Here is a 115,025-nt window from a genome sequence, read left to right on the forward strand (position 1 = left end):
CCCGGGCCGCAACATGATTTTGTCACAAAAGATTACCCGGCTTGTCACATATCCGTAACACTCTTCACCTAGATAAGGTCCATCAAGCACGTGGACATCTCATCCAACCTTTCGGAGGTTACTCATGAAATCACGTTTCAAAGCTCTTGTTGCTGCTCTCTGCCTTTTTGTCGCCCTGCCCGCCTGGGCCGGGTCCGTTCAGATCAAGGGTTCAACCACGGTTCTGCCCATTGCCCAAAAATGCGCCGAAGCGTTCATGAAGATCAATCCGGACATTGCCGTGTCCATTTCCGGGGGTGGTTCCGGCAACGGCATCAAGGCCCTTATCGACGGGACCACAGACATTGCCGATGCCTCCCGCTTCATCAAAAACAAGGAAGTCAAGCGGGCCGTGGAAAACGGTCGCTATCCCGTGCCCTTTGCCGTTGGTTACGACTGCATCGTTCCTGTTGTGCACCCTTCCAATCCCGTGACCAACCTGACCCTGGATCAGCTCAAATCCATCTACAAGGGGGACATCACCAACTGGAAGCAAGTAGGCGGTCCCGATCAGAATATCGTGGTCATCTCCCGCGACACATCTTCAGGCACCTATGAAGTCTGGGAGAAAAAGGTCATGAACAAGGAGCGGGTTTCCAAACGCGCCCAGCTTCAGGCCTCCAATGGAGCTGTGGCCCAGACTGTTGCCAAAAACAAACGGGCCATCGGGTATGTGGGTTTTGGCTACCTGAACAGCGAAATCAAGGGATTGACCGTCAATGGGATTCAGGGAACCCCCTCTTCCACCTTGAGCGGCACCTACCCCATCTCCCGCGCCCTGTTCATGTTCACCCAGGGATGGCCCAAGGGTGACACGGCCAAATTCATCAACTTTGTGCTCAATCCCAAAACCGGTCAGCCCCTGGTCAAATCCGCCGGTTTTGTCCCCCTGTACTAGATGTTGCAGCCATGAATGCCCGGGCGGGCCATGGAGCCTGCCCGGTCTTCACGTTTTTGTGCTGATGCCGCACCCAGGTTTTCCTGTTTCGGGATCAAGGTAAAGAGGTCAAACCGGCAGGTAGCACATGGCTGCCATGGCAATGGGCACTATCCGGCAGGCCACAGGGGAGTGTTCACCCCTTCTTCAGCCATCCAAAACGTATCGAGGTGTCATGCAAACACCCAGAACCTTTCGCGAGACGTGCATCAAAACGTTTTTTCTGTTTACCGCATGCATCTCCATCCTGGTCCTAACCCTGATCATGGTCTTCCTGGTCATGGAAGGGCTGCCCCTTTTCAAAACGGTCCCAATAACGGACTTCCTGTTGGGGAGCGACTGGTATCCCACTGCGGATCCGCCTGATTTCGGCATCCTGCCGCTCATTGTCGCCTCCCTGAGCGTGACCGTTGTGTCCTCACTCATGGCCATTCCCCTTGGCGTCATGACCGCCATCTATCTGGCGGAAATCTGCTCCAGGCGCATGCGCAACATCCTCAAGCCCATTGTGGAACTTCTGGCGGCGTTGCCGTCGGTGGTCATCGGTTTCTTCGGCATGGTCATTGTCGCGCCCTTTTTGCAAAACTACCTGGATCTGGACACGGGTCTGAACCTGTTCAACGCATCACTCATGCTCGCCTTCATGTCCATTCCGACCATCTGCACCGTGTCCGAGGATGCCATCTACTCGGTGCCCGGCGAACTCAAGGAGGCCTCCCTGGGACTGGGAGCCACCCATTGGCAGACCATAGCCAAGGTGATCCTGCCGGCCTCCCTTTCGGGCATCAGCACGGCCGTGATCCTGGGCATGTCCAGAGCCATCGGCGAAACCATGGTGGTGCTGATGGTTGCAGGAGGAGCAGCCCTTATCCCCGTCTCCATCTTTGATCCGGTCCGGCCCATGCCCGCGTCCATTGCCGCGGAAATGGCCGAAGCCCCGTTTCAAAGCGACCATTATTACGCCCTGTTTGCCACGGGCATGGTCTTGTTCCTGGTGACCCTGATCTTCAACATGATCGCCGAACACATTGCTCACAAACACAAGCAAACCGGTGCGGCAACCCTCTAAAAAGGTGTACAAGGCATCATGAAGTATTCCACCAAACGCAGGATAATGCAGTCGGGAGTCTTCTCCCTGCTCCGTCTTTCCGTGGGCATCAATGGACTGGCCCTGGCCATTATCGTCTATTTTCTGATCATCAACGGAGCCCAGGTCATCACCTGGGATTTTCTGACCCAAAAGCCCTTTGATTCCATGACCCAAGGCGGGATCATGCCCTGTATTGTGGGGACAATCATCCTCAGCTTCGGAGCCATGGCCATTGCCTTCCCCCTGGGGGTCTGCTCAGCCATTTATCTTCACGAATACGCCCGTCCCGGCAAACTGCTTCGGTTCATCCGCTTTGCCATCAACAATCTGGCTGGTGTTCCCTCGGTGATCTTCGGCCTGTTCGGTCTGGCCTTTTTTGTCACCTGGATGGGTCTTGGCGTGAGCATCCTTTCGGGGATTCTGACCCTTGGTTTCCTGGTTCTCCCGGTGATCATCGGCACGGCCGAAGAGGCCTTGCGCTCGGTACCCCAGACCTATCGGGAAGCCTCCCTGGGACTGGGAGCCACCAAATGGCAGACCATTGCCCAGGTGGTTCTGCCGGCCGCCCTTCCGGGAATGCTCACGGGTTCGATCCTGGGACTCAGCCGGGCTGCCGGGGAAACAGCCGCCATCATGTTCACGGCAGCTGTTTATTTTTCGCCCAAGATGCCCACATCCATCTTTCACGATGTCATGGCCCTGCCCTATCACATTTACGTCCTGGCCACGGCGGGCACGGCCATCGACAAGACCAGACCCCTGCAGTACGGTACATCTCTCGTGCTCATCCTGCTGGTCTTTGGCATGAACCTCGTGGCCATCTGGTACAGGGCGAACATGCAGAAAAAAGCCAGATAACCGCAATGCACCCTCAACCCAAATCATTTGTCATGCGCATACTCATCGTGGAAGACGAACCCGATATTTTGAACCTTTTGGCATTCAATCTGGAACACTCCGGATTTGAAACCATCAAGGCCGTGGACGGGTATGAGGCACTGGAAAAAATCCGCAGGGATATTCCGGACCTGATCCTTCTTGATCTGATGCTCCCCAAACTCAACGGCTTTGAGGTCTGCAAAAAAATCCGGGAAAGCCCCGGACTCAAGCACATCCCCATCATCATGCTCACGGCCAAGGGGGAAGAAAGTGATACCATCACCGGACTTGAACTGGGAGCCGATGATTACGTGACCAAACCCTTCAGCCCCAAGGAACTGGTTCTGCGCATCAAGGCCATCCTCAGACGGGTCAAGCCGGCCCAGAAGATGGTTTCCCAATGGAAGAACAAGGGGGTGTACATCAACTTCGAGACCTACGAGTTCAGGATACATGGCGAGAAACAGGAACTCACGGCCACGGAATTCAAACTGATCAAGGAACTCATCCTCAACCAGGGCCGACCGCTCACCAGGGAGTATCTCCTGTCCAAGGTATGGGGATATGAATTCGAGGGATATGCGCGCACTGTGGACACCCACATACGCCGGTTGCGCAAAAAAATGGGGCCGTGTGCTCCCCTTCTGGAAACGGTTCGCGGCATTGGCTATCGGATGCAATAGCAGCACACGCCATGGCCTTCTCATCCACCCATGACCCGGTCTGTCAGGTACCTTATATCATGCAAAATCTTTCCTTTCGCGCCAAAATGCTTCTCGCCTTTGTGGTCATCCTCATTTGTGCGCTCATCGTACCCTCCCTCATCTACCGGCACAAAATGGTTGCAACCATCAGAGATGATGCCCTGACCACAGCAAAGGCCCAATTGAACACGGTTGCCTGGCTTCTGGCATCACATGACAGACCCTATACGGAACACGCTCTGGACCAGCGACTTGCAACCCTTAAAAAACACCTCGGGGTACGCATCACCGTGGTGGATATCAATGGAAACGTCGTGGCTGATTCCGATGTACCCCTGGACCAGGTTCACCATCTGGACAATCACGCCTCACGCCCGGAAATCGCCCAGGCCCAGGTCCAACCCATGGGCGTGAGCGTCCGTTTCAGCGCCACCCAGGAACGTGACCTCATCTACATTGCCCGGCAACTCACCCTGCCGGGTATGGGCTCGGGCATGGTCCGCATTGCCCTGCCCTATTCCCATGTACAGGAAATTCTCGACCATATGACCAGGAGCTTTTGGGGCCTCCTGGCTCTGACCCTGGGCATCTTTGCGCTTTTGACAACCCTTCTTGCCAACCAGATGACCAGGTCCATCAACAACCTGGTCTCCATGGCCATTTCCATTGGTGAGGGGAAATACTCCAACCGGATCCGCATAGCCCCTGGCAAAGAGTTTGCCCCGCTCTTAAAGGCCATCAATCACATGGCCCAAAAAATCCAAACCAATATCGAAACCATTACCTCCCAGAAAATGGAACTGGAGGCCATCCTCAACGGCATGAAAGAAGGGGTTGTCGCCCTGGATAGTGCGGGCAACATACTGGAATGGAATCGGAGTATGGAGACCATCTTTCCCCATATCCTCGGGAAAAAAGGACATCGTCTTATTGAGGCCATCCGCATCCCGGAACTGGAAACCACCTGTCAATCCGTCCTGCACAACAAGGTTTCCTCACCTCAAACGGTTTCATTGCAACTGACAACCCATGACAACCGAAGTTACGATGTGAACATTGTTCCCACGGGCAAGGAGGAACCCAAGGTCATCGTGGTTTTTCATGACATCACCGAAATCAACCGCCTTGAAATGATACGCAAGGATTTCGTGGCCAATGTGTCCCATGAATTGCGCACTCCCCTGACCTCCATCAAGGGCTATACCGAAACCCTGATGGATCTCCAAAAGGACCAGGATGAAAACGCCACCCGATTTTTGCGCATCATCCTCAAACATACCGATGCCATGGCCGGAATTTTGAATGATCTTCTCAACCTGGCCCGGCTGGAAAGTTCTTCCGACGGAAATGAAATCTCGGTCCAACCGGTTCAGGTCAAACCGGCCATGGCCATGGCCCAGAAAAGCCTCGCCCATCTGGTGGAATCCAAGAAGATCCACATCAAGGAAGATCTTTCCCCTGGCGACTGCACGGTTCTGGTCAACCCGGCCCACCTGGAACAGGTGTTCAAGAATCTTCTGGAAAACGCGGTCAAATACGCTCCCGAGATGACGGGTTCCATTTGCATACGCATCAGGGATTGCGGGGATGAATGTCTCTTTGAAATAGAAGATAACGGACCGGGCATTCCCCTCAAGGAACAGGACCGGATCTTTGAACGATTTTACCGGGTGGAAAAAGACCGCAACAGCAAAATCGCCGGGACAGGACTGGGACTGGCCATCTGCAAACACATTGTCCAGCAACATGGCGGCAGGATCTGGGTCACCAGTCCGTTGGAAACATCATCCGGCTCCCGGTTCTCGTTCACTCTGAAAAAGGTCTGACGCCCTTGCGCTGCCACCCTGCAATCACCCGGAAAATGACAGTAACACGTCTTGAACCATCAGCAACAAGCCTGCACAACACGTCTTGCAGGCATACCCTTCAACCCCCAAGGTAAAGCAAGAGTATGCAACCCATTGTCAAATGTACGGCAAAACATGTGGATTTTTTTTACGGTGATTTTCACGCCCTCCACGCCATTGACCTGGACTTCCATCAAAACGAAGTCACTGCCCTCATAGGGCCTTCCGGATGTGGCAAAAGTACCTTTTTGCGATGCATCAACCGGATGAACGACCTCATTCCCGGAACACGGATTGAGGGTGAACTGACTCTTGATGGGGAGGACATTTATGCCCCGGGTCTTGACGTGGTCACCCTCAGACGCCGGGTGGGGATGGTTTTTCAAAAACCCAACCCTTTTCCCAAGACCATTTTCGAAAACGTTGCCTACGGGCTGCGGGTCAACGGCATCAAGGACAAGGAATGCATTGCCCAGCGTGTGGAAGAAAGCCTCAAGCTGGCCGCCCTGTTTGACGAGGTCAAGGATCGCATCCACCAAAGCGCCCTGGGCCTTTCCGGAGGGCAACAACAGCGTTTGTGCATTGCCCGGGCACTGGCCGTGGAGCCCGAGGTCCTGCTCATGGATGAACCGGCTTCAGCCCTGGACCCCATTGCCACTCAGAAAATCGAGGAACTCATCCACCAACTCAAACAGCGATTCACCATTATCATCGTCACCCACAACATGCAGCAGGCGGCCCGCGTTTCCGACAGGACCGCTTTTTTCTACATGGGAAAGCTCGTTGAGGTGAACAAGACAGGCAAGATCTTCACCAAGCCCGAAAAAAAGCAGACCGAGGAGTACATTACCGGACGGTTTGGCTGATGGACCTGCCCGGACACCCCAACGCCATCCTCCATGGCCCCCATCTGCCCTTTTCATCCCTTGCAAACAACGAGTACGCCATGACCGCCAAAACCCATTTGCATAAAGAACTGGAAGCCCTGAAAGTCAGACTCCTTGAAATGGTTGCCCTGACCGAAAGGGCTGTACACAACAGCATCCGCGCCTATGTGGATCGCAATCAGGACCTGGCCGAGGCCGTCATTGACCAGGATGCAGCCATCAACGCCCTGGACGTGGAGATCGACAAGACCTGCCTGGAACTTTTGGCCAGAGAATGCCCCGTTGCCCAGGACCTTCGTTTTTTACTCGGGTGTGTGCGCATCTCCATTGAAATAGAACGCATTGCCGACGAGGCCGTCAACATTGCCGAACACTCCCTGACCCTGAGCAACAGGCCCCCTCTGCCCTTTCAGGATGATATCACTTTCATGGCCCACAAAGTATCCAGAATGTTTGAGCTGGCGATTCGGTCCCTGACAGCCGAAGATCCCCAAGGCGCCCTTGAGGTCAGGAACACGGATGACGAAGTGGATGCCCTGCATCACACCACCATCAAGAAAATCATCAAGTTCATGGTCAGCGATACTCCAGCCATTGAACGGTCCGTGTACACCATCAATATTGTCAAACGGCTGGAGCGCATCGGCGATCTGGCAACCAATGTGGCCGAAAGTGTGGTGTTCATCTTCAAGGGCATCAACATCCGCCACCACACCCGGTTTGACGGATTCGACGAATACTCTGCCTGAAGGGCAATCCGCCCGACAGGAGGCAACGCCCCCGATTACACCATGCATCCGAAGTTGCCTGGAGGCATGTCTGTTCCCCTTTATTTGCCAAATGACCGGCCCATGGCTGGAAACGTCCGGTTTTTCCCGGCCAACCATTTGACATTGTCCCGTGAGCGTAGCAAAAAAGTCATTGCGTCACAGCGATGCACGATGATCCTTCCCCTTCACCCCATCCCCTGACTCGACGCACGTTTCCCCTCTTTTCTCAACCATTGTGCATGAAAACCGGGCTCTTTGGCCCATTATTATTTATTTGCAAGGATGTTTCCATGACAAGAAACAAGAAAATCGGCCGCAATGATCCCTGTCCCTGTGGAAGCGGCCTCAAATACAAGCAGTGCTGCATGAGAAAAAACACGGCTCCTGTTGAATCCCTGGCCGAACAATACCTGCGCAAACACAAAATACGGCTCAAATCCCCCAAGGATATCGCCGGAATCCGTGCCTGTGGGGAGCTGGTCATGGCCACCTTCGAAGAAGTCAAAAATATCCTGGTCCCGGGCACGACCACCAACGAGATCAACACGGTTGTTCACGAATTCACGGTCAAGCACGGAGGCATTCCGGCTCCCCTGAACTACAACGGCTTTCCCAAAAGCGTCTGCACCTCGGTCAATGATGTTGTTTGTCACGGGATTCCCAGTGATTACGCCCTCAAGGACGGGGACATTGTGGACGTGGACATCACCACCATTTTGAACGGCTACTATGCCGACTGCAATCAGACCTTCTGCATTGGCACCCCTTCTGACGAGGCCAGGCAACTGGTGGCCATTACCCGGGAATCCCTCAAACGCGGCAAGGCCATGGCCAAGCCCGGCAACCATATCGGCGATATCGGCTGGGCTATCCAGCATTATGCCGAATCCCAGGGTTGCTCGGTTGTCCGGGAACTCGTGGGTCACGGTGTGGGGTTGGCCTTTCACGAACCGCCCGAGGTCCCCCATTTCGGCAAGCGGGGCTATGGCGTCAAAATCGTTCCGGGCATGGTCTTTACCATTGAACCCATGATCAACCAGGGCGCCCGCCACGTACGCACCCTTGACGACCACTGGACAGTGGTTACTAAGGATGGTTCCCTTTCGGCCCAATTCGAGCAGACCTTTGTCATCACCGAAGACGGCTGCGAAAGCCTGACTCCCTTTGACCTGTAGGAACTCTTTCATGCGCCAGACCATACGGATCCTTTTTCTGGGGATACTCATCCTCCTTGTCTTTGCCCCCATGGCCCACGCCTGGGGCATTGGTGTACATATGGCCATTGGCAACCATATCCTCGACCATTTGGGTCTCATTGCTCCGGCCATTGCCGCTGTTCTGACCAAGCACCCCCGATCCTTTCTCTACGGCTGTCTGAGTGCGGACATCTTCATTGGCAAGGGGTGCCGGACAACCTCCACCCACAGCCACAACTGGTCGGTGGGGAATCGACTTTTGGACCTTGCCCCGTCCGATCAGCTCAAGGCCTATGCCTATGGTTATCTGAGCCATCTGGCAGCCGATACCGTGGCGCATAATTTTTATGTGCCCAACATGCTCGCCATGACCCCGGGCAGCGGCAAATGGAACCATGTGTACATCGAAATGCAGGCGGACATGCATGTGGCCTGGAATCCGACCGAGGCCCAGGAGCTTTTCAAAAGCAAACACCAGGGAGCGGACAAGACCCTTCTTGCGGCCACGGCCAAGAAACCTTTTCCCTTTTACCTCAAAAAACAGCTTTTCCGAGGAAGTGTTCTGGCTTCGGGGCAAAAATCCTGGAACGTTTCCCTGGGGTTGATGGGCCAGGTCATTCCCAGAGCCACGGACCCGGTGTATCTTGACCAGATGGTTGTGCTCAGCCGCAATGCGGTATGCGATTTCCTCTGTGACCCCGAAAATGCCGCTGTCCTCGACCTTGACCCCGTGGGGACCAGGAATCTGCGAAGCGCCCATGTGGGGCGCAAAAAACGCAACAAGACTTTAAGACAGGGAAAATCCCTGCCCGTGTTCCCCATTCCCCTCAAACTCAGGGATCTTGTTCCCGGCAGACTCAACCGCCCGACCTGGCTTTTGGCTGCCAACGACAGCTAACCTTTTTCCTGCCAACGCCTTGATGAAAAATCCCGTTCCCCGCACAGCCGCCATTCACGATCTTTCCGGATTCGGGCGGACGTCCCTTTCCGTGGTCATTCCCATTCTTTCATGCATGGGCGTACAGCCCTGCTCCCTTCCCACGGCCGTTCTCTCCACCCACACGGGCGGTTTCCATAACTACCGGTTCGTGGACCTCACCGACCAGATGCAGTCCATTATCGACCATTGGAAGGAGATCGGCATCCATTTCGACGCTGTGTACAGTGGTTTTCTGGGATCATCCAGACAGATCGATATTGTCCGGGAATTCATTGGGGACTTTTCCTGCAAGGATCAGCTCATCCTGATCGACCCGGTGCTCGGAGACAACGGCAAGCCCTATTCCACCATGGACGCGTCCATGATCGCCCAGATGCGCGAACTGGTGAAGCATGCCGACGTGATCACGCCCAATTTCACCGAGGCCTCCTTTCTGCTAGGGGAACCCTATGATCCGTCCATCAGCCTTGAGGAACTCAAGGTCTGGACCAAGCGGCTGGCCGACAAAGGCCCAGGCAAGGTCATCATTACCAGCGTGCCCGTTCCCCAGGGCAAACACGTTTCCTCGGTGCTGGCCTACAACGCACGGGAAGACCGCCTCTGGAAAGTCGATTGCAGCTACATTCCGGCCCATTATCCCGGCACAGGAGACATCTTTGCCAGCGTCATCGTGGGTTCCCTGCTTCAGGGTGACAGCCTGCCCATCGCGTTGGACAGGGCCGTCCAATTCGTTTCCCTGGCCATCCGATCCACCTTTGGCTACGATTTTCCGGCCCGTGAAGGCGTTCTTCTGGAACGGGTCCTCCCCAGTCTCAACGGCCCGGTCATGGCCTCAAGCTACCAGATCCTGGAATAATCCCCATGCCTCATCCCATCCTTGCCAAGCAGTGCTTCATCTTTGATCTGGACGGAACCGTGTATCTGGGGGACCAGCCCATTGCCGGCACGGTCAGGTTCATTCAGAACCATTGGAACTCCAAGGATTTCTTTTTTCTGACCAACAACACCTCCAAAAATCTGCATACCTACCTGGACAAGCTGCACGGTCTGGGCATCCCGGCGACCCTCAACCAGATACTTTCCCCCCTGATTCCCCTGGTGGATCATCTGCACGAACAGGCCATCACCCGGGTCTACCCCGTGGGCAATCAGGAATTCACAGCCTATCTTGCAGAACATCTGCCCGGATGCGTGTTCACGGATGATCCTGCACAATGCCAGGCCGTTCTTGTGGGCTACGATACAGAACTGACCTACGCCAAGCTGCGCACATCCTGCCTGCTTTTGCACAATCCGGACATCGCCTTTCTTGCCACGCACCCCGACAAGGTCTGCCCTTCTCCCCAGGGCCCCCTTCCGGACACGGGCAGCTTTCTTGCCCTGTACGAGGCGGCCACAAACAGGATACCCGAGATCATTTTTGGCAAGCCCAACACGGTTGTGCTGCACACCCTTCTCAAACGCTACGAACCCCACAACATGGTCATGATCGGGGATCGGCTGTACACGGACATGGTGCTGGCCCGCAACGCCGGACTGGACAGCATTCTGGTTTTAAGCGGCGAATCCTCGCAAAAGGATGTGGACTCCTGTTCGGACAATCCCACCTGGGTTCTGCCGGATCTGGGAGGCATCTGATACGCCCCTCTCGGCTGGTCTTTTTCACATCTGCAGGGCCGAGATTGTTTGCAGGGATGCGCTCACAACCTGCCAACATGAACTCCACAGGGTAAACCCATCAAGCCGATCCGGCCCTGTTTCCCCCGACCTGTCTGCAGATCCTGATGCCCCGGGTATCATCAATATCAGTGATATTGCGCCTTGATCTGCCATGCCATAAGACAAGGCCCTCGCGCGTTGAGGACGACCTCATCGCTCACCATGCGAACGGGGACGACCCCATCATCCTTCAAGGAGTAGCACCATGAATTGGACGATTCTCGTCCTTGCCGGCCTGTTTGAAACCGGCTGGGCCATCGGCCTGAAGTTCACCCATGGATTTACCAGATTGTGGCCGACCGTTTGGACCATCCTGGCAATGGTGGTCAGCCTCTGGCTGCTGGGCATTGCAGTCAAATCACTTCCCGTAGGCACGGCGTACACGGTCTGGGTGGGTGTGGGAGCCATCGGAACGGTCATTCTCGGCATCATGCTGTTCGGAGAACCCGCCAATATTGGTCGGCTGATCAGCATCGGGCTCATTGTGGCCGGTATCATCGGGCTCAAGGTCGCATCCTAAAAGGCCCTCTCTCGCCGTCATGAAAAAAGCCCTTGCCGTAAACGGCAAGGGCTTTTTTCATGGAAACATCTCGCAACACATCGAGGTTACCACACAACGCATGCGTCCCTCATGGGAACATCATCTCCCCACTTAATCGAAGCTGTTCCAGTGACCGCAGTTCTCGCAGGAAAAGGACGAGGGGACATAGTCACCGTCCACCTTGCTGACCTCCACCACATTGATATGCCCGCAGTTTTCGCAGGGGATCAGGGCAGTTGCATCTTCCGGGTTGTAATCAAACAGTTCTCCATCAATGGTGATGGATTCCGAAAATTTCTCCATGTCCATGGCTGCCTCCCTGGTTGAGATGGTATAAACGCTGGTTTGCGCGATATATGACCATATAACAAAACCCCCGATGTGGAAATCTCCAAATCGGGGGTTTAACAATCGGGGTTATGGGTGGGGATAGTGTTTGACCCAGCCCTGGGAGGCGAGGGCAAACAGGGCACGGCGCGCCGTGCCCCTACGGGTCAGAGGACAGAGAAAAGATGCCAGTCATTGGCGCGACGTGTTTTTTCTGTGCACTGCGCACTGCGTACTGCGCACTCTCTTCTATTTTTCCGGATCGACCAGCCCTTTGACGAACCAACGTTGCATGAACAGCACCACAAGCACCGGCGGAAGCATGACAATGAGGGAGCCGGCCATGGCCACATTCCAGAAAGGAAGGTCATCAGCCTGGGGAATGATGTTCTGCAACCCGATGACCGCGGTCATCATCTTGGGATTGGTGGTGATGAGAAGAGGCCAGAGGTACTGGTTCCAGCCGTAGACAAACTCGATGACCACCAGGGCCGCGATATTGGTTTTGGACAGGGGGAGAAGGATCTTGCGAAAAAAGGTCATGGCCGAGGCCCCGTCCATCTTGGCGGCTTCGCAGAGTTCCTCGGGAATGGTCAAAAAGAACTGCCTGAACAGAAAGGTACAGGTTGCCGAGGCCACCAGGGGCAAGATCAAACCGGGATAACTGTCCAGCAGACTCAATTCCAGCGTGACCGAAATGTCATGGGTGGCAAACCAGTCCATCAGCCAGCCCAGATGCAACAGGTCAACCAGGGACTGAATCGGTCCCAGCAGATTGGCCGCCATCTCGTAGGTCGGCAGGATGCGCACTTCCACCGGGAGCATCAGGGTACAGAAGACCGAAACAAAAGCGATCTTGCGCAACCGGTAATCGAAATACACAATGGAAAAGGCCCCGAACAGGGACACAATGATCTTGCCTATGGTAATGCCCGAAGCCATGATGAACGAATTGGTCAGCTGGGTCCCCAAATCTCCCTTGACCCAGGCGGCCTTCATGTTGACCAGGAACTGATCACCGGGAATAAGGGGCATGGGAACCCGGGAAACATCCTCGATGGGCAGGGTAGCGGCGATGAGCGCATAGATGATCGGAAATCCGACGATCAGAATGCCCAAAATGAGGAAGACGTAGGTCAACGTATCGAGAATGGGTGTCTTTTCTACCATGATCTATCCCGTATATTGAACTTTTTTCTCCACATATTTGAACTGGAGAATGGTGACGATGATGATAATACTCATGAGAATGACGGACTGGGCCGAGGACGAACCGAGATTGAGTCCGATGAACCCGTCCTGATAGACCTTGTACACCAGAATGTTCGTCGAACCGCCCGGACCGCCCTGGGTCATGGTATGGATGACCCCGAAGGTCTCGAAAAAGGAATAGATGATGTTCATGACCATCAGAAAAAAGAGGGTGGGCGAAAGAAGCGGCAGGGTGATATTCCAGAACCGTCTGAAAGGGCTGGCCCCGTCCATGGCAGCCGCCTCGATGAGGGAAGTGGGAATGGCCTGCATCCCGGCAATGAAAAACACGAAATTGTAGCTGATTTCCTTCCAGGCACTGGCCATGATGACCATGACCATGGCATCGGAACCATGCAATACCGGATTCCAATCCACACCAAAGGTCTTTTTGATGATCAAAGCGACCACCCCGTAAGACGGATGAAGCAAAAAAAGCCACAAGATACCGGAAATGGCCGGAGCCACAGCATAGGGCCAGATGAGCATGGTTCTGATGACGGCCTTAACCTTACATGCCCGGTTGGCCAGGGTGGCAATGAACAGCCCCAAAGAAATGGAGGTCACGGCCGTTGCCCCAGAAAAAACCCCCGTAATCCCGATGGACTTGAGATACAGGGGGTCGGTAAACAGATCGACAAAGTTGTCGAACCAGACAAAACTGGTGTGCAATCCAAAAGGATCGCTCAGGAGCATGGAGTTGATCAGCCCGTTCAAGGCCGGCCAGTAAAAAAAGGTCAACGTGACCAGAACCTGGGGCAGGATCAACAGATACGGGAGATACTTGTTGGAAAAGATGGATCGCTTGATCATGGCAAACCCGTCGTGAAAATACGAAAAAAAGACATACCGCCCCGTGATGGCCGGGGCGGTATGACGACTTATATGTTCCTCAACAAAAACGACTAATTGTAAATCTTTTCAAAGGCACGAAGTTCCTTGTTGCCCCTGGCCACAGCATCATCCAGTGCCTGCTGGGGGGTCTTAGTGTCGTTCCATACCTTTTCAAGTTCTTCATTGACGATGTTACGAATCTGAACGAAATAGCCCAGCCGCAGACCGCGAGAATTCTTGGTGGGAATGGCCCGGTTGAGCTGTTTGATGCCCACTTCCTGATAGGGCTGTTCCTTGTAGTAACCCTGCTTCTTGAGTTCGTCATAAGCGGTCAGGGTGATGGGAAAATACCCGGTCTGCTTATGCCAGAAAATCTGCTGTTCCGGCTGGGCCAAAAAGGCCAGGAAGGCGGCTACGCCTTTGTACTCTTCCTTGGAGTGACCGGCCAGTACCCAGTTGGAGGCACCGCCGATGATGGAATTCTGGGGCCTGGCCATCCAGGATTCCACAGGCAAGGGGGCAACGTCCCACTGGAAGTCCTTGACCGCCTTTTTCAGTTTGGCAATGCCGCTGATGGAATCAATGTATACGGCTGCATTCTGGGCGATGAATTCAGCCTTGGGTCCCTGATATTTCTGGCCGCCATACAAAAATCTTTTGTCCTTCATCCAGTCCTTGAGCTGGGCGATGTGGGCGACAACCTGGGGACTATTGAACTGCAGGACACAGTCCAGACCTTCATACCCATTGGCCCTGGAGGCAAAGGGCAGGTTATGGATGGCACAATAGTTTTCAATCTGGGTCCAGGACTGCCACGCCGCAACCAGACCGGCGGGAGCGATCTTCTTGTCGATCATGGTCTTCAGGATGGTGCCAAGCTCATCCCATGTCATGGGGTCGGATTTAGACGGCAGGGGAATGCCCGCCTTCTTGAACATGTCCGCATTGTAATACATGACTGGGGTGGAGGAGTTGAACGGCATGGACATCAGCTTGCCGTCCTTGTTCATATAATAGGATAACACGGCCTGAAGATAGTCATTCCAGTTGATATCGTACCCGGCATCACTCATGAGCTTGTACACCGGATAGATAGCTCCTGAAAGCATCATGGTCTGGGTACCCACTTCGAAACTCTGGAGAATGTGTGGCTGTTTGTGCGCACGAATGGCCGCAATGCCCGCGTTGAGAACCTCGTCATAGTTACCCTTGTTGGTACCAATGACAACGTACTTGTCCTGTGACTTGTTGAATTTGTCGATCAAGGCCTTGCAGACTTCTCCGCGAGCACTGCGCATGGCATGCCACCATTGGATCTCGATTTTTTTGGCCATGGCATTGCTTCCCACAAGGAGCATGAGACTGGTCAACAGGACCGCTACAATTCGTTTCCCGCGCATCGTTTCTACCTCCGTTTGTAAGGTATCGGATTGGTTGAACACAAATTTGCGTGAGACTATTGTGACACTCTTTTTTGGTCAAGATACTTTTTATATGGGAGGACATGTTAGCAAAAAATGATAACATACTGTTTTTTAAGTTTTTATTTAAAAAAATATCCATTCTTGTCGTTTTTGTGCCGTTGAACTATGAGTTTCACGTCACTTTTGTTCGACAAAACCTATCTTCACCTTCAATGTATTCCGCCTGCAGGAACACATTGATATCACAACATATCGAAATAAAGAGAAATTTATGCTGCGCAACGATTATCAGGTCGCCGTTATCGGCGGCGGCATCAACGGGACCGGGGTGGCCAGGGAAGCGGTCTCCCGGGGATACTCCACCCTGCTGGTGGAAAAAAAGGATTTCGGTCATGCCACTTCCGGACAAAGCTCCAAGCTGGTCCACGGTGGTATCCGCTACCTGGAAAATTGTGATTTCAAACTGGTCCGCGAGGCCCTCAAGGAACGCAGAGTCCTCCTGAATACCGCCCCTCATCTGGTTCATCCCCTGCGGTTCAACATTCCGGTGTACAAGGATGACAAGCGACCGGCCTGGATGGTCCAGACAGGATGCAAACTTTACGACCTGTTTGCAGGACGCAAAAATCTTGCTCCGTCAAGCCGGTTGTCCACCAGGGAAATGCAGGGGCTGTCCATGCTTCGCCAGGACAACCTCTCGGCAGTGCTCCAATACTCCGACGCCCAGACCGACGACTCCCGCCTTTGCCTGGCAACGGCCCTGACCGCCGAAATGTATGGGGCCGACGTGCACAACTACATGACGGCCCGTGACGTCAAGGCCATGGGAACCCATTACCAGTTGGACCTGCATGACGAACGTACAGGGCACGACCATGTGGTCAAATGCAAATATCTGGTCAATGCGGCCGGTCCCTGGGTTCCCGGTCTCGACCGGGAGCTTTCTCCCCAGGCCGGGCATCCCCATCTCAAATATGTGCGGGGCATCCATTTTGTAGTGCCGAAAATGTTCGACCACACCGGCTTTCTGGTCATGCCTGCGGATGGCCGCATCGTCTTTGTTCTTCCCTGGAAGGACAACTTCACCCTCATCGGAACCACGGAATCGGAATTCAAGGGCAACGAATTCGACGACATTCCGCCCAGTGATGAGGAGATCAGCTACCTGATCAATGTGACCAACCACTATTTTCCCTCAAGCAAGCTGACCCTTGATGATGTCCTGCACATCTATTCGGGAGTGCGCAGCCTGGTTTCCCATGGCGAATCCAACATGACCACCATGTCCCGGGAATACACCATTGTGGACGATCACCAGTCCGTTGGTTCCGGCTACCTGGGGGTATTCGGGGGCAAGCTGACCACCTACCGCTCCCTGGGAGAAAAGGTGGTCGACCGCATTGCCGGGGATCTGGTTCCGGCCGGCGCCCGCAATCACCACACCGACAGGGACCCCATCATGGGAGCCGGCACGGTTCCCGAAGGGCTGGCCCATATCTGGACCAGGCGGCTGCAGGATGCCCAGGTATCATCCACAGCCGTGGCAACATGGGAAAAACGGTACGGTACCCAATGGCTTGAGGTAGCCAGATACGTTCTCGCGGAAAAGGGATTCGAACAGGAGATCCTGCCCGGTCTGTGGCGTGGCGAACTCGCCTACATGAAGGAAGTGGAAAAGGCGGTTTCCCTGAACGATATCATCCTTCGCAGAACCAAACTCGTGTATACGGCCTCGCAGGCTGACAAGGATATCCTGCAGGGCGAGCTGGATAAATTATAGCTGACAAGCCGGCACACCCTTCCCGAACCTTCAGGGCCGTATGTTGTTGTGCTGCGCCTTTGATTGTTCGCGGACCATCAGTCTCGTGGAACCGGCAGGGAGAGAACAATGGCAGAAGTCGTCATTTCCGACGTGTACAAGATGTATGGCAAGGTGGAAGCGATTCATGGAATCAACCTTCACATCAAGGACAAGGAATTCATCGTTTTTGTCGGCCCTTCGGGATGCGGCAAGTCGACCACATTGCGCATGATCGCCGGATTGGAAACCATTTCCGCCGGAACCATGCGCATCGGAGACCGCATCATCAACGATCTGGCCCCCAAGGACCGCCGCGTGGCCATGGTCTTCCAGAATTATGCCCTGTATCCACACATGAACGTGTACGACAACATGTCCTTTGGCCTCAAACTCAAGAAGCATCCCAAAGAGGTCATTCAGAGCCGGGTCCAGGAAGCCGCAGAAATTCTCGGACTGACCAGCCTGCTCAACCGGAAACCCTATGAACTTTCCGGAGGACAGCGTCAGCGCGTGGCCATGGGCCGGGCCATTGTCCGCAAACCTTCCGTATTCCTGTTTGACGAACCGCTTTCCAACCTGGATGCCAAGCTCAGAACCCAGATGCGGGCAGAAATCAAAAGACTGCACCAAAAGGTCAAATCAACCATCGTCTATGTCACCCACGACCAGGTGGAGGCCATGACCCTGGCCGACAGGATCGTGGTCATGCGGGACGGGCACATCGAACAAGTGGGCACGCCCAAGGAACTCTTCCGCAAGCCGGTCAACACCTTTGTGGCCGGATTCATCGGCAATCCCCCCATGAATCTGGTCCCATGCACACTGGACAGCGACAGCGCTACCCTCACCTGTCGGGGCAAATTCTCCCTTCCCCTGCCACAGGCCCAGGCTGATGCATTGCGCGCCAACGGTCACGGGAACAAGGACGTCATCCTGGGCATCAGGCCGGAAAACCTGAGCGTGAACGACGGCAAGAATGATCCCGTACCCGACGACTGGAAAGTGGACGCATTGGTCGATTTTGTGGAACCCTTGGGCAGCGAGACCTACCTGCATGTCAAGATCCAGGATATCGCCTTTCAGGCCAGGACCAAGGGCACGACCACCATCACCGAGGGTGACAAGGTCCCCCTTATTTTCGACCTGAAATACATGCATCTGTTTGATGCCGCCTCCCAGCAATCCCTGCTGTAACCCCGCTGATCAACCGGACAGGGGCGGCTGATGCAGCCCCTGTCCGGACCCCACCAAGACCCATCCTTTTCCGATACGACGAACTCCAGACCTCTTTGCCCCCCTCTTTGCGATGCATCCAAGGCCCTTGCTGCTTGCATTATCCAGGCCAAAAGCGTTATCCTCTGCACCGGTCTATGAGCAGTGGAAAAACGAGTTTGAACGCAAACCTTCGGTTACCCGAGTTACCATATGATCATAAGCGCCGAGATGAAATTGCGGGCATCGCTCATGCGCAAGGAAAGCAGATGCAGCCATTACCGGCTGGATTATCCCCACATGGACACCACAAACTGGAATGTCTGGATCAATATCTACCAGGACAGTGACGGAAACATGTGTCTGGAAAAGCAACCCGTTGGTACCTGGCCGAGCTGATACCCGGACAGTGCGCTCCATGGAAGGCACTCCTTGCCCCGACAGGCAATGGGGCGCTGATCATGCCACCACCGGGACAAGCCCCAAGGAGATTGCATGCACATCAACATGCAGTCCACTTGGGGCTTCGTTTAATCACCTCTTTTCCCCGTCACCCCGGGACTGGACCTTTGGCCTTCCAGCCAGTACATTGCCGGGTCACACCCCAACCAATGGTCCGTAATCATGTCATCACAATATCCACACGCACCCACACGCAACGCTGCTGCCCGGGGCATCTTTTTTTCCGACCTGGACGGCACCCTGCTCCGTTCGGACAACACCCTGTCCGCCGCTGACAGGGCCGCGCTGGAAGGCCTTGCCTCCCGCAATATTGTACGGGTCATAGCCACCGGCAGGTCCCTTCGATCCTTCTGCGATGTCATTGAGCCCGATTTTCCCGCGGATTACGTCATCTTTTCCACGGGAGCCGGTGTCGCCCGCATGGCAGAATATGAAATCATCAAAAAAAGCGTGCTAAACCGCGAAGCAATCATGCGCACGGTCCGGATTCTCCGCCAGGCAGCCATTGATTTCATGCTGCACCGTCCCATCCCCGAAAACCATTTTTTCGCGTTTGAAACCAACAGCCCAACAAATCCCGACTTCTCAACCCGTGTCAATCTGCACAAGCAATGGGCCTGTCCCCTCAGGGACGTGGAGACATGGTCCGAGGCAACGCAATTCGTGGCCATTCTCCCCCCGTGGCGGGATGCATCCGTGATTGACGACGTCCGGGCCGAACTGACCGATTTGAGCGTCATCCGGGCAACTTCTCCCTTTGATCATCAGTCCACGTGGATGGAAATCTTTCCGGGTCAGGTCTCCAAGGGAAGCTCGGCCTCGTGGCTGGGAACTCGCCTTGGCCTGACACCGGACACGACCATGGCCATAGGCAACGACTATAATGACCTGGCCATTCTTGAACATGCCGCCCACAGCTATGTAGTGGCCAATGCCCCCGGGGAACTGACCCGCAGATTTGCCACGGTCGCCTCCAACAACGACAACGGGGTCGCCCAGGCCGTGGCAAGATGGCTGCGGGAGTGTTCCTTTGACATTGACGCAACCCCCTGATCCCCGTACCCGGAAGTGCAATTATCTCAACCGTTCACAGGATCATGTCATGCCCAAACCCGATACCAAGCCCCTGTTGCACCTTGTTGCGGCCTGCAGATATTCCTGGAAGGGACTGACTGCGGCCGTTCGTCACGAGCACGCCTTCAGGCAGGAACTGATCGTCGCCGTCATCGCCATCCCCCTGGGCATCTACCTGGGTGAAGGCATGATACAGAAAGTGCTGTTGGCCGGCTCCTGGCTCCTGGTCATGATCGTGGAACTGCTCAACTCCGCTCTCGAAGCAGTGGTCGATCTGGTCAGTCCGGGCCACAATCCCCTGGCCGGACGGGCCAAGGATCTTGGTTCGGCAGCGGTCCTGCTGACCATCGTTCTGGCCGGCCTTTCATGGGGCATGATCCTCACGGAACATATGGGTTAAACCTTGCGACCCCCTGCGCCAACACCCATGCATACCGAAAGTCAAAACACCTCCACCAAACTGCTCGCCTATCTGGGCTGTTACGTTTGTACCGATCTGGTCATCCGCAAGGATGCCGTTGCCCAATGGGGCCTTGTGCAATACGGCGTGTATGCACTTTCCATTGTCTGGGCCTTTTTCCTCTACCGCGAAATCATCGCCAGAATACAGGGCAGGACCTCCAACCAGGCCCGCAGATTTCCGGCCCTTGTTGTTTCGGTCCTGATCACGGCAACCATTTCCATATCCTATGGTTTTTTCCTGTACTTCAAGATATTGCCAAATATTTCCGCCTTTGGAATCCTTTTTTTCTCCCCCCGCGATTTCCTGGGCTCCATTGTGTCCAGAATCTCTCTGGCCAGTGCCCTCATGTTCCTTGTTTTTTGTCTTCTTTTTTACCGTTTTATCCGGTCAAGTGCCCAAAATTACCGCAGACAGCCAAGAAGCCGCTGGGAAAAGGGGCTGATCATCCTGCTTTTCCTGGCGTCCATTCCCCTTTTCCAAAGCCGGACAACGGTTTCCTCGGGGGCGCTGCTTCCTGAAATGAATGCCCTGTTCAACCTGGGCATCGCCACCTATGACCAGCTTTTTGATCAGGAACACTCGGGACGCGCCCTACCCCGGCCCAACCGGCCGCACCTGCCTGCTGTTGCCCGCAAGGCACCCTGCAACATTCTGCTCATTCTCAACGAATCCCTGAGGGCCGACCACATCCCGGCTTTGGGCGGGCCCAAAGGATTGACCCCCTTTCTGACAACCCTGCTCGCCAGGGAAGAGGGGGTCATCTTTCCACGATTCTACGCCGTGGCCACACGGACCATCATTGCCCTGCCGTCCTGGATGACCGGAACAAGTCCTGTTCAATCGGGCCAGGCCCTGGAAAAAGCGCCCATCTTTTCCAATTATGCCAAGCAACTGTCAGGGACAAAAACCTTTCTCATCGCCTCCCAGCCCTACGAGCCGGGGGATGTCTACCGCTTTGTCAACGACGGGTCCTGGGACATGATCGTGTGCGCGGAAAACAGCGGCCACCCGTTCCAGCCGGCGACCCAGTCCATCAGTGATCGCTTCCTTCCCGCCTATCTGGACCGGTTTCTCGAGAACATGCAGCCCGAGGAAACCTTTCTGGGCGTCATTCACACCTTTGGGACCCACCATCCCTATTATGCCGACACGAACAAGGCCTCCCTGCTGGCTCCGGTCCCCGTGCAAACGCGGTACAAGGAAGCCATCCGGGCCCTGGATGCCAATCTTGAACAAATCGTGACTGTTCTCCAAAAGCATGGTCGCTTTGACAACACCATCATCCTGTCCACTTCGGATCACGCCGAAGCCATGAACGAACACGGGTATTGGGGGCATTTGCGCACCTTCTACAACGAGGAAGCCCGGGTCCCTGGTTGGGTGCTCATTCCCAGGGCATTGCGCAGATCACCTGCCTTTGCCGAGATGCACAAGGGTCTGCTGGCCAACAGGAACCAATACCTTTCCAATATCGACATCATGCCCACAGTGCTGGATATTCTGGGACTTTCCCCTTCGCCCGAAGCCCCTCCCCTGCTGGGTGCGCCCCTGACCCGGCCCATACAGGGCCCGCGCATCATCCGCATGCAGAACTATCAGGACGTGGACAATGCCATGTTCCCGGGAACTGCCCTCTTGTATGGACACTACAAATACATTCTGCTTTTGGAAAACGGTCGCAAAAAACACCATCTCTATGACATGACGTCCGATCCGCACGAACAGCACAACCTCTGGCCCCAGGCCCCTGAATCCCTCAAAAAGGCCATTTTCTCGGAAATCGAAGCCTACCCAACGTCCAGGGAGGTTCTCACCTTTCAACCTCCCTCGCCCTGGGTTGATCTCGGCGATCGCCCCTGAGCGGTCTCATGCCCTGAGCCGCACCATACATTGACATCACCTGATGCCGCGCTTATTTTTGCGGCTTGTTGTGCCCCAAGTCACCCATGTTGCCCAATCACCCGACCTCATTGATCTCTCCAAGGAGCCCGCATGCCCTGCCGTACTATCACCTATACCGATGCCTCTTCCTGGCCGGCCATCAGCCAATGGCTGGAAGGACGCAAGGGACCCAAGCAGTCCGTGGAACAACCGGTTCTCGACATTCTCGAAGCCGTCAAAACCCGTGGCGATGAGGCCCTTGCCGAATACACGTCCCGATTCGACTGTCCCCGATTTTCACCAGACGCCATTGCCGTCACTGCCGAGGAAATGGCTGCCGGCTGCGCCCTGGTCCCCGAAAGGGACAAGACCATCATACAGGAAGCTGCCGACAATATCCGATCCTTTCATGAAAATCAGAAACAAAAATCATGGATGGTCACCCAGGAAAACGGCACCATCCTCGGCCAAATGGTCTCGGCCGTGGATCGTGCGGGCCTCTATGTTCCCGGTGGCAAGGGAGGGGAAACCCCACTCATATCCAGTCTGCTCATGAATGCCATTCCGGCCCAGGTGGCCGGAGTCAAGAATATCGTAATCGTTTCCCCGCCCCGCAAGGACGGCACCCTCAATCCGTCCATTCTGGCGGCTGCAAACATCCTGGGAATCGACCACATTTTCCGGGCCGGCAGCGCCTGGGCCATTGCGGCTCTGGCGTATGGCACCCAGACCATTCCCCGGGTGGACGTGATTGCCGGACCAGGCAACATTTTCGTGACCACGGCCAAACGGATTCTGGTTGGCGAAGTGGGCATCGACATGATCGCAGGACCAAGTGAAATCGCCATTTTGGCCGATACGTCCGCCCATCCGGAATGGCTGGCCGCTGATCTTCTTTCCCAGGCGGAACACGATCCCCTGGCCTCTTCCATTCTCATTTCTCCGGACAAGACCATCCTGGAAAAAACCAGGCAGGCCCTGGTCCGCCAGGTGGCCGAGCTGCCGCGTCATGACATTGCAGCGTCATGCCTGAAGGACTGGAGTGCCTGCATCCTGGTACCGGACATGGACACGGGACTGGAACTGGTCAACAAGATAGCTCCGGAACATTTTGAACTCTGTGTGGACGATCCCTGGTCCCTGCTTGGCAAGGTCAAAAACGCGGGAGCCGTGTTCATGGGCCATCACACGCCAGAACCGGTTGGCGATTATTTTGCCGGACCCAACCACGTTCTGCCTACGCTCTCCACGGCCCGATTCTCCTCGGCCCTTTCCGTGGACACCTTTTGCAAAAAAACAAGCATCATCGCGGCCAGCGACAGCTATATCCAAGAACACGGTGAAAAAATCGCCCGCCTTGCCCGCATGGAACAGCTCGAAGCCCATGCCCGCAGCATGGAGCGCAGGATGCGCCCTATGCGATAAGAAACGAAAACAGGAAACAGAAGACAGGAGGAGTCTTTTGCCAGCCTGGTGACCGGCCCATATCCCATTATTCTTTTTCCTGGTTCCTCTTTTTGAAACCGTAAACGTACAACCTCAAACATCTTCCTCTCCGAGGCCATTCATGCAAATCGTTACCCAGACAGATATCAAGGAATACCCCCTTGTCTCCCGCGGCAAGGTGCGCGACATCTATGCCATTGATGCATCCACCCTGCTCATCGTGACCACGGATCGCATGAGCGCCTTTGACGTGATCATGAACGAGCCCATTCCCTACAAGGGCGTTGTCCTCAATCAGATCACCATCTTCTGGATGGAAAAATTCAAGGACATCATTGCCAACCATCTTCTGGCAACGGACGTCAGGGACTTCCCCGCCGACCTGGCACCGTATGCCGACCAGCTCGAAGGTCGTTCCGTCCTGGTCAAGAAGGCCAAGCCCCTGCCCATCGAATGCATTGTCCGCGGCTACATCACCGGTTCCGGATGGAAGGACTACCAGCAATCCGGCAAGGTCTGCGGATACGAGCTCCCCGCCCATCTCATGGAATCCCAGCAACTTCCCAAGCCCCTGTTCACGCCATCCACCAAGGCCGAACTGGGAGAGCACGACCAGAACATCACTATGGACAAGGCCCGGGAACTGGCTGGCGAAGACCTGGTCAAAAAAGTGGAAAACGTTGTCCTGTCCATCTATGAACAGGCCTCGGCCTACGCCCGTGAAAGGGATATCATCATCGCGGATACCAAGTTCGAGTTCGGCCTGCAGGGCAAGGAACTCCTGCTCATCGACGAGGTGCTGACCCCGGACTCCTCCAGATTCTGGCCCGTCCAGGGATACGAACCAGGCAAGGGACAGCCGAGTTTTGACAAACAATTTCTGCGGGACTGGCTGGCAGGAACCGGCTGGGCCAAAACCCCGCCTCCCCCAACCCTGCCCAAGGAAGTCATTGCCAGGACCCAGGACAAATATTTCGAAGCCTTTCGGTTGCTGACCGGCCGCAAACTTGACCTGTAGAGCAGAGCGTGCTGAACTCTGATATCCACACGTTAGATGCAGATCCGAAAACCTGAAAATCCGGAGATGGCCAGACTGTCTCCGGATTTTCAGAGCACCATTTACTGAACAGTCACTCAACCTGCCATGCGCATTCACGAGGAACAACCCATGCTTTTACAAGGCAAAAAAGCCCTTATATTTGGAATCGCCAACGAGAGAAGCATCGCCTACGGCATAGCTTCCCAGATGAAACAGCAGGGAGCCAGGCTGGCCTTCAGCTATGCCGGCGAAGCCATTAAAAAACGCATTGATCCCATAGGTGAAGAACTTGGCGCCGACTTTCTGGTTCAATGCGATGTCACCAGCGATGAGGATGTGACCAGATGTGCAGATACCGTCCGTGACCACTGGGGCGATATTGACATCCTGGTCCACTCGGTGGCCTTTGCCAATCGGGACGATCTCAAGGGCAGATTCATTGACACCTCCAGGGACGGTTTTTTGTTGGCCCAGAATATCTCGGCCTATTCCCTGGTCAGCCTGTGCAAGGCCTTTGAACCCATGATGAACCAGGGCGGATCGGTCATGGCCATGACCTACTATGGATCGGAAAAGGTGATCACCAACTACAATGTCATGGGTGTTGCCAAGGCAACCCTTGAGGCATGCGTCCGCTATCTGGCCGCGGATCTCGGAGAAAAGGGTATCAGGATCAATGCCCTGAGTGCCGGACCCATCAAAACCCTGGCGTCCTCGGGCATCTCCGGGTTCAAGACCATTTTGCACACCATTGAGGAACGTGCTCCCCTGCACCGCAACGTCACCCAAAACGACGTGGGCAAGGCGGCCTTGTATCTGGCCTCGGATCTGTCCTCCGGGACAACAGGCGAAATCATTTATGTGGACTCCGGATACAACATCATGGGAATCTGACCCGACAAGCCATACCCGGATGGCGGCATGCGCAACGTGCCGGGCATGACGCCATCCGGGTAACGGACCTGAAAACGGAAGCATCAAAAAAAATCGCGATTCTTGCGATTTTTTTCTTGCCAAGGGAATCGGTTTTGGATAGTTCCTCATTTCCGTTGCGGAGAGGTGGCCGAGTCTGGCTGAAGGCGCACGCCTGGAAAGTGTGTGTACCCTAACCGGGTACCGGAGGTTCGAATCCTCTCCTCTCCGCCATTTTTTTCTTGATGTTCTCCTTCATTGAATCCCCAAGCACAGAGTGAAGTCGGGCGGCAGGGGTGCTGCCAACCCCGTCAGGCCCGAGAGGGAGCAGCGGTAACAGTTACTTCTGGGTGCCCGGCTTCTCTAACAGGGGCGTCTTTCGAGACGTCCCTGTTCGTGTATAGGGGAGAATTCGCCTTGACGTCTTCCGATTCCTCCTTATCTGATATTTTCGTTCGTCTCCTGCTTTCAATCCTGTTGGTTGCTTGCCGTGATCGTTCCGGCCCGGGCAGGGATCTGGGCCGTTACAACTGACAGCAACGTCTCACGCTTTGCACCAACGCGGTGGGCATTTCCTTGCTGCAACGCGCAGAAATGGTAACACTTCATAGCGCTTGCACATGCCTTGGGGACCTGCATTAGCCAACCTATCCTGCAACAAGGAGAGTCTTCATGCGTCTCAAGCATATCCTCATCCTGCTTCCGATCATGCTCGTTGTCCTCACCGTCATGGCCATGGTCCAAACGGCCGAAGCCAAACGGTTTGGAGGAGGCCGGTCCTTTGGAGGACGGTCGTCCTATTCCAAGAGCTATTCCCGACCCATGCCTTCCAAGAGTTTCGGACAACAGCAAAACACCCGGGCGGGCCGTGTCGGCCAGGCCCCCAACCGAAGTCGCTGGGGCGGCATGTTTGGCGGCCTTCTGGGCGGCATGCTCATGGGCGGTTTGCTGGGCTCTCTCTTTGGTGGCGGCCATTTCATGGGCCCCAATCTCCTTGACCTGCTTCTCATCGGAGGGGGTATCTTCCTTTTGATGCGCTTTCTGCGCAAACGGCGGGAGGCATCAGTGGGCGCCACCTCGTCCGGCGGTTCCCCCTATACCATGGACACCTCCTCCTATCATACCCGTGACGGTTCTGCCTCCGAAACTTCGGCATGGGACAATCTGCAGACAGGAGGGAGTACCCCATCCGGTACATCTTCTTCCTCGGTCGCCATTCCTCCCGATTTTGACCAGGAAGATTTCATGAAAGGAGCCAAAGCCGTGTATCAGCGCTTGCAGAACTCCTGGGACAAACGGGATCTTGATGACATCCGCACCTTCACCTCCCCGGAAGTATACCGGTTTATTGAAGAGCAGTACAAAAACGATCCCACGCCCAGTACCACGGAAATCCTGCTTCTCAACGGTGAGCTTCTCGAAGTGAAAACCATTGGCAATCAAACCGTGGCCACGGTTCATTTTGATGTGATCATGCGCGAAGATCCGTCCAGCCAGGCCACCGAACAGGTTCGCGAAATCTGGCATTTCAGCAAGTACGAAAACAAATCCGGTGACAACTGGGTCCTGGAAGGCATTCAGCAGCTTGAGAACTGATATGGCCGAGCTCACATGCATTTTCTGTGGCGGACCCGCCGAAATCCAGGGGACCTGAGCCCGGGGACGCGTCGTGTGCAGGTCCTGCCACATGGATGTTCCCATGGCCATGTATCGAGACGAAATCGAAGCCTACAAAGAAGCCATGTGCCAGGATGCGGCATCTTCAACGGATTCGAACCAGCCGTCACCCCCGGACAAGCCCCTTGATACGCCGGAAACAAATTGAAAGATAAAGGCCTGCAACAGCATACGCTGTTGCAGGCCTTTGTGTCTGGTATGACTTCTGCGCCTTGCCACGAAGAAGCAGAACCTCTCTCCCATCATGCGTTCTTGCAAAGGGGCTATCGCTCTTCCATCATGTTGGCCAAATCGCGAATCCTGCGAAGGGTTTGTCCCCGTTCCTGGGCCAACCGTTGCCATTTTTTCTTTTCCTTCTTGATAGCCTCCACGGTCTGCAGGAGATCCTGAATGGTATGGGCAGGATAACCGTATTTGGCATATTTGCCCTTGCGGAGCTCTTCATCATTGCGCTGCCGCAGGGCGCTCAACTGGCTGGCGTTCAGAATCATGAAAACAAACTACCTCGTGCAGATAAATGTCGACAGATCTAGAGGCTTCCACCTAGCAGAAAAAACAGCGATTGAAAAATACCGATTACAAACCCCAAAACAGCGCCCACCAGCTCGATAAACCGAAACTCCTTTTGCATGATGGAAACAAGAAGCAGTTCCAGCTGATCCATGGAAAAGCCTTCCACTTTCTCCCGAACCAGCCTGGCCACATCAAACCGGTCTTCCACTTCCTGAGCTCCTCTCTTGAGAAATTGAGGCACGATCTCATCCAATTGGCTGGCCAGCAGGCCGCGTATCTTTTCCATGGTTTCGTCGTTCAGGAACATGCCGACCATGGGATGGATGCCCACGAGTTTTTCCCGAACAAAGGTCTCCAGACCTTCCTGAATCATCTCCCTGAAAGTTGCGGCAAATTCCGGGGAGTCGATCACTGCGGCAACATCCTTTTCCGAGATAAGATTATCCTGAACCATCATGGCCAGATTGGCCGCCAGGGCCTTCTTGCGCTTGGGAAAAATGCCCTGAATGGTCAACGAAAAAATCTTGATGGGCTTTCGCGGGTGAAAGAGCATCTTCACGGCCAGATAATTGGTCAGCCAACCGATAAACGCACAAATGACAGGTGCGGCAACAAACATCATCCATTTCATGAAAAACCATCTCCTTATTTGAACCCAACTACACCGCTCGTCAGGGTTCCCATGATCCAGGGCGAACCTCTCCTGCCGAACGAGGATGATTTTTCTTGCCGATGCCACCGGCAAAGTCAAGACGATGGAACCCGGTGACCTGCAGTTTTCTTGACGGCCCCGGGGATTTGCAATACGCACACTTTTCTGTGCCGAGGGCGATCACCATCCATTGAGACAGCCACCTGCAACCAGGATGGTTCCTGACCCGACCCCCAGAATCACATCGATCACATTCCATTCAGGCCCTTGAACCGTGGCAGGACCACGTCAAGTGGCTCTTTTTCATTGTACCCAGTCATTACGGAGAACGAGCGTTGAGCAAGAACACCACCACTGCTCCCAACGAGAACCAGGTCCTTCGCCATCGCAAGGAAAAAGCCGCGTTCCTTGAGGAAGCCGGCGTACCACTGTATTCCAACACCTTCCGCAGAACCACCCACGTTTCCGACATCTTTGATCAGTATGGGGCCGTGGAGGACGAGGCAACCCTCGACAAGGCAGGAGAAGAGTTTGCTCTGGCCGGACGTATCGTCAGCCTGCGTTCCTTTGGCAAAATCACCTTTTTTCATCTCATGGACCGATCCGGTTCCATTCAGGTCTGCGCCCAGCGGGATGCTTTGGGAGTCAGTGAGTACAAAATTTTCAAGAAATTCGACATCGGCGACATTGTCGGCGTACGAGGCGGGATTTTTCGAACCAGGACGGGTGAGCTGACCGTCAAGGCCGTGTCCATTTGTCTGATCACCAAGTCCATGCGCCCTCTTCCGGAAAAATTCCACGGCCTCAAGGATGTGGAAACCAGATATCGGCAACGCTATGTGGACCTGATCGTCAATCCCAGGGCCAAGGATATTTTTCTGAAACGCACGGCCATTGTGCGCTCCTTGCGCAACTTTTTCGACGCCCGCGGCTTTCTGGAAGTGGAAACCCCCATGATGCAGGCCATTCCGGGCGGAGCAACGGCCCGCCCCTTTGAGACCTTTCACAACGCCCTGGACATGAAGCTGTACATGCGTATCGCTCCGGAGCTCTATCTGAAACGCCTTCTGGTCGGCGGATTCGAAAAGGTCTACGAAATCAACAGAAATTTCCGCAATGAGGGCATTGATACCCAGCATAACCCGGAATTCACTATGATCGAATTCTACTGGGCATATGCCGATTTCAATGATCTCATGGATCTGACCGAGGAACTCTTTTGCACCCTGGCCAAGGAAGTCACCGGTGATACCACCGTGGAGTACCAGGGAACACCCATTGAATTGGGCAAGCCATGGACCAGGATGACCTTTTACGATTCCCTGGAAAAAATCGGCGGACTTACTCCCCAGCAATACGGGGATTACGACACGGCCAAGGCCTTGGTCCAGAAACTGGGGGAGAATGCCCAGGTGGGGGAAAAGCTCGGCAAACTGCAGGCAAAGCTGTTTGATATCCTCGTGGAACCCAAGCTCATTCAGCCCCATTTCATCTACCATTATCCAACAGACATCTCGCCTTTGGCCAGACGCAACGAAAAGGATCCGTCCATTACCGACCGGTACGAGCTGTTCATCACAGGGCATGAAATGGCCAATGCCTTTTCCGAATTGAACAATCCCTTTGACCAGCGCGACCGTTTTGCCGAACAGGTCAAGGAAAAGGAAGCCGGAGATGACGAGGCCCATCGCATGGACGACGACTATGTCCGCGCCCTGGAATACGGCATGCCTTCGGCTGCCGGCCAGGGGATCGGCATTGATCGTCTGGTCATGCTCCTTACGGATTCCTCCTCCATCCGCGAAGTCATTCTCTTTCCCCTGCTGCGCCCCGAAGCCACCGGCAAGGACTAGGATCCGCCACATCGACCTGAAAAAGCGACCCGTCATGTTGTGTCGCCAAGGAAGATCACAGCCCATCACTCATGCGCCTTGAACTGTTCATAGCCCTACGCTACCTGATCGCCAAACGGCAGCAGGCCTTCATATCCGTCATTTCCCTCATTTCCATCCTGGGGGTGGGGCTCGGCGTGGCTGCCTTGATCATTGTCCTCGGGGTGATGACCGGTTTTAGCGAAAATCTGCGGGACAAGATCCTGGGAATAAACGCCCACGTCATTGTGGGAAGTCTGGAAAAAGGCTTTGCCCATTATGACCAGCTGGTGGCCAAGGCCCGCTCTGTTGACGGAGTCAGAAGCGCCACCCCCTTTATCTACAGCGAAGTCATTCTCAGTGCGCCTGGCGGCGCCAAAGGTGCCGTGCTCCGGGGGATTGACCCTCAATCGGCAGGTTCCGTCCTGAGCATTGGCAAGGATCTGCAAAAGGGAAGCATCCAGGCCCTGGGCAGGGACAAGGGATTTCCCGGAGTCATTGTGGGCAAGGAACTGGCCAAGGGGCTCGGCCTGACCATGGGCAGCCGGGTGAACATCATGTCACCGGCCGGCAAAAAAACAGCGGCAGGATTCAGCCCCAAGATCATGACCTTTGAGGTCTGCGGCATCTTTGCCACAGAGGTCTTTGAGTACGACTCGTCCCTTGCCTACGTATCCATCCCTGCGGCCCAGAAACTTCTGGGCATGAACGAAGATCTGGTCACCGGCATCGAGCTCAAAGTGTACGACGTATACGGGGTACAGAAGCTGAGCAAACAGGTCCTGGACGCTTTGGGTGGTTTTCCCCTGTACGTGCGCAACTGGATCGAGATGAACAAGAATCTCTTTTCCGCCCTGCAGCTTGAAAAGACAGCCATGGGCATCATCCTCATCATGATTGTCCTGGTGGGATCCTTCAGCATTGTAACCACTTTGATCATGATGGTCATGGAAAAGACCAGGGACATTGCCGTGCTCATGTCCCTGGGAGCAACCCGGAAAAACATCCGGAACATCTTCATTCTTCAGGGGACCATCATCGGATTCATCGGAACCGTTCTCGGATATGTCCTGGGGATCGGCATCAGTCTTCTTCTCAAGAAATACCAGTTCATCAAACTGCCTGCCGATGTCTATTATCTGGACCACATTCCCATCAGACTCGAATGGATGGACCTGACCCTCATCGGGGTAGCGGCCATGGCATTGTGCTTTTTGGCCACCATTTATCCGGCCCGTCAGGCCTCACGCATGGAACCTGCCGAGGCGTTGCGCTATGAGTGATTCCCTTTACCGCCTTACCTCCATTGGCAAGACCTATCAGGGACCAGCCGAAAAGCTGACTGTCCTCAAGGGCATTGATCTGACCATCCTCAAAGGGCAGTCTTTGGCCATCCTGGGGGCATCTGGCTCGGGAAAAAGCACCCTGCTGCACATTCTGGGCACACTGGATACGCCCACCAGCGGCGACATTTTTTTCCAGGGCCGCAACCTCAAGGACCTGGACGAACAACAACGGGCGCACACCAGAAATCGGGAAATAGGATTTGTTTTCCAGTTCCACCATCTCCTTCCGGAATTCAACACCCTGGAAAACGTGGCCATGCCGGGAATGGTTGCCGGCCAGTCCAAATCCCGAGCCATGGATGCGGCCCGCAACGCTCTGGACCTTGTGGGACTCGCGCACCGTCTTGATCACAAGGTGACCACCCTCTCTGGTGGCGAACGCCAACGCGCAAGCATTGCAAGGGCCCTGGTCATGAATCCGCAGGTCATCCTGGCCGACGAACCCACTGGCAATCTTGATGAAAAAACAGCAGAAACCGTTGAGCACCTGTTGCTTCAATTGAATCAAACCCTGCAAACCACCCTGGTCGTTGTGACGCACAATACCGGTCTTGCCCAGCATATGGACCGTCAACTGGTTTTACGTTCTGGAGAACTCTATGAACAATAGATGCCCATCCTTGAAGTTCTTGTACCTTGCAGGAGCCATACTGGTTCTGGGGATACTCGTGGTTCCGTCGGCCTTTGCCAAGAAAACCGTCAAACTGGCGATCCTTCCCTTTCAGATCAACGCCTCCCCGGAACTTGCCTATCTCAATGAAAGTCTTCCGGAAATGCTCAGTCAAAAACTCGAGGAACTGGAGATCCCCACGGTGAACCAGCAGGAGTTGGACCGGATCATTGAAGACCAGCAGGTTACCGAGCTGGATCTGCAAACCGCCAGAGACCTGGCCCTGCTCAGCAATGCCCAATACGCGGTCTACGGAAGTTTCAGCCAGATCGGCGAGAGCCTGAGTCTGGACGTTCGTCTGGTGGAGGCCTTTGGTCTCAAGGAAACCAAGGCCCTGTTCGTGGTCAAGGAGGGGCTGATCAATCTTTTGCCGGCCATTGACGAACTGGCGGAAAAGATCAGCCAGGAACTCTTGAGCCAGGAAAAGATCGCTGCCATCAAGGTTGAAGGCACCCAGATCCTGGAAAAGGATGTTGTTCTCATGCGGCTGCATATCCAGAAGGGAGACATCTACGATCCCAAGGAGATCAACCAGGAGGTCAAGCGCCTTTTCGAACTGGGCTATTTTGATGATGTCCGGGTCAAGACCGCAGATACCATGGACGGCAAGGAACTCACCTTTGAGGTCAAGGAAAAACCCCTCATCCAGGCCATCGGTGTTGTGGGAGCCAAGGAACTGGATGAAGACGACATCATCGAAGTCATGAGCAGCAAGACCGGTTCAGTCCTCAATCCCAAGGTCCTGGTGGAGGACATGGACAAGATCAGGGACCTCTACCGCAAAAAGGGATTTTACAACGCCAAGGTCAGCTACAAACTGGAATCTTCCGAACTCGGCCGCGCCCGGCTGAATATCACCATTGATGAAGGCAAGAAGCTGTATATTGAAAAAATCATCATCCAGGGGGCCAACCAGCTTGATCCCGACGATATTGAAGACGAACTGGCCCTTTCCACCCGAGGCATGTTCTCCTGGCTCACCGGATCCGGTGTTCTCAAGGAGGAACTCCTGGACCGGGATGCCGCAGCCATTGAGGCCTATTACGGCAACCGGGGATTCATGGACGCCAAGGTGGGTCAGCCCGAAGTGGAATACAAGGAAGACGGCATCTACATCACCTTCAAAATCAATGAAGGCAAGCGGTACAAGGTGGGCAAGGTGACCTTTTCCGGAGACCTCATTATTGACGAGGAAACCCTGTTCAAGGTCTGCCAGTTGGACGACCTGGTTGGCGAGGAAGACGGGTATTTCGACCGTTCCAAACTGCGGGCCGACATCCAGAACCTGGCAGATTTCTATACCAATTACGGGTATGCCTATGCCGAGGCCAACGCCGACCTGAAAAGAAACGAGGACAATCAGACCTTTGATGTCAATTACGTCATGACCAAGGGCAAAAAGGTCTACATCCGAAGGGTCAAGATCCAGGGCAATACCAAGACTCGTGACAATGTCATCCGCCGGGAAATGCGTCTGACCGATGGCAATTTGTTCAGCGGAGCCAAGCTGAACCGTTCCAATGTCCGCTTGACCAAGCTGGACTATTTCGAAACCGTGGCCATTGAAACCGTGCCCACCAAGGAACCCGACCAGATGGATCTGGTGGTCAAGGTCAAGGAGAAATCCACCGGCATGATCAGCGCCGGGGCAGGCTACTCCACCCTGGACAAGGTGTTTTTCACCGCGTCCATCCAGGAGCGCAACCTCTTTGGCAAAGGGTACAACACGTCCTTTTCCGGCAGCTTCGGAGCCACGACCACCCGATACGACCTCACCTTCTGGAATCCCCATTACAAGGACTCCAATCTCGGTCTGGGGGCCCAGGCCTACATCACCGACGTGGACTACGACGATTATTATGACAAGAAATCCATTGGCGGCAAGGTGATGTTCGGGTACCCTCTGGGGGAATACACCCGGTTGAGCTGGAACTACAAATTGGAACGGTATACCATTTCCGATCTGGACGAGGACGAATTCGATCATGATGAGATCGAAGAAGGAACCTTCTGGGCCAGTGCCGCCTACGTGGGCGTTACCCGGGATACCACCAACCGGCGCATCAACCCCACCCGGGGAACCAAGAACACCCTGTCTGTTGAGTATTCGGGCGGCCTTCTCCAGGGGGATGACGAATTCATCAAATATATTGCCGACAGCAGCTGGTATCATCCCCTGTTCTGGAGTACGGTATTCCACTGGCATGGCCAGGCCGGATACCTCATGGAAAACGGAGACGACGACATTCCCCTGTTCGAGCGGTTTTATCTTGGAGGAATCAACTCGGTACGCGGATACAAGGGAAGGGATATCTCGCCCCGCTATGACGATGGTAGCGACGACAAGAAAGGCGGGGTCAAGGAGTTCTTCACCAACTTCGAATACATCTTCCCCATCAACAAGGAAATCGGCATCCTGGGTCTGGTCTTTTTTGACGCCGGCAATGTCTGGGATGACGACGAGTCCGTTGACTTCGACCTGTACAAATCCGTTGGAGCCGGCATCCGCTGGTACTCGCCCCTGGGTCCGCTACGCCTGGAATACGGCTACGGGCTTGACGAAGACGATGACGTTTCCGGTGGTGGCCGAGTGGAATTTTCCGTGGGTCAGTTTTTCTAGCCGCCACGATCCATCAGAAGCACCCAACCATCAAACCATCATGTATCATGGACAACTAAAGGAGAACCCAATGCGTCAGACCATTATGCTCACCTGTATCATGCTGCTGTTTACGGCTTCGGCCTTTGCTGCCGGCCCCAAGATTGGTGTTGTCAACATGCAGAAACTCATTGCCACATCCGAACCCGGCCAGGCAGCCATGAAGACCCTTCAGGAAAAGTTCAAAGATGTGAAGGAGAAAATGGACAAACAGAAACAGGAAATCCAGAACATCCGGGAGGAACTTCAAAAACAGGAGTATGTCCTCAGCCAGGAGGCCAAGGAAGACAAGGAACTGGCCTACAAGCGCAAGGTTCGCGACTTCCAGGACCTCTATCGCAGCACCCAGCGCAAAATAAAGCTTGAAGAACAAAAACTGAGTGAACCGGTCATCAAACTCATTGTCCAGGTCATCACCAAATACGGCAAACAGCAGGGCTATACCACCATTACCGATGCCCAGGCCAGTGGATTGATCTATGCCGATGCCAAGGCCGATCTCACCGATGAGATCTTGGTCGAGGTCAACCGGGAATGGCGTGCCACCAACAAGGGCAAGGATGCAAAATAATGTTGCTGACGGACATTGCTCAACGCCTCGGGCTGACTCTTGTTGGCCAGGACCGGGAAATAACCGGGGTAAACACCCTTGCTGATGCCGGTCCCCAGGACGTCAGTTTCCTGGCCAACCCCAAATACGCCGACCAGGTAGCCACGACAAGGGCCGGGGCCATCATAACGGATGAAGTTCATGCCAAACTGGCCCCCTGTCCTGTTCTGGTAAGCGCGCAGCCCTACCTGGACTTTGCCAGACTGGTTCAGATCATGGCCAAACCCCTGGGTCGCTTTTCCGGCCAAAGCGACAAGGCTTTTATCCACCCCGGTGCAACCGTACATCCTTCTGTTGCCATCGCGCCCTTTGTGTATATCGGGGACGGTGCCCAGGTGGACGCAGGAACCCGGCTTTTCCCCCATGTCCATGTGGGCGAGGATTGCCGCATCGGCAAAAATTGCACCATTTATCCCCGGGTAACCCTCATGGACGGCACTCTGGTGGGAGACAAGGTCATCCTGCATGCCGGTGTGGTCCTTGGCAGTGACGGATTCGGCTTTGCCCAGGCAGCACAGGGACTGGAAAAGTTCCCCCAGATCGGCCGGGTTGTCATCGAGGATAATGTGGAAATCGGGGCCAACACGACCATCGATCGGGCCGCCCTGGGTGAAACCAGGATCGGCAGGGGAACAAAAATAGATAACCTTGTTCAGATCGGCCATAATGTTCAGGTGGGGGAAAATTCCATCATCGTGGCCCAGGTGGGTATTGCCGGTAGCGCCAACCTGGGAAAGAACGTGGTACTTGCCGGTCAGGTGGGAGTTGCCGGTCATCTGACCATTGGGGATGGCTGCCGGGTTGCTGCCAAGGGCGGCATCCACGCATCCGTGCCCCCCGGGACCGACCTGGGCGGTGGTCTGCCCTCCATTGAATACAGGCAATATCTCAAAACCGTGGCCACCATTCCCAAACTTCCGGAGATGTCCAAACGTCTCCGAAGGCTGGAAAAGGAACTGGCCCGACTGCGTGAAGCATGCCAGCAAGACAATCCGTCAGGCACATGAACCTTCCCTTTTTTCATCACCTCCAAGTTGTCACGTGGGACCCATCATGAAACAACCAGCACTCGGCGAAATTGTGAGCAAGGATATCCTGGACCTGTTGCCCCACCGGTATCCGTTTCTTCTGGTGGACAGGGTTCTGGAATTTGCCCCCCTGGACCACATCAAGGCCGTCAAGGGAGTGACCCTGAACGAACCTTTTTTCCAGGGCCATTTTCCGGCCTATCCCGTCATGCCCGGGGTTCTCATTCTTGAGGCACTGGCCCAGACAGGCGGCATCCTTGTGGTCAAATCCATTCCCCAGCAGATGCAGGACAAGATTTTTCTGTTCACGGGCATTGAAAAGGTACGATTCAGACAATCCGTCTTTCCCGGAGACCTGCTTCACCTGGAGGTCAAATACCTCAAACACAAACTCAACCTGTGGAAAATTCAGGGCGTTGCCAAGGTTGGAGGGAAAAAAGTGGCCGAAGGGTTGCTTACGGCTGCGGTTGTGGACAGGGAGGACGGATAGTGGCCACTGAGATTCATCCATCAGCCATTGTTGCCAAAAATGCGGAAATCGGCCAGGACGTGATTGTCGGTCCTTTTGCCATCGTGGAAGAGGATACCCGTATTGGTGACCGTTCGGTCATTGAAGCATCGGCTCATATCAAGAAATTGACCACTCTGGGCGAAGACTGTCAGATCCATTCCTTTGCCAGTATCGGGGGCCCTCCTCAGGATCTCAAGTATCAGGGAGAACGAACCGTCCTTGAAATGGGTGACAGGATCACGGTACGAGAATTCGTGACCATCAACCGCGGCACCTCCGGGGGTGGCGGCGCCACCCGCGTGGGCTCGGACTGCTTTGTCATGGCCTATTGCCACATTGCCCATGACTGCCAGCTGGAAGACCACGTGATCATGTCCAACGGCGCAACCCTGGCAGGCCACGTGGAAGTGGCCGCACATGCCATTATTGGCGGTCTGTCTGCCGTGCACCAATTCGTTCGCATCGGGACCCACGCCTTTATTGGCGGCAAAACCGGCGTGGCCCAGGACATTCCCCCGTACATGATGGCTGTGGGAGACAGGGCCCGACTCAGAGGGCCCAATCTCATCGGCCTTAAACGTGCCGGATTCACCGCCGAGGAACTCAAGGCCATCAAGCAGGCCTACAAGCGCATCTGGCGTACCAAGGGCAATCTCAAGGGGGCATGCAAGGACGTTCTGACTGAATTCGGCGATCTTGAACGGATTCAGCATCTTATCGAGTTCGTCAAGAATTCCCAACGGGGCGTGACCTCGGCGGCCTAGCTGACGAGTTGTCTGCCAGCTTCTGGTGATTGTTTCCGGTTTACGATTTCGGTTCCTGGTTCGTGCCCGCCGGAACCGGTCAACGTCACACCCATTGCACCTTTCATGACACGACCTTCTCCCCGACTCGGACTCGTCGCTGGTGGCGGAATCTTCCCGGCTCTTGTGGCCCAAAATGCCAAAAAGCAGGGCTTTAAGGTCATTGGCGCAGGGTTTGTCAGCGATACCTCCAGGGACACACCAGCCACGACCCATGTGTTCACGTGGCTCAAACTGGGCCAGCTGGGTGCGTTGATCCGCTTTTTCAAAAAGCACAAAGTCTCCCAGGTGGTTTTTGCCGGTCCCATTGACAAGCCCAGAGCCCTGGCCATCCGCCCTGATCTGCGGGCCGCACGCGTCTTGTTCTCCCTGGCCTGCAAGAGTGACGATTCCCTGCTGCGCGCTGTGGCCAGGGAGTTTGAAAAGGAAGGCATGGAGGTCGTTTCTGCGACACGGTTTCTCCCCGAGCTGACCACACCTCGGGGCGTTTTGACCCGCAGGGCACCCGACAAACGGGAAATACGCGATATTTTGTATGCCCGCCCCATTGCCAAGACCCTTGGCTCCCTAGATATCGGCCAATGTCTGGTGGTCAGAGAACAGATGACCATTGCTGTTGAAGGCATCGAAGGGACCAATGCCACGATCCTTCGAGCCGGAACCCTGGCCCAAAAGGGCTGCGTTGTTGTCAAGATTTTCAAGCCCGGGCAGGACGCGCGTATCGACCTGCCAGCCATCGGCCCGGAAACCATCCGGAGCATGATCACGGCCCAGGCAACCTGCCTGGCCGTTGACGCCCAAACCAGCCTGCTTTTCAGCCCCCAGGAAACCCTGGAATTGGCCAATCGTCACAACATAGCGATTCTTGGCATGGACGAGAGTTTACTGCAGGAACTTGCGCCCTGATCCGTTGCCGGCCACCCGCATCCTCACCACCAGACTATACGCTGCACACAACCATCATGAACATGCCACGCCAGTTGTTTTTCATGCTTACCCAGGGTTGCAAGGTCAACCAGTACGAATCCCAATCCATTCGCGAGGCATGGACAAGACAGGGGCTGCTCGAGTGCGACGAACCGGACCATGCTGACATCATTTTCATCAATACCTGCGCGGTCACGGAACGAGCCATTTCCGACCTCAAGCGGCATGTGCGCAGGCTGCACCAGAAAAACCCCGAAGCGTCCATTCTTCTGGCCGGCTGTGCGGTCCAGGCCCTGCCGGAACTGGCGCGGCTCAATGGCGTCCGAGCGGCTGTTTCCCAGGCCGACAAGCATCTCTTGCGCAACCACCCGGGGCTGCTCCCATTGACGGACGCTCCCGCCCAAGCAGATCCCTATCCGGATTTTTCCATCACCCGATACCAGCGAACCAGAGGCGTGGTCAAAATCCAGGATGGTTGCTCCCACAGGTGTACCTATTGCATCATCCCCTCTACCCGAGGCAAATCAGTCAGTCGGGAACCCCAGGCCATTCTCGAAGAAATCGGCAGGCTGTTTACAAACGGTGTCCACGAAATTTCCCTGTGCGGGATCAACCTGCGCCACTTTGGCCGAGATCTCCATCCCCGAACCAACCTCTGGGAACTTCTCGAACGCATTGAGGAACGGTTCGGGCAGACATGGCGCTCCAAGGCCCGCATCAGGCTCAGTTCCCTTGAACCCTCCGAATTGACTGCCCAGGGTCTGCAGGCGCTCACCAACTCTTCCCTGGTCTGTCCCCATGTGCATGTTTCGCTGCAAAGCGGCAGCCCCCACGTTCTCCGGCGCATGGGCCGGGGACATTACACGCCCGAGATGGTCATGGAGTTTGTGGAAGGGCTCAGACGCGTATGGCCTGTGTTTGCCCTGGGAGCAGATATCATTACCGGATTTCCCGGGGAAACAGACACGCATTTTGAGGAGACCCTGGACTGCCTTGGCAGGCTGCCACTGACCTATGCCCATGTCTTTCCCTATTCCCGGCGTCCGGGAACAGCCGCAGCCTCCTTTGAGGACCAGGTTCCCCACAAGGAACGGACCCTCCGGGCGGCCAGGGTCCGCACCCTCGTGCAGGCCAAAAAACAGGATTTCATCCGTCTGCTGGCACAACGCGAATCCCTGGAAGTCATTTTTGAAAACGGGCGCAAGGGAATGAGTCAATTCTATGTCCCCTGTCAGCTGACCGAATCCGGCCTCATTGCCTCCGGGGACAGAACCCTGCACACCGTCACCCCCACAGGCCAGAACGATCACGGGCTGCTTGTGACCCCGGCCGTGCCAGGAAAACCAGGAGAACGTTGATGAGCACACCAGCCATTCCCTTGCCTGCCAAACCGGTGCTCTCCATCTTGAGTGCCAAGTGGGACCGGTTCTGGCCCGAGTTGCAAAAGACCCTGGAAAAACGTTTCTCGCCCATGGACCATGTTTCCGAACCGATCCCGTTCACGCAGACAACGTATTATGATGAGGAACTCGGAACACCCATCACCAGGCGGTTGATCAGCTTTGAACAGCTTGTGCCCATGGACGAACTTCCGGCGATCAAGCTCTGGACCAATTCCCTGGAAAAGGCATGGATGGACTCAAGGGGACATCGCCTTTGCAATCTTGATCCCGGCTACCTGAACCAGGAACGGCTGGTGCTGGCAACGGGCAAAAATTTTACCCACCGCATCTATCTCTGTTCGGGCATCTGGGCCGACCTGACCCTCATCTACCAACGAGGAAACTGGGTTGATCTGCCGTGGACATTTCCCGACTATGCCACAACAGCCATCAAGGACCATTTGACCCGAATACGCGCTCTTTATACCCTCCAAGTGCGCGCTCAACGCCAAACCAAGGAATCGCACCAATGCCCAAAAGCATGACCGGATACGGCTCTTCCCTGACCAGGACCGATGATTGGTCCATCAGCTGGGAGATCAAAAGCGTCAACGGCAAATTTCTGGATCTCAAATGGAAGATCCCCCAGACCATGTACGGATCGGTTGCAGAATGGGAAAAAACAATCCGTTCAAAGGCCGCCCGCGGTCGGGTCGAATTGTTCCTGAAAATCCAGATCACCGACCCGGATCGTCTGGGCTTGGAACTGGATACGACCATGCTCCAAGCCATGCTCGGCCAGCTGGACAAACTGGCCAAAGAGCAAGGCCATTCCTTTGTACCCGACTACAATACCCTTTTGTCCATGCCCTCTCTTTGGAAGGACTCCGGCAACGTTCTTGATCCCCAGTTCGCTTCCGACGTGCAGGCAGGCCTTGTCACCGCCCTCAATGACTGGAACCAGTGCCGCACCCGGGAAGGACAGGCCCTCAGGGAGGATCTGCTGGCCCGCATCCAGGTGCTCAAGTCCATTGTTCTGGAAATTCGTGAGGTTGCCAAAGACATCGTCAAGGACCGCTTTGTTCTCATCCAAGAACGCGTCAACCAGCTCCTGGAACAGGTTGATGTTCAGGTGGACGACTCCAGGATGCTCCATGAACTGGCCATTCTCTCGGACAAGCTGGATGTAAGCGAGGAATTGACCCGCCTGGATGCCCATCTCAAGGCCATTGAAAGCATCCTTGACGCTGGTGGTGAAATGGGCCGCAAACTCGACTTTCTTCTTCAGGAATGCTTCCGGGAGATCAACACCTGTGGGAACAAGGTCCAGAAACACGAACTCGGCGCCAGGACTGTTGCCTTCAAGGCTGAATTGGAGAAATGCCGGGAACAGGTCCAGAATCTGGAATAGCTGATCACCTGGATGGACAACGCAGGATAATTCGCAAACAAGGTTTTACGCCATGAAACACCAGCAACTTCTGAATATCGGCTTTGGCAATTTTGTAGTCAGTTCCAGGGTCGTTGCCATTGTCAATCCCAGCTCTTCACCCATGCGCCGCCTGCGAGAGGACTCCCGCAAGGATGGGCGGCTCATTGACGCCACCCAGGGACGCAAAACCAGATCCATCATCGTCACCGATTCAAACCACTGCGTTCTCTCGTCCATCCAGGCCGAGACCATTGCCCAGCGTTTTGGCAGCAACAACGAGGACGAACAGGATGATTGAACGTACCGGTTTGCCTCTGGTCATCAGCGCCCCTTCGGGCACCGGGAAAAGCACCCTGATTGCCAGACTGCGCCAGGAGTTTCCTGCATTTGCCTTTTCCATCTCCTGTACCACCCGTGCGCCCAGGCCGGGTGAAATCCATGGAAAGGACTATTATTTCCTGGACAAAAAAACCTTTTTGCAGCGACGCGACAACCATTTTTTTGCCGAATGGGCCTCGGTTCACGGCAACTTGTACGGCACTCCCCTTGAGGCGACCCAGACGATCCTGGCCCAGGGCAAGGACATCATCTTTGACATTGATGTCCAGGGAGCGCGACAGCTCAAGCAGACCCTTCCCCAAAGCTGTTTCGTGTTTCTGTTCCCTCCCTCCCTCAAGGCTCTGGAAAGCCGGCTTGTCAAGCGGGGCACGGATTCCAGAGAAGTGATTGCCAAGCGTCTGGCCAATGCCAGGGACGAAATCAATCAATGCGATCTCTTTGAATTCTGGATTATCAACGACGATCTCGACACCGCATATGAAGAACTCCGAGCCGTCTATCTGGCAGCCAGGGCCAGGGCTATTCACCGGCCCGGCCTCAAGCAGACCCTGCTTGCGACATGACAACATGCCTGTCCCTTCGCCGCGGGACAACACGGGTATATGTTTGTTAATCTTCAAACCCATCTAGGTAGACCATGACCAGCCAAAAACTCATCGTGGCCCTTGATTTTCCTTCCCGGGAACAGGCCTTGGCCATGGCCCGTACCCTGTCCGGACATGTGCGCTGGGTCAAAGTCGGCTTGGAACTCTTTTGCCGCACCGGGCCGGAGATTGTATCCACCCTCGACAACCTGGGATTCAAAGTCTTTCTTGATCTCAAATTCATGGATATCCCCCATACGGTGCAAGGGGCAGTGACATCCGCCTGCGCAGCCGGAGCGGATATGCTGACCATCCACGTCACTGGTGGACAGGCCATGGTCCAGGCAGCCCTTCGAGGAGCCCGCATGGCCGGAAAAAAACCGCCACTTCTCATCGGTGTAACCGTGCTCACCAGCATGAGCTCGAATGATCTAGCCCTTGTTGCAGGCCGATCACGCAACCTTGAGGACACGGTTTCATCTATGGCTCATCAGGCCCGCACCTGGGGCCTTGACGGCATTGTCTGTTCAGGTCAGGAAGTACAGAGGATACGCCAGCAATGCCCAGAACCCTTTACCATTGTCACTCCAGGCATCCGTTTGAAAAAAGATCTGGATTCAGAAGATGATCAGAAGCGGGTGACAACGCCGAAAGCCGCGCTCAGGGCAGGGTCAAGTTACCTTGTTGTCGGCCGTCCCATCACACGAGCGACCGACCCGGTTGGCACGATACAACGTTATCTTGACACAATCGAGGAACAATCATGATGGCATCTTCATCTGACAAGACTCCGGAACGTGAAAAGATCAAAGGAGTCTTTTCCAGTCAAAGTCTCAAGCAGATCGGAACCGGAACCACAGCCCGCAAAACATTGCAAAAAACCTATTGGTTTGCCCAGGAACTGGACAACGACCAAATAGAAATCCAGCCGTTGAACATCAATTACGTTCCCTCGGGTCCCAAAAAAATCATCCCCAAAGACGAATTCCTGAACAAATTCGCTCCAGAGCCTGAATTTTACACGACCACGGTGTACCCCAAAATCAGAGAGCTTTCACGCACCGTTGCCAGAGCAGAGAGGCACCGCAAGCGGGGCGAAACCTTTAGTGCCGAATTCGAATACGGCAATGCCCTACGCATTGACGAAGAAAACATACGCGCCAACTTCGGGCTGGGCCTGACCTATCTGGAACGGGGAGAAAAAGAAAAGGGAGACGACATCTTCCGTCGCCTGGTAAACCTTGATGCGGCCTTTGAAGAAGAGCACAAGCACCTGTTCAATGAGTTCGGCATCAACCTGCGCAAGAATAACATGTTTGATCAGGCGGTCGAATACTATGGTCGAGCATTGACATTGAGCGCCAATGACGAGAACCTTCACTACAACATTGCTCGAGCCTATTTTGCAAAGGGAGATTACCCCCGGGTTGTTGAACATGTCATAATGTCCCTCAAATTGAACAAAGCCATGCCTGAAAGCAAAAAACTCCTGAAATACATGGCCCAAAAAAATCTCCTGACCCAAGAATTACACGACAGAATAACACAGGATCTGAACATGAACATGGAAGAGCTCGTGCAGTAACCCGACTTCCCCGGGCCCAAGTACTTGCACGCCAAGACGCCCGGCATACGTATGCATCCATTACCAGACAACATTCTGTTCCCCTCTCCCCTTTGCGCTGCCGAGCAGCAGTTGGTCCGCTCCCTTGCGCGTGACCTCGGCATCACCGAACTGACAGCCTCGATCCTCTTCAATCGCGGACTGCGAGACCAGCAAGCCATACAGCGCTTTCTTGACCCGGGACTTCGGCATCTTTCGGCCCTGGAAAACTGGCCGGGTCTGATTCCGGTTGCCGAACGCCTTGCAGCACACATTGCTCAAGGGGAAAAAATTGCTGTATGGGGTGATTACGATGTTGACGGTGTCACGGCTACAGCCCTGGTGACGGATTTCTTTAAACGCAAGAATCTGTCCATAATCCCTGTGCTGCCTTCGCGGTTCGAACATGGATACGGCCTTGATGGATCTGCAATACGTGAACTTGCCCTATCCGGGATTCAAGTCCTTTTAACGGTTGACTGCGGGATTTCTGATCACCAGGCCGTGGATGTTGCCAAATCCCTGGGCATGACCGTCATCATCACGGATCACCACCTCCCGGGGCCCGTCCTTCCGGCTGCAGACGGCATCTTCAATCCCCAACTCCAAGCCTGTCCGTGCCCCCATCTGGCCGGAGTCGGCGTGGCCTTTCTGCTCATGGCCGCCCTCAACCGGATTCTTCCCCCTCCCATTGATATCCGTCCACTTTTGGACTTTGTAGCCCTGGGAACGATTGCCGATATTGTCCCCCTGACCGGCGAAAACCGGATTCTGGTGAAAAACGGCCTTCTTGTTCTCAAATCAGACGATCGTCCCGGTATTGCCGCCCTCAAGGGAGCCTGTTCCCTGGAAAGCGGCGCTTCTATCGGCTCCGGTGATGTCGGATTCGGACTTGCCCCGCGCATCAATGCGGCCGGTCGGTTGGACACGGCCAGGACCGCTTTTGATCTGCTCATGGCCGATTCTGCGAACACGGCCAAGCCATTGGCCAACCGCCTGAACAAGCTCAATGCCCAGCGCAAGACCATTGAACAACACATTGTCGATCAGGCCTTGGAACTGCTTGCAGAAAACGACCAGTCCTTTGGCCATGTCTTGTTCGACCCCGCATGGCATCAGGGGGTGTTGGGCATTGCTGCATCCCGCGTGACCGAACAGACCTATCGCCCCACCATCCTTCTTTCCGATCAGGGAGATGTGCTCAAGGGATCAGGTCGGAGTGTCCCGGGAATTGATCTGTTTACCTGTCTCAAGGCATGTGAGGACCTTTTGGAAGGATTCGGAGGTCATGTCATGGCAGCCGGTCTCAGCGTCCATCCCGACAACCTGGCAGCCTTCAGAGAACGCTTCAATGCCGCTGTATCCGAGCAGTGCCATGGAGCCGCTTTGCCCCGTCCCAAAATCAAGATTGACGCCGAAGTGCCCTTTGACCACATCACACCGGTTCTTCTTGCCGAAATCGAATCACTGCAGCCCTTTGGCCCAGCCAACCCGCGACCTGTATTTCTTTCCCCCGTGGTTACCGTGCGCAGCGTCAAGCCTTTCAGTCGCAACCGCCACCTGGCCTTTGAACTCCGGGATGAATCATCCAATATCACCTTTCGTGCCCTGGCCTGGCGACAAGGCTCTACCCGGCATTATCAACAGCCTCAGGGTGCCCGCGTTCGTATAGCCTTTACACCCAAACTGACAACCTATAGGGGACTGGTAGGCATTGAATTGATCATCAAGGAACTTTTTGCCTGACCCATTTTGTTTCTGTATATTTCCAAACCACCATGCAAGGAGATACCCATGACCATTCGTTCCCTATGCTCTATGCTGATTGGCATCGCCATGATCTGTTCCTTATGTTCCTGTGCGGCTGTTGTGGCAGGAGGGGCCGGAGCCGCAGCAACGTATACCTATTTTGAAGGCAAAGTCTCCATAACCAGAAACGTCAATGTCGATCGGGCCTATGCCGCGGCCCTCAGTGGGTGCAAGGATCTCGGTCTGGTCATTGAAAAACAAAACAAAAATCTTTCCGGGGCCCAGATTACCGGCAAGGATGGCGATCGTCCCTTCTGGATATGGATCAGCACCGACAACAACGTTACTTCCAAGATTTCCGTTCGCGTTGGCCTTTTTGGTGATCGAAACGCCTCTCGCAATATTCAGGACGCCATTGCCAATCATTTGTAACAGCCCATTCATGGTGTGCTCCTAAGCAGCAAGGGGGATACAGACTGTCATGTCTGTATCCCCCTTGCTGCTTAGGGCGCAACTCACTTCTTAACAATACCCAAAGCGCATCTTGGCAACATATCCGCGGGCAAAATCATCCTGAGCCGGTAAATCAAGGCTTTGTACATGTCCTTGCAAACCTTGCACTCGGGTACGGGCATCCTTATCCACCAGCAGATCCCATGCTCCCTTGAGGGCGGTATTGCCTGCCAAACAGATCTTTTTCTCCCAGGATGTGGGGAAAAAACCCAGGTCAACCAGTTCCAGCGGTCGAAGATTCCCACCCAGTGCTCCGGATACAAAGACCTTTCTGACGGCATTTGTCCTGAGGCGACCATGGCCAAGAAGAGATTTCAGGGCGTAATTGCACGATGCCTTGAGTTTCAAGATCTCTTCAACATCCCTTCCAGTTAGAATGGTTTTGCCTTCCAGAACCAAGGCCTTGCCTGAGGCATTGTGCTGGACCATGTTCTCGATGCGCTGGCCCACCAGATGACCTGGTCGGGTGAACAAACCCGTATCATCCAGCACGCCGGTACGCCGAAGCAGACTCACCAGGGAAAGATATCCTGTTCCAGAAATGCCGTGTCCAATACTCCCGCCAGCCGGACACAAGCCGTCCCGGGTCAGTGTAAACCCGGTACAAACCCCGGAAGACGCGATTTTGCCCCGGGTGAGGCCGATTCCTTCCAAAGCAGGTCCCATGGCAACGCTGGTCACCCAATAGTTGTCAGGACCCAAAGCAAGAACAAACTCGCCATTGGTTCCGAAATCGGCAAGAATAAACGGAAAAAGCTCGCTCACTGGATAGTGGCCCAGAATATGGGCCAGGCCACAGGCAATGTCCGCTCCCACAAAGGGCGCCAACAGGGGGGGGATATAAACCTGCAGGGAACTTGATGCATGCTGCCTCGTCAGGGTGGCCATGGCGCCACCTGCATAGGTCAAGGCATAGGGAGACGCGGCCAATCCCTGAAACGAACGTCCCAGCAGCGAGTAGATCATGACGCTGTTACCGGTGACCACAACAGCCGGGCGAGAGATATCCTTCCTCCCGACCAGTCTTTCGATGCTTGTGATCAGGCACTGCTGCAAACAAAGGGACATGGCCGGGCCCAGTTGAGCAAAGGCCATCCGGGCCATGACATCGGCCCCGGCACCCACCTGGGGATTGAGCAGGTGTCCGTAATGTAAGGTAGACGAACCCGGTTGCACACCCTGCCACTTGATGGCAGTAGTTCCAATATCAATGGCCAGGCGGTCCCAACTCTCCGTGTACAAGGAAACATCATCCCCGGACGCAGGAGTGGTCAGGGAATCGTGGGCAATGCGTATACTCGTGCCGGGCACAGGAAGATGTCTGCAGGAAAGGCGCCACCCTGCTGTAAGCTGACGGGTGGAGAGCACGTTGACCTCCACATCGTCAGGAGCGGGAGGATCTGATAGATACAGAACTCGACAACGTCCGCACGCTCCAAGCCCTGCGCACAGGGGACGTCCCTGATACAAACCGGCCGCAAACAGATTCTGGGCAAGGGTGGCTCCCGCATGGATGGGATAGGAATGAGTTTGTTTCCCGCTTGTAACGTATAGCACACCAAATATCCTGTTGCGCGCATCGCATCACGATGCAGACAGCTGAGAAAGGGACAGATCATTGACCAGAAAATCACGCAACGCGCGGGTTGCCGGGAAAAGCTCACGTTTTTGATTGTACACAAGATAAAACGTTCGCGACATGGTGAACCCGGGAATGGAAGCCACTCCCATTTCTCCGCGCTTGACATAGGGATCAACAACCATTCGCGAAGTCACTGAAATACCCATCCCAGCAAGCACACAACCAAGCATGGCCTGGGTGTTCTGCACCTGAATACCGACACGCAGATCGTCAACGCCAAGATCAACACTCTTCAGTGCGGACTCGAGAGCTCTGCGGGTTCCTGATCCGGGCTCACGCATGACCCATGGCACGCTGCACAGCGTGGTGTGAGCATCCCCCTGGCTGACCGCGTGGATCAGTTTTTCGGTTCCAATGAGGACGAGATCATCTTCCAGGAGGGGAACAAAGGCGAGATCATTGCAATCCGCTGCCGAACCGACCATGGCAAGCATAACCTCGCCCTGACGGACCATATCAATGACCCCGCCAGTATCACCCACTCGCAAATCGATCTGCACTTCAGGATAGGTGCGCATGAACTTGGCCAGCATGGGGGGCAGAATGTAATCAGCCGGTATGGTGCTGCCTCCGAGGATGATCGGACCGGAGATGGTTTGCCGCAGAAGGTCAATTTCTGCGCGAGCCATGTCCAGGACATGAAAAATACTCCTTGTTCGACCGTACAGGATCTCGGCGGCCTGGGTCGGCAGGACATTGCGTCCGACACGATCAAACAGAAGAATGCCCAGTTCGTCCTCCAGAAGAGCCACATGGGAACTGATGGTAGGCTGGGAAAGAAATAATTTTTTACCAGCCTTTGAAAAGCTCCGCGTTTCATAGACCTTGGCAAACGCTTCAAGACGTCGTATATCCATTTTGGCAATAATTTGGATCAGGTTTATCGATTTTAAAAAACAGAAAAAAAGGCAGAGTACTCTGCCTTTTTTTTCGTCACCTATGCCTCGGAAGTTGTCTCTTCCACTTCTTCGGTCTTCTCGGGCTGCTCTTCTTCGTCCGCAACCGGCTCGACCGCCCTCACATTCAGCTCGATAAGGGCCATGGGTGCGGCATCACCCATCCTTGGCTGGCTGAACTTGACTATACGTGTATAACCACCTGAAGGCTGATCAGCAAATCTCGGTCCAATCTCATCAAAAAGGCGTTGTACCAGCTGATGACTGCCAAGAACCTTGTAGGCCTCGCGACGTGATTTCAAATCATTCTTCAGAGCCAGGGTGATCAGGGGTTCAACAAACTTTCTGAGTTCCTTGGCCTTGGGTAATGTCGTCCGTATCCGTTCGTGAACCAGCAAAGACCTAGACATGTTCCTGAACAAGGCCTTTCTGTGCTCCATGGTACGGTTGAGTTTCCTGCCTGCTTTTTTATGCCTCATCTTCTTCTGACCTCTTCATCCATTCCTGGTACATTTCTTCAAAATTATCGTTTTTCATCCCGAATTCAAGATTCATGGATTCGAGAACACGGCGAATATCTTCGAGTGATTTGCGACCGAAATTTTTGGTTTTGAGCATTTCACTTTCAGTCTTCTGAACAAGCTCACCAACAAGATGAATACCAGCACTCTTCAGACAATTGCTCGCACGAACCGGAAGCTCGAGATCTTCAATACTCTTGAAAAGATTGGGATTGATTTCCTGAGTGGCGGAAACGTTCTTGTGATCGACATCAGCCGTTCCTTCATCAAAATTGATGAACACGGCCAGCTGTTCCTTGAGAATCTTGGCACTGTACGCCAGGGCATCCTCGGGCGATACCGAACCATCCGTCCAAATCTCCATGATCAGCTTGTCATAGTTGGTCATCTGGCCGACGCGAGCCTGTTCCACATGATACGCGACTTTTTTGACAGGAGAAAAACTCGAGTCCAGGGGAATAATGCCGATCTCGTTGTCCAAGCCCTCATGCATTTCAGCCGGGACATACCCCTTGCCCATGCGAACCTCCATCTCAACAACAAAATCGATGGGTTCGGTCAGGGTGGCGATATGCTGGTCAGGGTTGAGCACCTTGATATTCTGGTTCTCCTGGATGGCAGAAGCGGTTACCTCGCCGACATCATTGGCAACAAGCTGCAATCGCTGGGGTTCGCTCGTTGATGAAGCAAACTTGATCTGCTTGAAATTGAGAATGATGTCCGTAACGTCTTCAACTATCCCCGGAATCGTGGAAAATTCATGCTGAACTCCATTGATTTTCAAAGCGGCAATGGCAGCACCCTGAAGCGAGGACAACAGGATTCGACGCAAGGAATTCCCTATGGTTGTACCGAAGCCCCTTTCCAAGGGTTCACATATGAACTTTCCATATGTAGCGCCGGATTTGTCATCACGTTCGATCCGGTCGGGTTTGACGAGTTCAGACCAGTTACGCACGTTCACAGGTCTTTCACTGCTGGTTTCCGTCATAGAAAACACCTATTTTTATTTGGAGTACAATTCGACGATCAGCTGCTCATTCATCGGGAAGGTAACATCATCACGCACAGGCAGGGCCTTGACAGTACCCTTGAGTGCCGTGACATCGACGTCAAGCCATGCTGGTACGCCTCGACGGGCAACAACCTCTTGCGCTTCCTTGATGACAAGGCTGTTTTTGCTCTTGGTGCACACTTCAAGGACATCTCCTTCCCTGAGCTGAATGGAAGGAACAGTGACCTTGCGTCCGTTAAGCATGAAATGGCCGTGACGGACGAGCTGCCGCGCCTGATTCCTGGAATTGGCAAATCCCATTCTGTACGCAACATTGTCGATACGCTTCTCAAGAAGCATCAACAGGTTGGTACCAGCAATGCCCTTCTTGGATTCAGCGACCTTGAAGTAGTGTCTGAACTGACCTTCCAGAACACCATACATGCGGCGAACCTTCTGCTTCTCGCGAAGCTGAATGGCATATTCCGTGGGCTTGCGACGCATCTTGCCGTGCTCTCCCGGAGGATAGGAACGCCTTTCAAAAGCACATTTATCAGTGTAACAACGATCACCCTTGAGAAAAAGCTTTTCGCCTTCCCTCCGGCAAAGTTTGCATTTTGCACCTGTATATCTAGACAATTTCTAATCCTCCTTAAACTCTGCGCCGCTTGGGTGGTCTACAGCCATTGTGAGGGATGGGGGTGACGTCACGAATAAAAGTCACTTTCATCCCTGCGGCATGAATGGCACGCATGGCGGATTCACGACCCGCACCAGGTCCCTTTACAAAGATGCCGACCGTACGCATCCCATGATCCTGAGCACGTTTTGCAGCAACTTCGGCTGCCTTCTGTGCCGCAAAGGGAGTGCTTTTCCGGGAGCCCTTGAAACCGGAGGTTCCGGAACTCGCCCAGCTGACCACATTGCCTACATTATCTGTAAACGTAATAATGGTGTTATTAAAAGTTGCGCTTATATGCACAATACCGGTGGGAATGTTCTTGCGTTCCCTTTTTTTCATACCCTTCTGAGGCCTTGCCATACCTTCTCCTCACTCTTTACTTTTTGCGACCTACAGCAACACGTTTTCTGCCTTTTCTTGTGCGGGCGTTTGTCTTGGTCTTTTGACCACGCACAGGCAGGCCTCTTCTATGCCTTAAACCACGATAACATCCAATATCCATGAGTCGCTTGATATTGGCGGTTACTTCACGACGCAGATCGCCTTCAACCTTGTAGTTATCTTCGAGTTCAATACGAATTTTCTTGATTTCATCGGCAGTGAGGTCGTCGGTTTTCTTGGTCCAATCGGTCCCGGTGGCGTCTAAAATCTTGAGCGCTGTCGTATGACCAATCCCGTAGATATAGGTCAACGCGATATCAAGTCGTTTATTCTTTGGTAGATCAATACCTGCAAGTCTTGCCACAACATCCCCCTACACTAGCCTTGTCTCTGTTTATGTCTTGGATTTTCACAAATGACACGGATCGTTCCCTTTCGCTTGATAACCTTGCACTTGGGACAGATCTTCTTGACTGATGGTCGAACTTTCATAATTCCCCCAAAATATATTTCCGACAAATCCGTAGTCTCACGATCACATTACAAACGACGTCTTAACGTCTTCCCTTGATCTTGGCCTTGGCCATGAGTCCATCGTATTGACCGGTAATCAAATAGGATTGCACCTGGCTCATCGTATCCATTGCCACACCAACCACGATCAACAGGGCAGTTCCGCCGTAATAGAAAGGCACATTGAACTGCCTGATGAGAAGCATTGGGAAAATACAGACAACAGACACATAAATGGCGCCCCAAAATGTGAGACGGCCAAGGACCTTGTCAATATATTCCTTGGTTTTGACCCCGGGCCGAATCCCGGGAATGAAAGCTCCCTGTTTCTTCAGGTTTTCAGCAATGTCCTTGGGATCGAAAATGATCGCTGTGTAGAAGAAACAGAAGAAAACAATCATGGTGATATAAAACAGATTGTAGACCAGGGAACCAGGACTGAAGATGGCAGAAAACTGCTTCAACCATTGCACATTGGAAAAATTGGCAATTGTTGCGGGAAACATGAGAATGGAAGAAGCAAAAATCGGAGGGATGACTCCGGCAGTATTCACCCGAAGAGGCAAATGGCTGCTCTGCCCGCCATACAATTTTCTGCCCATCATTCTCTTGGCATACTGGATCGGAATCCTGCGTTGCCCGCGCTCCACATAAATAATGCCAATCAAAACAGCAGCCATCACCACCAGAACGAAAAGAGCCACAAACACGCTGATCTCGCCGGTACCCATCAAACGGATGGAGTTGAACAGACCAGCAGGAAAACGGCAGACAATACCGGCAAAAATGATCAGGGAAATACCATTGCCAACGCCATTTTCAGTGATCTGCTCCCCAAGCCACATGATCAGAACCGTTCCGGCCGTCAATGTCAGGATCGTTATGATCCGAAACGACCATCCCGCAGCCAGGACAACGGGAGCCCCGGTGGGACTGGACATACTTTCAAGTCCAATGGCAATGCCAAGTCCCTGTACCAGGGTGATGAGAACGGTACCATACCTGGTGTACTGGGTGATTTTTTTCCGGCCTGCCTCGCCTTCTTCCTTGCTGAGCCGCTTGAGATCCGGGCTGACCACGGTCAAAAGCTGAATGATGATCGAAGCCGAAATATAGGGCATGATCCCCAAGGCAAAGACCGAGAGATTCCGCAGGCCACCACCGGAAAACATGTCGAAAAGGCCGAACAACGTGTTCTGAGCATTGGCAAAGAAATCGGACAGGGCATTTCCATCAACACCCGGAATGGGCAAATGAATGCCCACCCGATAAATTGCCAGAAAGAGAAAGGTGAACAGTAATCTTCGTTTAAGTTCCTGAACGCCGCTATTCATTGATGCCGACATAATGACCTATCCTTCAAGTGCCGTGGCTTTGCCCCCGGCCTGAGTGATCTTTTCCGCAGCTTTCTTGGAAAAGGCATGCGCAGTAATGGTCACGGGACCGGAAAGTTCGCCATCAGCAAGAATCTTGATGGGAGCGTTCTTGTTGCAACAGGAACATGTATACAGATCATCCAGGGTCAATTCGGTGGCCTCGGGAAAGTGACGGCTGATCTGATACAGGTTGATGGTTTGATACTTCACACGAAAGGGATTCTTGAAACCACGCTTGGGAAGCCGACGCTGCAAAGGCATCTGTCCGCCTTCAAAACCAGGGCGAACTCCACCACCGGAGCGGGCATTCTGTCCCTTGTTTCCCTTTCCGCTGGTACATCCCTGACCAGTGGCAGAACCGCGGCCGACACGTTTGCGCTGGGCACGCTGCTCTGGATATGGATACAGTTCATGTAAATTCATTACTTTACAACCTCTACTAAATGACGAACACGTTTAATCATTCCCAGTGTACAGGAATTATCCGGAAGCTCGTTGGTGGAATCGATCTTGCCGAGTCCCAGAGCCCTGACAGTCTTTCTTTGTCGTGGATTGCACCCGATAATACTTTTGACAAGTCTGACCTTGATCATGAAAACACCTATTTGCGAGTGATGGTTATTTTCTTCCCACGAATATTGCTCACTTCCTCGGCCCCCCGAAGTCCTTCGAGACCGGCAAAGGTGGCTCGCAATACATTGTGTGGGTTGTTCGTGCCAATAGCCTTGGTCAAGATATCGTGCACCCCAACAGCTTCCATGATGGCACGCACGGGTCCGCCAGCAATGATGCCGGTACCCTTGGAGGCAGGCTTGAGCAGGACACGACCAGCACCAAAGATCCCGGTCGTCTGGTAAGGGATGGTCCCCTCGATGAGGGAAATCTTCTTCATGGCGCGCTTGGCACGATCGGAAGCCTTTTTAATGGCATCGGGAACCTGATTGGCCTTACCCAGACCATACCCGACGCTCCCATTTCCATCTCCTACGACGACAAGTGCACTGAAGCTGAAGCGACGACCGCCCTTGACAACCTTGGCGACCCTGTTGAGATAAACGACTTTTTCGATAAATTCGCTCTCGGTTGGCTGCATGAATGACCTCTATTAAAATTTTAAACCGGCTTCGCGTGCACTGTCTGCAAAAGCCTTGACTTTACCATGAAATACATACCCGTTCCTGTCGAAAACAACGGCAGAAATATCCTGCTTCAAGGCTTCTTCGGCAATGCGCTTGCCAATGACCTTGGCGGTCTCGATATTGGCGCTACCGTTCTTGAATTCGTCCATGGCCAAGGAAGAAGAGGAAACCAGTGTGGTACCGGCATCATCATTGATCAGCTGGGCATAGATATGCTTGTTCGAACGGAATACCACGAGACGCGGTCTCTCTGCGGTACCGAAAATTTTCTTCCGGATACGGATTTTTCTTTTTAATCTCGCTTGTCTCTTGCTAGATTTCATCGATTTACCTACTTAGCGCCGGATTTGCCGGCCTTGCGGCGGATCTGTTCGTTAACATACTTGATCCCCTTGCCCTTGTACGGCTCCGGAGGACGGACCCTTCTGATCTGAGCGGCTGTTTCGCCAACCAACTGCTTGTCACATCCGGACAGGGAAATCTTGTTACCCTCAACCTTGCCATCAACTCCCTGGGGAAGCGTAAAATGCACAGGGTGGGAGTAACCAACATTAAGTTCGAGATCAGAGCCCTTGAGGTTGACCTTGTATCCAACACCGACCAGTTCGAGCTCTTTGACAAACCCTTTTGAAACGCCTTCAATGGCATTGTGGATCAAAGAGCGACACAGTCCATGGTGGCACTTGCTGGTTTTTTCATCATCGTCGCGAGACAGCGTCACACTGCCATCGACCAGCTCGGCATGGATCTTTTCATGAAGATCAACCGTCAAGGTCCCCTTTGGTCCTTTTACCTCTACCAAGTGTTCCTTGACGTTCAAATCTACATCCTTGGGAACATCTATCGGCTTTCTACCAATTCTTGACATAGTTTCCTCACTACCAGATTTCGCAGAGGAGTTCTCCGCCGATTCCCAATTCCTTGGCCTTGCCGCCCTCCATGATACCCTGTGAGGTGGAAAGGATACAGATGCCAAGGCCATTCTGAACAGCCGGGATATCCGCTTTGCCGACATAAACGCGACGGCCTGGCTTGCTGATACGCTTGAGACCGGAAAATGCCGGCCGCCCTTCATGATACTTCAAACGGATATCAATGGAATTATCCGTGATTTCATAATCCTGAACATATCCCTCATCCTTGAAAATGGCGACCATGGCTGCCTTGGTTTTACTCAGCGGGGCAGACACTGTCTCATGGAGCGCCATTTGTGCATTGCGGATTCTGGTCAGGATATCTGCGATTGGATCTACTACTGACATATGCACATTCCTCGTTTACCAGCTAGATTTACGGACGCCGGGGAGCTCACCGGCCAAAGCCATGTTGCGGAAGCAGATGCGGCAGATCCCGTATTTACGCATGTAGGCACGCGGCCTCCCGCACAAAGGGCACCTGTTATATTTGCGTGTCGAAAATTTTGGCTTCCGCTTCGCTTTGACCCTTAATGATGTCTTTGCCAAAATACTCCTCCTTTATTTCTTGAAAGGCATACCGAGCAAGTCTAACAAACGCTTGCCTTCCTTGTCGGTGGTTGCGGAAGTCACAATGGTAATGTTCATGCCCTTCACTCGGTCAACATCATCCATGTTGATTTCAGGGAAAATCGTGTGGTCCTTGATCCCAAGGGTAAAATTTCCCCTTCCATCAAAACCCTTGTCAGGTATCCCGCGGAAATCTCTCACCCGTGGAAGAGCAACATTCAAGAGCTTGTCAAGAAAATACCACATTCTCTCCCGACGCAATGTAACACAGCACCCAATGGGCTGGCCCTCACGCAGTTTGAACGCAGCGATAGACTTTTTGGCCCTGGTCACAACAGCCTTCTGACCAGCAATCAAGCTCAATTCCTTTGCAGCATCCTGAATCAGTTTATTATCCTGGCTACCTTCGCCAAGACCCATGTTCAATGAAACAAACTTCAGACCGGGTACCTGCATTGTTGAGGAATAATTAAATTCCTTTTTCAATTCCGGGGCTACTTTTGTTGTATAAATTTCACTCAGTCGCGTCATTATAGTCCCCTAACTCATCACTTCGTTACATTTCTTGCAGTAACGAACTTTTTTTCCGCCATCAGCTATCTTGTAACCAACCCTGGTTGGTTTGGTGCAGGATTCACATATAAGCTGGACGTTCGAAACATGCAGGGGGGCTTCCTTGTCTACGATCCCACCCTGTTCATTCTTGTACGGGTTGGGTTTGACATGGCGTTTGACCATGTTCACGTTTTCAACAAGGAGAAGATCCTTGTTCTTGAAGATCTTCTTTACCTTTCCTGTCTTTCCCTTGTCCTTTCCTGCAAGGACAATCACAGTATCGTCTTTATGAATTTTCCTGGTTTTCATAGTAAATCCTATAAAACCTCAGGCGCCAGGGACACGATCTTCATGAAATTTTTGGCTCTCAATTCTCTGGCCACGGGGCCGAAAATACGTGTTCCTACTGGGTCAAGGTTCTTGCTGAGTATGACAGCGGAGTTATTGTCGAACCGGATATAAGAACCATCGGGACGACCGATTTCCTTCTTGGTCCGGACAATGACAGCCTTCATGACATCGCCTTTTTTGACTTTGGAGTGGGGCATCGCTTCCTTGACGGAAACGACAATGAGATCACCGACACTGGCATAGCGGCGATGGCTCCCTCCAAGAACCTTGATACAGCAGACCTTCTTTGCACCTGAATTATCAGCTACATCAAGAGTTGATTGTACTTGTATCATCCTTATCCCCTAAAGAGCCTTTTCAATAATTTTCGTAAGATGCCAACGCTTATTGGCACTCAGAGGTCTGTGTTCTACAATCTGGACCTTGTCACCGACCCGGCATTCATTCTTCGGATCGTGGGCCATGAACTTTTTCCTGCGACGGATGTATTTTTTCAAGACAGGATGCTTGATGAGTGTCTCAACTCTGACGACAATGGTCTTATCGTTCTTGTCGCTCACGACAAAGCCCGTCATGCGTCTCTTGTTGGCCTTCTGTTCGCTTGTAGCCATGTTCTAGTTCTCCATCTCTTTTTCGCCAAGGACACCCAGAATACGGGCGATGTTTTTCTTGACCTTGGAAATACGCTGCGTGTTTTCGAGCTGGGCAGTGGCATGTTGAAAGCGAAGATTCATCAACTCCTGACGATACTCCGTCAACTTCTCATGAAGCTTGTCGACATCGAATGTTCTCATTTCGGAAGCTTTCATATCAGGACTCCTTAACAACGATTTGGGTCTTGAATGGCAGCTTGTAAGACGCCAACTTCAGTGCACGTTTGGCCAACTCGATATCGACCCCCTTGATCTCGTACAAAACCTTGCCTCGGCGAACCGGAGCACACCATCCGCACGGCGCTCCCTTACCCTTTCCCTGACGGGTTTCAGCGGGCTTGGAGGTAATGGGTTTGTCAGGAAACACGCGAATAAAGACCTTTCCGCCCCTTTTGATATGACGCATCATGGCAACACGAGCGGATTCGATCTGCTGGTTGGTCAGTTTGCCACTTTCAAGAGCCTTCAGGCCAACCTCGCCAAAGGAAACAAGATTCCCACGGGATGCCTGTCCCTTGATCCTGCCTTTTTGCTGCTTTCTGAATTTAACTTTCTTTGGACTCAGCATTATCGACGACCCTCATCTAAAATATCACCCTTGTAGATCCACACCTTGACGCCGATAACTCCATAAGTAGTTGCGGCCTGAGCGAATCCGTAATCGATATCGGCACGCAACGTATGCAGGGGAACGCGACCTTCTCGCTGCCATTCGGTTCTGGCGATTTCAGCACCGCCCAACCGGCCGGAGCAGGAAACCTTGATTCCCTGGGCACCGAACTTTTCGGCAATGGTGATGGTTCGCTTGGTCGCCCTACGAAAGGCAACCCGACGTTCGAGCTGCATGGCGATGTTTTCAGCCACAAGTTGGGCATCAACTTCAGGTCGGCGAATTTCGTTGACTTCGATCAAAAATTCACCTGAAAATTTGTTTCTAAGATCAGCACGAAGCTTTTCAATCTCAACACCCTTCCGCCCGATAACAATGCCCGGCCTGGCAGTAAAAAGAATCAACCGGACCTTGTCAGCTGCGCGTTCAATTTCAATCTTCGAAATTCCGGCGTGATAGAGCTTTTTCTTGATATAGCTCCTCAGCTTCTTGTCCTCATGCACAAATTTGGGATACTCTTTGGTTGCAAACCAGCGTGAAAGCCAGTTTTTGTTGTATCCTAAACGGAATCCATATGGATGTATCTTCTGACCCAAGGCAATGTCCTCCTATAGCTCATCAACAATTACGGTAACATGGCTTGTACGCTTGAAAATGCGATAAGCTCGGCCCATTGCCCTTGGCTGAATCCTCTTCCAAGTGGGTCCTTCGTTTACCATGACCCGCTTGACAAAAAGATTATCAACATCCAGCCCTGTATTGGCTTCAGCATTAGCAATAGCAGAATCCAATACCTTCAAAATTACCTTTGCGGCTTTCTTGGGTGTAAACTTGAGGATGTTGATGGCATCCTCCACAGTTTTCCCGCTGATATTTCTTGCGACAAGCCGGGTCTTCTGCGCTGAAATCCGCATATATTTGGCGGTTGCTTTCACTTCCATGGACTACTTTCCTTTTACCTGGCTTTTTTTGTCACCGGCATGTCCCCGAAACGTCCGCGTGGGAGAAAATTCACCCAGCTTGTGGCCAACCATGTTTTCGGTAACAAAGACGGGAACAAATTGTTTGCCGTTGTGCACAGCGAAGGTCATCCCGACCATTTCCGGGATAATGGTCGATCGCCGCGACCAGGTCTTTATCACCTGACGACTGTTATCCCTGACGGCCCGATCAACCTTGGCCAGCAAATGATCGTCAACAAAAAAACCTTTTTTCAATGATCTTGGCATGTTATCTCCTACTTCCGGCCACGGCGTTTAACGATCAAACGCGAGGATTGCTTCTTGGGGTTCCTGGTCTTGTATCCCTTGGTAGGCTTACCCCAGGGAGTGACAGGATGACGACCACCGGAACTGCGGCCCTCACCACCACCAAGCGGATGATCAATGGGGTTCATGGCAACGCCGCGTACTTCAGGACGCTTGCCTTTCCAACGATTACGACCGGCCTTACCGATACTGATGTTTTCATAGTCAAGGTTGCCGACCTGGCCGATAGTGGCCATGTTTGCCGCCAGGACCCTGCGAACCTCACCCGAAGGAAGCCGCAACAAGGCATACTTGCCTTCCTTGGCCACCAGCTGGGCATAGGTTCCGGCCGATCGGGCCATCTGCCCACCCTTGCCGGGATACAGTTCGATGTTGTGAACGATGGTTCCCTGGGGAATCTTGGCCAAAGGCAAGGCATTCCCTGTGGTAATATCGGCCTTTTCACCAGCAATGACCGTATCGCCCACCTTCATCCCGTTGGCGGCAAGAATATAGCGCTTTTCGCCATCGGCATAATGGAGCAGGGCAATGCGGGCACTTCGGTTGGGATCGTACTCGATGGTAGCGACCTTGGCGGGGATATCAAGCTTCTGTCTCTTGAAATCGATCATGCGATAACGACGCTTGTTGCCGCCGCCACGACGCCGCGAGGTAACCCGTCCATAGTTGTTGCGGCCACCTGTTGTGGAAATCCCTCGAGTAAGCGACCTTTCAGGTTGCGACCGAGTGATCTCTTCAAAGGTAGATACCGTCTGTGCTCTCCTACCTGGTGAGGTAGGTTTCAATTTGCGTACAGCCATTCCTACACCCCTTCAAAAAAATCTATTTTATCACCTGGCGACAGGTTGACATAGGCCTTTTTGCAACCTGGAATCCTGCCGACGGCACGACCCATCTTCTTTCTGACCCTGGGTCTGTACTTGACAACATTGACCGACTGCACAGTGACGTTGAAAAGTTCCTCGATCGCCTTGGAAATGTCATGCTTGGATGCCCGAGGATGCACGTAAAAAGCGATCTTTTCATCCTGTTCTTTCATCAGGGTGGTTTTTTCGGAGAGCAGCGGTTTGATAAGAACCTGTGTATTTTCCATCTTACTGTAACCTCTCCTGAAGCTTTTCAACGGCACCCTGCTCCATCACGAGCTGAGGATGCCGTAATATATCATAAACATTCAATGCATCCTGGGTCGTAACCTGGACACCGGGAACATTGCGGGCTGAAAGGGTAAGGTTTTTATACTCTTCGGGGACAACAATCAAGACTTTTTTCAGGCCCAGTCGCTCGCGCAATCCCACAAAGGCTTTGGTCTTGATTTCATTGAGATCCAGCTTGTCAACAATGAGCATGTCATCCTGAACAAAACGGGAGGTCAACGCCATTTTCAGGGCCAACCGCCGGATCTTCTTGTTCACCTTGAACGAGTAATCCCTTGCCTGGGGACCGTGAACCACGGCACCACCCTTCCACAAGGGTGAACGAACCGAGCCGGCACGAGCACGTCCCGTCCCCTTCTGCCGCCAGGGTTTCTTTCCTCCCCCACGGATCAGGGCACGGTTTTTCACACCAACGGTTCCTGCACGCCTTGCATTCCGAAAGGCCCGCACAACAAAGTGCAGGATTTCCGGCTTTACCTCAACAGAAAAAATATCATCGGTCAGATCCATCTCGCCGACGACATTCTTTTCCTGGTTGTATATTTTTGCCATTGCCATAGCAGTTCTCCTTAACTCCTCTTGCGAAGAAGGACGACGCCCTTCTTCGGACCGGGTACCTGCCCCCGGATGATCACCAGGTTATCCTCGGGTCTGACATCAACAACCTCGAGGTTGAGAGAGGTCACATTCTTGTTACCCATCTGCCCGGCCATCTTTTTGCCCTTGAAAACCTTCCCGGGGTAGGCGCACTGACCAATACCACCTGTTGCCCGGTGGACCTTTTCATGACCATGGGATGCAGGAGCTCCGCCAAAATTCCAACGTTTCATGGGACCGGCAAATCCGTGGCCCTTGGATGTTCCACGCACGTCAATCCGTTCCCCGGGAGAAAAAATATCCGCGGTGATAGTTTGACCGACCTCGTAACTATCGACATCTTCGGTTCGAAACTCGTTGAGATATCGATAGAAACCGCAGTCAGCCTTGAGCTGATGCCCCCGTTTCGGCTTGTTCAGCCTGTGGGAGGCAATGGGCTCGAACCCAACCTGGATGGCATTGTATCCATCCTTTTCTTCAACCTTTTTCTGGATCACCGGGCAGGGACCGACCTCGATGACGGTTGCGGGAACCACTGTCCCGTCATCCGCAAAGATGCGTGTCATACCCAGTTTTTTTCCGATAAGGCCCAATGTTTTTTTCATGGCTTGCTCTCTTTTCGCGACTAAAGCTTGATTTCGACATCGACGCCGGCAGGCAGATTGAGTTTGCCAAGGGCATCAACGGTCTGCTGTGTTGGTTCGAGGACATCAAGAAGCCGTTTGTGGATTCTGATTTCAAACTGTTCGCGAGATTTCTTGTCCACATGCACGGAGCGCTGAATCGTGGTCTTGTGAATTCTGGTCGGCAAGGGAATGGGGCCTGCGATGCTGGCACCGGTATTCTTGGCCGAGTCAACAATCTCAGCTACGGCTTTATCTAAGATACGATAATCATACGCCCTTAGTTTGATTCTAATTTTATCGCTATTCATGACAGTTTTCCTAAATGTTGCGAATAAACCGGTTTGGCCTTGTGGGCGCACGCGGGTCCCATCCCCCGTGCTCTTCACGATGCTCCTAGATCTTTTTCAAAAGCTCTTCAGCAACAGAAGACGGTACTTTTTCATAATGATCGAACAGCATGGAATATGTGGCACGCCCCTGGGTCTTGGACCGAAGATCCGTGGCATATCCGAACATGTTGCTCAAGGGGATGTAGGCACGAATGATCTGCGTTCCCATGCGGGCTTCCATGTTGCTCACCTTGCCGCGGCGTCCGTTCACATCACCCATGACGTCTCCGAGATATTCTTCGGGAGTAAGGATCTCCACGAACATAATCGGCTCCAGGATGACGCCTCCGGCCTTTCTGCAGGCTTCCTTGATGGCCATGGAACCGGCAATGTAAAATGCCTGCTCGGAAGAATCCACATCATGGTAGGATCCGTACACAAGACGGACCTTGATATCGACCACAGGGAATCCCGCAAGCACACCACTGGTCAGTGCATTCTGGATACCCTTGTCCACGGCGGGAATATATTCCTTGGGAATGACGCCACCGACAATCTTGTTTTCGAACTCGTAGCCCTTACCGGGCTCCTGGGGTTCGACCTCGATGACCACGTGCCCGTACTGACCACGACCACCCGACTGCTTGGCGTACTTGAGATCTTCCTTGACCGCTTTGGTTATGGTTTCCCGATAGGCAACCTGAGGCTGGCCCACATTGGCGTCCACCCCGAACTCGCGGGTGAGGCGATCAACAATGATCTCAAGGTGCAGCTCGCCCATGCCGGCAATAAGGGTCTGTCCGGTTTCATCATTGCTTTTCACCCTGAAGGAAGGATCTTCCTTGGCCAGCTTCTGCAGGGCCTGGCTCAGGGAATCGCGGTCGGACTTGGTCTTGGGCTCAATGGCAACCTCGATGACCGGATCAGGGAAATCAATGGACTCGAGAAGCACAGGACGTTCCTGTGCGCACAAGGTCTCACCGGTGGCGGTATATTTCAGACCGACAGCCGCAACAATGTCCCCGGCGTAGGCTTCCTTGATCTCCTCACGCTTGTTGGCGTGCATCTTGAGCAATCGACCGATACGCTCCTTCTTGCCGGATGCGGCGTTGAGCACCGTTGTACCGGCAACGATCTTGCCGGAATAAATGCGCAAAAAGGTCAGATGCCCGATAAAGGGATCGGCCATGAGCTTGAAGGCCAGCGCTCCCAGAGGAGCATCGTCCTCGCAGGGACATTCGATCTGCTCTTCGGAATCCGGGGCATGACCGACCATAACCGGAATGTCCACGGGCGAAGGAAGATAGGACACAATGGCGTCAAGCAGGGGCTGAACGCCCTTGTTCTTGAAGGCGGATCCACAAAGAACAGGACAGATGCTCAGATTGATCGTTTCCTTGCGTACCGCCTCCCCAAGTTCCTCGGGGCTGATCTCTTCACCTTCAAGATAGCGGTCAAGCAAGGTCTCGTCTTCCTCAGCCACGGCCTCGATCAGCGACTGACGCCACTGCTCGGCCTCATCCTTCAATTCTTCGGGGATGGGGACAAATTCGTAGTTCTTTCCCATGGACTGCTCGTCAAAAATCAGGGCCTTGCCATGGATGAGATCCACAACGCCCTCAAAAGCTTCTTCGCTGCCAATGGGAATCTGCAAAGGAACCGGCTTGGCCTTGAGACGTGAGGAGATCATCCCCACAACCCGAAAAAAATCGGCTCCTGACCGGTCCATCTTATTGACAAAAGCAATACGGGGAACCTTGTACCGATCGGCCTGGCGCCATACGGTTTCGGACTGAGGCTCGACCCCTCCTACCGCGCAAAAGACGGCTACAGCCCCGTCGAGAACGCGCAGTGCACGCTCAACTTCCACGGTAAAGTCCACATGCCCGGGAGTATCAATGATATTGATCCGATGGTCATCCCAGAAACAGGTAGTGGCTGCCGACGTGATCGTGATGCCACGCTCCTGTTCCTGCTCCATCCAGTCCATGGTTGCCTGGCCATCATGAACCTCACCGAGCTTATGCGATACGCCCGTATAATAAAGGATACGCTCGGTTGTTGTGGTCTTGCCCGCGTCAATGTGGGCCATGATCCCGATATTTCTTTGCTTTTTGATAGGTACGACTCGTGCCACGCTAACTCCTAATTACCACCGGTAATGGGCAAAGGCCTTGTTGGCTTCGGCCATGCGATAAGTGTCGTCTTTCTTCTTGATAGCCCCACCCCGGTTATTGAGTGCATCGTTGAACTCGGCAGCGAGCCGGGCAACCATGCCTTTTTCCCCTCTTGTTCGGGCGTATGTTACCAGCCAGCGAATCGCCAACGACTCCTGTCTGGCAGGGCGAACCTCCATGGGAACCTGATAGGTCGCACCACCAACTCGACGCGACTTGACCTCCATCTGGGGTTTGACGCTTTCCAGAACCTTCTCAAAAACCTTGAGGGGTTCTTCATTGGCTCTTTGGGCGACATCCTCGATGGCGGTGTAAAAAATTTTCTCTGCTACACTCTTTTTACCATCAACCATGAGCCGATTGATGAACTTTGTGACAATGCGACTCCCGAATTTCGGATCAGGCAAAACTTCCCGCTTGGGAGCCGGTCCTTTTCTAGGCATTGCTAACTCCTTTTACTCTATTTGGGACGCTTCGTTCCGTACTTGGAGCGGCCTTTACGCCTATCCTGAACTCCGGAAGTGTCCAAGGTACCACGAATGATGTGAAACCGAACACCTGGAATATCCTTGACACGACCACCACGAATCATGACCACCGAATGCTCTTGCAGATTATGTCCTTCACCCGGGATGTACGATGTGACTTCGATCCCGTTGGTCAGCCGCACCCTTGCGACTTTACGCAAAGCCGAGTTCGGTTTTTTCGGGGTTGTCGTATATACACGAACGCAAACCCCGCGTTTTTGAGGACATCTTTCCAGAGCTGCGGTCTTTTTTGCCTTGACTTGCTTGGTCCGCTCTTTGCGCACCAACTGATTTATCGTAGGCATACGACCTCCATATAAAATAACTTTTAGAAACGCCGTCAGTTATTGAATGCGAATGGGCTTGTCAAGTCTTTATGCCCATTCGCTCAATTTTCAGGCTGCCACCTACCAATTATACGTCATTGTTTCTCAATGTATCCTGGAAAACATCGATCTTGGCGCTGCCTCCCTGCTGTGACCCATAGGAACCGCTGGTATCCACCAGGATCGGATCACGGACCAGCTCTTCCAGGAACTTGTCCGGGCTTTCTGCCTGACCGGGAACCTCAATGGCATTGTCAACATATGCCTTGTAGCCGGTACCGGCAGAAACGAGTCTGCCCACAATGACATTTTCCTTGAGTCCAAGCAATGAATCTTCCTTGCCCTGCAAGGCCGCTTCGGTCAGCACCTTGGTGGTTTCCTGAAAGGAAGCCGCCGAAATAAAGGACTCGGTGGACAACGAAGCCTGGGTGATGCCAAGCACCAGGGGTTCTGCGGTTGCAGGCCTGAGTCCCTTGGCAACACATTTTTCATTTTCGGCAAAAAAACGACTCTTCTCAATGTGTTCGCCAATGAGAAAACCCGTATCACCGGGATCAAGGATATTAACCTTCTTGAGCATCTGGCGAACTATGATCTCGATGTGCTTGTCATTGATGTATACGCCCTGGGAACGATACACATGCTGCACTTCTTCCACCAGATAATTGGCCAAGAATTTTTCACCGTGAACCGCCAAAAGATCATGCAGGTCCGGAGTGCCTGCAGTAAGCAGTTCACCGGCTTCCACAAAATCACCTTCCTGCACGGTGATATGCCGTCCCTTGGGAATGAGATATTCCTTGTGCTCGCCCACTTCGGGCGTCACCACAATACGGCGCTTGCCCTTGGAGTCGGCTCCAAACGAGGCCGTACCTTCGATTTCCGAGATGATCCCCGGATCCTTGGGTTTGCGTACTTCGAAAAGCTCGGCAACTCTGGGCAGACCACCCACAATATCCTTGGTCTTGGACGTTTCACGCGGCTTACGGGCAATGAATTCCCCGGCCCGAACCCGCTGTCCGTCCTGGACCATGAGCAACGCGCCCACAGGAAGCTGGAAAATGGCCTGGGAGGCCCCGCCAGAACGCGTCACAACATTCCCGTCGTCGTCGCAGATGGAAACCGAAGGCCGCAGGTTGGTGGACCGATACTCCATGATGCTCAAGGTGGTCTTGTGCGTTGTGGGGTCCATCTTTTCCTGCACAGTCCGCCCTTCAATGACATCGGCGAACTTCACGATACCATCCACATCAGCAATAAAGGGCTCGTTGAACGGATCCCACTCGGCCAGCTTTTCGCCCTTTTTGACCTTGTCTCCCTGCTGGAAGAACAGGGTGGCTCCGTTGGGAAGGGGATACTTTTCCCGTTCAAGTCCTTGATCATCCACAATCTTGAGCTGACCGTTCTTGCTGAGAACGAGCATCTTTCCTTCGGCATTCTTGACGACCCTGACCCTTGAAAGGACCACAATCCCGTCATTTTGTGCCTTGTGGGAGGACTGCTCGATCTCCCTGGATGCCGTACCACCAATGTGGAAGGTCCGCATGGTAAGCTGTGTTCCGGGCTCGCCAATACTCTGGGCGGCGATAATGCCGACAGCCTCGCCCACATTGACAAGATGGCCCCGGGCCAGATCGCGACCATAGCACTTGGCACATACACCATGTGCACTCTTGCAGGCAAGGGCAGAACGGATAACGATGCTCGAAAGACTGGTCGCATCGATTTTTTCCACGGCATCCTCGTCAATCAATCCACCGGCCGGAACAATGCATTCCCCGCTGTCAGGATCCACAACATCCTGCATCGCAATACGGCCAAGCACACGTTCACCCAGTTTCTGGCGAACCTCACCGCCCTTGACCATGGCGGTAATCTCAAGGCCGTCAACCGTCCCGCAATCATCTTCACTGATGATGACATCCTGGGAGACATCCACAAGACGACGGGTCAGATAACCGGAGTTGGCTGTCTTGAGGGCCGTGTCTGCCAGCCCCTTCCGGGCTCCATGGGTCGAGGTGAAGAACTGCAAAACCGTCAACCCTTCCCTGAAGTTGGCCGTGATCGGGGTTTCAATGATTTCGCCAGAGGGCTTGGCCATCAGACCGCGCATCCCGGCAAGCTGACGCATCTGGTCCTTGTTACCTCGGGCTCCGGATGTGGCCATCATGTAGATAGGGTTGAAGCTCTGATTTTCACGCTTTTCCCCGGTTTCGGGGTTGACCAGAATCTCCGTGGACAGCTGTTTCATCATGGCCGTTGCCACATCATTGGTGGTCTTGGTCCAGACATCCACCACCTTGTTGTACTTTTCCGTCTTGGTAATGATACCGTCGTTGTACTGCCGTTCAATCTGATCGACTTCGGCAGTCGCCTTCTTGAGCAACCGGGATTTTTCCTCAGGGATGGTCAGGTCCTTGACCCCGACGGTCACGGCAGCGCGCGTGGAGTATTCAAAACCCAGGGCCTTGATCCGGTCACAGACCAGAACCGTGGCCTTGGTCCCTGCATGCCGATAGGTCTCCCCTACCAGGTTGGCGATGGCCCGCTTGTCCATGATTCTGTTGACAAGATGGAAGGGAACGCCTTCAGGCAGCATGTCGCCGATGAGAATCCGGCCGGGGGTCGTTTCAATGCGCTCCCCGTCGATGCGCACGGTGATGCGGGCATGCAGCCCCAGACAACCGGCATCGTAGGCAGCAATGACTTCCTCGGGAGAGGAAAAAATCTTTCCCTCGCCAGGCTCGAAATGTCTGGGAACCGTCAGATAATACAGACCAAGAACCATGTCCTGGGTAGGCACGATAATGGGTGAACCATTGGCCGGGGACAGGATGTTGTTGGTGGACATCATGAGGACCCGGGCTTCGATCTGGGCCTCCACGGACAAGGGCACGTGAACGGCCATCTGGTCGCCATCAAAGTCGGCATTAAAGGCGGTACACACCAGAGGATGCAGGCGAATGGCCTTGCCTTCGATCAGGATGGGTTCAAAGGCCTGGATTCCAAGTCTGTGCAGGGTCGGAGCACGGTTGAGCAGAATGGGGTATTCCCTGACCACGTTTTCCAGGATATCCCAGACCACGACCTCTTCCCGCTCGACCATCTTCTTGGCGCTCTTGATGGTGGAGGCATAGCCTCGGGACTCGAGCTGGGAATAGATGAACGGCTTGAACAATTCCAGGGCCATTTTCTTGGGAAGACCGCATTGATGCAGCTTAAGATTGGGCCCCACGCAGATGACCGAACGGCCGGAATAATCAACACGCTTTCCAAGCAGGTTCTGCCTGAATCGGCCCTGCTTGCCCTTGATCATGTCGCTTAAGGATTTGAGGGCTCTTCCGTTGGTTCCGGTAATGGCCCGACCGCGACGACCGTTGTCAAACAGGGCGTCAACAGATTCCTGCAGCATCCGCTTTTCATTGCGGATAATGATATCCGGGGCACCAAGCTCAAGCAGGCGTTTGAGACGGTTGTTGCGGTTAATCACCCGACGATACAGATCATTGAGATCCGAGGTGGCGAACCGGCCTCCATCAAGGGGAACCAGAGGACGAAGATCCGGGGGGATGATCGGAATGACCTCGAGAATCATCCAACTGGGCTTGTTGTCGGAATCCAGAAAGGCCTCAACAATATGCAGCCGTTTGGCCAGTTTTTTCTTTTTCGTTTGCGACCGGGTCGCCTTGGATTCGTTTCTCAGGGTTTCCCGAAGCTCTGCCAGATCGATCTCCTCGAGAAGTTCCTTGATGGCTTCGGCACCCATGCCCACCTTGATGGCAGATTCACCGTAATGTTCAATGATCTGAATATACTGGTCCTCGGAAATGACCTGCATTTTCTGAAAGTTCGTCTCGCGTGGATCCAGAATGATGTACGCGTCAAAATAGAGAACTTTTTCCAGGTCGGCCATGGTCATGTCCAAAAGCGTACCGATCTTGGACGGCAGACTCTTGAGAAACCAGATATGGGCAACAGGAGCGGCCAGCTCGATATGCCCCATTCGTTCTCTTCGGACCTTGGAAGCAATGACCTCGACACCGCATTTTTCACACACAATGCCGCGGTGCTTCATGCGTTTATACTTTCCGCAATTACATTCATAATCCTTTACTGGACCGAAAATCTTGGCACAGAACAAACCATCCCGCTCGGGCTTGAAGGTCCGATAGTTGATGGTCTCGGGCTTTTTAACCTCGCCATAGGACCACTCGCGGATCTTTTCCGGAGAGGCGATCTGGATCCTGATCTTCTCGAGATCCTGGCCCTTGATGGTGGTTGCTGTATTTCCTCTCTGCGTGAACAGATCATCAAGACTCATATATTTTCTCCGCGGCGTTTACCAAAACATTGCGTTAGAATTTGAAACCTGCCGTCCCTGAAAGCGATCAAAGCACCCCGCTAGCGACGTCTGCGGGGACGGGGTCGCTCCTTGAGTTCAACGTCAAGACACAGGGACATCATCTCCTTGACAAGCACGTTGAAGGACTCGGGCATGCCTGACTCAAGGAAGTTCTGTCCCTTGACGATCTTTTCGTACATCTTGACTCGTCCGGCAACATCATCGGATTTCACCGTCAGAAACTCCTGAAGCAGATGGGCCGCACCATAGGCTTCTATGGCCCAGACTTCCATCTCTCCAAGACGCTGGCCGCCGAATTGCGCCTTACCACCCAGAGGCTGCTGCGTGACCAGGGAATAGGGACCAGTGGAACGGGCATGGATCTTTTCGTCAACAAGATGATGCAGTTTGAGATAGTACATGTACCCGACGGTTACGCGATGATCAAAAGCCTCTCCGGTTCTTCCGTCGTACAGAACCGACTTGCCATCGTCAGGAAGGCCGGCCCGATCAAGCAGTCCCCAGATCTCGTCTTCATGGGCACCATCGAACACAGGCGTTTTCATGACGATTCCCTCGCGCAGCTTGCGTGCCGCCGCCACAAAGTCCTCATCACTCATGGAGTCCACCAGCTCGCTGATTTCCGCAGAGGCAAAAATCTCCTTGACCTCGTTGCGCACGGGAACCAGATCGTCCCCCTTTTCAATCATGTCGGCAATTTGCTGCCCCAGTTCCTTGGAGGCCCACCCCAGATGGGTTTCCATGATCTGACCGATGTTCATTCGCGAGGGAACACCAAGGGGATTGAGAACAACATCCACCGGAGTGCCATCGTCAAAAAACGGCATGTCCTCTTCGGGCAGAATATTGGAAACAACACCCTTGTTTCCGTGCCGACCGGCCATTTTGTCACCAACACGCAGCTTCCGTTTGACAGCAATATACACCTTGACCATCTTGATCACTCCGGGAGGCAGGTCATCGCCTTCGTTCACCTTCTCCCGCTTGAGATCATAAATGGCCCGTATGGCCTGCAGCTGACGATCGTACTGTTCCAGGATGTCTTGAACATTCTCGTTGACTTCCTTGCTCTTGAACAGCCTGGCCAGCTTCTTGAGGGGAACCTGGGCAATGATCTTCTCGGAAAGGGTCTGATTGGCCTCCACAAGGACTTCGCCCTTGCGTTTGCCCATCAGGCTTCGCGCAATGATCTTGCCCTTGACGCATTTCCAGAGCTTGCTGATCGTGGTTTCAGTCAGCGACGTGATGTGCTGCTGCTCACAACGGTCAATGCGGTTCAGATCGTAATCCTCGATTTCCCTGGTTCGGGCATCCTTGTCACCGGAACGGCGATTGAACACCTTGACATCAAGGACAATACCCTCCACTCCCGGCGGCACCTTGAGTGAGGTATTCTTCACATCCCTGGCCTTTTCTCCGAAAATGGCCCGAAGGAGCCGTTCTTCGGGGGTAAGCTGAGATTCTCCCTTGGGAGTGATCTTGCCCACAAGAATATCATCCTGTCCCACACGGGCGCCAATGCGGATGATGCCGCTCTCGTCCAGATTGCGCAGCATGTCCTCACCAACATTGGGGATGTCCCTGGTTACCTCCTCGGGTCCGAGTTTGGTATCTCGGGCGATGAGATCAAATTCCTCGATATGGATGGACGTGTACACGTCCTCCTTGACGGTCTTTTCGGAGATGAGGATGGAGTCCTCGTAGTTGAACCCGCACCAGGGCATGAAGGCCACCAGCAGGTTCTTGCCAAGGGCAAGTTCGCCATCCTTGATCCCGGCTCCATCGGCAAGGATATCACCCTTGACCACGCGCTGACCGGGCAAAACGCGCGGCTTTTGACCAAAACAGCTGTTCTGGTTGGATTTGTGAAACTTCTGGAGCAGATAAAAACAGGTGCCACCCGTTTGGGGGTAGAGGTCATCATAGCAGACAACAACGCGCTCCGCATCCACAAACTGGATGACTCCATCGCCTTCTGCGAGCAGACAGGCACCGGAATCGCGGGCCACAGGTCCTTCCATGCCGGTTCCAACCAGGGGCTTTTCAGCCTGGAGCAGGGGAACGGCCTGACGCTGCATGTTACACCCCATGAGGGCGCGGTTGGCGTCATCGTGCTCGAGAAAGGGGATCAGTGATGCGGATACCGAGACGATCTGGCTGGGCGAAATGTCCATCAGGGTGACTTCGTGCTTGTCAACAATGGCGAATTCGCCTTCAACACGTGCCGAAATCTGGTCATTCACAAAATAGCCGTCTTCTCCGATGACCGCGTTGGCCTGAGCCACAATTTCCCCTTGTTCCCGGGAAGCGTCAAAATAGCGGACTTCACCGGTAACCTTGCCATCCTTGACGATCCTGTAGGGGGTCTCGATAAAGCCGAAATCATTGACACGGGCATAGGTGGTCAACGACACGATCAAACCGATGTTCGGCCCTTCAGGCGTTTCAATGGGACAAATACGCCCGTAATGGCTGGGATGGACATCGCGCACCTCGAACCCGGCACGTTCACGGGTCAGTCCTCCGGGTCCAAGGGCGGAAAGACGCCGCTTATGCGTGACCTCGGAAAGGGCATTGGTCTGGTCCATAAACTGGGAAAGCTGGGATGTCCCGAAAAATTCCTTGAGCACGGCCGTGACCGGCTTGGGGTTGACCAGATCGTGGGGCATGAGGGTAGCCACTTCCTGCAAGCTCATGCGTTCCTTGATGGCGCGTTCCATGCGCACCAGGCCGATACGGTACTGGTTTTCAACCAGCTCGCCCACCGGTCGCACGCGACGGTTGCCCAGATGATCGATGTCATCGGCAGGCCCATGGCTATCCTTGAGAAAGAGCAGATGCTTGATGGCCTTGAGAATATCATCATTGCTCAGGGTACGAGCATCAAGGGGCAGATCCAGGCCGAGGCGCGTGTTGAGCTTGTAACGGCCCACGGGCGAAAGGTCATAATAATCAGGATTGCGGAACAGATTGTCGAAAAAGGATGCCGAAACTTCAGGCGTGGGCGGCGAGCTGGGTCGCAATCGCTTGTAGATGTCAACCTGGGCGCTCTCGGTATCCGTTGTCTTGTCCAGCATGAGGGTATCGCGAATGGACGAGGAAACTTCGGGCCCGGAAGCAAACAGACATTGAACGCTCTGGATACCGGCTTCCTGGAGCTGTCCGATCAAATCGGCGGTAAGGGGATCTCCCGGGGAAGCAATGACTTCGCCCGTTTCGGGATGAACGATTTCATGGGCCAAAAATTCAGTAGCCAGATCCACCGGATTCATCTCGATCTCGTTGATGCCGGCGGCAATCATCCTCTTCCAGGCACCCTTGGTAATCAGGCTGCCTGCTTCCACGAGTTTTTTTCCGTCATCCCGGACCAAGGTGGAACAGGCCGTATCCTTGCGGTAGAATTCGGGCTTGACCTCGCGAAAGACGCGCCCTTCAGCATCAAAGCGCAGCGTATGAAAGTCATAAAATGTCTTGAGGATCTCGGCCGTGCTCAAACCCATGGCCTTAAGCAGGATGGTCACGGGCATTTTCCGGCGACGATCGATACGAACATACAGGATGTCCTTGTGGTCGAAATCAAAATCAAGCCACGATCCGCGCATGGGAATGATGCGTGAACTGTAAAGAACCTTGCCACTGGCGTGGGTCTTTCCTGAATCATGTTCAAAAATGATTCCGGGAGAGCGCTGCAACTGGTTGACAATGACCCGCTCGGTGCCATTAACCACAAAGGTACCTTTGACGGTCATCAACGGAATGGTGCCGAAATAGATATCCTGTTCCTTGATATCATGGATCGTTCGGTCCTGCGTCTCTTCATCTACATCAAAAACAACAAGACGCACCTTGATACGAACAGGCGCTTCATATGACAGCCCCTTGGAGATGCACTCTTCAACATTGAACTTGGGCTCGCCGATATCATAACTGACATATTCCAATGTTGCAGTCTTGTTAAAATCCTGAATCGGAAATACAGAGCGAAAAACACCCTCCAGTCCAATGTCTTCTCTACTCGAAGGAGGCACATCTGACTGTAAAAATTTTTTATAAGAATCGACTTGAAGGGTTAAAAGGTGAGGGATATCTATAACATCTTTTGTTGACCCAAATTTTTTTACAAATTGATTCATGTTCTCCCCTCAGGTAAAGAGCTCAAAGAGACGGCACCACTAAGAATAAGCACAAAAACGTTTTGATAAAATCAGAAAATAGAAATAGAAATAGCGAAGAAATATTTTAAACATTTGATGCAAGAAGCATACAAACGATTTATCTCAAGGAAGGATATATGAAAATATATATACGAATGGATGATTTGTGATACGAAGCGTCTATATCCAGCGAAGTAACCGCTAAAGTAAAAATAAAATTTAATGCAGTATTTTTTGTATTAATGCTTATAAACATAATAAGGAGCACAGGGCACTATACCCTATGCTCCTTATGAATCAGCAGGATAGCACGAACTACTTCAGTTCGACTACAGCTCCAGCGCCTTCGAGCTGTGTCTTAGCATCTTCAGCCTGCTCCTTGGTGACGGCTTCCTTGATGACCGAAGGAACCTCGTCAACCTTAGCCTTGGCTTCCTTGAGACCGAGGTTGGTCAGAGCACGAACGACCTTAATGACGGCAATCTTGTTGCCGCCAACTTCCTTGAGCACGACATCAAATTCGGTTTTTTCTTCCTCGGCAGCAGCTTCACCGCCGGCAGGAGCTGCAGCAACTGCGGCAACAGGAGCAGCAGCGCTGACACCAAATTTTTCTTCAAGTTCCTTGATGAACTCAGCGAGTTCCAGGACGGTCATATTGGATATGAAATCAACAACCTGATCTTTGGTTATATCTGCCATTGTTTCCTCCTTCTAGAAATGAATTGGCTTTAGCTCTTTGTTTAAGGGTTATTGTTCTTTCTGATCCTTGATCGCAGTGAGTGCATACAGCATGTTGCGAACAAGATTGGCAAACAGACAGACAAAATTCTGGGGAACTGCGTTCATGGTCCCAAGGGTCTTGGCGAGCAACTCTTCCTTGCCGGGAAGTGTTGCCAACTCAGCCAGGGCCTTGTCGTCAAGAAACTTTCCCTCAAGTGCGCCAAATCTGACAGCAAACTTGTCATTTTTTTTGGCAAAAGAGGTGAGAATCTTGGCGGCAATCACTGGATCGTCATAGCCAAAGGCAACTGCACAACAATCCTTGAGATTGTCCTTGAGGACGTCACAGGGAGTGTCGGTAAATGCGATTCGCGCCAGGGTATTCTTGACAACCTGATACTCTACCCCGCCCTCGCGAAGGGACTTACGCAGAGGAGTCACCTGTTCAACCTTGAGACCCTTGAAATCGGTCACAACAGCAATGTTCGCCTTGTCTGCTTTTGCCTTCAGATCATCAATGATCTTTGCTTTTTCAGCCCGGTTCACGTTACAAATCCTCCGGTTAGACAAAAGAGCCAAATAGTCTCAGCAGGGTATTAAGAGCTTCGCTCTCCTGCAGTCTTTGACTCTTCATTTCATATGGATCGATCAGGTTGGTCTACTCAGCTTTGATCGAGCTTGGTTCAATTTTAACCCCTGGTCCCATGGTCGTGGAAATGGCTATTCCCTTGATATAGGCGCCCTTTGCCGAAGCAGGCTTGAGCTTTTCAACCATGGACATGAACGAGGTAAAATTATCCAGCAATTTCTGCGCTCCAAAGGAGACCTTTCCAATAGGGGCGTGCACGATACCGGCCTTGTCAACCTTGAAGGATACCTTACCGGCCTTGAGTTCACTCACAGCCTTGGCGATATCAAAAGTGACAGTACCCGTCTTGGCGTTGGGCATGAGCCCCCGGGGTCCGAGTATCTTACCGATCTTACCAACATGCGCCATCATGTCGGGCGTGGCCACCGCCTTGTCGAACTCGAGCCAGCCTTCCTTGATCTTTTCTACGAGCTCTTCCGCACCAACCGCGTCAGCGCCTGCATCAAGGGCCACCTGCTCGTTTTCGCCCTTACAAAAAACAATGACCTTCACTTCCTTTCCCAGACCGTGAGGCAGCGTAACCGCACCGCGAACCATCTGATCCGCGTACTTGGGGTTCACGCCAAGATTCACGGCCACATCAACAGTCTGATCAAACTTTGTATAGGAAGCCTGCAACGCAAGGTCCATCGCATCCTTGGCGGGATATTTCCTAGCCCGATCAATATTCTTACTTACCTCTCGGTAATTTTTTCCATGCTTAGGCATAGTCTTTGGTCCCTCGCTGCTAGTTTTGTATCTCCAGTCCCATGCTGCGGGCTGTGCCTGCTATGGTATTGACCGCAGCATCCAAATCCTTGGCGGTCAAATCAGGCATCTTGATCTTGGCTATCTCTTCGAGTTGCGCTCTGGTAACCTTGCCAACCTTGTTCTTGTTGGGTTCGCCGGAGCCTTTGTCGATTTTGGCAGACTTGAGCAGCAAGACCGAGGCAGGAGGAGTCTTGGTGATGAAGGTGAAGGAGCGATCCTGAAATACAGTGATCACTACGGGTATGATCATCCCCTTGTCTTCCTGGGTCTTGGCATTAAACGCCTTGCAAAACTCCATGATGTTGACACCATGTTGACCCAAGGCCGGTCCGACTGGAGGGGAGGGATTCGCTGCTCCCGCAGGAATCTGCAGCTTTATTTTTGCCAGTACTTTCTTGGCCATTATATGTCATCCTCTCTAGGCAAGCATCATTGATGGTCCGGAATCATCCTTTGGCAACTTGAACGAAATCAAGCTCCACCGGGGTTTGACGCCCGAAAATAGACACCGAAACCTTGAGCTTGCCTTTATCGTAGTTAACTTCTTCGACTACGGCATTGAAATTGGAAAAAGGTCCGTCAATAACCCGAACTTCGTCTCCCTTCTCAAAATAGAATTTCGGCCGCGGCTGCTGCTTTCTGCTTTCAATAGTGGAAAGAATTTTTTCAGCATCCCGGTCACTCAAAGGGGTAGGCCTGCTTTTGCCGCCAATAAATCCGGTAACCTTGGGAATGGACTGGATCATATGCCACGAGGTATCATTGAAAACCATCTTGACCAACGCATAACCAGGATAGAACTTTCGGGTCGACGTCCGTTTTTGTCCCTTGACAAGCTCAACGACCTTTTCTGTTGGGACAATGACGTCGTAGATCAACCCTTCGGTCTGTCCGGTACGCATCATTTCCCTGATCGTCTGTTCGACCCTGTGCTCAAAACCCGAATAGGTATGTATGATATACCATCTTGCTTGGGATGCATCGAACACTTCTTCGCGTTGCTCAGCCATAAATTTTCAACTCCCTGACGTTTGACGGGGCATTCTCGTTGCGAGAACCTCCTTACGACAGGATTGCCTCGATGATTTTGGAAAGCCCGAGATCCATAACCCCCAAAAACAGGGAAATGACCACAACCAATATCATGACGGCACCGGTCGTGGACATTGTCTCTTTCTTGTCCGGCCAGACAACCTTCTTGAGCTCCTTTTTCGACAGCTCGAAAAAGGTCCTCAAGTCGCTTATCCTTTCCCCAAGGCCTCGATTCTCAGCAGGCTTGTTCGCCAACTTCTGGTTTTTTTTTGCCATAATCATTAAAAGTGGCAGGCCAGGAGGGATTCGAACCCCCAGCCCTCGGATTTGGAGTCCGATGCTCTGCCGTTAGAGCTACTGGCCTGCACTGGTTATGAAAAACGCTCCCAGGAACCTATTTTGTTTCCTTGTGCATGGTATGCTTCTTACAAAAGGGACAATACTTGCTCAATTCGAGCTTCCCTGTTGTATTTTTCTTGTTCTTCTGGGTAGCGTAATTTCTTCGTTTACACTCGCCGCAAGCGAGCAGTATATTGATCCGCATGACTCACCTTACTCTATGATTTCAGATACAACTCCCGCACCGACGGTTCTTCCGCCTTCACGAATGGCAAAACGCAGACCCTTTTCCATGGCGATGGGAGCGATCAGTTCAACTTCAAAAGTGGTGTTGTCACCAGGCATGATCATTTCAACGCCTTCGGGCAAGGTCACCACACCGGTGATGTCGGTTGTCCGGAAATAGAACTGAGGACGATATCCGGCAAAAAAGGGCGTGTGACGGCCACCTTCTTCCTTATTCAGGACATACACCTCACCCTTGAACTTCTTGTGGGGAGTGATGGTCTTGGGAGCGGCGAGAACCTGACCGCGTTCAACTTCGTCCCTCTTGATGCCGCGGAGCAGAACACCAACGTTGTCGCCGGCTTCACCGCGATCAAGGATCTTGCGGAACATTTCAACACCCGTACATACAGTCTTGACGGTATCCTTGATGCCGACGATTTCGACTTCGTCACTGACATTGATCACACCGCGTTCCACACGACCGGTAACAACCGTACCACGACCGGAGATGGAGAAGACGTCTTCGATGGGCATAAGGAAAGGCTTGTCAATGTCGCGCTCGGGCTCGGGGATGTAGGAGTCACAGGCATCCAGCAGCTCGAAAATGCACTTGGCTTCTTCACTTTCAGGATCGTCGCTCTCCAGAGCCTTGAGAGCGCTTCCCTTGATAACAGGAATTTCGTCTCCGGGAAAGCCGTACTTGTCCAGAAGCTCGCGAACTTCCATTTCCACCAGCTCGAGAAGTTCTTCATCATCGACCAGATCGCACTTGTTCAGGAAGACGACCAGAGAAGGCACACCAACCTGACGGGCAAGCAGAATGTGCTCACGGGTCTGGGGCATGGGACCGTCAGTGGCGGCAACAACAATAATACCACCATCCATCTGGGCGGCACCAGTGATCATGTTCTTGATGTAGTCGGCGTGACCAGGACAGTCCACATGGGCGTAATGACGTTTTTCAGTCTCATACTCGACGTGGGCTGTGGCAATGGTAATACCCCTTTCCTTTTCTTCAGGAGCCTTGTCGATCTCGTCAAAGGCCACAAACTGTCCGCTTTCAGAATTCTTCAGACTGACCATCTTGGTGATGGCTGCGGTCAGAGTCGTCTTGCCATGGTCGATGTGACCGACGGTACCGATATTGACATGCGGCTTGGTTCTTACAAATTTTTCTTTAGCCATTACGAACCCCCTTTCAAAAATTTAACGTGGCGTTTTTCCAACGGGTTGAATTTGCCGGGAGAGGGTTTGACTGGAGCCCACGACCGGACTTGAACCGGTGACCTCTTCCTTACCAAGGAAGTGCTCTACCTGCTGAGCTACGTGGGCACGGGAGGACGTGTGGAATGGAGCGGGAAACGGGACTCGAACCCGCAACCCTCAGCTTGGAAGGCTGATGCTCTAGCCAATTGAGCTATTCCCGCTCATCCTGTTCCGTAGTCAAACAACAAGCTTCCCTGTCTCCTACAAAACATTCTCTTGAATGGTGGAGGGGGGAGGATTTGAACCTCCGAAGGCGTCCGCCGACAGATTTACAGTCTGTTCCCTTTGACCACTCGGGAACCCCTCCGGTTTTCTGGAGCTGGCGATGGGACTTGAACCCGCAACCTGCTGATTACAAATCAGCTGCTCTACCAATTGAGCTACGCCAGCCAAAGAAGAGACGTCACTATAGACTTTCCCGGCCGATTGCAAGTTTTTTTTTATCTTTTTTTCATCTTTTTGCAACCACTGCAAGGGTTGCGGGCAGGATGCCCCCTGCATGTTCATTTCAAAAAAAAATCCGCGTCCGGGGACGCGGATAGATGTCAGCAACATACAGTCCTGATGCCTCAGGCCAAAGCAGGCTCCATGGCAGCAGCCGGTTCCTTGCACGCGGCAGCAGCAGCGTCAGGTGAAGCCAAGGCCACCTCTTCCAGGTAATCGGCCCTGTGCTCCGAAATATAGCGCAAAAAGGCATTGTTGTGCTCATGCCCCGAACATCGGACATGAAATGCCCCCTGCATGGGGAGATCAAGAAGGTGCATGTCGCCGATGAAATCGAGAATCTTGTGCCGAACCAACTCGTCCTTGAACCGCAAGCCGTCCGGATTGACCACCCCATACTCATCCAGGACAACAGCGTTTTCCAGGGAGCCTCCCAAGGCAAGACCGTTTTTCTGAAGCATCTCGACATCTTTCATGAACCCGAATGTTCTGGCCTTGGCCACTTCATGCATGAAGGTCTCGGGCGAAAGGGCAAGACAAAAGGTCTGCTCTCCCACAAGGGGATGATCAAACTGTATGGTATAGGTCACCTTGAACCCGTCATGGGGAACAACCCGAATCGCCTTGCCGTCCCTTTCAAAGAGCAGTTCGCGCTTGACCCGGAAGACCCGTTTGGAACCGGCCTGTTTTCTGATACCCGCGGAACGGAGCAAAAAAACAAAACTGGCTGCGCTGCCATCCATGATTGGCACTTCGTCTCCGTAGACCTCGACAACAATATTATCGATGCCCAGCCCGGCAATGGCCGCCATGAGATGTTCCACCGTGGCGATTTTCCGCCCCCCAAAACCAAGGGTTGTGGCCAGCCCAGTGGACACCACGCTTTCAGGACGAGGACGCAGGGTATGTTTACCATCCGCCCCCATGTGCTGAAAGACAACACCCGTATCCTGCTCAGCCGGGCGCATGACCAGCCGCAATTTCTTGCCGCTGTGCAGTCCTATGCCGGAACACTCTACTTTTTTCTTGATTGTTCTTTGTCGCATGTTTCGTCTGTTAGCACAAATCATACCACTAAACTCAAAGCACATAACCATACAGAATAAATACACTTATATTTTGACAAAGAACGAAGTATGACTTTTTGGTCACATCCGGCGTGCCCTTCAAACAACACGCCTTCAAGATCACCACACCAAGCGGCCGGGGACAAAACGGGCCGATTACCTTTCCCGCGGCTGTCAGCGCGGCCAGTGCCGGCCAACAGCCTCTTCCGGACTTGAATTTTTCCCGGGAATAGTCCACTAGGCTTGATCTGGTCAGGGCACGTGCTGGGACCAACCAGCGTGTTGCCCCTTTTTCAAACGGTATTCTCGAACAAACACCAGGTACACCCATGAAATTTCTTCCCGCCAAGGCCCACAAAGTCCACCCCCGTTTCGATCTGCAATCCTACATGTTTCTGGCTCAAACCCAGGCCCTGTCTCCCCAGCAGATTCTGGCCCTGACCGCCCTGTGGGAGCGCTGGCACCCCCTGCTTAAGGCCTACACCCTTGGAGAAAAAAAAGGCTACCTGCTGGTCTTTCTTGACCATGCGGTTGAGCTGGAAATGGAAGAAGAATGGAAACAATCCCAGGAACAGGCATTTTTGAATGAAGCCCTGGCCCAGTCCATGATCATGGGAACCCTCAGGCTGTTCATCCCCGACCTCACGACCGCCAAATGCGCCCCCCTTCCCGAACCGAACAAAATCCTCAAGCGTTCCCTGGCCAAGATCGGCATCACCCTGACCAACCAGGGCACCTTTGGCTACAAATACGCCACCCTGACCCACTATCCCTGGAAGGCCGGATGTGACAAATGCTTCCTGCGTCCGACCTGCCCCAAAAAACTCGGCCTGGGCTCACGCCAGACCTATGTCACTTCTGGGGCCGCTCCCTTGAGCTGATCATCAGGACGCTGTTTTCCCATGCCCGCACCCTGGTGAGGCCATCCTGTCTGGCAGGTCCTGATGCCGTGATGCCGTGCAGACTGGCCAGCGGACATGTTGCGGAAAAGAACCCGGTGCATCAGTCACGCTGCCCCTGCAAGGACCTGCCAGGCCCCAGCCGTCACGGCCCATGCAGCCCTGTTTGCAGGATACGTGTCCAGACGCTTTGCGTCGCGTGCTAGCCAAAGGCCCTTGCCAGCAGGTGCTGGGACAACCCGCCAAGATCCTTGACCGTATATCCAAAAACATCCTTCCAAACCGTATCCGACTCCATACAAAAATAGAGCTGCCGATCCATGCCCTTGGACCGCAGCAGGTTCACCATATGGCGAAACTGCTCCACGCGCAGGGAGCGGAGCAGCCGCTGCTTGCCGTCAATGCCGGGGATGAACTCGTCGTAGATGAATGTACTTGCGGGAAAATCCCTTTCAATGACCGTCTTGAGTTCCGGCATGCAGCGAAAGGAGCCCAGACTCATGTAGGCAATATCCTCGGGCCTGACATAGTCGAAAATCATGTCGATGATGTCGGTATAGCCCTGTTGCCAGCCCTCGAACCGGATGATGGGATCAAAATGCAGACACACGCGAAATCCGTTCTCAACGCAGGTTTTCGCGGCTGCAAGCCGTTCCTCAAGAGATGCGCTCTGGCCCAGTTCTTCATGGGAGGCAACATACGGGGCGTTCAGGGACCAGGCCGGCAAGACCCGGTCGGTTCTGGTGACCGCGTCCATCCATGACAGGTTCACCACCTTGGATTTGAGCTCAAGGCAGACATTGTCATAGTCTTTCAAAAACGCGACCAGATCCCTGCTGTAGCCGGTCAATGGCTCAAGAACCAGGGAATCGGTGTACTCTCCGGTCCCGACCCGGAATCGCTTGTTCGGATCATGGCCAAAAGCCATGTCCAGCTCACGCCACAAATCCTCCTGATTGGCCCAGACCTTGAGCACGGGATCCTGAAAATAGGCCTGCAGGATGCAGTAGGAGCATTTGAGAGGACAGTTTTCTCCAATGTGAATGATCCGGTAGCCGCAACAGCGGTAGTATCTGGTACCCGGGCAAAACCGCAAAAAGGTTCCCTTGTACTCCTTGAGATACAGGGAATCGCCGCTTCCGGAAATGAGACCGTCCAGATTCTGCCCGGGCTCAAGAACCGTCCAGGGCACGTGCGGCAGTCTTGTGCGCACGCGCTGGGCCATGGGAGAATTTTCAACGGCATGATCAACATAGACCCTTTTAATGGAGCGCAGATACGCAGGCAGTTCCCGTTTGCCAGGCGTGGCTGATGACGACACGTTCATGACCGTCCTCCTGCAGGGTCAAGATCGGCCCATACCTTGTCTTTGGCAATCCGTGCCAGTTCCTCGACCCTCTGATCCAGATCGCGTGGAGACGCCACCCTGGTTGACAGGGCAACAACCCGCGTCTCGAAATTATCAGGCTGTTCAATACGCCATTGGGAGCCCGCCACCACGTCCTGGGAACGCTTGCGAAATTCCCGTTCCTGCTGACACAGGCGGGGATAGCGGCCGGCACGGGCCGCAGAAAGCAGCCGGGTCATGGCATCCCTGGGCGAAAGCTCAAGGGACAAAATGGTGTCCAGACCCAGCTTTTTTATCAAGGCCGGCACAGAACACCCCTTCATGCGACTGGCTTCCCATATCCAGGTCACAAAATGGACCGCATTGTTCTTGGACCAGGACATATCCTGAAAATATGCCTGCAGGGTGCGCAGATCATCCGGTGTAAACCGTGTCAGCACCTTGGCAAGGGCCAGGGGAACATGCCCCTTGACCAGAAGATGGTCCCACGACTCGGGCAGCTTGAGCCAGTCGCCAAGCAGGGACCATTGCCTGGAATGACTGGAAACCCCCAGAGGTACGGCCAGGGAGGTCAGATCCTTGGTACAGGTGGCAAAATAGCGCAACGCTCTGATCATGGCTCCATCATCCAGAACCTCGCTGCTGTTGCTCTCGAGATACACGAGGCCCCGCTGCAGGGGAGAAACCGAATCAAGCATCAGGGTTTGCACCGGACGCCCGAGCTGCGCCAACGCCCTGACCCGCCTTTGGCCAGCAAGCAGACAGGGAGTATCCCCCTCAAGGGTGGCCAGAACCGGGACAAGCTGACCGATTCGCTCAAGAGAGCCCAGAAGCCGGTCGTCAAAGGTTCTGGGCCAGAAAAGGCTGGGCAATTCCATGTTGAAACGGGTGGCCTCGATTTCCACAACCGCGGGTCGTTCACTTGGCATACCATTGTCCTTGTTATTGAGAATAACCGGGGGGATCCGATCTTTTTTTCCGCCTTGACAAGCTTGTTTGCATCTACCTAATAGACCACGGATACTAAGAGGTTTAGAAGTATGAGCATTGAAGTGATCTGCATGATCGTCGCTGATGCCAGCATATGTCATTCAAAGGATGCGAACCTTGTCAAAATTCCATTTTTTTTCAAGTGCGTTTTTTCAAGCACAACAATGCGATTTTCCGGCCTGGTACCATCCTCTGATTTTTCACATAATCGCAGCATAAGGACAGGGAGACTTTGATGGTTGAGAAACTCAAGGAACAAAGGACCTACGCCATTGCCGGACACGGCGGCACAGGCAAGACCTCGGTAGCTGAAATGATCCTGCTCAATGCAGGAAATATCACCCGACTCGGCAAGATCGAAGAAGGGACAACCAGCCTGGATTACGAGCCCGAAGAGATCAAGCGACGCGGCAGTATTCAGCCTGCAGTGGCTTCCTATGCCTGGAACAAGAACGATCACTTCCTCCTGGACACTCCCGGGGACAACAACTTCATTGGCGACCTCCCCTACCAGCTCATGGCTGTTGACAGTGCCGTCTTTGTCATTGACGCCATTGACGGGGTCAAACCTCTGACCAAAAAATTATGGAGCGAGGTGGACAAGGCCCAACTGCCCACCATCATCTTCATCAACAAAATCGATCGCGAACGGGCCAACTTCGACCAGGCCTTTGACGGGCTTTCCTCGATCCTCGGCCTCAAACCGGTCCTGCTGTACATGCCCATTGGAGCGGAAGCCGACTTCAAGGGGCTTGTGGACATCCTCAACGAAAAGGCTCTGTATTTTCAGGAAGACGGTTCCATCAAGGAAGGGGACATCCCCGAGGACATGCAGGACACCATTGCCGTCATCCGGGAAACCACCATCGAAAACATCGCGGAAAGCGATGAAGAACTGATGGAAACCTATCTGGAAGAAGGCTCCCTTACCTGGGACGAAATTGTTTCCGGACTTCGCAAGGGAACCCTTTCCCGGGAAATCGTTCCCGTGTGCGCGGGTTCGGCCCTGACCAACCGGGGTGGAGTGCAGCTCCTTGATGCCATCCAGGATTTCCTGCCCTCTCCCTTGGAACATCCCCAGTGGCAGGGTGTCAACGACACCACAAGACCCAGTGATCCCGAGGCCCCTTTTGCCGGATTTGTTTTCAAGACCATTGCCGACCCCTTTGCCGGACAGCTCAATATTGTCCGCATTCTTTCGGGAACCGTCACCTCGGACATGCCCGTTGTCAACGCCACCCGGGAAAGCAAGGAAAAATTCGGCCAGATCCTGCTTTTGGAAGGCAAAAAGCAGACCCCCTGCAAAAAAGAACTGGGCCCCGGCGCCATCTTCGCCCTGGCCAAGCTCAAGAATACCGGCACCGGAGACTGCCTGTGCGACGAGAAATCCCCCTTCCTGCCCAAGCTTCCCGAGCTGCCACCAACCATCATTTCCTACGCATTGAGCGCTGCGGAAAAAGGTGACGAAGACAAGGTCTTTGCGGCTGTTCAGCGCTTGCTGGACGAAGATATCGTGCTTTCCCTGTCGCGCAACGAGGAAACCGGGGACATGCTTCTTGCCGGTATGGGACAGCTGCACATCGAACTGTCCGTGGAAAAGATCAAACGCCGCTACAAGGCCGACATCCTCCTCAAAACCCCCAAGATTCCCTACCGGGAAACCATCAAGGGATCGGCAGAAGTCCAGGGACGCCACAAGAAACAGTCGGGCGGCCGCGGCCAGTTCGGCGACTGCTGGATCAAGATGGAACCCAATGTCCGGGGCGGCGGCTACGAATTCGTCAACGCCATTGTGGGCGGGGTTATTCCCAAACAGTACATCCCTGCCGTGGACAAGGGCATCCAGGAAGCCTCCACCCGGGGCGTGCTGGCAGGATATCCGCTGATCGACTTCAAGGTCACCCTGTATGATGGTTCCTATCATGCCGTTGATTCCTCGGAAATGGCCTTCAAGGTGGCCGGGTCCCTGGCCTTCAAAAAGGCCGCCGAACAATGCAAACCGGTTCTTCTTGAGCCCATCATGCACATGTCGGTCTTTGTTCCCGACGAATACATGGGCGATGTCATCGGCGATCTTTCCGGCCGACGCGGCAAGGTTCTGGGCTCTGATTCGGACAAGGGAATCACGGAAATCCAGGCCCATGTTCCCCTGGCCGAAGTCCTCAAGTATGCTCCGGATCTTCGTTCCATGACAGGAGGCCAGGGAACCTTCACCATGGAATTCGACCATTATGAGGAATGTCCTTCCCAGGTCACCGAAAAAGTGATCGAAGAAAGCAAAAAAGACACGGAATAACATCCAAGGGGCCGTTTGCAAACGGCCCCTTTTTTTCTCCTTCTTGTGCTTTGTCAGCCTTTTGGATACATGGACCGTATTCTTTTGCCTCCCCTCTTTGATTCAATGTAAGGAAGTCCATGTTTCGCTCCATCTATGCCTATACGGCAATCATCCTCTCCATCATTCTTGGTGGCACGATTCTCATCCCCCTGTCCTATATTGATCCATCTGGACGATCCGCGTACCGCCTTGCTGCCGCATGGGCCCGATTCTGTGTCCGCGTCTGTGGGATCACCCTTGAAACCGACTTGAAAGAACTCGATCCTGACAAACGGTACATCTTTGTTGCCAATCATCAAAGCCAGGTCGACATCCCCATTCTCATGGCCCTTTTCGCCCGGTTCAACATTTCCTTCCTGGCCAAGCACAGCCTTTTTTCCATTCCTGTTCTCGGACGGGCCATGCGCAATCTGGGATGCGTACCCATCGATCGGACCAATCCCCGCAAGGCACTTCGAGCCCTGAGCCAGGCCATCAGCCAGACCGGAGAATCCCATTCCTTTCTCGTCTTTCCCGAAGGGACCCGCAACCAGCAGCTGGGACAGTTCAAGCCCGGAGCCATTATCATGGCCCTTAAAAGCAAACGGCCCATTGTTCCGGTGGTCATTGACGGATCCGGCCGGATTCTGCCCAAGGGGAGCTGGCGGATCACTCCTGGAACGGTTCGCGTTTTCGGAATGGAACCCATCGAATTTCAAGGGAACTCTGCCCTCAAACAGAGAGAAGCACTCACGCGGGATGTATGGAACTTGATGAACAACAAACTCTTGGAGTCATCCAATGAATAAACCACATGTTACCCTGACGCCCCTTGGCGGTCTGGGCGAAATAGGGATGAACTGCATGGCCCTGGAAACGCCGGATTCCCTGGTCCTGATCGACTGCGGGCTCATGTTTCCCGATGATTACCTGCTGGGCGTTGACGTGGTCATTCCCTGTCTTGATTTCATTATTGAACGGCAGGACAAGCTCAAGGGCATTGTCCTGACCCATGGTCACGAAGACCATATAGGAGCCCTTCCCTGGCTCATGAAACAGGTTCGCGCCCCTCTTTTCAGCTCGGAATTCACCCTGGCCCTTGTGCGAAGAAAACTCGAAGAACACGGCCTGGCCGATACCCTTGACCTGAGGCCGGTCAAGGGCAGGGACAAGGTCAGCCTGGGCGAATTTACCTTCCATTTTTTCCGGGTCTGTCACTCCATCATCGAAGGCTTCGGCCTGGGCATTGAAACCCCGGTGGGCAGGATCTTTCACACCGGTGATTTCAAAATCGACCGCAACCCCATGGACGGACACGCCACCGACCTGGAAGGGATCCGGCAATTTGCCAGCCAGGGGGTCAAACTCCTTTTTTCCGATTCCACCAATGTGGAACGCGACGGCTTCGCCCTCACCGAGCGGGAAATCAAGGCCTCTCTCAATGATATCGTCAAGAAGGCCAAGGGCCGCATTCTGGTGACCCTGTTTTCCAGCCACATCCAGCGCATCCAGGAAATTTTCGACCTGGCCCGGGAATATGGCCGCAAGGTGGCCATCAGCGGCAAATCCATTGCCTCGAACATTGAAATTGCCCGGGAACTGGGACACCTGCACTTTTCCCAGGACAACTATTGTGAACTGGAAGACCTCCCGGGCCTTGACGACTCCAAAGTGGTGCTCATTCTTACGGGCTCCCAGGGCGAACCCCTGTCGGCGTTGAGCCGTCTGTCCAGGGGTGAACACCGGCAGCTCAACGTGCACAAGGGTGACACCGTCATCATGTCTTCGCGGTTTATCCCCGGCAACACCAAGGCCATCACCAAGGTGATCAATGACCTCTATCGTCTGGGTGCCGAGGTTCTGTACAAGAAGGTCCAGGCCATCCACGCGTCAGGTCATGCCCACAAGGAAGAATTGCGCATCATGCTCGAGACCGTATCCCCGAAATTTTTCATCCCGGTGCACGGGGAATACCGCCACCTGCTCAAGCATGCGGACCTGGCCCAGGAATGCGGTGTGGCTCCGGAACGAACCATCATTCTTGAAGACGGCCATCCCATAACCTTTTTCAAGGATTCCATCCGCCTGGAAGAGACCATCCGGGCCGAATCCCTGCTGGTGGACGGCAAGGGAGTCGGGGACGTCGGGCAGACCGTCATCAAGGAACGCCAGATCCTTGGGGGCGAAGGGCTGGTGATTGTCGTTCTTGTTGTTGATCCCGGAAGAGGGGGAATCGTGCTTGGCCCCCAGATACTGTCCAAGGGATTCATTTTCGAACAGCACCTCTCTCACGTGCTGGAAGATGCCAAGGAAATCGTTCTGGACGTCTTTGAAAATATCGATCCCCGTGATACCAGAAAGCTCAAGGAACGCATCCGCTCGTCCCTGAGACGATTTTTCAAAAAACTTCTGGGTCGCGATCCGGTTGTCGTTCCCCTGGTCATTGATATTTCCAAGGATGAAAAATAAGATATTTCGGCCAGTAAACAAGGGCGCCTTGGTGATATTTGTCAGCTTTTACCAGGGCGCTTGCAAACTTGCATCCGGGGATCTTTTCGTATAGGGATCACCGACTCAAAATTCGCACGTCTGGCAAAAGCCTGGGTGCCCCATGGTGGGGTGCGGTCTTTTGCAACCAGACGGAGGAACAACCCAGGAGGAAGCATGGCATACGTAACCATGAAGCAGATGCTGGAAACCGGTGTCCATTTCGGCCACCAGACCAAACGCTGGAACCCCAAGATGCGCCCCTACATTTTCGGTGCACGCAAGGGCATCCACATCATGGATCTCCAGCAGACCGTCAAGCTGTTCAGAACCGCCCACGATTTCATCGTCAACCTGGTAGCCAACGGTGAAAAGATCATCTTTGTCGGCACCAAGCGCCAGGCCCAGGACGTTGTCAAGGCCGAAGCCGAACGGGCCGGAATGTACTATGTGACCAACAGATGGCTGGGTGGCACCCTGACCAATTTCCAGACCATCAAGCGCAGCATCGACCGGATGAAAAACCTTGAAGCCATGTTCGAGGACGGCAGCATCAACCGCTTCCTGAAAAAGGAAATTGTGCGCATGCAGCGCGAGGTGAACAAGCTGAACCAGAACCTCGGCGGGATCAAGGACATGGACAAGCTCCCGGCTGCAGCGTTCATCATCGATCCCCACCGGGAAGACATCGCGGTCAAGGAATGCCGTACACTGGGCATCCCCATTGTTGCCGTGGTTGACTCCAACTGCGACCCCGATGTGATCGATTATATCATTCCAGGAAACGATGATGCCATCAGGGCCATCAAGCTGTTCGCATCCGCCATTGCCGAGGCCTGCCTCGAAGGCAAGGAGCAGTATGCCGCCAACATGGACAAGGATGCCGAAGTCGAACTGGCCAAGGCCGCACAGGAAGAAGCGGCCCAGGAAGCCGACAAGGAGGAAAAATAGTATGGGTATCACCGCACAGCAGGTCAAGACACTGCGAGAGAAAACCGGTGTCGGGATGATGGATTGCAAAAAGGCTCTGGTGGAATGCGATGGCAATGAAGAAGCCGCTGTCGCCTACCTCCGCGAAAAGGGTCTTGCCAAGGCACAGAAAAAGGCCGGCCGGGCCACTTCCGAAGGCTGGATCGGCTACGCTGCCACCGACGACCTTTCCGCTGCCACCCTGGTGGAGCTCAAGTGTGAAACCGATTTTGTGGCCAAAAATGAAAAATTCCAGGAAACCCTGGCAACCATCGCCCAGACCCTCAACGCCCAGCAGGCGGCCACCAACGCCCCTGTTGCGCTTACAGAAGAACAGGCAGCCCCCTTTGCCGAGGGCGTCAATGAACTGATCACCGTTCTTGGCGAGAACACCCAGCTCGGTCGCTTCTGCAAGCTGGCCTTGGACGGTGCCGGCATGATCGGCCACTATATCCATGCCAACGGTAAAATCGGCGTTCTCGTGGCCATTGAAACCGGTTCCGAGGAAAGTGCGGGCAAGGATGAGCTCAAGGTCATGGCCAAGGACATCGCCATGCAGATCGCAGCCGTCAACCCGGCATGCTGCACCCCCGAGGAGCTCCCCCAGGACGTCATTGCCAAGGAAAAGGAAATATACCTCAATCAGGCCAAGGAAGAAGGCAAGCCTGAACACATTGCCGAAAAGATCGTCACCGGACGGTTGAACAAATACTACAAGGAAGTCTGTCTTGTAGAACAGCCGTTCATCAAGGACGATTCCAAGGCCATCAAGGACCTGATCAAGGAAACAGCCAAAGCTCTTGGCGACACGGTCAAGATCACTGGTTTTTGCAGAATGGCCCTTGGCGAGGAATAACAGCATATCGAGCACAAAACAGGGAGCTTCGGCTCCCTTTTTTGTGCCGTCTTTTTTTTTGCCTCTTGGACATCTTTCCTGTAAACACTCACGAACACGTTCGCGTAAGGAGACCACATGTCGACATTCCACTACCCCCGTGTGCTTCTCAAACTCAGTGGCGAAGCCCTGGCTGGTGAGCAGCGATTCGGGATCGATCCGGAAATTGTCCGGTCCATAAGCCGGGAACTCGCCGAGATAGCCGCCCTGGGAGTCCAGATGGCCATTGTCATTGGCGGTGGCAACATCTTCCGGGGCATTTCCTCGTCGGCAACAGGAATGGACAGGTCTTCGGCCGACTACATGGGCATGCTGGCAACGGTGATGAACGCCCTGGCCGTTCAGGACGCGCTGGAAAAGGAAAACATACCCACCCGGGTCATGTCGGCCATCACCATGCGCGAGGTGGCAGAACCCTATATTCGACGCAGGGCCATCCGCCACCTGGAAAAAGGCCGGGTGATCATCTGCGCGGCCGGAACAGGCATCCCCTATTTCACCACGGATACGGCCGCTGTCATCCGAGCTCTGGAACTCAAGGCCAATGCCATTTTAAAGGCCACCCGGGTCAACGGAGTCTACGACCGCGATCCGGAAAAGGATGCCAACGCCACCATGTACCAGTCCCTTAGCTACATCGAGGTCCTGCAAAAAAAGCTTCGGGTCATGGATTCTGCAGCCATATCCCTGTGCATGGACAACAACCTGCCCATTGAAGTCTTCAACCTTTTTTGCAAGGGCAACATCAAACGGGTCGTTCTTGGAGAGACCGTTGGAACACGAGTACAAGGAGAATAGCATGGAAACTCTGTACCAGGAGTGTCAAACACGAATGCAAAAGGCATTGGACAACCTGAACCGGGAATTCGGCAAATTGAGGACAGGAAGGGCCTCATCCTCGTTGATTGAGGACATCAAGGTTGATTATTACGGAACCCCCACCCCCATCAACCAGCTCGCCTCCATCTCCATTCCCGACAGCCGGACCATTTCCATTCAGCCGTGGGACCGCAATGGATTCAGCGGTGTTGAAAAGGCCATTCTCAAATCCGATCTCGGGCTCACGCCGGTCAACGACGGCAAAACCATTCGCATTGCCATCCCCGCCCTCACGGAAGAACGGCGCAAGGACCTGGTCAAAATGGCCAAGAAATACACCGAAGAGGCCCGGGTTGCCATCCGCAATGTCCGCAGAGACATGAACGATCTTCTGAAAAAGCAAAAAAACGACAAGGAAATCAACGAAGACGACATGCACAGAGGCCAGGATGAAATCCAGCGCATCACCAACGATTTCATCAAGCAGGCTGACGCTCTTCTGGACACCAAGGAACAGGAAATAATGGAGATCTAAACTGGACACAGCACGTTTACCCGAACATGTAGCCATCATCATGGATGGCAACGGACGGTGGGCGAAGCAGCGCGGTTTGCAACGCAGCGCCGGGCACAAGGCCGGCGCCAACACGGCCCATGACATTGTCACCGAGGCCCGATCCGTTGGTATCCGTTATCTGACCCTGTACACCTTTTCCAAGGAAAACTGGGCACGTCCCCAAGAGGAAATCGGATTCCTCTTCGACCTTCTTGGGGACTATCTGACCAAAAACACCCCGAGTCTTCTCGAACAGTCCATCCGTCTCAATATCCTTGGTGACATTGAGGAGCTGCCCTTTGGGGCCCGGCAGATCGTCAAACGAACCTGCCAGAAAACCAGGGACTGCAGGGCCATGGTTCTCAACCTTGCCCTGAACTATTCGGGACGGGAAGAAATCCTCCATGCCACCCGGTCGATGATGGCCGCGGGCATCCCCGCCAGCAAGGTCACGGAATCGTCTTTCAAGGACCATCTGTACACGGCCGGACAGCCCGACCCCGACCTGATCATCAGGACGAGCGGGGAATTGCGCCTGAGCAACTACCTGCTGTTCCAGTCAGCCTACAGCGAACTCTACTTCACGGATATCCTCTGGCCCGATTTCAGCCCGGAGCACTTTCATCGCGCCCTGGAAGACTTTGCACGTCGAAGTCGCCGTTTCGGGACAACAGGGGAAGGGGAACCGAGCACATGACCCTTTCATCCCATCAAAAACGCATTGCCACTGCCCTTGTTCTTGTTCCGGTCATCATCTGGATTGTTTTCCAACGGGACCGCATCCTGGCAGCGGGCCTTTTTGTGGTCGCAGGACTGGGGCTTTATGAGTACTGCTCCATGTTCTGGCACGGCCGACAAAGAAACGGTTTTCTCGGCCTTGGTCTGGTCCTTGGTGGCATGGCCACTTTTGCCATGAGCCCCGCACTCATCCAGTACGCGCCCCTGTGCATGCCTGCCATCTTCCTGATCCTGGCAACCTTCTTTTTGTTCAGCTACAGTCGCTCCCCATCAAGTGCTTCCTTTTCAGACCTGGCTCTGCTTCTGGCAGGCGTAGTCTATCTGGCGGTCATGCTTCAGCTGGTCCGTTTCCTTGCTCCTGTGGAAACCATGCTCGTTTTGGTATGTGCCTTTGCCACGGACACCGGAGGGTTCTATGCCGGAGGCTTATGGGGCCAACGCAAAATCTGGCCGGGCATCAGTCCCAAGAAAACATGGGCCGGGAGTTTCGGGGGCATGATATTGACCACCCTTTGTTCCCTGCTTATAGGCCTTGTTTGGGGTGCTTCTTCCTGGTGGACCTTTGTCATCCTGGGGGTGGTGCTGAACATCGCGGCCCAGATGGGTGATTTTTTTGAGTCCGCCCTCAAACGCTGGTCGGGCGTCAAGGATTCCGGTCACATCCTGCCGGGCCATGGAGGAATCATGGACCGCATCGACAGTTTGCTCTTTGCTTTGCCCATCTATTCTCTGGCCAGAGAAGTGGTCGCCTTTTTCTGATCCCTTCCCGCGACTCACCCCTTTTCGCCCTTGCTTGTCCAACGAACACTGCCGAGTCATTGCATGACCTATATTTCATCCCTTGCCTTTCCGGCCCATCTTGTAGCAGGGCCACGATCAGTCACCATCCTTGGCAGTACCGGCTCCATCGGTACCAACGCCCTGGAGGTCATTGCCCGCAATCCTGAACGCTTTCGGATCACGGGTCTTGCCGGGGCCACCAACACGTCCCTTTTGGCCAAGCAGGCCACCAGATTCCGGCCCCGGAGGCTCGGAGTCCTGACCACCGAGAAAGCCCGGGAACTTACGGCATTGCTCCCTGCCGGGTATTCCCCGGAAATCGTCGTGGGTCAGGAAGGGTATATGGCCATGGCCCAGGATCCGGATGCGGACATGATTGTGTCCGCACAGGTCGGGGCCGCAGGTCTTGCCCCCACCCTGACCGCGGCCCAAGCCGGCAAGGTGCTCTGCCTGGCCAACAAGGAGTCCCTGGTCCTTGGAGGGCATCTCATCAGAAAGGCCTGTGCATCCACCGGAAGTGTCATTCTCCCGGTGGATTCGGAACACAATGCCATCTTCCAGGCCCTGTCAGGACACGACCTCCATATGGTCCGCCGCATCCTGCTCACGGCCTCGGGCGGCCCCTTTCGGACCCGATCTCTCTCGTTTCTGCGCACCGTCACTCCCGAGCAGGCCCTCAAGCACCCCAACTGGTCCATGGGCGCCAAAATCAGTATTGATTCGGCAACCCTGATGAACAAGGGGCTTGAGGTCATCGAGGCCTTTCATCTGTTCGGCACCGGGCCGGAGACCATTGAGGTGGTTGTCCATCCCCAAAGCATTGTCCACTCCATGGTCGAATACCGGGATGGCTCCATTCTGGCCCATATGGGGGTTCCGGACATGAAAATCCCCATTGGCTATTGCCTGACCTATCCCGAACGCATCGAACATGACTTGGACCATCTTGACTTTGCAACCCTGGGCACTTTGCAGTTTGAAAAACCCCGTCGGGAGACGTTCCGCTGCCTTGACCTGGCCTTTCAGGCACTGGCTGCGGGTCCCAGCCATCCTGTGGTTCTCAATGCGGCCAATGAAATAGCGGTTCAGGCGTTTCTGGACCGCCAGATCCCCTTTCTGGGCATCCCGGCCCTGGTGGAAGCAGCTCTTGATCAGCATACACCAAGACCCCTTGATTCCCTGGAAGACATTCTGGATCTGGATGCCTCCACCAGGACCTTTGCCACCCATCACATTGCAACAAGCCCCGGTTCTCCAGGTTGATCCTTTCATCCACCCTCAACGGGTATCACTCTCATGATATTGAGTACACTTGCCATCATTCTTGTCCTTGGAGCATTGATCTTCTTCCATGAATTGGGACATTTCCTGGTAGCCCGAAGCATGGATATCGGAGTCAAGGCCTTTTCCCTGGGATTTGGTCCCAAAATCTGGAAACGAACCTGGGGGCAGACCGAATACCGCCTTTCGGCATTTCCCCTGGGAGGATATGTCCAGCTGGTGGGCGAAAACAAGGAGGATGAGGTTCCGGAAGGATTCTTACCCGAGCAGAGCTTTGCCCATCGTCCTCCGTGGCAGCGCATGCTCGTGGTGGCGGCCGGTCCAGTCTTCAATTTCATCCTGGCATGGCTCATCTACTGGGGTATTTTCTGGGCCCAGGGCCAAACCGAACTGCTTCCCCGCATAGGCGATGTGCAGCCTGACAGCCCAGCCCAGATGGCCGGGATCATGGCTGGCGACGTTGTCACGGCGGTCAACGATGTGCCCACCACCTACTGGCAGGATCTTTCCGAAGCCATTCGCACCAACAAGGATGCCACTCTGCGTCTTTCCATCCTGCGCCAGGGAGAGATCATCACCATAAGGGTGACCCCCCATCTTCAGGAACGCACCAACATCTTCGGGGAGACCAAAAAGGTGCCCATGGTCGGCATCATTGCCTCGGGGGACACCACCACCATTGACCTGTCCATGCTGGGCGCTGCAGCAGCCGGAGCAACGCAAACCTGGAACCTGACCAAACTGACCTTTCAGGGCATCATCAAACTGGTGGAACGGGTCGTTCCCCTGGACAACATCGGCGGGCCCATCATGATCGCCCAGATGGTCGGACAGCAGGCCCATGAAGGGATGGTCAACCTGCTGGCCATCACCGCTCTCATCAGTATCAATCTCGGTTTGCTGAACCTGTTGCCCATTCCGGTGCTCGATGGTGGACACATCCTTTTTTGCGCCATTGAATGGATCCGCAAACGTCCCCTGGATGAAAAACTCCAGAACATTACCACCCGCATGGGCCTGGCCTTTCTGCTGGCCCTCATGGGCCTGGCCATTTTCAACGACCTCTGGCGTTCATTCAACTGATATGACAACACGACCCATCCTGGCCATCAACGGTACTGAAGAACTGCTTCAAGTTGTCATTGGCACCGACACCACCCTTTTGTTCTGCTCGGGGATCAACGGCCCGGGAAGAACCATGCGCCACCTTCTGCCCATGATTGACGAGGGTCTTTCCAGACTCGGTCTGAACCTTGCCGACTGCCGGGGCATTGCCTGTACCCGCGGTCCGGGCAGTTTCACCGGAATCCGGGTTGTTTTGGCGACCATTGAAGGTATGTCCCGGGCATCTGGCGTTCCCATAGCCGGTCTCGACTATCTTCCTCTTCTTGCCGGAGATCTCATGGCCCATTGGCACGGCGAGGCCTGGGTTTTGACCTATGCCCGTAAAAATCAGGTCTACATGCAGGGCTTTTCCATGCCAGAGACAACCCCCCTTGGCCCAGCCCGGGCCTGTTCCCATGACCAGGCAGCCGATATGCTTTGCGCACGCCCGGGCAAAGTGCTTGTGGGCGGCAGCGGCATCACCAAAAACCAGACGTTCTTCAACGCGCGGCTGGCCTCATCCGCCATCCACATGGCACAACGCGATGTTCTTTCCTCTCATGCCCTTCTCAGCGCGGCATGCAAGGAAGACTTCACCCGGGAATCCATCCCCCCACTCTACTTGCGAGCCTCTGATGCCGAGGACAATTTGGCTGCCATTGCCCGCAAAAGAGGCATTTCTCTGGATGACGCCCGCCAACGCATCCCTTCTCAGGAATAAGTTGCAGTCATACATACTTTCCCTTGTTGCCAGTTGTTTCTTGCCCAGCAATCCCTGTCAGACCGGCGCGCACAAAACTTACGCGAGTCGTTCTTATTCTCAAAGACCGCTTGGACAGTATATCCTGGGTACAATGTCTCACATCTTTTTTTGTCATTTTTCCTAAAGTTTCCTTTTTGTCGGACGATAAAGTAAATACAAGCAAGCAATTCAAGGCACGGATGCCGCTCATCATTCAAGGAGGAAACTATGGCTCTTTACATCAATCACAACACCATGGCCAACACCGCATCTCGCAACTTGGGAAATGCCTATGACGCCCTGGGAACATCCACCAACCGACTCTCGTCCGGCCTGCGGATCAACTCGGGTGCTGATGACGCTGCAGGATTGGCCATCCGCGAACTCATGCGTTCCGACATTACGACGCTGAACCAGGGTGTTCGCAATGCCAATGACGCGATTTCCATGATCCAGACGGCTGACGGTGCCCTTGGGGTTATCGATGAAAAGCTCATCCGGATGAAGGAACTTGCGGAACAGGCCGCCACGGGTACCTACACGTCAGCTCAGCGTGTCATCATCAACTCGGAATATCAGGCCATGGCTTCGGAAATCACCCGAATCGCCAATGCCACCGACTTCAATGGCATCTATCTGCTCAATGGCAATCTTTCCGCTTCGGATCACAATGGTAGCACAATGAATTCCAGCGGTGCCTTGCGAGTCCATTTTGGCACCGGCAACGACAAGGCTGAAGACTATTACGACATCCAAATCCAGACTGCCACTGCCTCTGCTCTGGGCATCGGTTCCGAGGCTGATGGGGCTGGTGCAGCCATTTCCACCCAGTCCCTGGCCGAAGCAGCCCTGGCAGCCCTGGATGAAGCCATCATCTCCAAGGACACCATCAGGGCCAACCTTGGCGCCTTGCAAAACAGACTCAACGCGACAGTTAGCAACCTTGAAATTCAGGCTGAAAACGTTCAGGCTGCCGAATCCCGTGTTTCCGATGTGGATGTTGCAACGGAAATGACCGAATTCACCCGACAGCAGATCAAAACCCAGTCGGCCGTGGCCATGCTCTCCCAAGCCAATTCTCTGCCGCAGATGGCCTTGCAGCTCATCCAGGGTTAATATCAGATCATTGCCATCCCCAGGGAGGCCGGGCCATAACGGCCCGGCCTCTTTTTTTGTTACAATCGGCCTGAATATTGCTTTTTAGGGATGAAATGACATGTTTTGCCACTGTCTTGACACTCCCCTCTCGACAGGCAACCTCGCAAGAAAGACATTACCTGCCTCGCGCGAACACCCCGGTTAATCCTGACAGGCCAGCAGGGAGACAAGACAGCATGGGCATAATTTTCCTGTCCAAGAAACGACAGCGTCCAACTTGTTCGTGCCACCTTTTGATCCAAGGAATGTTTCATGTCTGATGATTATTCGAGTCTGATCGGTTCATCCTACTCCTCGGGATCCATTCACTTTACCGGCCTTGGTTCAGGCACGGACTTCGACTCCATGATCACACAGCTCATGGAAGTGGAAAGCCAATCCCTGAGCAACATGGCCGACGATTATAAGGCATGGGAAACCAAGATCAGTGCCATTCAGGAGCTCAATTCCCTGACCCTGGCCCTGAATACGACCATTTCAGACATGAATACGCCTGCGAAGTTCATGGTCAAAACATCGACATCGTCCGATGAAACATCCCTTGTGGCAACACCTGGAATCAATGCAGAATCGGGTTCTCACGCCATTGAAATCAATCAGCTGGCCCAGAATCACATCATCATGAGCAAAGCAGGATTTTCTTCTGCCAGTGCCAGCCTCAATGCCAGCGAATCGGACGCAACCTTTGCCTACACCTACAACGGGAAATCCATCACCCTTACAGTCACCCCGGGCATGACCCTGACCTCCCTGGCCAACATGATCAACAACGATCCCGAAAATCCGGGGGTCAAGGCTGCCATCATCAATGACGGATCGGAAAACGGATATCATTTTCAACTCAGAGGCATGGATCAGGGCCAGGATTACCAGGTGGCCATCACCTCTGCTCCGGATTCCATGGGCTTGGATTTTGACACTACCCAGGAGGCTCAAAACGCCAAAATCAAGGTGGATGGCTGGCCTGTTGATGCTGATTCCTATATCGAACGAAATTCCAATAGCATTGACGACGTGATCACCGGCCTGACCCTTAGCTTGAAACAGACCACGGCCCCCGGTGAAACCATAACCGTTTCCACGGGTACAGACACGGCGGCCATCAAGGACAAAATCGTGACCTTTGTGGATCAGGTCAACCAGGTCCTGACCAAAATCCGCTCCCTGACCGAAATCGATACCAGCGACAATTCTGCCTCCCTGCTGACGGGCAGCTATACCCTGGATTCCATGGCAAGCAATATCAAAAACGTGCTGACCTCACGGGGAATCGGGTTTGATCCCGATGAAGACAGCATCAGCAGCCTCATTGGCAAACACATTGCTGGCAGCAATGCCCTGGCCGTGGGGCTGACAACGGACACATCCGAAGGCTCTGAAACTTTTGGTCTCTTTCTTCTAGATGAGGCTTCTTTGGACAAGGCTCTTCAAGAGGATCCCGAAGCCGTCATGGAAATCTTCAGTGCGGATCTGACCCCCACTGTTAATACCTCGGCCATAAGCTACCATTCTTCTATTTCCGGAACCACTCAGTCGGGGATCTACGACATCTCTTACACGGTCAACGCCAGTGGGGAAATCACTTCGGCAACCATTGACGGGACCCTGTACGATTATGCAAACGGTGCATCCGGAAAATCCGGCAATACACTGACTTCCCTGAGCGGCCCTTCCAAGGGGTTGGCCATTACCATCAACGACCTGACCCAAGGAACCCACCAAGGCACCATCAGGCTCAAGGAAGGCAAAACCTCTCAGCTGTCCACGCTGCTCGGTCAGCTTACCAACTCATCGTCCGGTTCCCTGTCCATTCTCAAGGACAGTTATCAGGAGACCATTGAAAACCTTGAAGACAGAATGGCCGACGAACAGGATCGTCTTCAGAACTACGAGCAGGAACTACGGGAAAAATTTGCCCGCCTTGAATCAACTCTTGGCTATTACAGCAACATTCAGGAAATGCTCACGACCCAAATCAAGCAGTTGAGCTCGTCCGATTAAGGAGTCATCCATGCGGTACAATGCGGCCCAAGCCTATCTCAAAACCCAGGTCACCACTACCTCCCAGGAAGAGCTGGTCATCATGCTCTATGACGCGGCCATCAAGTTTCTTAACCGGGCCAAAATCAAGATCAAGGAAAGGGACATGGCCCAAAAAGGCATTCTGATCTCCAAGGCACTTGATATCATTGCTGAACTTGACGGATCACTCAACGTCAAGCAGGGCGGAGAACTGGCCAAAAACCTTCACACCATGTATTTTTACTGCAACACACGCCTGCTCAAGGCCAATATCGAACTCAATACCGAGATCATCGACGAGGTCATCCACATTCTCTCCCAATTCCGCTCGGCATTTGCCGAGATCCTTCCCGGGGCCAAACACTCCACATCCGCCCCTGCCAGCCAGGCATCATTGTACTGATCGCATTGATCCGGCCAGCCCGTGCAGGAAGAGATGACCTGCACGGCCAGGCCGGACCCTCTTTGGCTTTTCCCTTCCCTTTTACCTCTTTTCATTTTCCTTCTCTATGATTATGGTCAAGAAATGGAAATTGACCATCTTGTCGTCCTCGGCATCACAATCATCGCCGACCAAAGGGATACGCCCCTTGTTCAGGGGACAGGACCAGCTATTCCACCGGTTGTGCATTGACCCGACGTTGCACCAGGACAGAAGTGTTGCGCAAAGATGAGCGCAACGCCCGGGTTGCGTGTACCCATGCCCAATGGTCATCCCATGCATATATGCCACAAGGCGACCCTGGCCATCCAGGTCCCTGAAAGCGAACCACGACCGAACGAGGTTATCCCATGAAGATAGTTTGTCCGGAATGCTCTTTTGCGCGCCAAGTGTCAGATGAAAAGATCCCTCCCAAGGCCAAAATAGCAACCTGCCCCAAATGCGGCCATCGCTTTCCATTCAGGCATGTACCATCACCCCAACCGCCTGGCATCAATGAAGAACCATTGGCCCCCCCGTCCGAAACAGACCGGGACGACATCTGGGAATCCCTTTCTGCCATGGCACAGACTCCCGAATCCACTTCTTCCGAAGATTCCCGGACCCTGGGAGAATCCGGCACCAAACCGTCCGAAGACAAAGCCGTGACCACGTCCCTCGTGCCCTGGGAACACCTGGACCAGTTCGGCTTTTTCCCCGGGCTTATGGAAACCATCAAGCAGGTCATGCTCCATCCCATCCGGTTTTTTGGCAACTCGACATTTGGTCCGGGAATCGGCAAGGCCCTGGTCTTCTACCTTCTCATCGCCGAAATTCAGGCCCTGGCACAATTTTTCTGGCAGATGACAGGCGTGGTCCCCATGATGGGTGACAGCGCAGGTGGTGCCGCACTGGGACTGGGCATGATGGGCATGGGATCAGCTTTCATCCTGATCATGTACCCGCTGATTCTGACCGTCATGCTCTTTGCCATGGTGGGCATAAACCACCTGTGCCTGGTCGTCTTCAAGGCCGCTGACCAAGGATTTGTCGGGACCTTCAAGGCAGTCACCTATGGAAGCGCTCCCATGGTACTGGCCATATTCCCCCTCATGGGCCCCCTGGCCGGCGCCCTCTGGACCATGGTCACCACGTTTTTCGGCTACAAGCACATCCACCAGACAACAACCACCAAGGTGGTGCTGGCCATGCTTCTTCCCGTGCTCTTTACGGGCTTTCTCGTTATGCTCTTTTTTCTCCTGGGAACCATGTCACCCGAAGTTGTGCAGCCATCCTAGATGACGTGTATCTTTTCGTATTCAACGAGAGGAAACCATGCTTCGCAATCTTCTCAAAAAGTGGGCTCATCTGACAGCCAACCGCTCCAAACACGAGGAAATTGCTCCGGAATCCTTTGCGTCATTGACCTCGGAAATCCTTGAACTTGCCCGTCTGGTGGGCACCATCCGTCCCGAGGATCACCAACTCAGCCACAGGCTGACCAAGCTCGAACGGGAAATCAGGCAACTGCAATCCCTTCTCAACACCAGGGAATTCAAACGACTTTCTCTGGAAAAACGAAAACAATTGAAAAAAAACCTTGTTTTCTCCCGGCAGCAACTTCTCGAGGCCATGGGTGCGGCCATACCGCCCACGGACCGCATCCAGTAAACAACGCATGCAACATGCTATAACCATTGATATTTTCTTTTTACCCAGGAGGGGCTTTCCATTTTGAGCACTCCATATTAGGAACCATGCACATGCTTTCAAGGCAGACATCATGTCACAAGAGATCCCTGTCGTGATGGACATGGCAGAAGGTCTTTCAATAACATCATCCCCTGCGCTTTAACCATGAGGCACCCATGATCGGTATTTCAAAACTCTATTGTGAAAACATTGAACCCTCCGATGCCCTGCGTTACGGACGGGATTCCAAGCAGCTTCCCTCGAATCTGCTCCAATTCTCCAAGGACAAGAAGCCCGTGGTGGTCTGGAACATGACCCAGCGGTGCAATCTCAAATGCGAGCATTGCTATGCCCAGGCCATTGATCCCAACGGGGCCGACCCCATCAACACGGACCAGGCCAAAACCATGATTGATGATCTGGCCCAGTTTGGTTCACCGGTCATTCTCTTTTCCGGCGGGGAACCCACCATTCGCAAGGACCTTCCCGAACTGGCCAGTTATGCCGTTTCCAAGGGCATGCGGGCCGTCATCTCCACCAACGGCACCTTGATTACCAAACGGATGGCACGTGAACTCAAGGAAGTGGGCCTGTCCTATGTGGGCATTTCCCTGGATGGTGGGGAAGAAATCCACGACAAGTTTCGCGGAGTTCCCGGCGCATACAAAAAAGCCCTGCAAGGCGTTGCCAACTGCCAGGCCGAAGGGCTCAAGGTGGGGCTGCGGTTCACCATTTTCGGCAAGAACGCCCAGGAGGTTCCCAAGATCTTCCAGGTACTCAAGGAAATGGAAGTCCCCCGTTTGTGCCTGTACCATCTGGTCTATTCCGGACGCGGATCGTCCATGATCAAGGAAGATCAGAACCACGAGCAGACCAGAGCAACAGTCAACCAGATCATGGATCTGACCCGGGAGCTCTTTGAGGCCGGTCATCCTAAGGAAATCCTCACTGTTGACAACCATGCCGACGGCCCCCTTGTGTATCTGCGCCTGCTCAAGGAAAATCCCAAGCGGGCCCAGGAAGTTCTTGAACTTTTGCAATTTAACGAAGGCAATAATTCCGGACGCGGTATCGGCTGCATTTCCTGGGACGGTCGAGTCCATGCCGACCAGTTCTGGCGCAATCACACCTTTGGCAACGTGCTGGAACGTCCGTTTTCCGAAATCTGGACTGATCCGAATATTGAACTACTGCACAAGCTTAAAGACAAGAAACAATACGTTACCGGCAGATGCAGCCAGTGCAAGTACCTGCCCATCTGCGGCGGCAATTTCAGAGCCCGGGCCGAAGCCTATTATGGTGATGTCTGGGCTCCTGACCCGGCCTGTTACCTCACGGATGAAGAAATCGGTCTGTAAACACATGCCTACTTAACCCTTTCCAGAGGATATATGCCATGACTCCCTCGTTTTATCGGGGACGGCGTCTGCGCCGGACCCCGGCGTTGCGGGACCTGATCCGGGAGACGGAAATCCGTCCCCAGGATCTTATCCAGCCCTATTTTGTTGTTGAAACCAGCGACTCCTCTTTTGCCCAACCCATTGCCTCCATGCCCGGACAGTACCAGTTTTCCCTGGACCGGCTGGAAGAACAGGTTGCCCGTTCGGTTGATGCCGGACTTCGGGCCGTTATTCTTTTTGGTATTCCCGCCCACAAGGACCCCATGGGGACCCAGGCGTACGCCGACACGGGTATTGTCCAGGAGGCAGTGCGCAGGCTCAAGACACGTTTTCCCGACCTGGTGGTCATTACCGATGTGTGTATGTGCGAGTTCACCTCCCACGGCCATTGCGGCATTCTGGAAGACAACTACGTCCAAAACGATGTCACCCTGAACTACCTGGCAAAGACCGCCCTTTCCCATGCCCGGGCAGGGGCCGACATGGTCGCGCCTTCGGACATGATGGATGGTCGCATCCAGGCCATTCGCATGATCCTTGATGAAAACGGTTTCAAGGAACTGCCCATCATGTCCTATGCGGTCAAATCCGCCTCCTCGTTCTACGGTCCGTTTCGCGATGCTGCGGAATCAGCCCCGGCATTTGGAGACCGCAAATCATACCAAATGGACCCGGCCAATCTGCGCCAGGCCATGTGCGAAGCCGAGGCGGATCTCGAGGAAGGGGCCGACATCATCATGGTCAAACCCGCCCTGCCCTATCTGGATGTCTTGCGCCGCATACGGGACGGATTCAACGTGCCCACGGCCGCCTATCAGGTCAGCGGCGAATACAGCATGGTCAAGGCCGGAGCTCAGCTGGGCTGGATTGACGAACAAAAAATCGTCATGGAGTCCCTGACCTCCATCAAACGGGCCGGGGCCGACCTGATTCTGACCTATTTTGCCGAAGATGTCCTGACCTGGCTTGCGTAAACCAGATCCCCCGTGTTGGTGGCTACCTTCACGGGGGACCGTCAGATCCAGAACGGTTGCAGCAAGCACCTGCCTGGGTCTGGCGTCTTTTTTGTTACCCCCTTAACCGGCGTTCACCTTTTGCACCGACCAGAAATCATGCATCCAACACATCCCGCATCGCATCCGCATAACGCTTCGCCTCATGGCCAAACACCCCCATTGCGCCTTATCGCCTGGGAGATCACCCGCTCCTGCAACCTGGCCTGCCAGCACTGCCGGGCAGAAGCCCATGAAGAGCCCTATCCCGGCGAACTGAGCACGGCCGAGGCCAAGGCCCTTATCGACACCTTTCCTGAAACCGGCAATCCGGTGATCATTTTCACCGGCGGCGAACCCCTCATGCGCAAGGATATTTTTGAACTGGTTCCCTATGCCCGCGCCAAGGGACTGCGCTGCGTCATGGGCACCAACGGCACCCGCATTGATGCCGATATGGCCGCCCGCATCAAGGAGTCCGGTATCCAGCGATGCAGCATTTCCATTGACGGACCGGATGCGCCTTCACACGATGACTTTCGCGGGGTACCGGGAGCTTTTGAGGCCTCCCTGGCCGGGATCGAGGAGCTCAAGAAGGCCGGTGTGGAGTTCCAGATCAACACCACGGTGACCAAACACAACATGCCTTTTTTCAAAAAAGTTTTTCACCTGGCCGAGGATATCGGGGCCGCTGCCTGGCACATCTTTTTGCTCGTGCCCACGGGACGGGGTGACGCCATCAGGAATGAAATCATCAATGCCCAGGAGTATGAAGAAGTGCTCAACTGGTTTTATGATTTCCGCAAAACCACCTCCATGCACCTCAAGGCCACGTGCGCACCCCATTATTACCGCATCATGCGCCAGCGGGCCCGGGAAGAAGGGATCAAAGTCAACATGGACAACTTCGGCCTTGACGCCATGACCCGCGGGTGTCTGGGCGGTACCGGGTTCTGCTTCATCTCCCATACCGGTCAGGTCCAGCCGTGCGGATTTCTGGAGCTTGATTGCGGTCAAATCAAAACAACCCGTTTTCCGGACATCTGGACCTCTTCCCCCCAGTTTCTCGCCTTGCGGGATCAATCCAGCTATGAAGGCAAATGCGGAGTATGCGAATACCACAAGGTGTGCGGAGGATGCCGTGCCCGGGCCCACACCATGAAGGGACATTATCTCAAGGAAGAACCCTTGTGCACGTATATTCCCCGCGCTGTAGACAACCAGGCGCCAACGGACAAGCAAGAGGAGAAGGGATGAGTATGGACAGCCTTGACAAGGCCATTCTCGGCATCATCCAGTCGGATTTTCCCATCACCAAGCGTCCCTACGCAGACATCGGTGCCCGGGTCGGCCTTGATGAACACGAGGTGCTTGACCGCGTCAAAGCCCTTGTGGAACGCAACGTCATCCGCCGTATAGGTGCCAATTTCAATTCCAACCGTCTGGGCTGGCATTCCACCCTGTGCGCGGCCAAGGTGCCTGAGGCATCCATGGACGAGTTCGTGGCCGAGGTGAACGCCCACCCGGGTGTGACCCACAATTACCTGCGCAATCACGATCTGAACATCTGGTTCACCATGATCGGGCCTTCCCAAGAAGATGTGGCCCGCAGCCTGACCGCCATTACCGAGAAAACAGGCATTCCCATCCTCAATCTTCCGGCTGAAAAGCTGTTCAAGATCAAGGTTGATTTTGCCATGAACGACGAGAAACCATCATGAGCCACTCGACCCCGATCCTTTCCCCCTCCCTTTTGTCCTCGGATTTCGGCAATCTGCAACACGAACTGGCAGCCCTTGAGCAGGCCGATCTCAGGTGGGTTCACTGGGACGTCATGGATGGCCGTTTCGTGCCCAATATCACCTTTGGTCCACCGGTGATCAAAAAACTGCGGGCCAGCTCCCGCCTTTTTTTCGATGTCCACCTGATGATCCAACAGCCCGAACGGTATATCAACCAGTTTGTGGATGCCGGAGCCGATCTCATCTGCGTCCATGCCGAATCCACGGTCCATCTGGAACGAACCGTAAGTGAAATCAGCCGTCAGGGCTGTCAGTGCGGGGTGGCACTCAATCCTGCCACGCCCCTGGAAACGGTTTCCTATCTTCTGCCCCAGCTGGACATGGTCCTTGTCATGTCCGTGAACCCGGGGTTTGGGGGCCAGTCGTTCATTCCCTTTTCCCGCAACAAAATCAGCGCACTTTCGGCCATGATCAAGAACCAGGGAGCCAAAACTCTTATCCAGGTGGACGGCGGGGTAAGTCTTGAAAACGCCGGCGAGCTGGTGAGTCTTGGTGCCGACATTCTGGTTTCCGGATCGGCCTTTTTCCAATTCCCTCCGTATGCCAAGCGGTACAGGGATTATATGCAGGCCATGAACGGTACCCGTTCCTGATTGCCATCAATTCATGGCAGCGTACGCCAAGGCCATACGTGCCCCTTTGTCTGCCAAGGCTGCCCGTACTTCTTGACCAGGAGGGGTAGCGGATCCAACTGCGTTGAACTGCCAACTCTTTTTCCAAGGAAAACGCCCATGCCACGCAATGAACATGACTGCATCGGAACCATCGAAGTTCCAGACGATGTGCTCTATGGTGTCCAGACCTACAGGGCCCTGCAGAACTTTCGCATTTCCCGTATCCCCATCTCCCACTATCCCATGCTCATTCGTTCCCTTGCCTTTATCAAGAAGGCCGCGGCCCTGACCAATCACGACCTTGGTCTGCTGGATGAGCTGCCCTTGAAGGGCATTGTTGCGGCCTGTGATGAAATCCTCGCGGGCAAGCATTTGGAACAATTCGTGGTCGATGCCATCCAGGGAGGCGCGGGCACGTCCACGAACATGAACGCCAACGAGGTTATTGCCAACAGGGGCCTTGAGATTCTCGGCAAATGCAAGGGGGATTATGACACGATTCACCCCAATACCCACGTGAACATGTCCCAGTCCACCAATGACGTGTATCCCACAGCCATCCGCATTGCCCTGATCTTCAAGATCAGGGACCTCATGAAAGCCATGAAATACCTCAAGGCGGCCTTTGCCGCCAAGGGAGAGGAATTTGCAGACATCATCAAGATGGGACGAACCCAGCTCCAGGATGCTGTTCCCATGACCCTGGGCCAGGAATTCTCCTCGTACAGCGTCATGATAGGAGAAGACATCCAGCGGTTACGCGAGGCCCAATCCCTGGTCCGGGAGATCAATCTGGGTGGCACGGCCATTGGTACGGGACTCAACGCCCATCCGGATTACGCGCACAAGGCTGTGGACTATCTCATCCAGATGACGGGCCTGCCCCTGGTCATGGCCCCCAACCTGGTGGAAGCCACCCAGGATACCGGTGCGTACGTACAGCTTTCAGGAGTTCTGAAACGGGTTGCCGTGAAGCTCTCCAAAATCTGCAATGACCTGAGACTGCTCTCCTCGGGACCGCGTTGCGGTCTCAACGAAATCAATCTTCCGGGCATGGCTCCGGGGTCGTCCATCATGCCCGGCAAGGTCAACCCCATCATTCCCGAGGTGGTCAATCAGATCGCCTTTCAGGTCATTGGCAGCGATGTCACCGTGAGCATGGCCTGCGAGGCCGGGCAGCTGGAGCTCAATGTCATGGAGCCGGTCGTGGCCTTCAACCTTTTCAACTCCCTGGACATGCTCCGTCGAGGATGCATGACCCTTGCCGACAAATGCGTGCGCGGCATCACCGCCAACCCCGATGTCTGCCGTTCCATGGTGGAAAAGAGCATCGGAGTGGTCACGGCCCTCAACCCGTACATCGGATATGAAAAAGCCACGCAAATTGCCCACGAAGCCATGTCCTCTAACAAGACCGTGTACGATATTGTCCTGGAAAAAGGGTATCTCACTAAGCAGCAGCTTGATGACATTCTTTCCCCGGCCAACATGATCGCCCCTCGGCATATCCCCAACAACGCCAGGTGATTTGCGCACACAAGTCATCGACCATTCCTTTTTTATGACATCCAGGGAGCACGTACATCATGTCTCTTGTCAGTCTTAAGGGTGTTTCCCTCTCCTTTACAGGTCAGCCCCTTCTGGACGCCATAGATCTTGTGGTCCATTCGGGTGATCGCATCGGACTTCTTGGCCGAAACGGAGTGGGCAAATCAACCTTGATGCAGCTCATCCATGGTGAGCTGACTCCCCAAGATGGTGACGTCTTCTGCCAGAAGGGCATCACCATGGCCTACCTCCCCCAGGATGTCCCCGTGCATATCACAGGCAGCGTCTTTGACGTGGTTGCGCGTGGTCTCAAGGAAACCGGCCAGGCCCTGGCCGAATACACGGCCCTCACCGCGACCATGAAGGCAGGTGAACCTTCTCACGACCAGTTGCAGCGTTTGGCAATGCTTCAGGAAATCATTGACAGGGGAGACGGCTGGACCCTGGATCACACCATCAGACAGACCCTGTCCAAGCTTAAGCTCTCGGCCGACGCTGATTTCACGACCCTTTCGGGGGGGCGCAAACGACAAGCGCTTTTGGCCCTTGCCCTGGTCAGTCAGCCGGATCTCCTGCTTCTGGACGAACCCACCAACCACCTTGACCTTGAAAGCATTGCCTGGCTGGAAGAATTTCTGGCCTCCTATCCCCATGCCCTCCTGTTCATCACCCACGACCGCTCCCTGCTTGCCCGCGTGGCCAACCGCATTGTGGAACTCGACCGGGGCCATCTGTACGACTGGTCCTGTGACTACCCCACTTTTTTGCGCCGCAAGGAAGAGATTTTACACGGAGAATCACGCCAATGGGAACGTTTGGACAAAAAACTTGCCCAAGAGGAACAATGGATACGTCAGGGGATCAAGGCCCGTAGGACACGCAATGAAGGTCGCGTTCGGGCCCTTGAAAGACTGCGCCGAGAAAAGGCTGAGCGTCGCGCCCGCCTTGGCACGGTCACCATGATCGCCCAGGAAGCCGAACGATCCGGCAAGCTCGTGGCCCAGGTGGACAATCTGACCTTTGGGTATGACGACACGCCTCTGATCGCGGATTTTTCGGCCATTATTACCCGCGGGGACAAGATTGGCATTCTCGGTCCCAATGGATCAGGCAAGACCACCCTTTTGCATCTGCTTTTCGGCTCCCTGCAGCCCCGTTCGGGAACTGTTCGTCTGGGCACACGCCTTGAGATCCTTTATTCCGATCAGCTGCGCCAGGGTATTGATGATTCCAAGACCGTGCGGGACAATGTGGCCCAGGGCAATGACGTGGTGACCATCAATGGTCGCACCAAGCATGTCATTGGCTACCTCAAGGACTTTTTGTTCACGCCGGACCGCGCCAACACCAAAGCCTCCCTGCTTTCGGGCGGCGAACGCAACAGACTGCTTCTGGCCAAATTGTTCACCAAACCGTCCAATGTGCTGGTCATGGACGAACCCACCAACGACCTGGACATGGAGACCCTGGAACTGCTTGAATCCCTGCTGGTCAACTATCCGGGAACACTGCTTCTTGTCAGCCATGACCGAACCTTTCTGAACAACGTGGTCACCTCCCTCATTGTTTTCGAGGGTCAGGGCCGTGTGCAGGAATATGTGGGCGGGTATGACGACTGGTTGAGCCAGACGGCAGCGGCCCGGACGGTCAACCCACCGGCCCGGGAACCCAAGGCCAAACAGCCCCTGCCCAAACCACCACGTACATCAAACAGACCGCCCAGACTCACGTTCAATGAAAAAAGGGAACTGGCCGCACTTCCCTCCAAGATCGAGACCCTGGAGGAGGAAAAACAGGCCATACTGGCGCGTCTTGAAGATCCGGCCTCCATGGACCCTGCAGATCCCTCCTCGTATGTCCGCCTTGGTGAACGCCTGGCATCCCTTGATGCCTCTCTTGAATCTTTGTATGAACGCTGGGTTGCCTTGTCATCCATTGAAGGTGACTGAACCTTTAGTGTTGTCATCCGCCTGCCTCAACAAGCAAAAAGGCCTGGAGGGAAACCCTCCAGGCCTTTTTGCCGTATGAACATGGGGATAATATCGGTTTACCAGTCTTCGTCATCAAAGCTGGAGCCACCGAAATCAAAGCTGTCTTCATCCACTTTCTTCTCGGCAGGTGCGGCAGCACCAGGAGCAGCAGCAACACCGGCAACCACAACACCGTTTTTCTTGACCTCGTCAACTTCCTTGAGAAGTTCTTCGAGCTTCTTGGTGTACTCCTCAATGCGCTTTTCAGAGGTGATGAACAGTTCTTCAGCGTGTCCCTTTTTCTCATCTTCAAAGGCTTTGACCTGCTTTTGCAGATCAGCGATCTTGGCATCCTTGGCCTCGATATCGCCCTTGAGCTCTTCGATCTGGGCATCCTTGGCAGCAAGGGAGGACTTGTACTCGGCAAGCTGTTCGAAAATGCCAGATGCCTCGGCAGCGGCCAGAGCAGGCAACGGCGTGACGGAAACGTTCTCGCCCAAAGCAGCCAGACCGGAAGCGCTCAGATTGGTCAGCTCGGGATGCTGTTCGTAAATCCAGGCCTTGGTCAAGGCAATGGCAAAGGGTTCGAATTCAGGGTCAACATCCTTGCCCACCATGTAATTGAGCATATCCAGCAGGGATTCCTTGTTGGCGTCCTTGCCCTCACCTTTGAGACAAGCAACGAATGTATTTATGGGGAAAATCTTGCGAGCTTCAGACATGGTCTCCTCCTTTAAGATTAGACGATATAAATATTATCTTGTTTGACGAGTTCTTCATCAATGGGCAACCGACCAACATACCGGGCATAGATCAAGGCCGTGGTTCTGTACACCAGATGCCCGAGCTTGGACCAGGGCAGGTAGGCGATCATCATGAACACACTTACCAGGTGGATGTAATAGGTAAAGTAGCACAAGAAGGCAGGTGCTCCAGCCAGCCTGAGGACCTCGGCTCCTATACCTGTCAGGGCAATGACCCAGATAACGCCGAGGAGATACCAGTCGTAAAAGGATGAATTGGATGTCTTGGGATCAAGATTCATCCGACGACGAGTGAGCAGCGTCAAACCGATGAGCAAAAGGATGGCGCCAACATTGGCCAGCAGCTTGACCGGATTCCACAGGGCCATCGGAGTGTGCCCGATGGGCGCAAGAAAGGGGATCAATTTTCCGCCCCAGTGTGCGCCGGCAACAATGCTGGTCACGATGAAACAACACACAAACCCGTAGAAAAGGGTCAGATGACCCTTGAACTTGTCGTCATCTTCGGGTTCATCGCCGCATTTTCTGAATTTGGCGTGGTTGATGATTTCGTTTTTGACCACATCGATAATGGCCTGGGTAAGAGTCGGCTTCTTGTAACCGAGGACAAAGGTCTTCTTGACGGTCTTGTTCCACCCCTTGATCAGGGTGTTTATCCCCACCGCAAAGGTGATGATCACAAACAGGGCTGTCAGGCCGAACAGGGGATCAATGGTGAAATCCCCGGGGAAAAGGGCTCCATAGATGACCTCACCATCCACCAGGGGGAAGAAGGTTCCCAGCTGAGCGGCACGAATGAGCCAGATGATGCCGAAAATCAGGGCAGGGAAGGCGATCAGCAGCGGCAGATACATTCCCTTGCTCATCCAGCGGCCAATGGCGGCCGGCTTGACCAGGTTCCGGTAGGTCATGTTTCTCAGAGCGGCCAGGATGTCACCAGGTTTGGCGCCGCGGGGACACTGCGTGGAACAGGTTCCGCACTGATGACAAAGCCAGATATCGATGTCGTTGACCAGCAGATCCTTCATCCCCCACTGGGCCCAAATCATTTCCTTGCGGGGGTAGGGATTGTCGGCCGGAGAAAGAGGACAGACAACGCTACATGTTGCGCACTGGTAGCATTTCTTGACGTCCTCTCCGCCCACGTCCTGCAGATCCTTCACGAACTGCAGATCGGGCTGTACCTTTAACGCATTGGACATAGCAGCATTCCTCCTAGTATCCCTTGAACGGATTGGGTCCAAGCTTGAGCATCCTTTCTACAAAGTCATCGATGATTTCGGGAATTCTATCATACTCGTCGATGGCTACCTGGGCCTGCTCCACTCGTTCGGGTTCGATACCGAGCTTTTTCAATGTCTCGGAAACATTATCCATACGCTTGTTACACAATTCCGAACCCTTCATGAAATGACACTGGTAGTTCTCACCATACTTGCAGCCAAGCAGGAGACAGCCGTCATTCCCCTTGGACATGGCATCGGCAATCCAGATGGTGTTTACGGAACCCAGACAACGCACTGGAATGACCCGAATGAAGGGACTCCACTTGTTCCCGCGCATGGCCGCCATATCCAGGGCCGGGTACGCATCGTTTTCACAGGCCAGGACGATAAATCTCGGTCCGCCCTCTTCGATCTTGTCCGGCACCTTGACCTGCTTGATCATGGAACCGATCTGATCGATGTTGTAATCATCAAAAGAGATGACACGCTCGGGACAGGCACCCATGCAGGTACCGCAACGACGGCACCGGGCCACGTTGGGCATGGGGTTGCCCTTTTCATCCTCGTCAAGGGCGCCAAAGGGACATTCTTCAGTACACCGCTTACACTGGGTACACCGCAGCAGGTTGAACTTGGGATAGCTCATGTCCCCGGACCGCGGGTGAACGGCCATACCCCGGTTGGCTGATTCAAGACATTGGATGGCCTTGAGGGCCGCACCCGAGGCGTCCACCTCGGCCGTAGCCATGGTCATGGGCTGACGCACACACCCGGCGGAATAGATACCGGTCCGGCGGGTTTCATAGGGAAAGCAGATGTAGTTGGAATCGCAGTAGCCGTCGAAAAGATCCAGATCAGGAAATGCAGGACCCTGACGATACTGGAGTTTGACAACCGGATCCAGGGCAGTGGTGGGAACCATGGCCGTGGGCAAAACCACCAGATCGGCCCGGATCTCGATCTTGTCACCCAGAATGGTATCGTTGACCAGAACGATGATGGATCCATCACCGGCATCGGTCACACTGGTGATGGTTCCCTTGGCCAGCATGATACCGGGATCGTTCTGGGCGGCCTTGTAGTAAAGCTCGTTGATCCCGGGAACCATCATGTTTTCATACAGCACGTAGGAAACAGCTGTTGGCGCAAATTCCCGGACGTAATTGGCCTGCTTGAGGGCCGTCAGGGAAGTGATTTCCGAGGAAAAGGGAAGGTGCTTGCAGGTCTCGTTCTTGATGAAGTTGCGTCCTTCGGGATTTTCCTCTTCCTGTTCCCCGGCTTCTTCCGCCTCGATACGGGCCTGTTTGGCAGCGGCTTCTTCCGCCTCAAAAGAGGCGAGCTTGTCACCGAAACCGAGCAGAAAGACCACGCTTTCAGGGGTCTTGCCGTCTGCAGGACAGGCGATCTTGCCCGCTTTGGCCATCTCCTCGAACTCCATGGAAGTGATGATGTTCTTGGAGGATTTGTAACCAAAGGGCTCGAGATATTTCTTGTCCTGGGGCACCCAGCCCGTTGCCGTGACAACTGAACCAACAGGAATCTCCTGTTCCTCCTTGCCGGTCTTGAGGGTGGCCGTATACTGTCCGGGCATGCCGGCCAGCTTTTCCAGGGTGGTTCCCGTCAGCACGGTGATCTTGGGATTTTCCTCCACAGCAGCAATCTTGGCGTCAACGGAAGTGGCCTCGGCCGCTGTATAGGGGAAATGCATGGGAATGGTCTTGTACATCTTTTTGGCGTATCCACCCAGCTCCTTCTGCTTTTCCACCAGAACCACTTCATACCCTGCGCCAGCAACATCCAGGGCTGCCGTCAACCCGGTCCAACCGCCACCAAGCACAAGGACCTTCTTGGTGACCTCAAGGGCCTCGGCTTCGGGGATGGCGGCCTTTTGCAGGTTGACCACGCCCATGTTCACATAGTCCGTGGCAACGGTCATCAGGGCTTCAGGCACGTCACCGCCTGGAACAAGGGGTTTTCCTTGGGGATCTTCATAGGAAAGCACGCATTGTTCACGCAGATTGACCCGATGCACCAGAATGGAAGGACCAAAATTGAAGAAATCGCCGTCAACGCGAGGCGACGTCCCGCAAGCGCACACGGCGTCGATGAGACCCTCATCAATATCCGACTGGATCAGCGCCTTACCCTCATTACCTACCAGATGCGGGACAATCTTCACCACAGGGCAAAGATTTCCCCACGTAGCGCGCACACCTTCGGCCAGGGCCTCGAGATCAAGGAACTGTCCGATACTTGCGCTATCAAAATATACACCGATTTTCTCGGCCATCTGACTACCTCCCTCTCACCGTCTGAATGGCTTTCATGGCCGCAGCTGTACCGGACTGTGCCGATTTCATGACATCCAAGGGACGCCCAGCGCATCCTGCGACAAAAATGCCCTTTGCTTCATCACTGACCAGAAATCCTTCATCGTTCTGGGGAAGATCCAGGGGAAGCGCCTGACCTGCAACACTGGGCTGCATTCCCGTGGCAAGAACGACCAGGTCGAAACTGTCGGTCGACTTGTTGCCGGCAACAGCGTCCTCAACCGTCAACCAGACCTTGCCTGCCTCTTCCTTGACCTCGGCCACTTTGCCCTTGACGGCCCGGACCTTGCCGTGGGCAAGGACTTTTCTGGCAAAATTCTCATACCGGCCCGGTGTCCGCAGATCGATGTAAAAAATGGACACTTCGGCATCGGGATACTGTTCAAGAACATATTCGGCCTGTTTGAGAGAGGCCATGCAGCAGATGTACGAACAATAGGAAAGATGGTTTTCATCCCGCGAACCAGCGCACTGGACAAAAGCGATCCTCTTGGGCTCGGTCTTGTCCGAAGGCCGCAGGATCTTGCCATTGGTCGGTCCGTTGGGCGAAGCAAGCCTTTCCATCTGCATGTTGGTGATGCAATCGGTAATCTGACCGGCGCCCAAAAGGGTCAGCCTGGTCACGTCATAGGGCTTCCAACCCGTGGCAATGACAATGCTCCCGACATTAAGGGTAATGTCCTTTTCCTTTTCACCCATGTCGATGTACTCGTTCTGGGCGAGGACCGCCTGGTCCGCATCCGTCAGATTGTCCGTGTCCACCACGTAACGGGGCGGAAAGGCAAAGGGGACATCCTTGTA

General features: G+C 53.9%; 122 protein-coding genes, 6 tRNA genes, 1 other RNA gene and 1 pseudogene (1 of these 130 only partly in view). 69 read left to right on the forward strand and 61 right to left on the reverse strand.

The window, feature by feature from the left end:
- The first annotated feature begins 124 nt into the window (after nt 1-124).
- The 12 genes from DPF_RS00835 to sugE all read left to right on the forward strand — a co-directional run bounded on the left by DPF_RS00835 (nt 125) and on the right by sugE (nt 11,528).
- On the forward strand, nt 125-937 hold the full coding sequence (locus tag DPF_RS00835) for a phosphate ABC transporter substrate-binding protein (RefSeq protein ID WP_069856976.1): 813 nt from the start codon (nt 125-127) through the stop codon (nt 935-937).
- Between the two features lie 214 nt (nt 938-1,151).
- Entirely contained in the window at nt 1,152-2,045 is an 894-nt protein-coding gene (pstC, locus tag DPF_RS00840; RefSeq protein WP_069857123.1) for a phosphate ABC transporter permease subunit PstC, read from the forward strand.
- Between the two features lie 18 nt (nt 2,046-2,063).
- On the forward strand, nt 2,064-2,924 hold the full coding sequence (pstA, locus tag DPF_RS00845; protein ID WP_069856977.1) for a phosphate ABC transporter permease PstA: 861 nt from the start codon (nt 2,064-2,066) through the stop codon (nt 2,922-2,924).
- A gap of 32 nt (nt 2,925-2,956) precedes the next feature.
- Nucleotides 2,957-3,628, forward strand: a complete 672-nt coding sequence (locus DPF_RS00850; RefSeq protein WP_069857124.1) for a response regulator transcription factor — start codon at nt 2,957-2,959, stop codon at nt 3,626-3,628.
- Nucleotides 3,629-3,687: 59 nt separating this feature from the next.
- The gene (locus tag DPF_RS00855; RefSeq protein WP_176724130.1) at nt 3,688-5,475 is read left to right on the forward strand and encodes a HAMP domain-containing sensor histidine kinase; all 1,788 of its coding nucleotides are present in this window, start codon (nt 3,688-3,690) and stop codon (nt 5,473-5,475) included.
- Between the two features lie 125 nt (nt 5,476-5,600).
- Entirely contained in the window at nt 5,601-6,362 is a 762-nt protein-coding gene (gene pstB, locus DPF_RS00860) for a phosphate ABC transporter ATP-binding protein PstB (RefSeq protein WP_069856978.1), read from the forward strand.
- Nucleotides 6,362-7,132, forward strand: a complete 771-nt coding sequence (gene phoU / locus DPF_RS00865; protein ID WP_231702102.1) for a phosphate signaling complex protein PhoU — start codon at nt 6,362-6,364, stop codon at nt 7,130-7,132. Before pstB ends, phoU begins: the two co-directional genes overlap by 1 nt.
- 311 nt (nt 7,133-7,443) lie before the next feature.
- Complete coding sequence (gene map / locus DPF_RS00870) at nt 7,444-8,328, forward strand: type I methionyl aminopeptidase (protein ID WP_069856979.1); 885 nt, start codon at nt 7,444-7,446, stop codon at nt 8,326-8,328.
- 10 nt (nt 8,329-8,338) lie between these two features.
- Nucleotides 8,339-9,247, forward strand: coding sequence for a zinc dependent phospholipase C family protein (locus DPF_RS00875; protein ID WP_069856980.1), 909 nt, complete (start codon nt 8,339-8,341; stop codon nt 9,245-9,247).
- A gap of 22 nt (nt 9,248-9,269) precedes the next feature.
- Nucleotides 9,270-10,145 carry a pyridoxamine kinase gene (locus tag DPF_RS00880; RefSeq protein ID WP_069856981.1) on the forward strand — a complete coding sequence of 292 codons (876 nt, stop codon included), beginning with the start codon at nt 9,270-9,272 and terminating at the stop codon, nt 10,143-10,145.
- 5 nt (nt 10,146-10,150) lie between these two features.
- The gene (locus DPF_RS00885) at nt 10,151-10,927 is read left to right on the forward strand and encodes an HAD-IIA family hydrolase (RefSeq protein ID WP_069856982.1); all 777 of its coding nucleotides are present in this window, start codon (nt 10,151-10,153) and stop codon (nt 10,925-10,927) included.
- Between the two features lie 286 nt (nt 10,928-11,213).
- Entirely contained in the window at nt 11,214-11,528 is a 315-nt protein-coding gene (gene sugE / locus DPF_RS00890) for a quaternary ammonium compound efflux SMR transporter SugE (protein WP_069856983.1), read from the forward strand.
- Between the two features lie 132 nt (nt 11,529-11,660).
- On the opposite strand, the gene DPF_RS00895 is transcribed toward sugE, so the two are convergent.
- The 4 genes from DPF_RS00895 to ugpB all read right to left on the reverse strand — a co-directional run bounded on the left by DPF_RS00895 (nt 11,661) and on the right by ugpB (nt 15,361).
- Nucleotides 11,661-11,858: a hypothetical protein gene (locus tag DPF_RS00895; protein WP_088178294.1), complete on the reverse strand. Its 198-nt coding sequence runs from the start codon at nt 11,856-11,858 to the stop codon at nt 11,661-11,663.
- Nucleotides 11,859-12,125: 267 nt separating this feature from the next.
- A complete protein-coding gene (locus DPF_RS00900) occupies nt 12,126-13,046 on the reverse strand; it encodes an ABC transporter permease subunit (protein WP_069856984.1) in 921 nt (306 codons plus the stop codon).
- Between the two features lie 3 nt (nt 13,047-13,049).
- Nucleotides 13,050-13,940, reverse strand: a complete 891-nt coding sequence (locus tag DPF_RS00905) for an ABC transporter permease subunit (protein WP_069856985.1) — start codon at nt 13,938-13,940, stop codon at nt 13,050-13,052.
- Nucleotides 13,941-14,032: 92 nt separating this feature from the next.
- The gene (ugpB, locus tag DPF_RS00910) at nt 14,033-15,361 is read right to left on the reverse strand and encodes a sn-glycerol-3-phosphate ABC transporter substrate-binding protein UgpB (RefSeq protein ID WP_069856986.1); all 1,329 of its coding nucleotides are present in this window, start codon (nt 15,359-15,361) and stop codon (nt 14,033-14,035) included.
- 295 nt (nt 15,362-15,656) lie between these two features.
- Here ugpB and glpD point away from each other — a divergent pair, with 295 nt between their 5' ends.
- The 13 genes from glpD to DPF_RS14350 all read left to right on the forward strand — a co-directional run bounded on the left by glpD (nt 15,657) and on the right by DPF_RS14350 (nt 27,500).
- Nucleotides 15,657-17,165 (forward strand): glycerol-3-phosphate dehydrogenase, encoded by a 1,509-nt coding sequence (gene glpD, locus DPF_RS00915; protein WP_069856987.1) that lies wholly within the window; start codon nt 15,657-15,659, stop codon nt 17,163-17,165.
- A 108-nt stretch (nt 17,166-17,273) separates the two neighbouring features.
- Nucleotides 17,274-18,380 carry an ABC transporter ATP-binding protein gene (locus DPF_RS00920; protein ID WP_069856988.1) on the forward strand — a complete coding sequence of 369 codons (1,107 nt, stop codon included), beginning with the start codon at nt 17,274-17,276 and terminating at the stop codon, nt 18,378-18,380.
- A gap of 231 nt (nt 18,381-18,611) precedes the next feature.
- A complete protein-coding gene (locus tag DPF_RS00925; RefSeq protein ID WP_069856989.1) occupies nt 18,612-18,797 on the forward strand; it encodes a hypothetical protein in 186 nt (61 codons plus the stop codon).
- 225 nt (nt 18,798-19,022) lie between these two features.
- Nucleotides 19,023-19,913, forward strand: coding sequence for an HAD-IIB family hydrolase (locus DPF_RS00930; protein ID WP_083254378.1), 891 nt, complete (start codon nt 19,023-19,025; stop codon nt 19,911-19,913).
- Nucleotides 19,914-19,962: 49 nt separating this feature from the next.
- On the forward strand, nt 19,963-20,334 hold the full coding sequence (locus DPF_RS00935; RefSeq protein WP_069856990.1) for a diacylglycerol kinase: 372 nt from the start codon (nt 19,963-19,965) through the stop codon (nt 20,332-20,334).
- A 27-nt stretch (nt 20,335-20,361) separates the two neighbouring features.
- The gene (locus DPF_RS00940) at nt 20,362-22,257 is read left to right on the forward strand and encodes a sulfatase-like hydrolase/transferase (RefSeq protein WP_069856991.1); all 1,896 of its coding nucleotides are present in this window, start codon (nt 20,362-20,364) and stop codon (nt 22,255-22,257) included.
- Between the two features lie 132 nt (nt 22,258-22,389).
- Nucleotides 22,390-23,703, forward strand: a complete 1,314-nt coding sequence (gene hisD, locus DPF_RS00945; protein WP_069856992.1) for a histidinol dehydrogenase — start codon at nt 22,390-22,392, stop codon at nt 23,701-23,703.
- 142 nt (nt 23,704-23,845) lie between these two features.
- Nucleotides 23,846-24,742 carry a phosphoribosylaminoimidazolesuccinocarboxamide synthase gene (locus tag DPF_RS00950; protein WP_069856993.1) on the forward strand — a complete coding sequence of 299 codons (897 nt, stop codon included), beginning with the start codon at nt 23,846-23,848 and terminating at the stop codon, nt 24,740-24,742.
- 150 nt (nt 24,743-24,892) lie between these two features.
- The gene (locus DPF_RS00955) at nt 24,893-25,657 is read left to right on the forward strand and encodes an enoyl-ACP reductase FabI (protein ID WP_069856994.1); all 765 of its coding nucleotides are present in this window, start codon (nt 24,893-24,895) and stop codon (nt 25,655-25,657) included.
- Nucleotides 25,658-25,816: 159 nt separating this feature from the next.
- Nucleotides 25,817-25,909 (forward strand) — tRNA-Ser (locus DPF_RS00960).
- 40 nt (nt 25,910-25,949) lie between these two features.
- Nucleotides 25,950-26,045: signal recognition particle sRNA small type (gene ffs, locus DPF_RS00965), an RNA gene on the forward strand.
- Nucleotides 26,046-26,347: 302 nt separating this feature from the next.
- Nucleotides 26,348-27,271: a Tim44 domain-containing protein gene (locus tag DPF_RS00970; RefSeq protein WP_069856995.1), complete on the forward strand. Its 924-nt coding sequence runs from the start codon at nt 26,348-26,350 to the stop codon at nt 27,269-27,271.
- Nucleotides 27,272-27,374: 103 nt separating this feature from the next.
- Complete coding sequence (locus tag DPF_RS14350; RefSeq protein ID WP_269433378.1) at nt 27,375-27,500, forward strand: hypothetical protein; 126 nt, start codon at nt 27,375-27,377, stop codon at nt 27,498-27,500.
- A 115-nt stretch (nt 27,501-27,615) separates the two neighbouring features.
- Here the strand turns inward: DPF_RS14350 and DPF_RS00975 are convergent, their stop codons facing one another.
- Together DPF_RS00975 and DPF_RS00980 are read right to left on the reverse strand one after the other, a co-directional pair.
- A complete protein-coding gene (locus DPF_RS00975; RefSeq protein WP_069856996.1) occupies nt 27,616-27,843 on the reverse strand; it encodes a hypothetical protein in 228 nt (75 codons plus the stop codon).
- A 38-nt stretch (nt 27,844-27,881) separates the two neighbouring features.
- Nucleotides 27,882-28,496 carry a DUF445 domain-containing protein gene (locus DPF_RS00980; protein WP_069856997.1) on the reverse strand — a complete coding sequence of 205 codons (615 nt, stop codon included), beginning with the start codon at nt 28,494-28,496 and terminating at the stop codon, nt 27,882-27,884.
- Between the two features lie 356 nt (nt 28,497-28,852).
- Here DPF_RS00980 and lysS point away from each other — a divergent pair, with 356 nt between their 5' ends.
- The 18 genes from lysS to DPF_RS01070 all read left to right on the forward strand — a co-directional run bounded on the left by lysS (nt 28,853) and on the right by DPF_RS01070 (nt 46,463).
- Nucleotides 28,853-30,370 (forward strand): lysine--tRNA ligase, encoded by a 1,518-nt coding sequence (gene lysS / locus DPF_RS00985; RefSeq protein ID WP_069856998.1) that lies wholly within the window; start codon nt 28,853-28,855, stop codon nt 30,368-30,370.
- A gap of 71 nt (nt 30,371-30,441) precedes the next feature.
- Nucleotides 30,442-31,671: a lipoprotein-releasing ABC transporter permease subunit gene (locus DPF_RS00990; RefSeq protein ID WP_069856999.1), complete on the forward strand. Its 1,230-nt coding sequence runs from the start codon at nt 30,442-30,444 to the stop codon at nt 31,669-31,671.
- A complete protein-coding gene (locus DPF_RS00995) occupies nt 31,664-32,344 on the forward strand; it encodes an ABC transporter ATP-binding protein (RefSeq protein ID WP_069857000.1) in 681 nt (226 codons plus the stop codon). Before DPF_RS00990 ends, DPF_RS00995 begins: the two co-directional genes overlap by 8 nt.
- Entirely contained in the window at nt 32,334-35,024 is a 2,691-nt protein-coding gene (bamA, locus tag DPF_RS01000; protein WP_069857001.1) for an outer membrane protein assembly factor BamA, read from the forward strand. The genes DPF_RS00995 and bamA overlap by 11 nt, the downstream gene beginning before the upstream one ends.
- Before the next feature lie 70 nt (nt 35,025-35,094).
- Nucleotides 35,095-35,634, forward strand: a complete 540-nt coding sequence (locus DPF_RS01005) for an OmpH/Skp family outer membrane protein (protein WP_069857002.1) — start codon at nt 35,095-35,097, stop codon at nt 35,632-35,634.
- Nucleotides 35,634-36,680, forward strand: coding sequence for a UDP-3-O-(3-hydroxymyristoyl)glucosamine N-acyltransferase (gene lpxD, locus DPF_RS01010; protein WP_069857003.1), 1,047 nt, complete (start codon nt 35,634-35,636; stop codon nt 36,678-36,680). Before DPF_RS01005 ends, lpxD begins: the two co-directional genes overlap by 1 nt.
- A gap of 46 nt (nt 36,681-36,726) precedes the next feature.
- Nucleotides 36,727-37,191: a 3-hydroxyacyl-ACP dehydratase FabZ gene (gene fabZ, locus DPF_RS01015; RefSeq protein WP_069857129.1), complete on the forward strand. Its 465-nt coding sequence runs from the start codon at nt 36,727-36,729 to the stop codon at nt 37,189-37,191.
- Entirely contained in the window at nt 37,191-37,976 is a 786-nt protein-coding gene (gene lpxA / locus DPF_RS01020) for an acyl-ACP--UDP-N-acetylglucosamine O-acyltransferase (protein ID WP_069857004.1), read from the forward strand. Before fabZ ends, lpxA begins: the two co-directional genes overlap by 1 nt.
- A gap of 105 nt (nt 37,977-38,081) precedes the next feature.
- A complete protein-coding gene (locus DPF_RS01025) occupies nt 38,082-38,921 on the forward strand; it encodes an LpxI family protein (protein ID WP_069857005.1) in 840 nt (279 codons plus the stop codon).
- Nucleotides 38,922-38,977: 56 nt separating this feature from the next.
- Entirely contained in the window at nt 38,978-40,300 is a 1,323-nt protein-coding gene (locus DPF_RS01030) for a MiaB/RimO family radical SAM methylthiotransferase (RefSeq protein ID WP_083254380.1), read from the forward strand.
- Entirely contained in the window at nt 40,300-40,869 is a 570-nt protein-coding gene (locus DPF_RS01035) for a DUF4416 family protein (RefSeq protein ID WP_069857007.1), read from the forward strand. The genes DPF_RS01030 and DPF_RS01035 overlap by 1 nt, the downstream gene beginning before the upstream one ends.
- On the forward strand, nt 40,854-41,735 hold the full coding sequence (locus tag DPF_RS01040) for a YicC/YloC family endoribonuclease (RefSeq protein WP_069857008.1): 882 nt from the start codon (nt 40,854-40,856) through the stop codon (nt 41,733-41,735). The genes DPF_RS01035 and DPF_RS01040 overlap by 16 nt, the downstream gene beginning before the upstream one ends.
- 52 nt (nt 41,736-41,787) lie before the next feature.
- Entirely contained in the window at nt 41,788-42,054 is a 267-nt protein-coding gene (locus DPF_RS01045; protein WP_069857009.1) for a DUF370 domain-containing protein, read from the forward strand.
- A complete protein-coding gene (gmk, locus tag DPF_RS01050) occupies nt 42,047-42,658 on the forward strand; it encodes a guanylate kinase (RefSeq protein ID WP_069857010.1) in 612 nt (203 codons plus the stop codon). The genes DPF_RS01045 and gmk overlap by 8 nt, the downstream gene beginning before the upstream one ends.
- A gap of 74 nt (nt 42,659-42,732) precedes the next feature.
- Nucleotides 42,733-43,446, forward strand: coding sequence for an orotidine-5'-phosphate decarboxylase (gene pyrF, locus DPF_RS01055; RefSeq protein ID WP_069857011.1), 714 nt, complete (start codon nt 42,733-42,735; stop codon nt 43,444-43,446).
- Nucleotides 43,443-44,264, forward strand: a complete 822-nt coding sequence (locus DPF_RS01060) for a tetratricopeptide repeat protein (RefSeq protein ID WP_069857012.1) — start codon at nt 43,443-43,445, stop codon at nt 44,262-44,264. Before pyrF ends, DPF_RS01060 begins: the two co-directional genes overlap by 4 nt.
- 51 nt (nt 44,265-44,315) lie before the next feature.
- Entirely contained in the window at nt 44,316-46,028 is a 1,713-nt protein-coding gene (gene recJ, locus DPF_RS01065; protein ID WP_083254381.1) for a single-stranded-DNA-specific exonuclease RecJ, read from the forward strand.
- A 48-nt stretch (nt 46,029-46,076) separates the two neighbouring features.
- Complete coding sequence (locus tag DPF_RS01070) at nt 46,077-46,463, forward strand: DUF3568 family protein (protein ID WP_083254382.1); 387 nt, start codon at nt 46,077-46,079, stop codon at nt 46,461-46,463.
- A 90-nt stretch (nt 46,464-46,553) separates the two neighbouring features.
- Here the strand turns inward: DPF_RS01070 and DPF_RS01075 are convergent, their stop codons facing one another.
- From DPF_RS01075 to lpxC, 49 genes are all read right to left on the reverse strand, one after another.
- Nucleotides 46,554-48,101 carry an ASKHA domain-containing protein gene (locus DPF_RS01075; protein WP_176724131.1) on the reverse strand — a complete coding sequence of 516 codons (1,548 nt, stop codon included), beginning with the start codon at nt 48,099-48,101 and terminating at the stop codon, nt 46,554-46,556.
- 27 nt (nt 48,102-48,128) lie between these two features.
- Nucleotides 48,129-49,043, reverse strand: a complete 915-nt coding sequence (locus DPF_RS01080; RefSeq protein ID WP_069857015.1) for a selenium metabolism-associated LysR family transcriptional regulator — start codon at nt 49,041-49,043, stop codon at nt 48,129-48,131.
- Between the two features lie 80 nt (nt 49,044-49,123).
- Complete coding sequence (gene rplQ, locus DPF_RS01085) at nt 49,124-49,561, reverse strand: 50S ribosomal protein L17 (protein ID WP_069857016.1); 438 nt, start codon at nt 49,559-49,561, stop codon at nt 49,124-49,126.
- Nucleotides 49,551-50,594, reverse strand: a complete 1,044-nt coding sequence (locus tag DPF_RS01090; RefSeq protein ID WP_069857017.1) for a DNA-directed RNA polymerase subunit alpha — start codon at nt 50,592-50,594, stop codon at nt 49,551-49,553. Before DPF_RS01090 ends, rplQ begins: the two co-directional genes overlap by 11 nt.
- A 15-nt stretch (nt 50,595-50,609) precedes the next feature.
- Nucleotides 50,610-51,236 carry a 30S ribosomal protein S4 gene (rpsD, locus tag DPF_RS01095; RefSeq protein WP_069857018.1) on the reverse strand — a complete coding sequence of 209 codons (627 nt, stop codon included), beginning with the start codon at nt 51,234-51,236 and terminating at the stop codon, nt 50,610-50,612.
- Nucleotides 51,237-51,249: 13 nt separating this feature from the next.
- The gene (gene rpsK / locus DPF_RS01100; RefSeq protein ID WP_069857019.1) at nt 51,250-51,639 is read right to left on the reverse strand and encodes a 30S ribosomal protein S11; all 390 of its coding nucleotides are present in this window, start codon (nt 51,637-51,639) and stop codon (nt 51,250-51,252) included.
- A 16-nt stretch (nt 51,640-51,655) separates the two neighbouring features.
- Complete coding sequence (rpsM, locus tag DPF_RS01105; protein ID WP_069857020.1) at nt 51,656-52,024, reverse strand: 30S ribosomal protein S13; 369 nt, start codon at nt 52,022-52,024, stop codon at nt 51,656-51,658.
- 14 nt (nt 52,025-52,038) lie between these two features.
- Entirely contained in the window at nt 52,039-52,152 is a 114-nt protein-coding gene (rpmJ, locus tag DPF_RS13610; RefSeq protein WP_083254383.1) for a 50S ribosomal protein L36, read from the reverse strand.
- 62 nt (nt 52,153-52,214) lie between these two features.
- Nucleotides 52,215-53,519 (reverse strand): preprotein translocase subunit SecY, encoded by a 1,305-nt coding sequence (gene secY, locus DPF_RS01110; RefSeq protein ID WP_069857021.1) that lies wholly within the window; start codon nt 53,517-53,519, stop codon nt 52,215-52,217.
- A gap of 6 nt (nt 53,520-53,525) precedes the next feature.
- Entirely contained in the window at nt 53,526-53,972 is a 447-nt protein-coding gene (rplO, locus tag DPF_RS01115; protein WP_069857022.1) for a 50S ribosomal protein L15, read from the reverse strand.
- Entirely contained in the window at nt 53,972-54,142 is a 171-nt protein-coding gene (gene rpmD / locus DPF_RS13615; protein WP_083254384.1) for a 50S ribosomal protein L30, read from the reverse strand. Before rpmD ends, rplO begins: the two co-directional genes overlap by 1 nt.
- A gap of 8 nt (nt 54,143-54,150) precedes the next feature.
- Nucleotides 54,151-54,642, reverse strand: a complete 492-nt coding sequence (rpsE, locus tag DPF_RS01120) for a 30S ribosomal protein S5 (RefSeq protein ID WP_069857023.1) — start codon at nt 54,640-54,642, stop codon at nt 54,151-54,153.
- A 12-nt stretch (nt 54,643-54,654) separates the two neighbouring features.
- Nucleotides 54,655-55,011: a 50S ribosomal protein L18 gene (gene rplR / locus DPF_RS01125; RefSeq protein WP_069857024.1), complete on the reverse strand. Its 357-nt coding sequence runs from the start codon at nt 55,009-55,011 to the stop codon at nt 54,655-54,657.
- Between the two features lie 8 nt (nt 55,012-55,019).
- The gene (gene rplF, locus DPF_RS01130; RefSeq protein ID WP_069857025.1) at nt 55,020-55,556 is read right to left on the reverse strand and encodes a 50S ribosomal protein L6; all 537 of its coding nucleotides are present in this window, start codon (nt 55,554-55,556) and stop codon (nt 55,020-55,022) included.
- Nucleotides 55,557-55,566: 10 nt separating this feature from the next.
- On the reverse strand, nt 55,567-55,950 hold the full coding sequence (rpsH, locus tag DPF_RS01135; protein WP_069857026.1) for a 30S ribosomal protein S8: 384 nt from the start codon (nt 55,948-55,950) through the stop codon (nt 55,567-55,569).
- A gap of 15 nt (nt 55,951-55,965) precedes the next feature.
- Nucleotides 55,966-56,151: a type Z 30S ribosomal protein S14 gene (locus DPF_RS13620; protein WP_083254385.1), complete on the reverse strand. Its 186-nt coding sequence runs from the start codon at nt 56,149-56,151 to the stop codon at nt 55,966-55,968.
- A gap of 12 nt (nt 56,152-56,163) precedes the next feature.
- On the reverse strand, nt 56,164-56,703 hold the full coding sequence (rplE, locus tag DPF_RS01140; RefSeq protein ID WP_069857027.1) for a 50S ribosomal protein L5: 540 nt from the start codon (nt 56,701-56,703) through the stop codon (nt 56,164-56,166).
- A 9-nt stretch (nt 56,704-56,712) separates the two neighbouring features.
- Complete coding sequence (gene rplX / locus DPF_RS01145) at nt 56,713-57,036, reverse strand: 50S ribosomal protein L24 (protein WP_069857028.1); 324 nt, start codon at nt 57,034-57,036, stop codon at nt 56,713-56,715.
- Between the two features lie 8 nt (nt 57,037-57,044).
- Entirely contained in the window at nt 57,045-57,413 is a 369-nt protein-coding gene (rplN, locus tag DPF_RS01150) for a 50S ribosomal protein L14 (RefSeq protein ID WP_069857029.1), read from the reverse strand.
- A 9-nt stretch (nt 57,414-57,422) separates the two neighbouring features.
- Nucleotides 57,423-57,689 (reverse strand): 30S ribosomal protein S17, encoded by a 267-nt coding sequence (rpsQ, locus tag DPF_RS01155; RefSeq protein ID WP_069857030.1) that lies wholly within the window; start codon nt 57,687-57,689, stop codon nt 57,423-57,425.
- 3 nt (nt 57,690-57,692) lie between these two features.
- The gene (gene rpmC, locus DPF_RS01160; protein ID WP_069857031.1) at nt 57,693-57,887 is read right to left on the reverse strand and encodes a 50S ribosomal protein L29; all 195 of its coding nucleotides are present in this window, start codon (nt 57,885-57,887) and stop codon (nt 57,693-57,695) included.
- Nucleotide 57,888: 1 nt separating this feature from the next.
- Nucleotides 57,889-58,299, reverse strand: coding sequence for a 50S ribosomal protein L16 (gene rplP / locus DPF_RS01165; RefSeq protein WP_069857032.1), 411 nt, complete (start codon nt 58,297-58,299; stop codon nt 57,889-57,891).
- Entirely contained in the window at nt 58,299-58,937 is a 639-nt protein-coding gene (gene rpsC, locus DPF_RS01170) for a 30S ribosomal protein S3 (protein ID WP_069857033.1), read from the reverse strand. The genes rplP and rpsC overlap by 1 nt, the downstream gene beginning before the upstream one ends.
- Before the next feature lie 12 nt (nt 58,938-58,949).
- Nucleotides 58,950-59,282 (reverse strand): 50S ribosomal protein L22, encoded by a 333-nt coding sequence (gene rplV / locus DPF_RS01175; protein WP_069857034.1) that lies wholly within the window; start codon nt 59,280-59,282, stop codon nt 58,950-58,952.
- Nucleotides 59,283-59,285: 3 nt separating this feature from the next.
- Complete coding sequence (rpsS, locus tag DPF_RS01180; protein ID WP_069857035.1) at nt 59,286-59,570, reverse strand: 30S ribosomal protein S19; 285 nt, start codon at nt 59,568-59,570, stop codon at nt 59,286-59,288.
- Nucleotides 59,571-59,578: 8 nt separating this feature from the next.
- Entirely contained in the window at nt 59,579-60,409 is an 831-nt protein-coding gene (gene rplB, locus DPF_RS01185) for a 50S ribosomal protein L2 (protein ID WP_069857036.1), read from the reverse strand.
- A 2-nt stretch (nt 60,410-60,411) separates the two neighbouring features.
- Nucleotides 60,412-60,702, reverse strand: a complete 291-nt coding sequence (gene rplW, locus DPF_RS01190; RefSeq protein WP_069857037.1) for a 50S ribosomal protein L23 — start codon at nt 60,700-60,702, stop codon at nt 60,412-60,414.
- Between the two features lies 1 nt (nt 60,703).
- On the reverse strand, nt 60,704-61,324 hold the full coding sequence (rplD, locus tag DPF_RS01195) for a 50S ribosomal protein L4 (protein ID WP_069857038.1): 621 nt from the start codon (nt 61,322-61,324) through the stop codon (nt 60,704-60,706).
- A gap of 11 nt (nt 61,325-61,335) precedes the next feature.
- The gene (gene rplC / locus DPF_RS01200; protein WP_069857039.1) at nt 61,336-61,968 is read right to left on the reverse strand and encodes a 50S ribosomal protein L3; all 633 of its coding nucleotides are present in this window, start codon (nt 61,966-61,968) and stop codon (nt 61,336-61,338) included.
- Between the two features lie 20 nt (nt 61,969-61,988).
- Nucleotides 61,989-62,297, reverse strand: a complete 309-nt coding sequence (gene rpsJ, locus DPF_RS01205) for a 30S ribosomal protein S10 (protein ID WP_069857040.1) — start codon at nt 62,295-62,297, stop codon at nt 61,989-61,991.
- Nucleotides 62,298-62,382: 85 nt separating this feature from the next.
- Complete coding sequence (fusA, locus tag DPF_RS01210) at nt 62,383-64,455, reverse strand: elongation factor G (RefSeq protein ID WP_069857041.1); 2,073 nt, start codon at nt 64,453-64,455, stop codon at nt 62,383-62,385.
- A gap of 12 nt (nt 64,456-64,467) precedes the next feature.
- A complete protein-coding gene (gene rpsG / locus DPF_RS01215; RefSeq protein ID WP_069857042.1) occupies nt 64,468-64,938 on the reverse strand; it encodes a 30S ribosomal protein S7 in 471 nt (156 codons plus the stop codon).
- Between the two features lie 17 nt (nt 64,939-64,955).
- Entirely contained in the window at nt 64,956-65,327 is a 372-nt protein-coding gene (gene rpsL / locus DPF_RS01220) for a 30S ribosomal protein S12 (protein WP_069857043.1), read from the reverse strand.
- A gap of 109 nt (nt 65,328-65,436) precedes the next feature.
- Nucleotides 65,437-69,669 carry a DNA-directed RNA polymerase subunit beta' gene (rpoC, locus tag DPF_RS01225; protein ID WP_083254386.1) on the reverse strand — a complete coding sequence of 1,411 codons (4,233 nt, stop codon included), beginning with the start codon at nt 69,667-69,669 and terminating at the stop codon, nt 65,437-65,439.
- An 80-nt stretch (nt 69,670-69,749) separates the two neighbouring features.
- A complete protein-coding gene (rpoB, locus tag DPF_RS01230; protein ID WP_069857044.1) occupies nt 69,750-73,844 on the reverse strand; it encodes a DNA-directed RNA polymerase subunit beta in 4,095 nt (1,364 codons plus the stop codon).
- A 336-nt stretch (nt 73,845-74,180) separates the two neighbouring features.
- Nucleotides 74,181-74,564 (reverse strand): 50S ribosomal protein L7/L12, encoded by a 384-nt coding sequence (rplL, locus tag DPF_RS01235; protein WP_069857045.1) that lies wholly within the window; start codon nt 74,562-74,564, stop codon nt 74,181-74,183.
- 48 nt (nt 74,565-74,612) lie between these two features.
- Nucleotides 74,613-75,131: a 50S ribosomal protein L10 gene (gene rplJ / locus DPF_RS01240; RefSeq protein WP_069857046.1), complete on the reverse strand. Its 519-nt coding sequence runs from the start codon at nt 75,129-75,131 to the stop codon at nt 74,613-74,615.
- Nucleotides 75,132-75,243: 112 nt separating this feature from the next.
- Nucleotides 75,244-75,942, reverse strand: coding sequence for a 50S ribosomal protein L1 (rplA, locus tag DPF_RS01245; protein WP_069857047.1), 699 nt, complete (start codon nt 75,940-75,942; stop codon nt 75,244-75,246).
- Nucleotides 75,943-75,961: 19 nt separating this feature from the next.
- On the reverse strand, nt 75,962-76,387 hold the full coding sequence (gene rplK, locus DPF_RS01250) for a 50S ribosomal protein L11 (RefSeq protein WP_069857048.1): 426 nt from the start codon (nt 76,385-76,387) through the stop codon (nt 75,962-75,964).
- 43 nt (nt 76,388-76,430) lie between these two features.
- Complete coding sequence (gene nusG / locus DPF_RS01255; protein WP_069857049.1) at nt 76,431-76,994, reverse strand: transcription termination/antitermination protein NusG; 564 nt, start codon at nt 76,992-76,994, stop codon at nt 76,431-76,433.
- Nucleotides 76,995-77,046: 52 nt separating this feature from the next.
- Nucleotides 77,047-77,220: a preprotein translocase subunit SecE gene (secE, locus tag DPF_RS01260; protein WP_369689574.1), complete on the reverse strand. Its 174-nt coding sequence runs from the start codon at nt 77,218-77,220 to the stop codon at nt 77,047-77,049.
- An 84-nt stretch (nt 77,221-77,304) separates the two neighbouring features.
- Nucleotides 77,305-77,380: transfer RNA gene (locus DPF_RS01265), tRNA-Trp, on the reverse strand.
- 30 nt (nt 77,381-77,410) lie between these two features.
- Nucleotides 77,411-77,560: a 50S ribosomal protein L33 gene (gene rpmG, locus DPF_RS13625; protein WP_083254387.1), complete on the reverse strand. Its 150-nt coding sequence runs from the start codon at nt 77,558-77,560 to the stop codon at nt 77,411-77,413.
- 8 nt (nt 77,561-77,568) lie between these two features.
- Complete coding sequence (tuf, locus tag DPF_RS01270; protein WP_069857051.1) at nt 77,569-78,768, reverse strand: elongation factor Tu; 1,200 nt, start codon at nt 78,766-78,768, stop codon at nt 77,569-77,571.
- 71 nt (nt 78,769-78,839) lie between these two features.
- A tRNA-Thr gene (locus DPF_RS01275) sits at nt 78,840-78,915 on the reverse strand.
- Between the two features lie 18 nt (nt 78,916-78,933).
- Nucleotides 78,934-79,010, reverse strand: a tRNA-Gly gene (locus tag DPF_RS01280).
- 60 nt (nt 79,011-79,070) lie between these two features.
- Nucleotides 79,071-79,156 (reverse strand) — tRNA-Tyr (locus DPF_RS01285).
- Nucleotides 79,157-79,163: 7 nt separating this feature from the next.
- Nucleotides 79,164-79,239, reverse strand: a tRNA-Thr gene (locus DPF_RS01290).
- A 179-nt stretch (nt 79,240-79,418) separates the two neighbouring features.
- Nucleotides 79,419-80,339: a UDP-3-O-acyl-N-acetylglucosamine deacetylase gene (lpxC, locus tag DPF_RS01295; RefSeq protein ID WP_069857052.1), complete on the reverse strand. Its 921-nt coding sequence runs from the start codon at nt 80,337-80,339 to the stop codon at nt 79,419-79,421.
- A gap of 350 nt (nt 80,340-80,689) precedes the next feature.
- On the opposite strand from lpxC, the gene DPF_RS01300 reads away from it, so the two are divergent.
- Nucleotides 80,690-81,241 (forward strand): hypothetical protein, encoded by a 552-nt coding sequence (locus tag DPF_RS01300; protein WP_069857053.1) that lies wholly within the window; start codon nt 80,690-80,692, stop codon nt 81,239-81,241.
- A 220-nt stretch (nt 81,242-81,461) separates the two neighbouring features.
- Here the strand turns inward: DPF_RS01300 and DPF_RS01305 are convergent, their stop codons facing one another.
- Both DPF_RS01305 and DPF_RS01310 read right to left on the reverse strand, forming a co-directional pair.
- Entirely contained in the window at nt 81,462-82,586 is a 1,125-nt protein-coding gene (locus DPF_RS01305) for an SPL family radical SAM protein (protein WP_176724133.1), read from the reverse strand.
- The gene (locus DPF_RS01310) at nt 82,583-83,536 is read right to left on the reverse strand and encodes a ParB/Srx family N-terminal domain-containing protein (RefSeq protein WP_069857054.1); all 954 of its coding nucleotides are present in this window, start codon (nt 83,534-83,536) and stop codon (nt 82,583-82,585) included. Before DPF_RS01310 ends, DPF_RS01305 begins: the two co-directional genes overlap by 4 nt.
- Before the next feature lie 296 nt (nt 83,537-83,832).
- Here DPF_RS01310 and fusA (DPF_RS01315) point away from each other — a divergent pair, with 296 nt between their 5' ends.
- The 25 genes and pseudogenes from fusA (DPF_RS01315) (at nt 83,833) to DPF_RS01435 (ending at nt 109,883) form a co-directional block, all read left to right on the forward strand.
- Entirely contained in the window at nt 83,833-85,893 is a 2,061-nt protein-coding gene (fusA, locus tag DPF_RS01315; protein WP_069857055.1) for an elongation factor G, read from the forward strand.
- 119 nt (nt 85,894-86,012) lie between these two features.
- Entirely contained in the window at nt 86,013-86,723 is a 711-nt protein-coding gene (locus DPF_RS01320) for a lysophospholipid acyltransferase family protein (RefSeq protein ID WP_069857056.1), read from the forward strand.
- Entirely contained in the window at nt 86,716-88,383 is a 1,668-nt protein-coding gene (locus tag DPF_RS01325) for a ribonuclease J (protein WP_069857057.1), read from the forward strand. Before DPF_RS01320 ends, DPF_RS01325 begins: the two co-directional genes overlap by 8 nt.
- 195 nt (nt 88,384-88,578) lie before the next feature.
- The gene (rpsB, locus tag DPF_RS01330) at nt 88,579-89,352 is read left to right on the forward strand and encodes a 30S ribosomal protein S2 (protein ID WP_069857058.1); all 774 of its coding nucleotides are present in this window, start codon (nt 88,579-88,581) and stop codon (nt 89,350-89,352) included.
- Between the two features lies 1 nt (nt 89,353).
- Nucleotides 89,354-90,226 carry a translation elongation factor Ts gene (gene tsf, locus DPF_RS01335; protein WP_069857059.1) on the forward strand — a complete coding sequence of 291 codons (873 nt, stop codon included), beginning with the start codon at nt 89,354-89,356 and terminating at the stop codon, nt 90,224-90,226.
- Between the two features lie 117 nt (nt 90,227-90,343).
- Nucleotides 90,344-91,063, forward strand: coding sequence for a UMP kinase (gene pyrH / locus DPF_RS01340; protein WP_069857060.1), 720 nt, complete (start codon nt 90,344-90,346; stop codon nt 91,061-91,063).
- Nucleotide 91,064: 1 nt separating this feature from the next.
- Nucleotides 91,065-91,619 (forward strand): ribosome recycling factor, encoded by a 555-nt coding sequence (gene frr / locus DPF_RS01345; RefSeq protein ID WP_069857061.1) that lies wholly within the window; start codon nt 91,065-91,067, stop codon nt 91,617-91,619.
- Between the two features lies 1 nt (nt 91,620).
- Nucleotides 91,621-92,337: a polyprenyl diphosphate synthase gene (gene uppS / locus DPF_RS01350; protein WP_069857062.1), complete on the forward strand. Its 717-nt coding sequence runs from the start codon at nt 91,621-91,623 to the stop codon at nt 92,335-92,337.
- Nucleotides 92,334-93,137 carry a phosphatidate cytidylyltransferase gene (locus DPF_RS01355; protein ID WP_069857063.1) on the forward strand — a complete coding sequence of 268 codons (804 nt, stop codon included), beginning with the start codon at nt 92,334-92,336 and terminating at the stop codon, nt 93,135-93,137. The genes uppS and DPF_RS01355 overlap by 4 nt, the downstream gene beginning before the upstream one ends.
- Nucleotides 93,138-93,200: 63 nt before the next feature.
- Nucleotides 93,201-94,421 carry a 1-deoxy-D-xylulose-5-phosphate reductoisomerase gene (dxr, locus tag DPF_RS01360; protein ID WP_069857064.1) on the forward strand — a complete coding sequence of 407 codons (1,221 nt, stop codon included), beginning with the start codon at nt 93,201-93,203 and terminating at the stop codon, nt 94,419-94,421.
- A 33-nt stretch (nt 94,422-94,454) separates the two neighbouring features.
- The gene (gene rseP, locus DPF_RS01365) at nt 94,455-95,522 is read left to right on the forward strand and encodes an RIP metalloprotease RseP (protein WP_069857065.1); all 1,068 of its coding nucleotides are present in this window, start codon (nt 94,455-94,457) and stop codon (nt 95,520-95,522) included.
- A 1-nt stretch (nt 95,523) separates the two neighbouring features.
- Nucleotides 95,524-96,264: a tRNA (adenosine(37)-N6)-threonylcarbamoyltransferase complex dimerization subunit type 1 TsaB gene (tsaB, locus tag DPF_RS01370; RefSeq protein ID WP_069857066.1), complete on the forward strand. Its 741-nt coding sequence runs from the start codon at nt 95,524-95,526 to the stop codon at nt 96,262-96,264.
- A gap of 249 nt (nt 96,265-96,513) precedes the next feature.
- Complete coding sequence (locus DPF_RS01375; protein ID WP_069857067.1) at nt 96,514-97,401, forward strand: flagellin N-terminal helical domain-containing protein; 888 nt, start codon at nt 96,514-96,516, stop codon at nt 97,399-97,401.
- Between the two features lie 294 nt (nt 97,402-97,695).
- Entirely contained in the window at nt 97,696-99,444 is a 1,749-nt protein-coding gene (fliD, locus tag DPF_RS01380) for a flagellar filament capping protein FliD (RefSeq protein ID WP_069857068.1), read from the forward strand.
- Nucleotides 99,445-99,454: 10 nt separating this feature from the next.
- A complete protein-coding gene (fliS, locus tag DPF_RS01385; protein WP_069857069.1) occupies nt 99,455-99,868 on the forward strand; it encodes a flagellar export chaperone FliS in 414 nt (137 codons plus the stop codon).
- Nucleotides 99,869-100,257: 389 nt separating this feature from the next.
- Nucleotides 100,258-100,353 (forward strand): annotated as a pseudogene (locus DPF_RS14355) (zinc-ribbon domain-containing protein); the annotation flags it as partial.
- Nucleotides 100,354-100,467: 114 nt separating this feature from the next.
- Nucleotides 100,468-101,184 (forward strand): YIP1 family protein, encoded by a 717-nt coding sequence (locus DPF_RS13955; protein WP_231702107.1) that lies wholly within the window; start codon nt 100,468-100,470, stop codon nt 101,182-101,184.
- Between the two features lie 37 nt (nt 101,185-101,221).
- On the forward strand, nt 101,222-101,557 hold the full coding sequence (locus DPF_RS01400) for a hypothetical protein (protein WP_069857072.1): 336 nt from the start codon (nt 101,222-101,224) through the stop codon (nt 101,555-101,557).
- Nucleotides 101,558-101,754: 197 nt separating this feature from the next.
- Nucleotides 101,755-102,936, forward strand: coding sequence for a 12,18-didecarboxysiroheme deacetylase (ahbC, locus tag DPF_RS01405; protein WP_069857073.1), 1,182 nt, complete (start codon nt 101,755-101,757; stop codon nt 102,934-102,936).
- 38 nt (nt 102,937-102,974) lie between these two features.
- On the forward strand, nt 102,975-103,952 hold the full coding sequence (gene hemB / locus DPF_RS01410) for a porphobilinogen synthase (protein ID WP_069857074.1): 978 nt from the start codon (nt 102,975-102,977) through the stop codon (nt 103,950-103,952).
- A 138-nt stretch (nt 103,953-104,090) separates the two neighbouring features.
- A complete protein-coding gene (gene ahbD, locus DPF_RS01415) occupies nt 104,091-105,227 on the forward strand; it encodes a heme b synthase (protein WP_069857132.1) in 1,137 nt (378 codons plus the stop codon).
- 2 nt (nt 105,228-105,229) lie between these two features.
- Nucleotides 105,230-105,691: a siroheme decarboxylase subunit alpha gene (gene ahbA, locus DPF_RS01420; protein ID WP_069857133.1), complete on the forward strand. Its 462-nt coding sequence runs from the start codon at nt 105,230-105,232 to the stop codon at nt 105,689-105,691.
- Nucleotides 105,688-106,365, forward strand: coding sequence for a ribulose-phosphate 3-epimerase (gene rpe, locus DPF_RS01425; RefSeq protein WP_069857075.1), 678 nt, complete (start codon nt 105,688-105,690; stop codon nt 106,363-106,365). The genes ahbA and rpe overlap by 4 nt, the downstream gene beginning before the upstream one ends.
- A gap of 138 nt (nt 106,366-106,503) precedes the next feature.
- On the forward strand, nt 106,504-107,913 hold the full coding sequence (gene aspA / locus DPF_RS01430) for an aspartate ammonia-lyase (RefSeq protein WP_069857076.1): 1,410 nt from the start codon (nt 106,504-106,506) through the stop codon (nt 107,911-107,913).
- A 59-nt stretch (nt 107,914-107,972) separates the two neighbouring features.
- Entirely contained in the window at nt 107,973-109,883 is a 1,911-nt protein-coding gene (locus DPF_RS01435) for an ATP-binding cassette domain-containing protein (protein WP_069857077.1), read from the forward strand.
- A 98-nt stretch (nt 109,884-109,981) separates the two neighbouring features.
- On the opposite strand, the gene DPF_RS01440 is transcribed toward DPF_RS01435, so the two are convergent.
- The 4 genes in view from DPF_RS01440 to DPF_RS01455 are tightly spaced (at most 17 nt apart) and all read right to left on the reverse strand, a layout consistent with a single transcriptional unit that may run on beyond the window.
- Nucleotides 109,982-110,626, reverse strand: coding sequence for a hypothetical protein (locus tag DPF_RS01440; RefSeq protein ID WP_069857078.1), 645 nt, complete (start codon nt 110,624-110,626; stop codon nt 109,982-109,984).
- Between the two features lie 17 nt (nt 110,627-110,643).
- A complete protein-coding gene (qmoC, locus tag DPF_RS01445) occupies nt 110,644-111,870 on the reverse strand; it encodes a quinone-interacting membrane-bound oxidoreductase complex subunit QmoC (protein ID WP_069857079.1) in 1,227 nt (408 codons plus the stop codon).
- A gap of 13 nt (nt 111,871-111,883) precedes the next feature.
- A complete protein-coding gene (locus tag DPF_RS01450) occupies nt 111,884-114,184 on the reverse strand; it encodes a hydrogenase iron-sulfur subunit (protein ID WP_069857080.1) in 2,301 nt (766 codons plus the stop codon).
- A gap of 4 nt (nt 114,185-114,188) precedes the next feature.
- Nucleotides 114,189-115,025, reverse strand: partial view of a CoB--CoM heterodisulfide reductase iron-sulfur subunit A family protein gene (locus DPF_RS01455; protein ID WP_069857081.1) — the 3' portion only. Its footprint extends 399 nt past the window's final position; only the last 837 of its 1,236 coding nucleotides appear in the window; its start codon lies beyond the right edge, outside the window — the gene reads right to left on this strand; the stop codon is at nt 114,189-114,191.

It is taken from the genome of Desulfoplanes formicivorans, from assembly GCF_001748225.1.
Classification (GTDB): Bacteria; Desulfobacterota; Desulfovibrionia; order Desulfovibrionales; family Desulfomicrobiaceae; genus Desulfoplanes; species Desulfoplanes formicivorans.

Bases quoted from the DNA above. Each gene is read 5' to 3' on its own strand.
- DPF_RS00895 (WP_088178294.1), bottom strand. From the start codon at position 11,858: ATGGACATGGAGAAATTTTCGGAATCCATCACCATTGATGGAGAACTG.
- DPF_RS00975 (WP_069856996.1), bottom strand. From the start codon at position 27,843: ATGATTCTGAACGCCAGCCAGTTGAGCGCCCTGCGGCAGCGCAATGAT.
- ahbD (WP_069857132.1), top strand. From the start codon at position 104,091: ATGCATCCAACACATCCCGCATCGCATCCGCATAACGCTTCGCCTCAT.
- DPF_RS00880 (WP_069856981.1), top strand. From the start codon at position 9,270: ATGAAAAATCCCGTTCCCCGCACAGCCGCCATTCACGATCTTTCCGGA.
- rpmJ (WP_083254383.1), bottom strand. From the start codon at position 52,152: ATGAAAGTTCGACCATCAGTCAAGAAGATCTGTCCCAAGTGCAAGGTT.
- DPF_RS01060 (WP_069857012.1), top strand. From the start codon at position 43,443: ATGATGGCATCTTCATCTGACAAGACTCCGGAACGTGAAAAGATCAAA.
- rplL (WP_069857045.1), bottom strand. From the start codon at position 74,564: ATGGCAGATATAACCAAAGATCAGGTTGTTGATTTCATATCCAATATG.
- DPF_RS00940 (WP_069856991.1), top strand. From the start codon at position 20,362: ATGCATACCGAAAGTCAAAACACCTCCACCAAACTGCTCGCCTATCTG.
- DPF_RS01440 (WP_069857078.1), bottom strand. From the start codon at position 110,626: ATGTCTGAAGCTCGCAAGATTTTCCCCATAAATACATTCGTTGCTTGT.
- DPF_RS14350 (WP_269433378.1), top strand. From the start codon at position 27,375: ATGGCCATGTATCGAGACGAAATCGAAGCCTACAAAGAAGCCATGTGC.
- DPF_RS01040 (WP_069857008.1), top strand. From the start codon at position 40,854: ATGCCCAAAAGCATGACCGGATACGGCTCTTCCCTGACCAGGACCGAT.
- DPF_RS00875 (WP_069856980.1), top strand. From the start codon at position 8,339: ATGCGCCAGACCATACGGATCCTTTTTCTGGGGATACTCATCCTCCTT.
- rpsG (WP_069857042.1), bottom strand. From the start codon at position 64,938: ATGCCTAGAAAAGGACCGGCTCCCAAGCGGGAAGTTTTGCCTGATCCG.
- rplN (WP_069857029.1), bottom strand. From the start codon at position 57,413: ATGATACAAGTACAATCAACTCTTGATGTAGCTGATAATTCAGGTGCA.
- DPF_RS00905 (WP_069856985.1), bottom strand. From the start codon at position 13,940: ATGATCAAGCGATCCATCTTTTCCAACAAGTATCTCCCGTATCTGTTG.
- rpsJ (WP_069857040.1), bottom strand. From the start codon at position 62,297: ATGAATAGCGATAAAATTAGAATCAAACTAAGGGCGTATGATTATCGT.
- DPF_RS01320 (WP_069857056.1), top strand. From the start codon at position 86,013: ATGTTTCGCTCCATCTATGCCTATACGGCAATCATCCTCTCCATCATT.
- DPF_RS01025 (WP_069857005.1), top strand. From the start codon at position 38,082: ATGACACGACCTTCTCCCCGACTCGGACTCGTCGCTGGTGGCGGAATC.
- tuf (WP_069857051.1), bottom strand. From the start codon at position 78,768: ATGGCTAAAGAAAAATTTGTAAGAACCAAGCCGCATGTCAATATCGGT.
- pstA (WP_069856977.1), top strand. From the start codon at position 2,064: ATGAAGTATTCCACCAAACGCAGGATAATGCAGTCGGGAGTCTTCTCC.
- DPF_RS00885 (WP_069856982.1), top strand. From the start codon at position 10,151: ATGCCTCATCCCATCCTTGCCAAGCAGTGCTTCATCTTTGATCTGGAC.
- DPF_RS01080 (WP_069857015.1), bottom strand. From the start codon at position 49,043: ATGGATATACGACGTCTTGAAGCGTTTGCCAAGGTCTATGAAACGCGG.
- rplB (WP_069857036.1), bottom strand. From the start codon at position 60,409: ATGGCTGTACGCAAATTGAAACCTACCTCACCAGGTAGGAGAGCACAG.
- rplC (WP_069857039.1), bottom strand. From the start codon at position 61,968: ATGAAAAAAACATTGGGCCTTATCGGAAAAAAACTGGGTATGACACGC.
- DPF_RS00855 (WP_176724130.1), top strand. From the start codon at position 3,688: ATGCAAAATCTTTCCTTTCGCGCCAAAATGCTTCTCGCCTTTGTGGTC.
- tsaB (WP_069857066.1), top strand. From the start codon at position 95,524: ATGACAACACGACCCATCCTGGCCATCAACGGTACTGAAGAACTGCTT.
- rseP (WP_069857065.1), top strand. From the start codon at position 94,455: ATGATATTGAGTACACTTGCCATCATTCTTGTCCTTGGAGCATTGATC.
- recJ (WP_083254381.1), top strand. From the start codon at position 44,316: ATGCATCCATTACCAGACAACATTCTGTTCCCCTCTCCCCTTTGCGCT.
- DPF_RS00935 (WP_069856990.1), top strand. From the start codon at position 19,963: ATGCCCAAACCCGATACCAAGCCCCTGTTGCACCTTGTTGCGGCCTGC.
- rplQ (WP_069857016.1), bottom strand. From the start codon at position 49,561: ATGAGGCATAAAAAAGCAGGCAGGAAACTCAACCGTACCATGGAGCAC.
- DPF_RS01355 (WP_069857063.1), top strand. From the start codon at position 92,334: ATGACCCTTTCATCCCATCAAAAACGCATTGCCACTGCCCTTGTTCTT.
- DPF_RS01090 (WP_069857017.1), bottom strand. From the start codon at position 50,594: ATGACGGAAACCAGCAGTGAAAGACCTGTGAACGTGCGTAACTGGTCT.
- rpsK (WP_069857019.1), bottom strand. From the start codon at position 51,639: ATGGCAAGGCCTCAGAAGGGTATGAAAAAAAGGGAACGCAAGAACATT.
- rpmG (WP_083254387.1), bottom strand. From the start codon at position 77,560: ATGCGGATCAATATACTGCTCGCTTGCGGCGAGTGTAAACGAAGAAAT.
- fabZ (WP_069857129.1), top strand. From the start codon at position 36,727: ATGAAACAACCAGCACTCGGCGAAATTGTGAGCAAGGATATCCTGGAC.
- pstC (WP_069857123.1), top strand. From the start codon at position 1,152: ATGCAAACACCCAGAACCTTTCGCGAGACGTGCATCAAAACGTTTTTT.
- rpsL (WP_069857043.1), bottom strand. From the start codon at position 65,327: ATGCCTACGATAAATCAGTTGGTGCGCAAAGAGCGGACCAAGCAAGTC.
- pstB (WP_069856978.1), top strand. From the start codon at position 5,601: ATGCAACCCATTGTCAAATGTACGGCAAAACATGTGGATTTTTTTTAC.
- fliS (WP_069857069.1), top strand. From the start codon at position 99,455: ATGCGGTACAATGCGGCCCAAGCCTATCTCAAAACCCAGGTCACCACT.
- fusA (WP_069857055.1), top strand. From the start codon at position 83,833: ATGGTTGAGAAACTCAAGGAACAAAGGACCTACGCCATTGCCGGACAC.
- rplE (WP_069857027.1), bottom strand. From the start codon at position 56,703: ATGACGCGACTGAGTGAAATTTATACAACAAAAGTAGCCCCGGAATTG.
- rpoB (WP_069857044.1), bottom strand. From the start codon at position 73,844: ATGAATCAATTTGTAAAAAAATTTGGGTCAACAAAAGATGTTATAGAT.
- bamA (WP_069857001.1), top strand. From the start codon at position 32,334: ATGAACAATAGATGCCCATCCTTGAAGTTCTTGTACCTTGCAGGAGCC.
- hemB (WP_069857074.1), top strand. From the start codon at position 102,975: ATGACTCCCTCGTTTTATCGGGGACGGCGTCTGCGCCGGACCCCGGCG.
- tsf (WP_069857059.1), top strand. From the start codon at position 89,354: ATGGGTATCACCGCACAGCAGGTCAAGACACTGCGAGAGAAAACCGGT.
- DPF_RS01030 (WP_083254380.1), top strand. From the start codon at position 38,978: ATGAACATGCCACGCCAGTTGTTTTTCATGCTTACCCAGGGTTGCAAG.
- rplR (WP_069857024.1), bottom strand. From the start codon at position 55,011: ATGAAATCTAGCAAGAGACAAGCGAGATTAAAAAGAAAAATCCGTATC.
- ahbA (WP_069857133.1), top strand. From the start codon at position 105,230: ATGGACAGCCTTGACAAGGCCATTCTCGGCATCATCCAGTCGGATTTT.
- map (WP_069856979.1), top strand. From the start codon at position 7,444: ATGACAAGAAACAAGAAAATCGGCCGCAATGATCCCTGTCCCTGTGGA.
- DPF_RS01450 (WP_069857080.1), bottom strand. From the start codon at position 114,184: ATGGCCGAGAAAATCGGTGTATATTTTGATAGCGCAAGTATCGGACAG.
- DPF_RS01300 (WP_069857053.1), top strand. From the start codon at position 80,690: ATGAAATTTCTTCCCGCCAAGGCCCACAAAGTCCACCCCCGTTTCGAT.
- rplD (WP_069857038.1), bottom strand. From the start codon at position 61,324: ATGGCAATGGCAAAAATATACAACCAGGAAAAGAATGTCGTCGGCGAG.
- nusG (WP_069857049.1), bottom strand. From the start codon at position 76,994: ATGGCTGAGCAACGCGAAGAAGTGTTCGATGCATCCCAAGCAAGATGG.
- ahbC (WP_069857073.1), top strand. From the start codon at position 101,755: ATGATCGGTATTTCAAAACTCTATTGTGAAAACATTGAACCCTCCGAT.
- DPF_RS00950 (WP_069856993.1), top strand. From the start codon at position 23,846: ATGCAAATCGTTACCCAGACAGATATCAAGGAATACCCCCTTGTCTCC.
- DPF_RS00955 (WP_069856994.1), top strand. From the start codon at position 24,893: ATGCTTTTACAAGGCAAAAAAGCCCTTATATTTGGAATCGCCAACGAG.
- pyrF (WP_069857011.1), top strand. From the start codon at position 42,733: ATGACCAGCCAAAAACTCATCGTGGCCCTTGATTTTCCTTCCCGGGAA.
- rplV (WP_069857034.1), bottom strand. From the start codon at position 59,282: ATGGAAGTGAAAGCAACCGCCAAATATATGCGGATTTCAGCGCAGAAG.
- rpmD (WP_083254384.1), bottom strand. From the start codon at position 54,142: ATGATCAAGGTCAGACTTGTCAAAAGTATTATCGGGTGCAATCCACGA.
- DPF_RS00930 (WP_083254378.1), top strand. From the start codon at position 19,023: ATGTCATCACAATATCCACACGCACCCACACGCAACGCTGCTGCCCGG.
- rplK (WP_069857048.1), bottom strand. From the start codon at position 76,387: ATGGCCAAGAAAGTACTGGCAAAAATAAAGCTGCAGATTCCTGCGGGA.
- DPF_RS01435 (WP_069857077.1), top strand. From the start codon at position 107,973: ATGTCTCTTGTCAGTCTTAAGGGTGTTTCCCTCTCCTTTACAGGTCAG.
- DPF_RS00990 (WP_069856999.1), top strand. From the start codon at position 30,442: ATGCGCCTTGAACTGTTCATAGCCCTACGCTACCTGATCGCCAAACGG.
- rplO (WP_069857022.1), bottom strand. From the start codon at position 53,972: ATGAATTTACATGAACTGTATCCATATCCAGAGCAGCGTGCCCAGCGC.
- rpe (WP_069857075.1), top strand. From the start codon at position 105,688: ATGAGCCACTCGACCCCGATCCTTTCCCCCTCCCTTTTGTCCTCGGAT.
- aspA (WP_069857076.1), top strand. From the start codon at position 106,504: ATGCCACGCAATGAACATGACTGCATCGGAACCATCGAAGTTCCAGAC.
- DPF_RS01325 (WP_069857057.1), top strand. From the start codon at position 86,716: ATGAATAAACCACATGTTACCCTGACGCCCCTTGGCGGTCTGGGCGAA.
- DPF_RS01035 (WP_069857007.1), top strand. From the start codon at position 40,300: ATGAGCACACCAGCCATTCCCTTGCCTGCCAAACCGGTGCTCTCCATC.
- dxr (WP_069857064.1), top strand. From the start codon at position 93,201: ATGACCTATATTTCATCCCTTGCCTTTCCGGCCCATCTTGTAGCAGGG.
- DPF_RS01070 (WP_083254382.1), top strand. From the start codon at position 46,077: ATGACCATTCGTTCCCTATGCTCTATGCTGATTGGCATCGCCATGATC.
- DPF_RS00920 (WP_069856988.1), top strand. From the start codon at position 17,274: ATGGCAGAAGTCGTCATTTCCGACGTGTACAAGATGTATGGCAAGGTG.
- pyrH (WP_069857060.1), top strand. From the start codon at position 90,344: ATGTCGACATTCCACTACCCCCGTGTGCTTCTCAAACTCAGTGGCGAA.
- rplF (WP_069857025.1), bottom strand. From the start codon at position 55,556: ATGTCAAGAATTGGTAGAAAGCCGATAGATGTTCCCAAGGATGTAGAT.
- DPF_RS01400 (WP_069857072.1), top strand. From the start codon at position 101,222: ATGCTTCGCAATCTTCTCAAAAAGTGGGCTCATCTGACAGCCAACCGC.
- rpsS (WP_069857035.1), bottom strand. From the start codon at position 59,570: ATGCCAAGATCATTGAAAAAAGGTTTTTTTGTTGACGATCATTTGCTG.
- DPF_RS00995 (WP_069857000.1), top strand. From the start codon at position 31,664: ATGAGTGATTCCCTTTACCGCCTTACCTCCATTGGCAAGACCTATCAG.
- sugE (WP_069856983.1), top strand. From the start codon at position 11,214: ATGAATTGGACGATTCTCGTCCTTGCCGGCCTGTTTGAAACCGGCTGG.
- rpsQ (WP_069857030.1), bottom strand. From the start codon at position 57,689: ATGGCTACAAGCGAACAGAAGGCCAACAAGAGACGCATGACGGGCTTT.
- rplP (WP_069857032.1), bottom strand. From the start codon at position 58,299: ATGCTGAGTCCAAAGAAAGTTAAATTCAGAAAGCAGCAAAAAGGCAGG.
- phoU (WP_231702102.1), top strand. From the start codon at position 6,362: ATGGACCTGCCCGGACACCCCAACGCCATCCTCCATGGCCCCCATCTG.
- DPF_RS01005 (WP_069857002.1), top strand. From the start codon at position 35,095: ATGCGTCAGACCATTATGCTCACCTGTATCATGCTGCTGTTTACGGCT.
- rpmC (WP_069857031.1), bottom strand. From the start codon at position 57,887: ATGAAAGCTTCCGAAATGAGAACATTCGATGTCGACAAGCTTCATGAG.
- rpsE (WP_069857023.1), bottom strand. From the start codon at position 54,642: ATGCAGCCAACCGAGAGCGAATTTATCGAAAAAGTCGTTTATCTCAAC.
- rplX (WP_069857028.1), bottom strand. From the start codon at position 57,036: ATGAAAACCAGGAAAATTCATAAAGACGATACTGTGATTGTCCTTGCA.
- DPF_RS01305 (WP_176724133.1), bottom strand. From the start codon at position 82,586: ATGAACGTGTCGTCATCAGCCACGCCTGGCAAACGGGAACTGCCTGCG.
- rpsB (WP_069857058.1), top strand. From the start codon at position 88,579: ATGGCATACGTAACCATGAAGCAGATGCTGGAAACCGGTGTCCATTTC.
- DPF_RS01310 (WP_069857054.1), bottom strand. From the start codon at position 83,536: ATGCCAAGTGAACGACCCGCGGTTGTGGAAATCGAGGCCACCCGTTTC.
- gmk (WP_069857010.1), top strand. From the start codon at position 42,047: ATGATTGAACGTACCGGTTTGCCTCTGGTCATCAGCGCCCCTTCGGGC.
- rpoC (WP_083254386.1), bottom strand. From the start codon at position 69,669: ATGAGTCTTGATGATCTGTTCACGCAGAGAGGAAATACAGCAACCACC.
- DPF_RS00850 (WP_069857124.1), top strand. From the start codon at position 2,957: ATGCGCATACTCATCGTGGAAGACGAACCCGATATTTTGAACCTTTTG.
- DPF_RS01045 (WP_069857009.1), top strand. From the start codon at position 41,788: ATGAAACACCAGCAACTTCTGAATATCGGCTTTGGCAATTTTGTAGTC.
- lpxC (WP_069857052.1), bottom strand. From the start codon at position 80,339: ATGCGACAAAGAACAATCAAGAAAAAAGTAGAGTGTTCCGGCATAGGA.
- DPF_RS00925 (WP_069856989.1), top strand. From the start codon at position 18,612: ATGATCATAAGCGCCGAGATGAAATTGCGGGCATCGCTCATGCGCAAG.
- ugpB (WP_069856986.1), bottom strand. From the start codon at position 15,361: ATGCGCGGGAAACGAATTGTAGCGGTCCTGTTGACCAGTCTCATGCTC.
- frr (WP_069857061.1), top strand. From the start codon at position 91,065: ATGGAAACTCTGTACCAGGAGTGTCAAACACGAATGCAAAAGGCATTG.
- DPF_RS01375 (WP_069857067.1), top strand. From the start codon at position 96,514: ATGGCTCTTTACATCAATCACAACACCATGGCCAACACCGCATCTCGC.
- secY (WP_069857021.1), bottom strand. From the start codon at position 53,519: ATGTCGGCATCAATGAATAGCGGCGTTCAGGAACTTAAACGAAGATTA.
- rplW (WP_069857037.1), bottom strand. From the start codon at position 60,702: ATGGAAAATACACAGGTTCTTATCAAACCGCTGCTCTCCGAAAAAACC.
- DPF_RS00900 (WP_069856984.1), bottom strand. From the start codon at position 13,046: ATGGTAGAAAAGACACCCATTCTCGATACGTTGACCTACGTCTTCCTC.
- qmoC (WP_069857079.1), bottom strand. From the start codon at position 111,870: ATGTCCAATGCGTTAAAGGTACAGCCCGATCTGCAGTTCGTGAAGGAT.
- DPF_RS00980 (WP_069856997.1), bottom strand. From the start codon at position 28,496: ATGAAATGGATGATGTTTGTTGCCGCACCTGTCATTTGTGCGTTTATC.
- lpxD (WP_069857003.1), top strand. From the start codon at position 35,634: ATGTTGCTGACGGACATTGCTCAACGCCTCGGGCTGACTCTTGTTGGC.
- hisD (WP_069856992.1), top strand. From the start codon at position 22,390: ATGCCCTGCCGTACTATCACCTATACCGATGCCTCTTCCTGGCCGGCC.
- fliD (WP_069857068.1), top strand. From the start codon at position 97,696: ATGTCTGATGATTATTCGAGTCTGATCGGTTCATCCTACTCCTCGGGA.
- rplA (WP_069857047.1), bottom strand. From the start codon at position 75,942: ATGCCTAAGCATGGAAAAAATTACCGAGAGGTAAGTAAGAATATTGAT.
- DPF_RS13955 (WP_231702107.1), top strand. From the start codon at position 100,468: ATGGCACAGACTCCCGAATCCACTTCTTCCGAAGATTCCCGGACCCTG.
- DPF_RS00970 (WP_069856995.1), top strand. From the start codon at position 26,348: ATGCGTCTCAAGCATATCCTCATCCTGCTTCCGATCATGCTCGTTGTC.
- rpsH (WP_069857026.1), bottom strand. From the start codon at position 55,950: ATGTCAGTAGTAGATCCAATCGCAGATATCCTGACCAGAATCCGCAAT.
- glpD (WP_069856987.1), top strand. From the start codon at position 15,657: ATGCTGCGCAACGATTATCAGGTCGCCGTTATCGGCGGCGGCATCAAC.
- DPF_RS00835 (WP_069856976.1), top strand. From the start codon at position 125: ATGAAATCACGTTTCAAAGCTCTTGTTGCTGCTCTCTGCCTTTTTGTC.